This window comes from Marinicauda salina, from assembly GCF_003122085.1.
Classification (GTDB): domain Bacteria; phylum Pseudomonadota; class Alphaproteobacteria; order Caulobacterales; family Maricaulaceae; genus Maricicauda_A; species Maricicauda_A salina.
The window spans coordinates 844,878-956,066 of sequence record NZ_QEXV01000001.1 but is presented as its reverse complement, the minus strand read 5'-3'; the positions used below and the strand labels follow the sequence as shown (position 1 = coordinate 956,066).

Here is a 111,189-nt window from a genome sequence, read left to right as displayed (position 1 = left end):
TGACGATCTGGACGGTGATCGTCGTGACCGCCTCGAGCGGGTTGGCCGTCAGATTGGCGCCCTGGCCGGCGGCCATCACCACGATCATCGTCTCGCCGACGGCGCGCGACACCGCCAGCAGCACGGCGCCGACGATGCCCGGCAGGGCCGCGGGAACCACCACGCCGCGGACGGTTTCCGACTTGGTCGCGCCCATGGCGTAGGACCCGTCGCGCAGCGCCTGGGGCACGGCGTTGATCACGTCGTCGGACAGCGAGGACACGAAGGGGATGATCATCACGCCCATCACCAGGCCCGCCGACAGCGCGCTCTGGGTGACGGCGTCCTCGTAGCCGAGAAACAGCGCCAGGTCGCGCAGGAACGGCCCGACCGTGAGCAGGGCGAAGAAGCCGTAGACCACGGTCGGGATGCCCGCGAGGATCTCGAGCATCGGCTTGGCCCAGGCGCGCATGGTCGAGCCGGCGTATTCCGACAGGTAGATCGCCGACATCAGGCCGACCGGCACGGCCACGGCCATCGCGATCAGGGTGATGAGCCCGGTGCCGGCGAACAGCGGCACCGCGCCGAACGCGCCCGACTGGCCCACCTGGTCGTCCCGGATGGCGATCTGCGGGCTCCACTGCGTGCCGAACAGGAATTCGTGCAGGCGCCAGTCGATGGATTCGAAGAAGCGCAGGCTCTCGAACAGGAGCGACAGCACGATGCCCAGCGTGGTGAGGATGGCGATGGCCGAGGCCAGCATCAGCACGCCGCCGACCACGCGCTCGACGCGGTTGCGCGCGCGGAAGTCCGGCCCGACCCGGCTGCGGGCCCAGGCGAAGCCTGCAAGCGCGAGCGCGATCGCCCCGCCCGCCACGCCCCATTTCATGCGGCTCTCCAGCGGCCGCATCGCGCGGGCCGCCGCGCGCAGCGTCGGCGCATCGCGGCTGGCGGTGCCTTCGCCGAACGCCAGGGCCCGCGCGTCGGCGATGAACAGCTGGCGCCGTTCCCGCGGCGCCAGCGCGTATTCGAATCCCGCCCGGGCGCGCAGGCCGGCCTCGCTGTCGGGCGCGCGCGCCGCGGTTTCCGCGGCGATCTCCCTGCGCTGGCGCGCGAGCGAATCGGCCACCGTCGTCCGCTCCCGCGAGAGGCGATTGATCGTCTCGTGCGCGCCGGATTCGCTGCGCGCCGCGGCGAGCGCCTCGGCGATGCGCGCCTCGTCCTCGCGCAGCGCGGCGATCTCGGCGTCGCCGGCGAGCCGCTCCTCGTAGGCGCGAAGAAGCGGAGCCGCCTCCTCCTGCAGCTCGGCCATGGTCAGGGAATCGACGATGGTCGCGCCGAACACGCCGTACAGCGCCAGCAGGACGGCGGCGGGCGCGCCGGTCCAGAGCGCGACGAAATAACCGTGATAGGACGGCAGGGAATGCAGCCGGACGGGCGCGCCGGCGGCGGCGGCGAAAGCCCGCCGACGCCCCACGAGCAGGCCGATCGCGGTCAGCACGACGAGCGCGAGCGCAGTAAAGAGAGCAGCCTGCATCAATCCGTCAGTCGGTTGCGGCGCGAAAGCCCCGCCCTGCGGCCGCCGCCGCGGCCCCGGGCTCGGTCGGGCCCGTCATATGACGTTTAGACTACGGTTTTGTGACAGCGTCGGCGTCATCTTCGGTTCGGGCGGCCGAATCCGCCTCAACCGTTGGAAAGAAAACGGTGAATACGGATCCCGAACCCGGCGCGCTCTCGACGGCGAACCCGCCGCGATGACGCGAGACGATGTGCTTTACGATGGCCAGGCCCAGTCCGGTGCCGGACCTGGGTCCGCTCTTCTGGCCGCTGACGCGGAAGAATCGCTCGGACAGCCGGGGCAGGTATCGGCGTTCGATTCCCGCGCCCTCGTCGTAGACGCGTACGACGGCGTAGCGCGCGGCGGGATCGATCGCCGGCGCGGCGAGCGTCAGCCGGGCCGAATCCGCGGCGATGCGCTCGGCCGGCTGCTCGGCGGAGTCGCGGCTTCGATCGGTCCGCACGACGATCCGCACCCGGCCGCCGTCGCGCGAATATTTCAGCGCGTTCTCCACGAGATTCTCGATCACCTCGTAGATCTGGTCGCGATCGCCGCCGATGCGGACGGGTTCGTCGGGCGCCTCGACGGCGATCGAGAGGCCGCGCGGCTCGGCCATCGGCGACAGCGTGCGCACGACATCGCCCGCAAGCGCCGCCAGGTCGCACTCGCCCGACGGCGGCACGTGCTCGTTCATCTCCACGCGGCTGAGCGAGAGCAGATCGTTGATCAGGCGGCGCATGCGCTCGGTCTGCTCGCGCATGATGCCGAGAAAGCGCTCGCTCGCCTCGGGATCGTCCCTGGCGGGGCCGCTCAGCGTGTCGATGAAGCCGCTGAGCGAGGCGAGCGGCGTGCGCAGCTCGTGGCTGGCGTTGGCGAGGAAGTCGGCGCGCATCCGCTCGGCCCGCTTCGACGCGGTCTCGTCGGCCAGCACCAGCATGGCGCGCAGCGGCGTCTGCTCGGGCGTCGGCAGCCGGATCGGCTCGACGATGGCGCGGACATGGCTCTCGAGCGGCGCCCGCGTCGAGTACTCGACCGTCGCGCCGCGCTCGCCGCGCAATGCCGCGTTCACCGCCTCCAGCACGCGCGGCTGACGCAGGACGGTCGAGAGCAGGCCGCGCTCGACCCCGAGGCCCAGGAACGCGCGCGCCGCCGGGTTGGCCCGTTCGATCCGCCCCGCGGGACCGATGAGAAGGACGGGGAGCGACAACCGATCGAGCATCGCCTCGGCGGTCTCGCTGTCGACCGGCCGGACGGTGCTCGCCGCGGCGGGCCGCGGTCCCGGACCGGCGACGCCGAGCGCGCCCAGATAGTAGATCAGCGCGAGCGCGGCCAGCGCCAGCGCCGCGCCGACGAACGGCGCGAAGGCGAGTTCGCCCGAAACCGTCAGGAAGACCAGCATGAACACGCCGACCGCGGCGACGGCGACGACGTCGCGGGCGCGAGGACGGGAACGGTTTTCTCGTCCGCCGGGATCGGACCTCCGAAGTTCGGCCATAATCGCTTGTTATCATGCTTTTTCGAATTTCCGCATCCGTCTGAATCTCGCATCCGATCAACCCTGCTCGCCGCATGAATTTTTCGTAATTCGAGAACTTTTTAGCGTTTTTCGATAAATTTTGATTGACTTTCAGAAAGCCCTGAATAGGGTCGGGTGACAGCTGAACATGATCCATGAATGGAGGGGGCCCTTGCTCCGGCGCTCACTGCTCATTTCCGCCACGCTCACCGTCGCCGCCTGCGCCGGCGCGCCCGAGCTCGCCGTCGCGCCCGATATCGACGCGCCCGAAACGTTCCTGGCCAGCCCGGAGACGACCGAGGCCCGCGCCGACGACTGGGTCGCGGCGTTCAACGATCCCCGCCTGAGCGCGCTGGTCGGCGAGGCGCTCGACGCCAACCCGACCGTGGCCGCCGCCGCCGCAAGCCTGGAGGCTGCGCAGGCCAGCGCCCGCGCCGCCGGCGCGCCGCGCCTGCCCAGCGTCGACGCGTCGACCGGGATCAGCCAGACCGACACCGCCGCCGGCGACAGCACCGGCTACGATTTCGGTGTCGAGGCGAGCTGGCAGATCGACGTCTGGGGCCGGCTCACCGACAACGCCCGCGCCGGCGCGCTCAGCGCCGAGGCGGCGCGCGCCGACCTCTACGGGGCGCAGCTGTCGATCGCCGGCGCCACCGCCCAGGCTTGGTTCGCGCTCATCGAAGCGCGCCTGCAGACCGAGCTCGCCGCGTACGACGTAGAGACGCGCGCCCGGCAGCTCGCCATCGTCGAGCGCCGCTTCGAGCGCGGCGTCGCGCGGTCTTCCGACGTGCGCACCCAGCGCTCGGCTCTGGCCTCGACCCGGGCCGGCCTGGCGTCGCGACAGCGCGCGGAAGCCGCCGCGGCCCGGCGCCTCGAGGCGCTGCTCGGCCGCTATCCGGGCGGCCGGATCGAACACGAGACGGACCTGCCGGAGCTGGGCGGCCTGCCCGATCCCGGCGGCCCGGAGGCCCTGCTCGCGCGCCGGCCGGACGTCGTCGCCGCCGAGTCCCGCCTGGCCGCGTCGGGCTTCTCCGCGCGCGCCGCGCGCAAGGCGCTCTATCCCGGCCTCAACCTGCGCGCGGCGGTGAGCAGCCAGACCGAGGACGCCGGCGACCTGTTCGACAGCGACGCCCTGATCGAGACGGTTTCAGCGTCGATCCTGGCGCCCATCTTCCGCGGCGGCGCGCTGCGCGCCGAACGCGACAGGACCGAAGCGGTCGCCCGCCAGCAAGCGGCCCGCTACGTCGAGACCGCGCTCGCCGCGCTGCGCGAAGCCGAGGACGCGATCTACGCCGACCAGACCCTGGCCGATCGCGTCGCCGCGCTGGCCGAGGCGCGCCAGGAAGCCGAAGCCGCGCTGCAGCTCGTCGAACGCCAGTACGCCAGCGGCGTCGCCACCATCTTCGAGCTGCTGGACGCGCAGTCCCGGCTCATCAGCGCGGAGTCGCAGCTCATCGCGGCCCGGCGCGAACGCGCGGACAACCGCGTCGCCCTGCACCTCGCCATCGCCGGAGACTTTGCATCCGGCGGCGGCGTCGCGGGCATCAATAACTAGAACACTCGAAAATAAAGAGAGTTGGTCATGAGAAAGTCGGTCGGTCGCCTCATTCTCTTCGGATTGCCAGCCGGATTGGCGGTCACGTTCTTCATCGTCTTCACCACGCTGGTGCAGACGGCGCCCCAGCCCGAGCGGGCGGACTTCACGCCCCAGCCCACCGCGGTGTTCGTCACGGAAGCGGAAACCTCCCCGGTCCGCCTGACCGTGCGCACCCAGGGCGAGGTGCGCCCGCTCACGGAGATCTCGCTCACCGCGCAGGTCTCCGGTCGCATCCAGTACGTCAATCCGAGCTTCGTCGACGGCGGCTTCTTCGAGGCCGGCGAGACGCTGATCCGCCTCGAGGACGAGGACTATCAGCTCGCCGTCACGCGCGCCGAGGCCCTGGTCGCCCAGCGCCGCCAGCAGCTGATCCGCGAGGAGGCCGAATCCGATCTCGCCCGCCAGGAGTGGGAGGCGATCGGCGAGGGCGAAGCCTCCCCGCTGACTCTCCGTCAGCCGCAGCTCGCCGATGCGCGCGCCCAGCTGGCCGCCGCCGAGGCGAGCCTGGCCGAGGCCCGCCTCAACCTGCGGCGGACCCGCATCTCCGCGCCGTTCGACGGCCGCGTCCGCGAGAAGATGGCCGATGTCGGCCAGTATGTTTCGCCGGGCGTGCAGATCGGCCGGGTCTTCTCCACCAATGTCGCCCAGGTCCGGCTGCCGCTGACCGACGCCGAGCTCGGTCAGCTGGGCATCCCGGTCGCCTTCCGCGCGACGGAGGACACTCCCGGCCCGTCGGTGGCCCTGACGGCGACCGTCGCCGGCGAACGCCGCGAATGGACGGGCGAACTGGTGCGCACCGACAGCGCCATCGACCCGCGCACGCGCACCATGTCGGCCATGGTCGAGGTCGACGATCCCTACGGCGCGGCCGCCGAAGAGACCGGCGCGCCGCTGGCGGTCGGGCTGTTCGTCGACGCTGCGATCGAGGGCCGCGCCATCGAGCAGGCCTATATCCTGCCCCGCAGCGCCCTGCGCGGCGAGAACCAGGTCTATGTCGCCGAGCCGGACGGCACGCTGTCGATCCGCAACGCCACGGTGATCAACACGACCGCCGACCAGGTCGTCCTCGCCTCCGGCGTCGAGGCCGGCGAGCGCGTGGTGACCTCGCCCGTCCGCGGCGCCGCGGACGGCATGAGCATCACCCCGCTGGGCCCCGACGGCCAGCCGCTCGACGAGACCGACGCCGAGTCCGATGACGACGAGGCCGAGGGCGAACAGACCTCCGAAGCGGCCGTGGCGCGCGCCGGCTGATCAGCCGCGCGCAGACAGGAGCAACCGACATGGTTCAACGACCTGACGAATACGAGAGCCGCGGCATTCTCGCCTGGTGGGCGCGCAACTCCGTGGCGGCGAACCTGCTGATGATCATCGCGCTCATCGGCGGCGTCATCGGCTTCAATTCGATGCAGCGGGAGAACAATCCCGGCGCCCAGTTCCCGGGCGCGACGATCTCGATGTCCTGGCCGGGCGCGTCGCCCCAGGACGTCGAGGAGCAGATCATCGTCCGCATCGAGGAGGCGCTCTCCGACATCGACGGCATCGACGAGCTGACCGCCACGGCCAGCGAGGGCTCGGCGCGGATCTGGGTCGAGGGCGAGTCGACCCTCGACGCGGGCGAGTTCGTCAACGAGATTGAACGCCGCGTGAACTCTGTGAACAACCTGCCGCGCGACGCCTACCGGCCGATCGTGCGCCAGTGGCGCAACCAGGACCAGATCGCCGGCTTCGCCGTGCACGGCGACGTCGACCGGCGCGAGCTCCAGCGCATCGCCCGCGAGATCCGCGACGAGGTTTCCTCGACGGTTCCCGACGTGTCCCTCGTCGACGTCATGGGCACGCTCAACGAGGAGGTCTCCATCGAGGTCTCCGAGGAGAACATGCGGCGCTACGGCGTCACCTTCTCCGACGTCGCCCGGGCCATCTCGAACGCGTCGATCAACGCCTCGGCGGGTTCGGTGCGGACCGATCTCGGCGATGTGCGCATCACCTCGCGCCAGCTCGCCGACACCGCGGCCGAGTTCGAGAACATCGTCGTGCGCCAGACGCCCGAAGGCGGCGTGGTGCGCGTCGGCGACGTCGCCAACGTGATCGACGGGCTGCAGGACGCCAATCTGCGGGCCACCTTCAACGGCGAGGAGATGGTGATCGTCGCGGTCCGCTCGACGGGCAATTCCGACATCATCACCGTGTCGAACGGCCTGAAGGCCTACATGGAGCGCAAGCAGTCCGAGCTGCCGAGCTCGGTCCAGCTGTCCGAATGGTGGGACGGCGCCGACCAGTTCAACTCGCAGCTGACCGTGATCGGCAATTCCGCGCTGCTCGGCCTCGCCCTGGTGCTCGCCGTGCTGGTGCTGTTCCTGCGCCCGATCGTGGCCTTCTGGGTGACGATCGGCATCGCGACGGCCTTCGCCGGCGCCTTCATGGTGCTGCCGCTGATCGGCATCACGCTGAACTTCCTGTCCCTGTTCGCCTTCCTGATCGTGATCGGCGTGGTCGTCGACGACGCCATCATCGTGGGCGAGAACATCCACAATCGCGTCGAACGCGGCGAGCGCGGCCTCACCGCGGGCATCGTCGGCGTGCAGATGGTGGCCAAGCCGGTCGTGTTCGCGGTGATCACGACGATGATGGCCTTCGCGCCCTGGATGCTGCTGTCCGGACCCGAGGTGCAGTTCACGCGCCAGATCTCGCTGGTGATCGTCGCCGCGCTGGCCTTCTCGCTGATCGAATCGCTGCTGATCCTGCCCGCGCACCTGTCGCATATCGGGCCGCAGAAGCGCTCGGGGATCCTCGGTCCCTTCCTCGCGCTGCAGAACGGGATCGCCGACAGCCTCGTCTGGTTCGCCCGGCGGATGTATGCGCCGACGCTGGCTGCGGCCATCCGGCACCGCTACGCGACGATCATCCTGTTCATCGGCGCGTTCGGCCTGTCGATCGTGCTGATGAGCACCGGTCGCGTGGCGATGAGCTTCATGCCGGAAATCGAGAGCGACCTCATCCGCGTGAACATCACGCTCGCCGAGGGCACGCCTTGGTCGCGGACCGAAACGATCCGCCAGCGGCTCGACGAGGCCGAGGAGGAGGTCCAGCTCGCCTATCGCGAGGAGTTCCCGGGCGAGCGCGACATGATCATGAACCGCTCGACGCTGGCCACTGACGGCAGTGTTCGGGCCTGGATCAATATAGCCCCGCCCGAGGACCGGCCCGGCCGCATCCCGACCGCCGACGTGGCGCAGCGGCTGCGCGACGCGCTCGGCCCGATCCCGGACGCCGAGGAGATCCGCTTCGACTCGACGCTCAACCAGGTCGGGCCCGGGCTGGAGTTCGCGATCAATCACTCCGATCTCGACGTGCTGCGCGACGCCGCCGAGGATCTCAAGGACCGCCTGCGCGCCTATGAGGTCACCTACGACGTCGTGGACAACCTGCAGACCTCGGCCGAGGAGCTGCGCCTGTCGCTGAAGCCGGACGCCGAAGCGCTCGGGCTCACGCTCGCCGACGTCACCAGCCAGGTCCGCCAGGCCTTCTACGGCCAGGAGGTCCAGCGCCTGCCGCGCGGCGGCGAGGACGTCCGGGTGATGGTGCGCTACCCGCGCGAGTCCCGCGAGAGCCTCGACGCCATCAACAATCTGCGCATCCGCACCAATGACGGCCGCGAGGTGCCGCTGGCCGCCGTCGCCGACGCCGAGTTCGCTCCGGGCATCAGCCGCATCCGGCGGCGCGAGCGTCAGCGGACCGTGACCGTCAGCGCCGAGCTGACCGACCGCGACGCGGCCGGCGAGATCCGCCGCGAGCTCGAGGAGACCTTCTTCCCCGAGTGGGAGCAGCGCTTCCCGGGCGTCTCCGTCGGCGCGATCGGCGAGGCCGAGGCCCAGCAGGAGTTCATGCAGGAGGTGATCGGTCTCCAGGTGATCATGATCGGCCTGATGTACGTCCTGCTGGCGGTGGCGTTCGGCTCCTACGCCCAGCCGCTGATGATCATGACCGCCATTCCGTTCGCCTTCGCCGGCGCGGTGTTCGGCCATCTCATCCTGGGCGAGGCGTTCGCGCTGTTCTCGATGTTCGGCATCGGCGCGGCCGCGGGCATCGTCATCAACGACAATCTCGTGCTCGTCGATTTCGTGAACCGGCTCAGGAGCCGCGGCGTGGGCGCCTTCCAGGCGCTGGTCGACGCCGGCGTGCAGCGCTTCCGGCCGATCCTGCTGACCACGGTGACGACCTTCATCGGCGTGCTGCCGATGATCGCCGAGCGCTCGACCGCGGCGCAGTTCCTCAAGCCGATGGTGATCTCGCTCGGCTTCGCGGTGATCTTCGCGCTGTTCCTGACGCTCTTCCTCGTGCCGGCGCTCTACGCCGTCGGCGTCGACGTGAAGCGGCTGATCCAGACTCTTTGGACCGGCCAGCGCCACCCCGGCATCGGCGCGACCTATTCCGGCCATGTCAGCGGCAAGGACGAGGAAGTCGATGTCGGTCACGCCGAGCAGCCGGCGGAATGACAAACGCCGGCGGCGCAGTAATATCTGCGCCGCCGGTCAACCAGCCAATCCACAAGAGGGGAACGACCTGATGAAACGACTTCTGCTCGCCACGAGCGTGATCGCGATGAGCGGCGCGGCCGCCTTCGCCCAGGACGCCGAACCCGAGATCGGCGATTTCGGCTTCGACGTTTCGGGCATGAACGCCGAGCTCGATCCGGGCGACGACTTCTTCCAGTTCGCCAACGAGGCGTGGCTGGAGCGCACCGAGATCCCGGCCGACCGGTCGAACTACGGCATGTTCACCAAGCTGGCGATCGAGGCCGAGGACGATGTGCTCGCCATCATCGAGGACGCCGCCGCCCAGGAGAACGTCGAGACGGGCTCCAACGCCCAGCTCGTCGGCGACCTGTTCAACAGCTGGATGGACGTCGAGACGATCAATGCGCGCGGGCTCGAGCCGGCGCAGCCTTGGCTGGACGAGATCGCCGCCATCGAGGACTGGGACGACGCCGCGGCGATGTTCGCGACCGTCCACTACGCCGCGCCGTGGGGCGTGGGCGTGGTGCCCGATCCCCAGGACACGTCGGTCTACACCCTCTTCCTCGGCCAGTCCGGCCTCGGCATGCCGAACCGCGACTATTACCTCGAGGACGACGAGGCCTCGCAGCGCTATCGCGCCGCCTATCTCGACTATATCGCGCGCGTCTTCGAGCTCGCCGGGATCGAGGGCGGCACGGAGAAGGCCGAGGCGATCATGGCGCTCGAGACCGCGCTCGCCGAGGTGCACTGGGAGCAGGAGCGCACCCGCGAGATCACCGAGATCTACAACGTCATGAGCCTCGCCGAACTCCAGGAGCTGGCCCCGCAGTTCAGCTGGGAGTCGAACCTCGACAATCTCGGTCTCGGCGGCCGCGACAGCTTCGTGGTGACGACGCCGAGCGCGATCGCCGGCGCGGGCGAGATCTTCTCCGGAACCGACATCGCGACGCTGCGCGACTACCTGACCTTCCACTTCCTGTCGGATCGGGCCGCCTGGCTCGGCGACGAGTTCGACCAGGCCAATTTCGAGTTCTTCTCCGCGACGCTGAACGGCATCGAGGAGCAGCGCCCGCGCGTGAAGCGCGGCGTCAACCTGGTCGGCGGCCAGCTCGGCCACGCCATCGGCCAGATCTATGTCGACCGCCACTTCCCGCCGTCGTCGCGCGAGCAGATGGAAGGCCTCGTGGCCAATCTCGTCGACGCCTTCGGCGACCGGCTGGAGACGCTGTCCTGGATGGACGAGGAGACCCGCGCCGAGGCGCTGGAGAAACTCTCTACGTTCGAACCGCGCATCGGCTATCCCGATGTCTGGGACGACTTCACGGGCCTCGAGATCAACGCCGACGACTATTTCGGCAACCGCATCCGCATGGCCGAGTTCCAGTGGAGCGAGGATCTCGAGGACCTCGCCGGACCGGTCGACCGGCGCGAGTGGAACTGGCCGCCGCAGGTGGTCAACGCCAGCTACAACCCGCTGCTCAACCAGATCACCTTCCCGGCGGGCATCCTGCAGCCGCCCTTCTTCGACCCGAACGCCGACCCGGCGATCAATTACGGCGCCATCGGCGCGGTGATTGGTCACGAGATCGGCCACGGTTTCGACGACCAGGGCCGCCGCTTCGACGCCGAGGGCCGGATCCGCGACTGGTGGACCGAAGAGACCAACGAGCGCTTCGTCGAGCGCTCCGACGAGCTGGTCGCCCAGTACGACCAGTACGTCCCCGTCGAGGGCTACACCGTCAACGGCCGCTTCACGCTGGGCGAGAATATCGGCGACCTGGGCGGCATGGAGATGGCCTACGCGGCCTGGCGCGACTACGTCGAGGCCAACTATCCCGACGGCGAGGCGCCCGTCATCGACGGCTTCACCGGCGATCAGCGCTTCTTCCTGGCCTGGGCCCAGGTCTGGCGGCGCCTGTATCGCGAGGACAACCTGATCTCGCGCATCCGCACGGATCCGCACAGCCCGTCGGAATTCCGCGTCAACGGCGTCGTGCGCAACATGGACGCCTGGTACGCCGCGTTCGACGTCTCCGAGGACGACGATCTCTACCTGCCCGAGGAGGACCGCGTCTCGATCTGGTAGTCGCGGCCGACCGCGCAACCCTGAAGGCGCTCCGGGTCCGTCCCGGGGCGCCTTTTTCTTTTCGCCCGCGCGCGCCTCGGGCTATCCTTCCGGCGATTTCATCCTGGGCCCGCGCCGGAGACTCCGCCTCATGAAACTCGCCCTTCGCTTCGCCGCCGTGCTCGCCGCGGCGTCCGCCCTCGCCGCCTGCCAGACCATCCAGGGTCTCGGACGCGACATCACCCGCACCGGCGAGACCATCGAGGACGTCACCACCGACTAGCGCCGGCGGGCGCTAGATCCCCGGTTCGCCGGGATGCTCGGGCACGAGCTCGGCCTCGGCGCGATCGAGCCGGCGCGTCTCGGAGCGGACGAAGCCGCCCTCCGGCGTAGCGACATGGACGTGCATCGAGAAGTGATGGTCGTCGACGTCGAGCACGTTGAACCCGGCCGGCTCGTCGCGCGTGCGCCTGGACAGCGCCGTGGAGGCGCCGACGAACCAGCATGAATGGCCGTCCCAGCGCTCGACCAGGGCGAAGACCTGGTGCATGTGGCCGGTCAGCACGAGATCCGCGCCGCCCTGGATGAACACGTCGGCGGCCGCCGCGCCGTATTTCGTCTTCGCCCGCCCCGTCAGCCCGCCCGGCGCGACCAGCGGATGGTGACAGGCGACGACCCGCAGCGTCTCGCGTCCGCCGTGGGCGGCGAGCCGCCGGGCGACTTCGCGCGCCTGGTCGGGTCGGGCCTTGCCCAGCGACCAGTCGAGCCGCCATTGCGCCCCGCGCGCCGTCTCGAAGCTCTCCACGGCGATCTGGTGATCGCGGTAGCGCGGCGCGACGGTGTCGCCCATGCGGTGATGAAAGCGTCCCCAGGGCGAGACCAGCCGCGAGAACATGTTGGCGTAGGGCACGTCGTGATTGCCCGGCGAGGCGACCACCGGCGCGGAGAAGCGCTCGAACAGGGCGCGGCAGGCCGCGAACTCGCGGCGCCGGCCGAACGTGGTAAGATCGCCGGCGGCGACGATCACGTCGGGGGCGAGGCGCTCGGCCTCCTCGGCGAGCGCGGCGACCAGGCGCTCGTCCTCGCGGCCGAAATGCAGGTCGGCGATATGCAGGATCCGGGTCACGGCGCCAGGAAGCTCGCAGCTTCGGGAATGAAGGAGAAGGCCGCGGGGCTGTCGATTTCGGCGGGTTCGCCGTCGAGCATCACCGGCAGGCGGTCGCGGCCGCGCACCACGAGCTCGTCGACCCAGCGCTGGCGCACGCGGGCGTGCTCGCGCCAGTCGCGCATGAGCGCGGCGACCGTGATGCCGGCGGCGTCGAAGACGTGGCGGGGGCGCGCGGCGATGCACTCCAGCTGCGTCCGCCCCGCCTCGACCGGCCCCATCGAGAGCACGGCGTCGAGCCCGCCCGGCGCGACCAGCACGGCGCTGGCGCGGTGGAAATAGACCGGCGAGCCGTCGGCGTAGAGCTTGAGGCTCGGCTTGAAGGCCGAACCCAGCGCGCTGCGCGCCCGCCCCAGCGCGTCGAGAAAGCGCCGCCCCTTGCCGCGCAGCCGGATGTCCTCGCGCGCCTCGGCGAGCCGGGAGGGAAAGCCCGCCGCGGCGAGGATGAAGAAATAGCGCTCGCCAAGCGCGCCGGCGTGCAGCCGGACCGGCGTGTAGTCCTTCGCCTCGGCGAGGATCTGCTCGGCGGTGCGCACGCCGTAGAGCCGGCGCGGCAGGAGGTTCGTCGTGCCCAGCGGCAGCGGCATGACCGAGACGGGACAAGCCGACTTCGCGGCGGCTTCGGCGACGGCGCGCGCGGTGCCGTCGCCGCCGGCGACGGCGAGGATGTCCGCGCCCTCGTCGCAGGCTTCTCGCGCCGCCGCCGCGGCGTCGTCGCCAACCACGCGCACGGCGACGTCGGCCCATTGCGCGGCCGCCTCCAGACGCGCCCTCAGCCCCGCGCCGCCGGGCCTCTGCATCGCGCCGGCGTAGGGATTGAAGAGCAGGGTCAGCCTGACGGTCATGCGCGCTCCCTGACGGCGGCTGCACGATGCGGCGCTCGTGGCCGGCGCGCCGTCATATCCGCCGGGCTTTCGAGAACCGTCACATTCGTGCGTTAAATCGTCGTCGTTCACAACACGCCGACCATCGCCCCGGGGACTCTACCGCCATGTCGACACGCCGTTCCGCCGCCGCCCTTCTCGCCGCCTTTCTCGCCGCCTGCGCCACGCCGATCGCCGAGGACGCCGCGATCGCCGAAACCGGCGCCGCCGAGCCTGCCGCCTTCGAGGGGCCCGGCGCGGAGTGGCGCGCGCTCGGGCGGGCCGAGCTCGCCGAGCGCCTGAACCGCCCCGTGCGGGACGGCCGTGCGCGCAACGTCATCGTCTTCATCGCCGACGGCATGAGCCTCGGCACGATCACGGCGGCGCGCATCTATGACGGCCAGCAACGCGGCATGAGCGGCGAGGAGCACTACCTGCCGTTCGAGCGCTGGGGCCATTCGGCGCTGGTGAAGACCTATTCCGAGAACGCGCAGGTTCCCGACTCGGCGGCCACCGCGACGGCGATCCACACCGGTATCAAGACCCACACCGGCGCCATTTCCGTCTACGCCCGCCACACGCTGGAGACCTGCGCGCCCGACGCCGCGCTGCCCGCCACGCTGCTGGAGCGCGCCGAGGATCGCGGGCTGGCCACCGGCGTCGTGTCGACGGCGCGGCTCACCCACGCCACCCCGGCGACGGCCTACGCCCACGTGCCCGATCGCGGCTGGGAGACCGACGCGGCGATGCCCGCCGAGGCGGTCGAGGCCGGCTGCCGCGACATCGCCCGCCAGCTCGTCGAATTCGACCGCGGCGACGGGATCGACCTCGCGCTCGGCGGCGGCCGCGCGGCCTTTCTGACCGCCGAAGCCGGCGGTCAGCGCGCCGACGGCCGCGACCTGACGGCGGAGTGGCGCAGCGCCGGCGGCGCCTATGTCGAAGACCGCGACTCCCTGCTCGCCGCGGCCGACGGCGACGCCCCGGTGCTCGGCCTGTTCACGGATTCGCACATGAGCTACGAGGCCGACCGCGACCCGACTGCAGAGCCCTCGCTCGAGGAGATGACCGCGGTCGCGATCGAGCGGCTGTCGCGCGACGCCGACGGGTTCTACCTGATGGTCGAGGCCGGCCGCGTCGACCACGCCCATCACGCCACGAACGCCTATCGGGCGCTCGCCGACGCGCAGGAATTCGCCCAGGCGATCGACCGCGCCGCGGCGATGGTCGACCTTGACGAGACGCTGATCCTGGTGACCGCCGATCACGGCCACACCTTCACGATGGCGGGCTATCCCCGGCGCGGCAATCCGATCCTCGGCCTGGTCCATCCCCCGGCCCCGGATCTTTCCGAGGACGCGACGCCTGCCTACCCCGCCCGGGACGGCCGTCCCTACACGACGCTCGGCTACTACACCGGCCCGCATCAGCGCCCCGCCGACGGCGCGCTGACCGACGCCGAGGCGCGCGATCCGGACTATCGCCAGGAATCCGCCGTGCCGATGGGCTCGGAGGCCCATTCCGGCGAGGACGTGATCGCCTACGCGACCGGCCCGCAGGCCCATCTCGTCGACGGCGTGATGGAGCAGCACACCCTGTTCCACATCATCGAGCACGCCTACGGGTGGGGCGGGGAGTAAGGCGCGCGACCGACGGACTTGACCCGGACGCCGCTGCGGCGAACCCTCGTGGGCGCAGGTTCGAGCGGCCGCGGAGATTGCGTCATGCTGATCCGGACGGCGGTCATGTTGACCGTGGCGCTCCTCGCGGCGTGCTCCCGCGAAACCCCGCCGTCGGGCGAACTCGCCATCCTCGAAGTCTCGGTCATCGACGTCGAAGCGGGCGCGGCGAGCGGGCCGCGCAACGTGCTGATCGAGGACGGACGCGTCGCCGCGATCCTGCCCGCCGACCGCCCGGTCGAGGCGGATGCGGAGATCGACGGCGAGGGCCGATACCTGATGCCCGGCCTCGCCGACATGCACGTGCATCTGCGCCGGCGCGACCAGTTGCCGCTCTACGTCGCCAACGGCGTGACCCTGGTGCGCGACATGTGGGGCGGTCCGGACACGCTGGCCATGCGCGAGGCGATCGCTGAGGGAACGCTGTTCGGCCCCGAGATCGTCGCGGGGAGTCCCGGCCTGGACGGATCGCCGCCGACCTACCCGGACGGGCCGTCGGCGCAAACGCCCGACGAGATCCGCGCGCTGGTCCGCGAGCAGGCGGAGGCCGGCTTCGACTTCATCAAGACCTATGACCGGCTGAGGCCGGCGCTGTTCGCCGCGCTGGCCGACGAGGCCGCCGCCGTCGGCCTGCCTTTCGCCGGTCATGTCCCGTTCGCCGTTCCGATCGATCAGGCGCTGGCGTCCGGCATGGCCTCGATCGAGCACCTGCAGGGCTACTGGTTCGCCTACGCCGAGGAATCGGTCGGCCTGCCCGACGGGCCCGTCGCGCCCGAGCAGGCCTTTCCCCGCCTGATGCAGGCGCTGTCCCGGGCCGAAGCCGAAGGCGGCTCGGCGGCCGACCTGTTCGACGCCGACGACCGCGCCGCGCTGGCGCGCGAAACCGCCGAAAGCGGCGTCTGGAACACGCCCACCCTGATCGCGTCGATCGCGACCAACACGCCGTCCGACGAGCACGCCGCCGCGTTCGCCCGACCCGAGATGGCCTATGTCCATCCCGATCAGCTCGCCCAATGGCGGCCGGAAAACAATTTCCGCTTCCAGTTCCTGGACGACGCCCAGATCAGGGCGCTCCGCCGGCTCGCCGCGGAAAATTTCCGCCTGGTCGAGGCCCTGAACGACGCCGGCGCCGGCCTGCTCGCCGGCACCGACGCGCCGGAGGCCTTCGTGGTCCCCGGCTTCTCCATACACCGGGAGCTGGGCCATCTCGTCGAGGCCGGGCTGACGCCGGCCGAGGCGCTGCGCGCGGCCACGACCAACCCGGCGGAGTTCCTGGGGCTGGCCGACGAATGGGGCTGCGTCGCCGAAGGCTGCGCCGCCGACCTGGTCGTGCTCGCCGCAAACCCGCTCGACGACATCGCCGCGACGCGCGAGATCGAGGGCGTCGTGCGCGACGGCGACTGGCTGCCGCGCGCCGAGCTGGACCGCCGGCTCGAGGCCGTGCGGGCGGGCTTCGCGGAGTAGGAGTCGCGCCCCCTACACCACCTCGAACAGGCCGGCCGCGCCCATGCCGCCGCCGACGCACATCGTGCACACGACGTATTTCACGCCGCGGCGCTTGCCCTCGATCAGGGCGTGGCCGACCATGCGCGCGCCCGACATGCCGTAGGGATGGCCGATCGAGATCGCGCCGCCGTCGACATTGAGGTTCTCGTTGGGGATTCCCAGCGTGTCGCGGGAATAGAGCACCTGGCAGGCGAAGGCCTCGTTCAATTCCCACAGCCCGATATCGTCCATCTTCAGGCCGTTGGCCTTCAACAGCTTCGGCACGGCGTGGACCGGGCCGATGCCCATCTCGTCGGGATCGAGGCCGGCGACCGCGATGCCGCGATAGACGCCGAGCGGCTCGAGGCCGGCCTTTTCCGCCGCCTTGGCCTCCATCAGCACCGAGGCCGAGGCGCCGTCGGAGAGCTGGCTGGCGTTGCCCGCGGTGATGAACTTGCCCTGCTCGACCCGCTGGCCGCCGGCGAAGACCGGGTTGAGGCCGGACAGGCCGTCCAGCGTGGTCTCGGGCCGGTTGCCTTCGTCCTTCTCGAGCGTGACGGCTTTCTCCGAGATCTCGCCGGTCTGCTTGTCCTTGACCAGCTGGGTCGAGGGCAGCGGCGTGATCTCGTCGTCGAACTTGCCCGCCTCCTGGGCGGCGGCGGTGCGCTGCTGGGACTGCAGCGCGTACTCGTCCTGGGCCTCGCGCGAGACGTTGTAGCGCTCGGCGACGACCTCGGCGGTCTCGATCATCGACATGTAGAGATCGGGCCGGTGCTCGTTGATCCAGGGATCGAAGGCCCGGTGCAGGTTCATGTGCTCGTTCTGAACCAGCGAGATCGACTCCAGCCCGCCGCCGACGACGGTGGTCATGCCGTCGGAGACGATCTGTTTCGCCGCGATGGCGATCGCCATCATGCCCGAGGCGCACTGGCGGTCGACGCTCATACCCGCGACCGAAGTCGGCAGGCCGGCGCGGATGGCGCACTGCCGGGCGGTGTTCTGGAACGTCGTGCCCTGCTGCATGGCCGCGCCCATGACGACGTCGTCGATGGACTTTGGATCGGCCTTGGCGCGCTCGACGGCGTGCTTGATGACGTGCCCGCCGAGCTCCTGGGCCTGGGTGTTGTTGAACGCGCCGCGATAGGCCTTGCCGATCGGGGTGCGCGCGGTGGAGACGATGACGGCTTCACGCATGGGGGATGCTCCTTCGAGCCGTTGGAACGATGCGGGTTCGGGCTCAGCCCAGCTTAACGCCGAGATGCTTCGCGGCGTACTCGACGAACTTGAACGTCTGCTGGCCGCCCTGTTCGAACTCCTGCTGGCCCTCGGCGGCGGTGATGCGGTCGAAATTCTTCGCCACGTTCTCCGGGGTCTGCTCCTCGGGCGGCAGGTAGATCCCCGGCGTCTCGTAGATCTTCGTCGCCGCGTAGCCGCCCGCCCCGGCGCACAGGATCGCGCGCGCGGGCGCGTCCTCGCTGACGAGATAGACCAGCCCGGCGGTGACGGATTCGGGGGTCATGAGTTGGGCGGCCTCCTCGGGGATCAGCCCCTCGGTCATGCGCGTGCGCGCCGTCGGCGCGAGCGTGTTCACGCGGATGCCGTACTTCTGCCCCTCGAGGTGGAGCACGTTCATCAGCCCGACAAGGCCCATCTTCGCCGCGCCGTAGTTCGACTGGCCGAAATTGCCGTAGAGGCCCGACGACGAGCTGGTCATCGCGATGCGGCCGTACTGGGCTTCGCGCATCGGCTCCCAGACCGCCTTCGTACACACCACCGAGCCCCAGAGATGGACGTCGAGGACGGCGCGGAAATCCTCCAGGCTCATCTTGGCGAAGGACTTGTCGCGCAGGATGCCGGCGTTGTTGACCAGGATGTCGACCTTGCCCCAGCGCGACAGCGCCCGGCCGATCATGTCCTCGACCTCGTCGGGCCTGGTGACGTTGGCGCCGTGGGCGAAGGCCTCGCCGCCTTCGGCCTCGATCTCGGCGACGACCGCCTCGGCGGCGCTCTGCGAAGCGCCGGTCCCGTCGACCGCGCCGCCGAGATCGTTGACCACGACCTTCGCGCCGCGGCTGGCGAGCGCCAGCGCGTGCGAGCGTCCGAGCCCGGCGCCCGCGCCGGTGACCACGGCCACCCGGCCGTCGAAGCGAATTGGATCCATCCGGTTGGTCCTCGATGGCGATGAGACTGCTGAAGCCGTCAGGCGGGAGCCTCATCGCAGCCGGTTTCGAGGCCGGATGCAAGGCGGAGTAGCAACCGGACCAGCGCGACGCCGGCGATGCCCGGCGCACCGGCGGTCAGGGCGCGAGTTGAACCGCGTTCCAGATGAAGAAGGCGGCCGTGCCGACGGGAGTCGCGAGCAGTGCGGCCATGCCAAGCCAGGCGCTCCGGCGTTCGTTCGCCATGAAGAATTCCGCATCGTAGGGCAGTTCTCGCCCCACACTTTCTTCAATGCGGGCATGCTCTTTCTCAAATTGTTTTCTGTTTTTCATCAATGTATACATCGGCATCACTAAAATAATGAGGAAAGCGAATGGAGCTGTCGCAAGAAAGATTATTAGATATCCTATTTCTTCGAAATCAAGCTTGTTTCTGCCATACATGTAGACGCGAAATATAGCCCCGAAAGCGAGCACCCACAGCGCAAAAACGTCCAGATGCCACTGAGCGACCGTCCAGTCGAAAACGTACACCCACCAGTCAAAAAGCCAGGTCCTCACGATCTCGTTCATGAACCATCGATAGTATTCAATGACTTCTCGAGATAGCGGCGCCAGACCGACATCAAGGAGGCGCTGCACCAGCGACGCCAGCGACGCCGCGCCCAGCACAATGCCGAGAATCGTAAATATGAGCCGCATGCCCCCTCCCCTTCGGGGGCGAGCTTAGCGGCGCTTGGCGCCTGCGCAAGGCGTCAAGGAAAGCGTTGCGGTGCGGACGGCTCGCCGACTTGCGTTCACCGCCGCGACAGCGTCACCGGCGCGACGGCCATGGCCGTATATCCGTCCTGTTCGCCCGAGAAGAAGATCGTGCCCGCCCCGGCGTCGGGACCGGAGAAGCGCAGATAGAGCGTCATCTGCAACTCGCCGTCCGCGCGCTCGCGCTGGCAGTTCCGGTCGAACCACGCCCGCGCGTCCTCGCTGTCGTAATAACCGCCCGGCTCGGGATTGCGCCATCTGTCCGCGCTGCACAGATGCGCGACCGAGTGGCCGCCGCTGTATTGATCGTCGACGAGTTCGTAGAAATTCGTCCCGATCAGCGTCGGAACGACCGACCACGGACACTCGGTCGGCGGGCCGGGCTCGGCGCCCTCCTCGGCCAGCCTGGCCAGATCTTCGGCGATCGAGGGCACGGACGCGAACATGATCATGTTGTCGGACAGGTCCGCGGCGACGATGTCGACGACGCCGCGTTCCGGGTCGAATTCGAAGGTCACCGGGACCGGCGGGTGCGGCGGCGACGGAATCTGCATGTAGCCCGCATTGACGACCCCCGGGCCCTGCGTGAGGTTCCACGCCCCGTCGAGTTCGGCGAGCAAGGCCTCGTCCGTGAGCGCGCAGAAGCCCGCCGACGGGGATCCCTGCGCCTCGGAATCCGCTGCAAAAACAAAGCTGAAGGCGAGAAGCAGTGCAGCGAGGAACGTCGCCGCGCTTGAGTGAAAAGATTGAATCATCACGGCGTTCCTCCTGCGTCTGTTTTGAGCTCGTCTTATTCTCCACGAAATCCTGGATTTGTCACGAACGGTCCGGCGCCGCGTCGCGGGGCGCCGCCGCACTGTGCGAGTTCAGACGACGCCGTCGACGCGACGGGAGAAACAGGGCGTGTGGATCGATCCGCGGCGCGCAAAGCGCCGCGCCCGTCTGCTTCGTCATGTCGAGGAGATGAATGGCGCGCCGGGGAGGATTCGAACCCCCGACCCCCAGATTCGTAGTCTGGTGCTCTATCCAGCTGAGCTACCGGCGCCGGGAGCCGGGCGGCGCGAACGCGCCCGGCTCGGAAGGCGCGGAACCTAGCCGCGCGGCGGGGGCTTTGCAAGACGGCGTCTGCGTCGAATTCGCCTGCGCTCCCGACCGGTCTCAGACCCGGGCGTCGGCGGCCTGACCGTCCTCGCCCGGCGGTCGCGAGCTGTCGTCGAAGAACAGCGCCTGGGCGACGGCCGCCTTCACCGCGTCGGGCAGGAAGGGCTTGGTGATCAGGAAGGCCGGCTCGGGCCGGTCGCCGGTGAGCAGGCGCTCGGGAAACGCGGTGATGAAGATCACCGGAACCGACATCTCCTCGAGGATCGCATTGGCCGCGTCGATGCCGGAGCTGTCGTCGGCGAGCTGGATGTCGGCGAGCACCAGGCCGGGCTCGAGATCGCGGGCGGCCGAGACGGCCTCGTCGCGGGTGCGCGCGATCGCGACGACGTCGTGACCGAGATCGCCGACGATGTTCTCGAGGTCGGCGGCGATGATCGGCTCGTCCTCGATGACCAGCACCTCGGTCTTGAGGTCCGACTCGATCTCCTCGTGGGCCCGCGCGATGAGCGCGCGCGTCGCCTCCTCGTCAAGATCGAGGATGCGCGCGGCCTCCTCGACGGTGAAGCCCTCCATCGCGGTGAGCAGCAACGCCTCCCGGCTGCGCGGACCCACATTCTGCAGCCGGGCGTCCGGGCCGTCGGCGGGGGGCGCCGCGGGTTCCAGATTGGCCGAGCCGCTGGCCCACAGCGCATGGAAGATCTGGTAGAGCGCCACCCGCGGCGGCGCCGAGGCATCCCAGCCGATCTCGTCGGATGCGGCGGCTTCCAGCGCGGCGCGGACATGGGCGTCGCCGGCGGCCTGATCGCCGGTGAGCGCCCGGGCGTAACGCCGCAGGAAGGGCAGGTGCGTGCTGAACTCGTCGATAAGACTCATGGGAATTCCGCTTTGCCGCACAGTCGCGGACGGAACGGACGCCCGCGGGCGATGGTTCCGGCAGGAACCAATTCGGATTCAGACCTGTTCAGGTGATACGTAAGCAGAAGAAAGCAACGCCGGTCGGGAAGCGACGGATGTCGATGTCGGAAAACCAGCCGAAAAAGCACAGCGCGCCGCCCATCCGGGAAACTACGGATCGCATTGCGCGCCGGCGCGCACTGGGCGACCGTCTCCGCGAGTATTATGATGACGTCGCCAGCGAGCCCGTCCCGGACGAATTCCGGGAGCTGCTCGACAAGCTGGCGAAGTCGCGCCGCAGCGGAGGGCGCGAAGATGGCCGATAGCGAAGACGCCGACGCCGCGCCCAGCTTCCAGGACGAGCTCACCGGGGCGATCCCGCACCTGCGCGCCTTCGCGCGCAGCCTGTGCGGCGATCCCGTCGAAGCCGACGACCTGGTCCAGGAGACGCTGGTCAAGGCCTGGAAAGCGCAGGACCGGTTCAAGCCGGGCACCTCGATCCGGGCGTGGACCTTCATGATCCTGCGCAATCACTTCTACTCCGAGCGCCGGCGCGCTTGGCGCAAGTCCGAGCGCGGCGGCGAGATTCCCGAGGCCGCGCTCACATCGAACGGCGCCCAGGACGGCGCGATGGATCTCGACGACCTGCGCCGCGCCCTCGATCGGCTCCCCTCGGAGCAGCGCGAGGCGCTCGTGCTGGTCGGCGCGGGCGGATTCAGCTACGAGGAAGCCGCCGAGATCTGCGGCTGCGCCGTCGGCACGGTGAAGAGCCGGGTCAGCCGGGCGCGCAACGCCGTCGAGGCGCTGCTTTCGGACTCGGCCGATCTCGCGCCGTCGAAGAACACGGCGGCGAGCGGCGCGGAGGACTTCGTTGACTACATCCACAGGGCCGCGGCCGAGCGATCGGCCTCCTGAGGCGCCGCTTCTCGAGGGCGAAGCCGAAGGCGAACACCACGCCTTCTTCCCCCATCCCCGCGAACGCCGCTTCGGACTGCGGCTGCGCCTGCTGATCGTCGTGGGCGTGGCGCTTCTGCCGGTGCTCGCGCTCAGCGTGTTCAAGATCTATCTCGATTACCGGACCGATCTCGAGGCGCGCCGCGAGGCGCTCGGGCTGCGGGCGCAGATCGCCGCGCGCGAGGAGCGCGAAGCGCTTGAGACCGTCGGCGCCGAGCTTCGCACGCTGGCGCGCCATCCCCAGGTGCGCGGCGGCGTCGCGGGCTGCGAGGGCGCGCTGGACCGCGCCCTCGACGTCGACCCGGTCTACGCCGACCTGGCGCGCCTCGACGGCGACGGAACGGTGCTGTGCTCGGCCGGACCGGCCGGGGACTCCGGCTGGGCGGCGCGCCTTCAGCCGGGCGACGGCGTCGCGTTCGGCGGATTCGAGCCGGATCCGGCGGGCTCGGGCATGCTCCTCCGCGCCGCCGTCGCCGCCCCCGGCGCGGCCGGCGGGTTCGACGGCGCGCTGGCGGCTGGGGTGCGGACCACGCTTCCGGAGACGTCGCCGGGGGCGCCCGACGACGCCGAGATCGGCCTGGTCGATGCGCGCGGGCGCATCGCCGGCGCCCCGGTCGCCGCCCCGCTCCAGCCGATCGCGCCGGAGATCCTCGCCGAGGCGCGCGAGGACGGCCTCGCCTGGTTCATCCGCGACGCGCCGGACGGCCGCGCGGTGATGCATGCGTTGACCCCGCTCTTCGGCGGCGCGCTCTACGCGCTCGCCGCCCGCCCCGCCCCCGACCTGATCGCCTTCGCCGGGCTGGACCTGGCGGGTACGGTGCTGCTGCCGCTGTCGATGTATCTGCTGGCGCTGACGGCGGTCTGGGTGGCGACCGATGCGCTGGTGCTGCGCTGGCTCGCCTATCTGCGCCGCCTGGCCTCGGCCTATGGCCGCGGTCGCTACAGCGTCCGCCCGCTGCAGGCGCGCGTGGCGCCGGGCGAGATGCGCGAACTCTCCGAGACTTTCGACTGGATGGCGCGCTCGATCGCGAAACGCGACGCGGAGCTGCAGGCGAGCCTCGATCAGAAGCAGACGCTCATCAAGGAGATCCACCACCGGGTGAAGAACAATCTCCAGATCATCACGAGCCTGCTGAACCTGCAGATGAACGCCATGGAGGATCCCGCCGGCCGCCGGGCGCTGGCCGACGCCCAGACGCGCATCAACGCGCTGGCGCTGGTGCATCGCAGTCTCTACGAGGCCGGCGATGTCGGCCGGGTGCGCCTGAAGCCGTTCCTGGACGAGCTGTGCCGGCTGACGCACGCCGCGACCGGCGGCGACGAGAGCCATGTCGCGCTGGAGACCGACATCGCCGACATCGCGCTCGACGCCGAGCGCGCCGCCCCGCTCGCCCTGTTCGTCACCGAGGCGATGACCAACGCCTACAAGCACGCTTTCACCGATCGCGCCTCCGGACGGCTGAGCGTGCGGGTGCGGCTGTGCGATCCCTGGGAGGAGGACGTCGAGGCCGGTCCGGGCGGGCTGGCCTGCGCGAGCGTGGTCGACGACGGCGTCGGCGCCGTCGAGACGAAGAAGTCCGGCAAGCGCCGCGGCGTGGGCGGCTCGCTGTTCGACGCCTTCGCCCGCCAGCTCGGCGGCGAGGCCCGAAGCGGCCCGGCGCCGGGCGGCGGCCATGTCGCCGAGGTCCGCTTCCCGCTCGCCGTCGACGAGGGGAAGAACGATTCCGACGCGCCCGGCGTTGACGGCGAACAGGGGCCAGCGCCCCGACCGCAACAGGGATGAGATCATGAAACGCTTTTTTGCGCTGATCGCCGGAGTCTTCATGCTGCTCGGCGCGGCCGGCTGCAATACGCTCCAGGGCGCCGGGCAGGATCTCGAGGAAGCGGGCGAAGAGCTCGACGAGGAGATCTGATCCGCGCCGGATTTTCTTCAGCGCGCGGGGAACCCGCCCGCGCCGCGCCGCGTTCTCCCCCTGTCCGGGCTGGCGAGGTGTGAACACCCCGTCCCTCCCCCGCACGCCGCTTGCCGGTCCGGACGCCACATAGACAAGGCATTACCCACCTGGCCCGGGCGCCTCCCTCGAGCGTCCGGGCCTATTTGCGCGCGGCGTGAACGCCGCGGGCGATCGCGCGCGCCAGGCAGTCGGCCGCCATCTGTCCGATCCGCGCGACGGTGTAGGCGGCGGGCTCGGCCAGGGCGCGCCGTTCCGTCGACAGCGCGAACACGACGTCGCCGTCGAACGGGGCGTGGGCGGGCCGGATCGCACGCGCCAGGCCGTCCTGGGCCATGACCGCGACGCGGCGCGCCTGGTCGCGGGTGAGCGCGACGTCGGTGGCGACGACGGCGAGCGTGGTGTTGGCCCGCGGCGCGCCCTCGGCCTTCGCCGCGCCCCAATCCTCCGGATCGAAGGCGAGGCCGGCCGGCGGCCGAACGCCGCCGAACTCGCCGTCGATCTCCAGCGGCCAAGCCCAGTAGGCGTCGCATCCGGGCATCGTCACGGAACCGAAGCTGTTGACGCACGCCAGCGCGGCGACCGTCGCGCCGTCCGATGACACCAGGCTCGCCGATCCTGCGCCGCCGGGATGGGCCCCGGCCTGTGCGCCGAAGCCGGCGCCGGCGCGACCGAGCGTCACCGGTCCGCCGACGGCGTCAAACGCTTCCGCACCGAGACGTCTATAGGGCGGCTCGTCGCCCCAGGTCTTGTCGCCGCCATTGGCGAGATCGAACAGGATGGCCGCCGGCACGATCGGCGAGGGCGGGACGCCGGGCATGTCCATCAGGGCGAAGCCGCGGCCGGCCGCGCCCAGCTTCGCCGCGACGGCGTCGGCGGCGGCCAGCCCGTAGACCGAACCGCCCGCCAGCACGACCGCGTCGGCGCGCTCGACGAGGCCGCCCGGCGCGAGCGCGTCGGTTTCGCGCGTGCCCGGCCCGCCCCCGCGCACGTCGACGGCGGCGACCACCGGCGCATCGCCGAGAATGACGGTGACGCCCGTGCGCGCCGCGGCGTCCTCGGCCTGCCCGACCGCGAGGCCGGCGACGTCGGTAAGGTCGTTGGATGGTCCCGGCGAAGCCATGATGATCCGTCCCTTTTCCGGCGCGGCGGCCGCGTTATGGTGCGGCCTGAACAGCCGAGAGCAAGCCCCGACATGATCCGATTCCCGTTCCCCCGCGCCGCCGGCGCCGTTTTCGCCCTCGCGCTCGCGGCCTGCGGAGAGACCGAGACCAGCGCCGTCGCCCCGCCCGAAGATGCGGCCGCAGCCGGCGAAACGCCGCGCGAGGCGATGGTCGCCGCCGCCCATCCGCTCGCCGTCGAGGCGGGTCTCGACGCGCTGCGCGCGGGCGGATCGGCCGTCGATGCGGCGATCGCGGTGCAGGCCGTGCTCGGGCTGGTGGAGCCCCAGAGCTCCGGACTCGGCGGCGGCGCCTTCATGGTCCGCTATGACGGCGAAAGCGGCGAGATGACCGTCTATGACGGCCGCGAAACGGCGCCGGCCGCCGTCGACGAGACGCTGTTCCTGGACGAAGCCGGCGAACCGCTGGACTTCGTCTCGGCCTGGACCTCCGGCCGTTCGGTGGGCGCGCCGGGCGCGGTGGCGATGCTCGCCATGGCGCACGGCGAACACGGGACGCTGCCCTGGGCGGCGGGCTTCGCGGACGCCGAACGCCTCGCCGAGGACGGCTTCGCGTTCACCGCGCGCACCGCCTCGCTCGCCGAGCGCATCGCCGCCTACACCCAGCTCGACGAGGCCGAACCGACGGCGAGCTATTTCTATGACGAGACCGGCGCGCCGCGGCCGGCCGGCGAAACCGTGACCAATCCCGCCTACGCCGAGACCGTGCGCGCGATCGCGGCGGACTGGCGCAATTTCTACGAGGGCGAAATCGCCGAAGGCATCGTCGCGGCGGTCAATCAGCCGCCCCGTCCCGGCTTCCTGACCGAAGACGACATCGCCGGCTACGAGCCGGTCGTGCGCGACGCGGTCTGCACGCCCTATCGCGACTACCGTATCTGCTCGGCCCCGCCGCCCTCGTCCGGCGCCGTGGCCGTGGGCCAGATCATGGCGCTTCTGGAGGGCTTCGACATGGTCGCCCGCGGCGTCGACAGCGCCGAGGGCTGGCATCTCTTCATCGAGGCGAGCCGGCTCGCCTACGCCGATCGCGATCGCTATGTCGGCGATCCCGCCTTCGCCGACGTGCCCGTCGACGGCCTGCTCGATCCCGGCTATCTCGACGCGCGCGCCGCGCTCATCGATCCCGAGGCCGCGATGGATCACGCCGAGGCGGGCCGTCCGCCGGGCGCGCCGGTCCAGCCCGAGGACGCCAGCGAGGACGCGCCGGGCACGAGTCATTTCGTCGTCGTCGATTTCGACGGCAACGTCGTGTCGATGACCACGACGATCGAGAGCGCGTTCGGCAGCCAGCGCATGACCGGCGGCTTCCTGCTGAACAACCAGCTCACCGACTTCGCCTTCGTTCCCCGCGACGAGGCGGGCCGTCTGCGTCCCAACGCCGTGGCGCCGGGCAAACGTCCGCGCTCGTCGATGTCGCCGGTGATCGTGCTCGACGAGGACGGCGAGTTCGTGCTGGCGACCGGCTCGCCGGGCGGCAACTCGATCATCGGCTACACGGCCAAGAGCCTCGTCGCGATGCTCGACTGGGGGCTCGAGCCCGACCAGGCCGCCGCCCTTCCCAACGTCGTCGCGCGCGGCGACACGACCAATATCGAGGAAGGATTCGACGTCGAGCTCCTCGCCGCGTTGCGCGAAATGGGCCATGCGATCGAGGCGAACCAGGGGGAGAACTCCGGCATCCACATCGTGCGCATCGCCGAGGACGGCGGGCTCGAGGGCGGCGCCGATCCGCGCCGCGACGGCGTGGCGCGCGGCCTGACCGAGGCGGCCCGGCCCTAGCCGGCCGCCTGCAGCCGCACCTCGAACACCGAGCCGTCAGGCCCGCTCTCCGCGAGCGACGCCTCCCCGCCCATGGCGCGGGCGAGTTCGCGCACGATCGACAGGCCGAGCCCCGCACCGGCCTTGCTCGCGGTCGCGCCGAACGGCTCGAACAACGTCTCGCGCACCCGCTCGGGCACGCCGGGACCGGTGTCGCGCACGCGCACCGCGATCGTCGTCTCGTCAACGGCGTCGGCGGAGACGCTCAGATCGCGCGTCTCCGATTTCTCCATCGCCTGCACGGCGTTGCGGACGAGATTGAGAAAGATGCGGTGGAGAGCGTCGCGATCGGCGCGGACCCGGACAGACTCGTCGACCTCGTTGCGCCACTCCGCCGCGCCGACCGAGGCGAAGGCGTCGCCGGCGGCGTCGTCCAGGGCGTTGCGCAGGCCGACGGACTCCATCTGCGGCGGGCGTTCCTCGGCGCGGCCGTAGGCGAGCGTGTCGGAGCAAAGCCGCACGCCGCGATCGATCGCGCGGACCAGGCGCGCGCCCATCGCCGCGACGCGTTCGTCGGAACTCATGGCGAGCCGGTCGGAGACCAGCTGGGCGGAGGCGAGCACGTTGCGCAGATCGTGGTTGATCTTCGCCACCGCGCCGCCCAGCGCGGCCAGCCGCTCGCGCTGGCGGAAGGCGGCGCGCACGTCATCCTGCATCGCGGCCAGCGCCTGCTCGGCCTGGCCGATCTCGTCGTTGCGCCCGGAGACGGGCAGCGTGCGCGACGGATCGGTCGGATCCTCCTGGAACGCCGTCATGGCGCGCGCCAGCCGCCGCATCGGGCGGACGAACATGAGCATCAGCGACAGGTAGATGAGCCCGCCGGTGACCAGCGAGATGAACACCGACAGCCCGGCGATCCGCGCCGAGTAGCCCAGCAGCGCCTCGCGCAGCGGCGCCTCGGGCACGAGCACGGAGATCATCTCGTCGGGGCGCGTCTCGGGAACCGCGATGATGCGGACATACCGCTCGGAGCGGGTGAGCAGGGTGTCGCAGGTTCCGACAAGCGAATCCCAGAGACTCTGATCGTACAGCTTCACCGTCGTCAGCGGCGCGTCGCCGATCTCGCCGCCGAGCACGAGCTCGTTGACCCCGTCATAGACCCGCGCGACGGCCAGCACGTCCGCGCCGTCGAGCAGCTCGCGAACGCTCTCCTCGCCGAGATCCATGTCCTGGGCGTTCTCGGCGGCGAGCGCGGCGAGATGCGCCGCCTCGGCCCGGTCTGCGAACCAGTTGTTCCGGAACGCCGCAGCGGAGGGGAAATAGATCAGGATCTCGGCGAGCATCACGAACAGGATCGCCAGGCCGAGCAGCTTGCCCGGCAGCGAGACGGCGGCCGCGCGAAGCGCCCGCCACGCCCCGCCGTGGGGATGCTCGCGCCCCGCGTTCTGGCTATCGCTGATCGTCATCGCCTGCCCGACGATCCTGCCTCAATGGAAGGCCGACAATAACCCGGCCCAGGCCTTTGCGAAGCGCCCGAACACGACCGGCTCGAAATGCGCGCCCGCCGCGCGCTTGAGTATCTCTCCCCGCGTCGGATAGGGCGCGACCGGCTCGGTGAGCTCGCGCACCTTGCCGCCCTTCTGCATGGTCGCCGAGGCGATCTGCACGATATCGTCGGCGCGTTCGCCGACGACATGGACGCCGAGAAGCGCGCCGCCCTTGCCGACGACGAGCTTCGCCTCGCCTTCCGGGCGACCCTCGCAGATCGCCCGGTCATTGTCGTCGAACCCCCAACGGGCCGTATCGACCGCGTCGCCGTGACGTTCGCGCGCGGCGGCCTCGGTCAGGCCGATCGCGGCCAGCGGCGGGTCGGTGTAGACGGCCTGCGGGATCGGCGCGCTCGACTGCCTCGTCGGCAGGCCGAAATAGAGATTGCGCAGGATCACCGAGCCGTGCCAGCCGGCGAGATGGGTGAGCGCCCCCTTGCCGGCGATGTCGCCCGCGGCGTAGACGCGCCGGTTCGTGGTCCTGAGCTTGTCGTCGCAGACCACGCCCCCGTCATCGGTTTCGATCCCCGCCTCGGAAAGCCCGAGCCCCTCGGTGACCGGTTCGCGGCCGGCCGCGGCGAGCACGTGCGAGCCCTCGAGCCAGCGCCCGTCGGCGAGCTGCAACCGCACCCCGCCCCCCCCGGACTCGGCGCGCTCGACGCGCGCGTTCTCCTGCAGATCGACGCCGTCCGCCGTCAGCGCGGCCTTCACGACCGCGGCCTGGACGGGTTCGAAGCGCGCCAGCGCCGCGCCGGCCTCGACGATCGTCACCTGCGAGCCCAGCCGGGCGAAGGCCTGGCCGAGTTCGCAGCCGATCGGCCCGCCGCCGAGGACGAGCAGGTGCTCGGGCAGGGTCTCGAGATCCCAGATCGTCTCACTGGTGAGCGGCGTCAGCTCGGCGAGCCCCGCGACTGGCGGCACCCGGGGACGCGTTCCCGTGGCGAGTACGAAGCGCTTGGCCTTCACCTCGTAGCCGTTCGACGCGACCGTCTGCGGGTCGATGAAGCGCGCGCGCTCGCGGATCACCGTCACGCCCATCCCCTCGAAGCGCTCCTGGCTGTCATTGGGATGGATCGCCTCGATCGCGCCGCGGACATGGGCGCGCACGGCGGCGAAGTCGATCTCCGGCTCGCCGACATTGACGCCGAAACGGCCCGCGGTCCGGACCTGGTGGGCGACATCGGCGGCGGTGAGCAGCGCCTTCGACGGCACGCAGCCGTAATTGAGGCAATCGCCGCCCATCTCGCCGGCCTCGAAAAGCACGACCTTGCGGCCGAGCATCGCCGCGCCGCTGGAGGAGACCAGTCCGGCCGCCCCGGCGCCGATGACGCAGAGATCAGCTTTCATGCGCTGGCGATCCGTCAATTCGTCTCCGCCTCTTCTTCGTCGGCGTCGGGCTCGGCCGGGCGATGGCCGGTGATGCGCTTGTAGAACCAGGGCAGCACGGCGAGCCCCGCGAAGGCGACCAGGGCGACGACGATCTCGGCGTCGATGAGCTGGGCGAGACCGGGCACTTCGCCGGCGGCGGCGAGCTCGCCGAGCTTCGCGCCGACCGTGGCGTAGATATAGGCTCCGGGGATGACGCCGAAGAGCGTCCCGAGGAAATAGGCGCGCAGCGGCACATTCAGCAGCGCCGTGGCGATATTGATGCCGAAGAAGGGCATGACCGGGATCAGCCTGAGGATCATCACGTAGGTGAAGGCGTTCTCCGAAAACCCGTCCTGGAGCCGGCGCACCTGCCGTCCGAAGCGCTGGCGGACCCAGTCGGCGAAGGCGTAGCGCGCGGCCAGGAAGATGATGGTCGCCCCGATCGTCGCGCCGATCACGGCGACGCCCGTGCCGATCCACACCCCGAACAGGAAGCCCGCCCCGATCGTGAACCACAGCGCGCCGGGCACCGAGATCGAGACCGCCAAGGCGTAGAAGACCATGTAGGCGAGCACGGCGAGGAGGAGGTTCGCCGCCACCCAGGCCTCCAGCGCGACCTGGTTCTCGCGCAGGGTCTGGAGATTGAGCCGCTCGTGCCAGCCCATGAGATAGACCAGCGCCAAACCCGCCAGCAGCACGGCGAGCGGCGCGAAGCGTCGCCAGAGCGGCTTCTTCGCGGGCGCGGCGGTTTCCGGCTCGTCGGCGCTCATAGCGCGAAATCTCCTTCCTGCGTCGGCCCCTGTATACGCGTCCGACGGCGCGCCGGACGTCACGACTGCACGCTGCGCGCTCACGACGCCGTGACGGCCTGCGTCCGCTGAAAACGCCCGCGGCGCGCCTTGACTTCGCACGCCGGCGTCCGTATCAACCGCGCCTCGAATTCAACGCGCCCGCAATCCGGCGCAGCCCCTCAAGGGAGCGAGTCGTGAAACGCACCTTCCAGCCGTCCAAGCTCGTCCGCAAGCGCCGTCACGGATTCCGCTCGCGCATGGCGACCAAGGCCGGCCGCCGGGTCATCGCGCGCCGCCGGTCGAAGGGCCGCAAGCGGCTGTCGGCCTGAACAGCCCGCGCGCTCAAACGCCCGTCTATCCCGACCGCGCCGCTCGCTTGCGCAAGCGGCGCGATTTCGTTCAGGCCCGCTCCGGCCGCAAGGCCGTCCGTCCCGGCGTCGTCGTCCAGGCCCGCGATCGCGGCGATCGCGGCCCGGCGCGCGCCGGCTTCACCGCGACCCGGAAAATCGGCGGCGCGGTGGTCCGCAACCGGGCGAAACGACGGCTCAGGGAGGCGGCGCGCCTCCTCCTGCCCCTCCACGGCGCGCCGGGAACCGACTATGTCTTCATCGCGCGCGCCCGGACCGCCTCGCGGTCCTGGCCGGCCTTGCTTGACGATATGAAAAGCGCATTGGTAAGCCTCGCCCCGCCGTCGGGGCCGGACGAAGATGGGGCTCCCGCGTCCGGGTAACCTGAAGGATCCGTTCCCCCATGGGCGAATTTCGCAATCTGATCCTGGCGGTCGCGCTCGCGGCCGGAATCTTCATTCTCTGGCAGGTGTTCGTGCTCGAGCCGGCGCTCGAGCGCCAGCAAGGCGAAGCCCCCGCCGAACAGGCCGAACAACCGCTCGAACCCGGCGCCGACGCGCCGGCGCCGCGCGAAGAGCCGGGCATCGGCGGGCCCGCGTCCGGCGCCGATCTCACGACGCGCGAGGCCGCGCTCGCGCGCTCGGAGCGCGTCGCCATCCGCACGCCGGCCGTCGAAGGCTCGATCGCGCTCACCGGCGCGCGCTTCGACGATCTCCGCCTGCTGCGCTACGACACCGAAATCGACAGCGGCGAGCCCGTCACGCTTCTCAATCCGTCGGGCGGTCCCGGCGGGCATTACGCCGTCAGCGGCTGGGCCGGCGGCTCGGGCGCGCCGGAAGGCCTGCCCGGGGCGGGCACCGAGTGGCGCCTCGTCCAGGGCGATGCGCTGACCCCGGAGAGCCCCGTCGTACTCGAGCATCGCGCCGGCGATCTGGTCTTCACCCGCACGATCAGCGTCGACGAAAACTACCTCTTCACCGTGCGCGACGCGGTCACCAACGAGGGCGGCGCGGCGGTCTCGCTGTCGCGCTACGGGCTCGTTCGCCAGGAGGACCTGCCCGCCGAGCTGGCGAACTTCTACATTCTCCACGAAGGCCCGATCGGGGTCGCCGGCCGGGAGATGTTCGACCGCAAGTTCGAGAAGCTCGCCGACAACGGTCCCGTAGAGCGCGAGGGCGAAGGCGGCTGGACGGGCATCACCAGCAAGTACTGGCTCGCCGCGGTGGCGCCGTCCGGGAGCCCGCAGATCCGCGCCCAGTTCCGCACGCTCCAGCGCGGCGGCCGCACGGTCTACGAGTCCAACTATATCCGCGATCCCGAGACGATCGGCCCCGGCCAGACGCTCGAGAGCGAGGCCTATGTCTTCGCCGGGGCCAAGAACCAGACGCTGCTGTCGCGCTACGAGCAGGAGACCGGAATCCCGCGCCTGACCATGGCGATCGACTGGGGCATGTTCTGGTTCCTGACCCGCCCCTTCTTCGCGATCCTGCACGCGTTTGACGGCTGGATCGGCAATTTCGGCGTCGCGATCATGATCCTGGTCGTCGGACTGAAGCTGGTCCTGTTCCCGCTCAACAACCGCGCCTTCGCTTCGATGGCCAAGATGCGCGCCGTCCAGCCGAAGATGCAGGAGCTGCGCGAGCGCTACGCCGACGATCAACAGCGCCTGCAGCAGGAAATGATGGACATGTACCGGCGGGAGAAGATCAACCCCGTCGCCGGCTGCCTGCCCATCCTGCCGCAGATCCCGATCTTCTTCGCGCTCTACAAGACGGTGTTCATCTCGCTGGACGCCCGCCACGCCGGCTTCCTCTGGATCCGCGACATGTCGGCGCCCGACCCCACCAGCATGTGGAACCTGTTCGGGATCCTGCCCTACGACCCGGCCGGCCTGCCGGTGATCGGCGGCGTCCTGGCGATCGGCCTGTTCCCGCTGATCATGGGCGTCACCATGTGGGCCCAGCAGGCGCTCAACCCGCCGCCGCCCGACCCCATGCAGCGCCGTATCTTCGCCTTCCTGCCGGTGGTGTTCACCATCGTGCTGGCGGGCTTCCCCGCCGCGCTGGTCATCTACTGGGCGTGGAACAACTTCCTCACCATCGTCCAGCAGTACATCATCATGCGCCGCCACGGTACCGAGACCGAGCTGGACAAGCGCGTTCAGCGCCTGCGCGCGCGCCTGACCGGCGCCCCGGCGCCGCAGAGCCTGAACGCGCCCGACGCCCCGGCGTCGGACACGGTGATCGAGGGAACCGCCCGGGAGGCCTCGGCTGAACAGACAGAGAGCGGGGACGAGGGCGAGACCGCGACCGAATCCGGCGACGCCGCGGAGACGACCGTCGAGCCTGAAGCCGAGCCGACCGAAAAACCCGCCGGCGGCGCGCGGACCCGCTCCAATCCGGCCGCCAAGAAGAAGCGCGGCGGCGCGACGAAAAAGCCCGCCGCGAAGCGCAAGCCCGCGCCGCGCAAGAAGCCGACGCCCAAGCCGGGCGACGGCGACGAGGCGTGACCGCGTCCGGCGCCGAGGCCGACGCGGCGGCCGAGCAGGCGCGCCTCGAGGCCGGCCGGCGCCTGTTCGCGCAGCCCTGCGAATTCCTTCGCGGGGCGGTCTCCATCGAGGGGCTGCCGCCGGGCGACCTGCCCGAAGTCGCCTTCGCCGGCCGGTCCAATGTCGGCAAGTCCTCGCTGGTCAACGCGCTTACCGGCCGCAAGACGCTGGCGCGCACCTCGGGCGATCCGGGCCGCACGCGCGAACTCAACTTCTTCGTGCTGGGCGGACGGCTTCGCCTCGTCGATCTGCCGGGTTACGGTTTCGCGAAAGCGCCCAAGGACGTCGCGCAGCGCTGGACGCGGCTGACGCAGGACTATCTCCGCGGGCGCGCGAACCTGAAGCGCGTCGTGCTGCTCATCGACGCGCGGCGGGGGATCAAGGCGAACGACGAGGCGGTGATGGACGAGCTCGACAAGGCGGCGGTCGTTTACCAGATCGCGCTGACGAAGCTCGACAAGCTCAAGCCCGGCGAGCAGGCTCGCATCGTCGAGGAGACCGCCGCGCGGATCGCCCGGCGTCCCGCCGCCTTCCCGACCGTGGCGGCGACGTCGGCGGCGAAGCGCCTCGGGCTCGACGCGCTGAGAGCCGATCTCGCCGCGCTGGCTGCGCCGGAACACGAGGGACCGTGAGTATGATGTTGCGCTTGCTGATCGCCGCCGCCGCGGCATTCGGAGCGGCTGCGTTCGTGACCGCGCCCGCCCGCGCCGGGGAGGTCTGCAACGAGACCAGCTTCGTCGTCGAGGCCGCCAAGGCCTGGCGCACCGAGAGCGGCATCGCCGCGGAAGGCTGGAGCCGCATCCTGCCGGGCGGCTGCGCCGACATGGGCCCGGACGCCGATATCGACCAGTATCTCTACGCCCGCTCGACGCCGGCCTATCTCGGCGGCGTGCGCGAATGGCGCGGCTCGCTCGAGGTGTGCGTCGACGAGGCGGACTTCGCCTTCGAGGGCGTCGCCGACTGCGAGGCCCTGGGGCTCGAGACGCGCGGCTTCCGCCGGCTGAGCGAAGCCGAGCGCACGCGCGCCCTGCTGGTCGAGCCCGCCGATTTCGGCGATCGCGCCGACGAGGCCGGCCTGCAGCGCCTGCTCCAGGCGGCGGGCTACGACATCCAGGTGATCGACGGCTACGCCGGCCGGCGCACCCGGCGCCAGGTCGCCCGCTTCGAGAGCGACGCCGGCCGCGAGTTCGACGCCAACCGCGCCGCCCTGCTCGAGGCGCTCCACGCCGCGGCGCTCGAGCGCAATGTCGAAATCGGCCTGCATGTCTGCAACGACGCCGACGCGCCGCTCGCCGTCGCCGCCGCGCAGCCGAACAGCGAGACGGAAGGTTGGGAGAGCCGGGGCTGGTGGCATATCGAGCCGGGCGCCTGCGCGCGGCCGATCGCCGAACGCCTCGACGCCGACGACGTGTATTTCTACGCGGTGCGCCTCGACCCCGGCGCGCACACGCCGGTTTCGCGCGGGACGGAGCGCTTCTGCATCGCGCCGGCGCGCTTTCTCGCCGAAGGCCGCGACAACTGCGAGGAGCGCGGCTACGACGAGGCGCTGTTTCGAACCGCGCCCGGCGCGGAGAACGGCCGCATCGAGGTGCGCTTGCGCGACGAGGATTTCGAGGACGCCGCATGACCGACGGCCGGCCCGATCTCGGCCATGTCGAGACCTGGGTGTTCGATCTCGACAACACGCTCTACCCCGCCGACGCGGCGGTGATGAGCCAGGTCGACCGGCGCATGACCGAGTACGTGATGCGCCTGCTCGACCTCGAGCGCGACGCCGCGCGCGCCGTGCAGAAACGCTACTGGCGCGACTACGGCACGACGCTCAACGGGCTGATGTCGAACCACGACGTCGATCTCGCCGACTTCCTCGACTACGTCCACGACGTCGATCACGACGTGCTGACGCCGGACCCGACGCTGGCGCGCCATATCGGCCGACTCGAGGGCCGGCGGCTGATCTACACCAACGGCTCGCTGAAGCACGCCGAGACCGTCGTCGACCGGCTCGGCCTGAACGGGCTGTTCGACGACGTGTTCGACATCGCGGCGTCGGACTACACTCCGAAGCCCCATCGCGAGAGCTTCGACCGCTTCGCCCGGCGCCTCGCCGTGCGGCCGGCGCGCGCGGCGATGTTCGAGGATTCGGCGCGCAATCTTGAAACCGCCGCCGATATGGGCTTCACCACGGTCCTGGTGCGCGCGGCCGGCCTCGACCGCGACGAGGAGACGGCCGGCCCGGGCGACCGCCCGCCCCATGTCCACTACGCCGTGGACTGCCTGAAGACCTTCCTCGGCCGCGTCACCGCGCCCGAACCGGAGCCCGACGAGCCCGCATGACGCCGCATTCCGACGACGACAGCCTGCGCGCGGCGATCGACGCCGCCTGGGAAGATCGCGAAACCGTTTCGCCGGAAACCGGCGGCGCGGTTCGCGACGCCGTGGAGACCGCGCTCGCCCGGCTCGACGCTGGCGAGGCGCGCATCGCCGCGAAGGGCGAAGACGGCGACTGGATCGTCCACGAGTGGCTGAAGAAGGCCGTGCTGCTCTCCTTCCGCCTGAACCCGAACCGGGTCATGGGCGGCGCGCCGGGCGCGAACGGCGTCGACCCCGCGCCCGGTCCGTGGTGGGACAAGGTCCCGACCAAGTTCGAGGGCTGGACCGAGGCCGATTTCGCCAGGGCCGGCTTCCGCGCCGTGCCGCCGGCGACGGTCCGCCGCGGGGCCTTCATCGGCAAGGGCGTCGTGCTGATGCCGAGCTACGTCAATATCGGCGCCTATGTCGACGAAGGCGCGATGATCGACACCTGGGCGACGGTCGGCTCGTGCGCCCAGATCGGCCGGAACGTCCACATCTCCGGCGGCGCCGGGATCGGCGGCGTGCTCGAGCCGCTGCAGGCCAATCCGGTGATCATCGAGGACGGCGTCTTCGTCGGCGCCCGCTCGGAGGTCGCCGAGGGGGTGATCGTGCGCGAGGGCGCGGTGCTCTCGATGGGCGTCTATCTCGGCGCCTCGACGAAGATCGTCGACCGCGAGACCGGCGCGATCATCCGCGGCGAGGTGCCGCCCTACGCCGTCGTCGTGCCGGGAGCCCTGCCCGACCCGCAGGGCGGACCGGCGCTCTACTGCGCCGTCATCGTCAAGAAGGTCGACGCCCAGACCCGCGCCAAGACGAGCATCAACGCGCTCTTGAGGGATTAGGGCGGCCAAAGCGCCCCGCTCCTCACCCGATCTGGAAGCGGCGCCCGCCGGTGCGGCCGAATCGCCACGTTCGCCCGCGCCCGCGAATCAGCCCATCGACCCGGCGACCCCGATTCGGTACATTCCTTAAAAGGAAGTTAACGGGTGGGGATCATGGCGACGCTGGAACTCGATCTGGAAGCGCACAAACTCATCGAGGCGCACAGGCGGAGCCTGGAAGAAGACCAGCTTTCGATCCTGAAAAGAGCGCTTAAGAATCAACTTTCTGGGACGAATGGTCCGACCCGTCGCGGGGGCGGTCGAACGCGCCGAACCGGGGATTTCTTCGTCCGGATCGGCAATCGCCGGACGCGGACGCCGAATCAGAAGGCTGCTTATAAGCAAGCACTCTCCTGGATGGCCGAGATCGATGACGGCTTCCTCGACGCCCTCGCGCAGAAGCGGATTCGCAACCGTCGGATCGTCGCCCGCCGACCCGACGCGCTGTACGCCCGGTCCGGCCTGCAGCGCTTCGCCGAACCGCTCGGCGACGGCTGGTACGCCGACACCAACCTGTCGAAGCAGCAGAAGGTCGTCCGCCTCCGCGAGGCCTGCGACCTGCTCGGGCTGGCCTTCGGCCGCGACGTCGAAGTCGGGTTCCGCTGAGCCCGTCCGTCAGAGCGCGTAGAAGCTCGCCACCGCCCAGCTGTGAACGAGGACCGGGAGCAGGACGGAGCCCGACGCCGCGCGCAGCCACACGAGCAGCATGCCCGCGAGGAAGACCCAGGCGCCGGCGCCGAACGCCGCGGTGAGCACGAGATCCGGCGACAGCGACAGCGCCCGATCGGCGGCGAACAGCATCGCGCTGACGACCGCGCCCCAGCCCATCGCCGCGCCGCGGATCCGCACCGGCGCGCCGAACGCCCGGTCGAGGGCGGCCAGGAGGAAGCCGCGATAGAGCAGCTCCTGCTCCAGCGCGGGAAGGCTGGCCCGGTAGGCGAGCTCGGAGACCGGGCCGACCCGGCCGGGGACGAGATACCAGGCCGCGCCGGCGAAGGCAGCGGCGATCAGCACCGTCACGACCAGCGCCGACACCGGAGACGGTCCCTTCTGGATGACCGTGACGCCGGTGAGCCGCCAGCGGCCGTCGAACATGAGCGCGCCGACGACCAGAAGCACGACCGTCGAGACGATCGACGCCGCCCAGGGATGCGGGCCGGGCGCGAGGTCGGGCAGGGCGAGATAGCCCCAGCCGCCGGTCGCGACGGCGTCGTGGAGGATGAACAGGCCGAAGGCGACGGAAAGCCAGGATCGCCGGACGCGCCCGCCGGCCAGCACCACGCCAATCGCGGCCAGCAGCAAGAACAGCCCGCAATTGACGAGCAGGCTCGAGAACGCTTCGCTCAAACGGAACCTCCCCCAACCCGCGTGGTTCCGGGTCCGAATCTAGCGTATTTCATAATCATGAACACGTCCCGCCCCGATCCGGCCGACCCGGTCGCCCTCGCCCGGCGCCTGATCCGGGCGCCGTCCGTCACGCCGGAAGACGCCGGCGCGCTCGACGCGCTGGAGGCCGCGCTCGCCCCGCTCGGCTTCGCCTGCGCGCGCCATCGCTTCGGCGAAGTGGACAATCTCTACGCCCGCCTCGGCGACCGCGCGCCGGTGTTCTGCTTCGCCGGCCACACCGATGTCGTCCCGCCGGGCGACGCGGAGGCCTGGAGCGAGCCGCCCTTCGAGGCCGCCGTGAAGGACGGCGTTCTCTGGGGCCGCGGCGCGGCCGACATGAAATCCGCGATCGCGGCCTTCGTCGCCGCGGTGGCGCGCTATCGCGGCGCGCACGGCGAGCCGCCGGGCTCGATCGCGCTGCTGATCACCGGCGACGAGGAGGGCCCCGCCGAGGATGGCACGAAGAAGCTGCTCGCGGCGGTGACCGAGCAGGGCGAGCGCTTCGACCACTGCCTCGTCGGCGAGCCGACCAACCCGTCGGCGCTGGGCGAAACCATCAAGATCGGCCGGCGCGGCTCGCTGAACGGCGTGATCACGGTGACCGGCCGGCAGGGCCATGTCGCCTATCCCGAGAAGGCGGAGAACCCGATCCCGCCGCTCATGGACCTGCTGTCGCGGCTGACCGCGCGCACGCTCGACGAGGGCGCGCCGCACTTCCAGCACTCCAATCTGGAGATCACTTCGATCGACGTGGACAATCCCGCCCACAACGTCATTCCCGGCCGGGCGCGCGCGAAGTTCAACATCCGCTTCAACACCCGCCACGCCGGCGCCGATCTCAAGCGCTGGATCGCCGACGAGGCGGCCGCCGTGCGCTCGCATTTCATGGGCGAGATCGATCTCGATCTCCGGGTCACCGGCGAGGCCTTCCTGACGCGACCCGGCCCGTTCACCGATCTGCTCAAGGAGGCCGTCGCCGCCGAGACCGGCCGCGAGCCGGCGCTCACGACCGGCGGCGGCACCTCGGACGCGCGCTTCATCAAGGACTATGCGCCGGTGGCCGAGTTCGGCCTCGTCGGCGCGACCATGCACCAGGTCGACGAACGCGTCGCCGTCGCCGACATCGAGGCGCTGACGCGCGTCTATCAGCGCGTGCTCGAGCGCTATTTCGAGGTGTTCGCCGGATGAAGGCCCTGATCGACGATGCGCGCACCGCCCTCGGCGGCGTGTTCCGCCTGATGGCCTTCCGCGAGGACTGGCGGAGCGCGTTCGACGTCAGCGCGGACGGGCTCGTGCGCTCGTTCGCGGCCGTCCTCATCTGCCTGCCCGCCTACGCCTTCCTGGTCGCCGCACTCAATCATTTCGTCGTCTCGAACCCAGATCTCGCCCCCGAGGCGGCGACGATGGGCCTCGGCGAGGCGGCGCTGCAATACGCGCGGCTGTGGCTGCTGTTTCCGCTCGTCGCCGCGCTGGTCGTTCTCGTGCTCGGGCGCCGGCGCGCGCTCGTTCCCTGGATCGTCGTGCACAACTGGACCGTCGTGGCGCTCATTCACCTGCAGGTCCTGATCTGGGCGCTGAACGCCGCCGGCCTCGTCGACGGCGCGGTGCTGGCGAGCCTGCTCAGCTTCTACCAGCTTCTGCGCCTGTTCGCGCACTGGCGCGTCGCGCTCGGCGCGCTCGATGTCGGCCCGGTGACGGCAGGAGCCGCGGCGGCGATCCCGCTCATAGCCGACTGGCTGGTGATCTATTCGGGAGCGGCGGGGTGAGCCCGGCGGACCGGCGTCAGTCGTCCTCGCCGCGGATCATCGCCAGCGCGCGGTCGAGCGCCGCGTCGGCGGGGACGCGAATGTCCGGCTGGACGCCGTCGCCTTCCCAGTCCTCTCCGGTCGCGGGATCGAAGGTGCGCCCGACGGGGACGAAAACGCTGTAGCCGTCCGCGAGCGGCAGCGAGGCGCCGAAATGGTTGGCGCCGCGCGTCGGCTCGCCGACCAGCGTCGCGCGGCCCGAAATCCGCATCGCCAAGGCGAGATGCTCTGCCGCCGACACGGTGCGCGGCCCGACCAGCAGGTAGACCGGGACCTCGACCAGATCGGCGTCCGGCGCCGGCGCGGTCCAGTGCTCGTAACGCGTCAGCCCGTCCGGCCCGTCCACGCGGCGAACCGTCTCGCCGCCGCCGAAGATATCGCCGACGGTCTCGATGCTCGCGGTGCGCTGGTCCATGACGAGCAGACGCCGGCTCTCGTCGGTCATGCGCGAGAACAGCAGATCGGCCACCGGCAGGTCGCCGCCGACATTGTTGCGCAGATCGACAATGATCGCCGAAGCGGCCGTCATGTCGTCGAGCGCGGCGTCGACGGCGGCGATGTCGCTGTCCTCCCAGCCCATCAGGCCGAGATCGAGATAGCCAATCTCGCCGTCGATCATCCGGACCTGCCTGAGCACGGGCGGGGGCGTGCGCGCCGGCCCGGCCTCGCCGTCGGCGTCGTCCGGCTCCTCCGGCGGATGAACGACGAGGTGATGATCGACGACGACCGCGCCGAGATCCTCCGTCAGCAGGGAGGCCAGCGCCTCCGGCTCGACGACGCCGTCATAGGCCCCGGCGGCGGCGCGGCTGCGGACATGGGCGGCGTAGCGCGCGCCGGTGTCGGGAAAGACGTAGCCGGCCTCGAGCGCGGCGGCGAGGTCTTCCGCCACGGCGCGGCTTGCGACAGCCGGGACCGATGCGGAGGTCTCGGCGGGTGCGGCGGCGCAGCCGACGGCGGCGAGTGCGATGGCGGCGGCTGCGAAAGCGCGTGCGATCATGGCGGGTCCCTTCCGGCGAAAGCTCGGCGCCATAAAGCCCGCGCCGCGATCGGCGGCAAGTTACGCTTCCGAAAGCTCGTCGCCGGCTCGCTCGTCCGGGTAGCGCACGAAGGCGAGATAGAGCCCGTCGGGCGGCGCGACCGGTCCGCAGCGCGTGCGGTCGGCAGCGGCCAGCGCATCGGCGAAGTCGTCCGGGCTCCACTTGCCCGTCCCCACCTCGACCAGCGAGCCGACGATCGAGCGGATCTGGCGATGCAGGAAGCTGATCGCCTCGACGGTCACGCGGACCTCCGCGCCGACGCGGGCGACGCGGATGACGTCGAGCGATTTCACCGGGCTGTCGGCCTGGCACTGGGCGTCGCGGAAGGTGGTGAAGTCGTGGGTTCCGACGCAGGCCTGGGCGGCGGCGTGCATGGCCTCGACGTCGAGGCGCTTGGGCGTGCGCCAGGCCCGGCCGCGATCCAGCGCCAGCGGCGGGCGGCGATCGACGATGCGATAGAGATAGCCCCGCTTCACCGCGGAGAAGCGGGCGTGGAAATCGTCGGCGACCCGCTCGGCGGCGAGCACCGCGATCGGGTCGGGCCGGAGATGATGGTTGAGCGCGTCGCGCACGACGTCGCCGGCGAGGCCCTTTTGAAGGTCGAGATGGGCGACCATGGCCAGCGCGTGCACGCCCGAGTCCGTGCGCCCCGCGCCGTAGACCTCGCAGGGTCGTTCGTCGAGGGCCTCGGCGGCGGTCTCGAGCGCGGCCTGCACAGAGGGCCCGTTGTCCTGGCGCTGCCAGCCGACGAACGGCCCGCCGTCATACTCGATGGTCAGCTTGTAGCGGGGCATGGGCTCTTGCTGGTCCGCTCTGGTTCCAGGGTCACGCGCCTCACCCCACCCTGACCCTCCCCTCAAGGGGAGGGAATGGCGCTGGCGCGCCCCGTCAGCTCTCCCTCCCCCTCAGGGGGAGGGCCGGGTGGGGGCTTATGCAGAGGAAACCCCGGCCGCGCAAGCCAGCCGGGGCCTCGCGGCGATCCATCGCGAGAAGGTCCCGGATCGCGCCTGCGGCGCGCCCGGGAGTTCAGTCACCCGGCTCATTCAGCGGATCGAGACGGAGAAACATTGCTTCCTGTCATCGCCGGGCCGGTCCCGGCGATCCAGTCCCGCGCAAGGAGCGCTTCCTTGCTTGGATGGCCGGAACAAGTCCGGCCATGACAGGCTCGCCGGCAGTGTTCACTCGACGCGGTCGCGAAGATGGGCCCTCGCCACTGGCTCAACCCAACACCGTCCCGGCCGGGACGGCCGTCCCGCGCAGGAACTCCTCCGCGCTCATCACGCCGCGGCCCTCGCGCTGCAGGCGCGCGAGCCGCACCGCGCCTTCGCCGCAGGCGATCAGGAGTTCGTCGTCGAGCGCCTCTCCGGGATCGCCCTCTCCCGCCTCCGGGACGGCGAAATGAACCTTCACGCGGACCGGGCCCTTCTCCGTCGCGAGCTCGAACCAGGCGCCCGGAGACGGCGTCAGTCCGCGGATCCGGTCGGCGACGGCGCGGGCGGGCTCAGACCAGTCGATGCGCGCCTCCTCGCGGGTGATCTTCTTCGCGTAGGTCACGCCGTCCTCGTCCTGGGGCTGGGCCTCCAGCGTGCCGCGTTCCAGCGCGGCGAGCGTGCGCGGCCAGAGCAGCGCGCCGGTGGCCATCAGCCGATCGTGCAATGTCGCGGCGGTGTCGGTCGGCTCGATCGGGACGACCTCGCTCATCAGGATCGGGCCGGTGTCGAGGCCCGCCTCCATCTGCATGATCTGAACCCCGGTGATCTCGTCGCCGGCCATGATCGCCCGCTGGATCGGCGCCGCGCCGCGCCAGCGCGGCAGAAGCGAGGCGTGCAGGTTGAGGCAGCCCAGGCGCGGCGCCTCCAGGACCTCTTCCGGCAGGATCTGGCCGTAGGCGACGACGCAGGCCGCATCGAGATCGAGCGCCAGGAAGTCCGCGATCACGTCCGGATCGCGAAAACTGTCCGGCGTCTCGACGGGAATGCCGAACTGCTCGGCGAGCACGTGGACGGGCGTCTTCTGTTCGGCCTGGCCGCGCCCGCGCCGGCGCAGGGGCTGCGTGTAGACGCACACGACCTCGTGGCCGGCGGCGACGATCTCGGCCAGCGAGGCGGCGGCGAAGTCGGGCGTGCCCATGAAGGCGAGGCGGAGGGCCATGGAACTCGATCGGCGGCGGCGGAAGCGACCGGCGTCTGATACAATCGCCGCGACCCGATGGCCACCGCCGGAGCGCTCCGATGCGTGTTCTCGCCGCCCTTTTCGCCTTGGCCCTCGCCGCCTGCGCGCCGCAGCCCGGCGCCGAACCCGCCGCGCCCGACGCCAACGCGCAGGCCAGTCCGATCGGCGGCGTCTGCGGCGGGATCGCCGGTCAGACCTGCGCCGATGCGAACGCCTATTGCCGCTACGCCCCGGAGGCGCAATGCGGGGCGGCCGATCAGACCGGCGTCTGCGCCGAGCGCCCGCAGGTGTGCACCCGCGAGTACCGGCCGGTCTGCGGCTGCGACGGCGAGACCTATTCCAACGCCTGCACCGCCGCCTCGGCGGGCGTGAGCGTCCTGCACGAAGGGCGGTGCGGCGACGAGCCGGCGAAGCCCGGCTAGGCGCCGCCTTGCGCCGCCGCGCGCGCTCGGTCATAAACCCCGCTCCGCAACCCGCCGACGAGGCGAGGACCCTGACGATGATTCCGTCCCTCTGAACCGACACCGCCGCCGCGACCGATCGCGGCCGAAATCCGCCCGCCGGGCGGAGCGTTCAGACAGGACCAACATCCATGAAATCGCTTGAGAACAAGACCGCGCTGGTCACCGGCGCGGCCCGCGGCATCGGCGCGGCCATCGCGCGGCGTTTCGCCGAAGCCGGCGCGACCGTCATCATCACCGACATCGACGCCGGCGGCGCGAAATCCGTCGCCGAAGGGCTCGGCCCGCCGGCCGTCCATCGCCGGCTCGACGTCCGCGAGGAGGACCAGTGGCGCGCGACCGCCGAGTGGGTCGGGCGCGAATTCGGCCGGCTCGACGCGCTGGTCAACAACGCCGGGATCACCGGCTTTCTCGAAACGCCCGGCCCCCACGATCCCGAGCATCTCGATCTTGAAAGCTGGCGCGAGGTGCATCGCGTCAATTCCGACGGCGTCGCGCTGGGCTGCAAATACGCCATCGGACTGATGAAGGCCGAGGGCGGCGCGATCGTGAACATCTCCTCGCGCTCGGGGATCGTCGGCATTCCCGGCGCGGCGGCCTATGCGGCGAGCAAGGCCGCGGTGAGGAACCACACCAAGTCGGTCGCCCTCTACTGCGCCCAGGCCGGCTACGCGATCCGCTGCAACTCGATCCACCCCGCCGCGGTGATGACCGAGATGTGGGACGCCATGCTGGGCGCGGGCGCGCAGCGCGACGCGATCATGGCCTCCATCGAGGCGGGCGTGCCGATGGGCCGCTTCGGAACCCCCGGGGAGGTCGCCGAGGCCGCGCTTTACCTGGCGAGCGACGCATCGTCCTACGTCACCGGGACCGAGCTCCACGTCGACGGCGGCATTCTCGCCGGCGCCGAGGCCGCCCCGGCGAAGGCGGAGTAGGCCGTCAACTGCGTCGCTTTGCGCGTTGCCCGCGTTTCCGTCCCGTGATCGCCTGAGACGGGACAACAAGGGAGGTCGCCATGGCGGGACGTCTGGACGGCAAGGTCGCGGTGATCACAGGCGGAGCGAGCGGCATCGGCAAGGCCACCGCCGAGCTGTTCGTCGCCGAGGGCGCGAAGGTCGTCGTCGCCGATGTGCAGGAGGAAGCCGGCGAGAAATTCGCGGCCTCGCACCGGGGCGAGATGGCGTTCATCCACACCGACGTGACGAAGGAAGACGACGTGCGCGCGATGATCGCCTGCGCGATCGACACGTTCGGCCGGCTCGACATCCTGTACAACAACGCCGGCGCGGCCGAGCGCGATTACCGCTTCGAGGAGATCACGCCCGAGACGTTCGACAAGGTGATGCATCTCCACGTCATGGCCGCCATGCTGGGGATCAAGCACGCCGTCCCGGTGATGCGCGAGGAAGGCGGCGGGGCGATCGTCACGACGTCGTCGGTCGCGGGCGTCATGGCCAATGTCGGCCCCGTGCTCTACTCGATCGCCAAGGCCGCGATCGTGCAGATGAGCCAGGTCGCCGCGGTCCGGCTCGCCCACGAGAATATCCGCGTCAATTGCGTCAATCCGGGCGTCATCCCCACGCCGATCTTCGGGCGCGCCTTCGGCCTCGACGCCGAGGAGTCCGCCGCGCTCGAGCCCAAGGTCCGCGAAATGGCGAAGACCTTCCAGCCGCTGCCGCGCGCCGGCGACGTCTCCGACATCGCCGAGGCGGTGCTCTATCTCGCCGCCGATTCCGGCCGCTTCGTCACCGGCGAGACGCTGATCGTCGACGGCGGCCTGGTGCGCGGTCCGGCGCCGGATCCCGAAGGCGGCGTGTTCAAGGCCTTCGCCGACGCGCTCGACCTCGACATCGCCAAGGCGCGGAAGGTGAAGTAGGGGCTGCGCGGCTCCTCCCTCGTCGCTCTTTCCCGGCGAAAGCCGGGACCCAGCAGCGAACCGCGCGGCGCGGCCTCTCTGGGCCCCGACTTGCGTCGGGGAAGAGGCGTCACATGAGAGGCGTCAGAGCAGCTCCTCGTAGAGGTCGCGCCAGGTCGGGTTGTCGCGCTCGATCAGCGCCAGCTTCCAGGCGCGCTTCCACTGCTTGATGCGATGTTCGCGCCGGACGGCCGACGCCATCTCCTCATGAAGCTCGTACCAGACCAGCAAGGTGACGCCGTACTTCGCCGTGAACGGCGAACCGACGCCCTCGCGGTGCTCCCAGATCCGCCGAATGAGATAACCCGTCGAGCCGCAATAGAGCGTCCCGTTGCGTCGCGACGCGAGGAGATAGACGCACGGCTGTATGGGCCGATCGAGCATCGGTGAACCCGCACACAACTTTGACGCGATTAATATACACGCATCTCTTTCCCGGCGAAAGCCGGGATCCAGCGGCCACGGGACGCGGCGCGCCCTCTCTGGGCCCCGGATCAAGTCCGGGGAAGAGGCGTTTGGACATCACCGCTGCATATACATTCTCTTTCCCGGCGAAAGCCGGGACCCAGCGGCCAAGCGGCCGCGCGGCCTCTCTGGGCCCCGACTTGCGTCGGGGAAGAGGCGGCTTGTTTGTTAAGGTGAGAGGTTACCCTTCATCCGACGCCGCCTCGGCCTCACCGTCCTCGCCTTCCCCGGACGCCGCGTCCTCCACCGGCGCCACGCCCCAGGGCGGGGGCGGGGCGTCGACGGGCGCGGTGAGGTCGAAGCGGGCCTCGAAACGCCGGTCCGGGCGGTCGAGGGCGTAGACGAAGGCCTCGTCGGTCACGGTGATCGACCAGACGTTCTCGGCGGACTCGGGGATTCCCTCGCGCTCGAACAGTTCGCGGGAATACTCGTCGGCGGGAAACTCCGCGCGGCGCCGGCCGACCGGCCCCTCCGCATCCCCGCCATACCAGCTCAATGCGTCCTCCGAGCCGTCCCTGTGGCGGTGGTCGTGCTTGAGCCTGAGGCCCTCGCCCACCCGCGTTATCACCCAGGTGCGCGAGCGGTTCTCGCCGACATGGAAGGGGATGCGCAGCTCGTCGGCCGAGCACTCGCGGATGTGCATGACGAGGCGTTCGCCGGCCATGTCCGCGTCGCGCGGGTCCTCGGAGACGACCTCGCCCTCATAGGCCCGCCCGCAGCGCTCGGCGAGCCGGTCGAAGACGTCGCCGCCGGCCGGCTCGACGCAGGCCGAAAGCGCGATGATCGGAATGAACGCGATGGCGCGCATGATGCTCTCCCTCTTCCCCGGACGGATGCTAGGCGCGGTCGGGGGGCGAGGGGAAGGCTTCGCGGCGCCGGGCGCTCTCCCTTCCCCGCATGCGGGGGAGGGCCGGGGTGGGGGCCTCGCGCGCCGCGGCCTCACCCCCACCCTCACCCTCCCCTCAAGGGGAGGGATTCGGCAGCGTCGCGAGCTGACGGGAGCGGGCCGTCCTCGCGGACAGGGATCGGGCGCCGAAGGACGGGGGCAGGAAGACATTCGACTGAATTCCCGGACGCGCCGCAGGCGCGATCAGGGACCTTGAGGCCACCGATCTCGACGAGGCCCCGGCTCTCCCTGCGGTCGGCCGGGGTTTCAAACTCTTTGAACGGCGCCCGCCCCTACTCCGCGGCGACAGCGCGCGACTTCACCAGCTTCTGGACCTTCTTCACCGCGCGCTCGCGCTTCAGGCGCGAGAGATAGTCGATGAAGACGATCCCCTCGAGATGGTCCATCTCGTGCTGGATGCACACCGCGAACAGGTCCTCGGCGATCTCCTCGCGCGCATTGCCGTCATAGTCGAGATATTCGACCTTGCAGCGTTCCGGGCGTTCGACCTCGTCGAAGACGTCGGGGATCGACAGGCAGCCTTCCTGGTGGGGCTGCGTGTCCTCCGTCAGCGGCGTGATCACCGGATTGACGAAGAAGCGTGGCTCGGTGCGCTCCTCGGACAGGTCCATGACGATGACGCGCTTGTCGACGCCGACCTGGATCGCGGCGAGCCCGATGCCGTCGGCGGCGTACATGGTCTCGACCATGTCGTCCATCAGCGCGCGCAAGTCGTCGTCGACCCTGTCGACGGGCTTGGAGACCTGCTTCAGGCGCGGGTCGGGGACGGTGAGGATTTCGCGTACGGCCATGGCTTTTAAGTAAGCCCGGGCGGGGTTGCGTTCAAGTTTCCGACGCCTCGCCGGCGGTGAGCGCGGGGGCGGCCTCGCTGTCCTCCCCGGCCTCCGGGGCGGCCAGCCGGCGCGGCGTCTCGTCGACCGGGGCGGGCCCCTCGACGGTTTTCGCCTGGCCGTTCAGCTCGGCCATGCGGCGCGTATGGGGCAGCACGCGGCTTTCCAGCGAGCCCACGGCCTTGTTGTAGTTCGCCGTGGCGGTCTTCAGCCCGGAGCCCACGCGCTCCATGTGGCCGGCGAACACGCCGATGCGGTCGTGCAGCTCGGCGCCGATGGCGGCGATCTTCTCGGCGTTGTCCTCCAGCGCCTGCTGGCGCCAGCCGTAGGCCACCGCCTTGGCGAGCGCGAGCAGGGTCGCCGGCGTGGTGATGATGACATTGGCCTTGATCGCCTCGTCGAACAGGTTGGGGTCCTCCTCGACGGCGGCGGCATAGAAGCTCTCGCCGGGAATGAACAGGGCGACGAAGTCGATCGCGCCGTCGACGGCGGCGGCGTATTCCTTCTTCGAAAGCTGTTTCACATGGGTCTTCACCTGAGAGGCGTGGCGGCGCAGCGCCTCCTTGCGCGTGTCCTCGTCCGGCGCCTCGACGGCGTCGAGATAGGCCGTCAGCGCCACCTTGGAATCGATCACGAACCGGCCCTTGCCCGGCAGGCGCACGACGAAGTCGGGCCTGAGCGACGCGCCCTCGCTGTCGCGGGCCTGGTGCTGGGCCTCGTAGTCGATGTTCTTCGTCAGCCCCGCCAGCTCGAGAATGTTCTCCACCGTGCGCTCGCCCCACTGGCCGCGCGTGGTCGACTTGCGCTGCAGCGCGTTGACGAGCTTGGCGGTCTCGCGGTGCTGGGCGGCCAGGCCTTCGCTGAGCTGCTTGATCTGCTCGCCCATCGCGCTGGTGTGGGTGGTGCGCTCCTTCTCGATCGCCTCGACCTTGGTCTTGAACTCCTCCAGCCGCTCGCGGATCGGCGTGACGAGCTCCTTCATGCCGCCCTCGGCCTTTTCCTGCTGGGTCTTGAAGGTGGTCTGGGCCTGCTCGAGCAGCTTCTTCGTCGAGGCGTCCAGCGCTTCGCCGGCGAGCGCCTTGAACCGGTCCTGCATCTCCTGGGAGAGCTTAGTGAGCCGGTCGCGCTCTGCGGCGACGGCCTGTTCCCGTTCGCGCATGGCGGCCTCCAGCGAGGCGATCCTGCGCTCGGCGGCGTCGCGCTTCTCGCGCTCGTCGGCGAGTTCGGCCTTGAACTCGTCGGCCCGGGCGGCCTTCGCCTCCGCGGCAATGCGGGTCTCGGACGCCTCGCTCAGCCGGGCGCGCAGCCCGGCGGCCTCGCGCATTGATCGCCAGGCGATGACGGCGAGGATGGCCGCAGCGACGCCGCCACCGGCGCCGAAGACGATGAGCGCGAGATTGAACGGGTCCATGGACGGGCCTTCGACAGCGGAACTCAGCGTGAACATAGCGGATTCGCTCGCCGCGCGCGTCCCGCGCGCTGCGCTTTGCGCGATTCTCCCGGCGTTTCATTCGCGCGGTCGCGCGTTATGTTCACCGCCGAGTTCATCATCAATGGAGAAGCACGATGCTTCGCGGATCCGTCTCCCTCATCGCTCTGGCCTGCGCCGCGGCGCCGGCGCTCGCCCAGGAGCCCGTCGAGACCGAACAGGCGACGTTCGCCGTCGAGACCGTCGCCGAGGGCCTCGGCTTTCCCTGGTCGCTGGCCTTCCTGCCCGACGGCGGGATGCTGGTGACCGAGCGCGACGGCCGGCTGCGCGTCATCGAGGCCGACGGAACGCTGCGCGAGGATCCCGTCGCGGGCCTGCCCGACGACCTCGTCGTGGTGAACCAGGGCGGCCTGCTGGAGGTCGCGCTGCATCCGGAGTTCGCCGACAACCGGCTGGTCTATTTCAGCTACTCGGAAGGAACCGAGGACGCCAACCGCACCGCGCTCGCCCGCGGCCGGCTCAACGCCGACATGACCGCGCTCGAGAACGTCGAGGACATCTTCCACGTCAATTTCGACAAGCGCCGCGGGCTGCATTTCGGCGGGCGCATCCTGTTCGAGGATTCCGACACGCTGTTGCTCACCCTCGGCGAAGGCGGGATCTATACCGAGGAGGCGCAGAACCCGGAGAACCACCTGGGAACGGTCGTCCGTCTCAACGACGACGGCTCCATCCCCGAGGACAATCCCTTCGTCGGGCCTGACGGACGGGCCGACGAGATCTGGACCTGGGGCCATCGCAACGTGCAGGGGATCGACCGCAACCCCGCCACCGGCTCGGTCTGGACCCACGAGCACGGCGCGCGCGGCGGCGACGAGATCAACATCCTCGAGGCCGGCGCCAATTACGGCTGGCCGGAGGCCACCTACGGCATCAATTACGACGGCACGGTCATCACCGAGAACCGCGAACTCGAGGGCACGGCCCAGCCGATCTGGTACTGGAACCCCTCGATCGCGCCGGCCGGCATGGCCTTCTACACCGGCGAGGCGTTCGAGCACTGGAACGGCGACCTGTTCGTCGCCGCGCTCGCCGGCCAGCAGCTGCAGCGCCTCGAGGTGATCGACGACCGCGTGATCTCGGTCGAGCCGCTGCTCGAGGACATGCAGGCGCGCTTCCGCTATGTCCGCTCGGGCCCGGACGGCGCGGTCTACGTGCTCACCGACATGCCCGAGGGCCAGGTGCTGCGGCTCGTCCCCGCCGAGACCGAGGAAGACGAGTAGACGCGGAGACGCAACCGCTGAACAAAAAAGGGCGCGCCGGCCGGCGCGCCCTTTTCTCATGGATCCGAAGGTCCAGCCTATTCGGTCGGCTCGCCCTCGGCTTCGGCTTCGGCTTCGTCTTCCTCGGCCTCGGCCGGTGCGGCGCCGTCGCCTTGAGCCGCCTCTTCGCCCACAGCCTCGTCCTCGGCCGCAGCGGCCTCCGCCGCCTCGGTCGCATCTTCCATCGCCTCGCCGGCGTCGGCGGTCTCCGATTCGGCCTCGCCTTCGGCTTCGGCGGCTTCGGCGGGCTCCTCCTCGGGAAGCGGTTCGGGCAGCGGCTCGGGATCGTTCGACAGCGAGTGCAGGTAGGCGATCATGTTGATCCGGTCTTCCTGCTGGCGCAGGCCGGCGAAGCTCATCGCCGTGCCGGGCACATAGCCGCGCGGATTCTCAAGATAGTCGTAGAGGTTCCGGAACATCCACTCCGTGCCGCCCTCGGCGTATTCCTGCATGGCGTTGGAGTAGTTGAAGCCGTCCATCCCGGCGACGGCGCGCCCGACGACGTCCCAGAGATTGGGGCCGGTGCCGTTGGCGCCGCCTTCCTCGAAGGTGTGGCAGGCCGCGCAGCGGCGCGCGACGCGCTCGCCGGCCGACACGTCGGCGCTGGCCAGCAGGGCGCCGAGATCGAGCGGGCCCTCCTCTTCCTCCTCCTCGGCCTCGCCGCCTTCCAGGGCGGCGAGATCGATCGGATAGGCCGGCTCTTCCGGCGCTTCGGCGTGAAACAGGCCTTCGCTGAGCGTCCTGAGCGCCAGAATCACCAGCAGGATCGCAAGCACGGCCCCCGCGACTTTGTTGAAGAAAAGATCGCCCATCGACGACGTCCTCTCGCGCTTGTCCGAAATCGCGGCCGTGTTTGGCACGGCCCGCGCGAACTGGCAACCGCTCCGCTCCGGGACGGACATAGCGCGACGCCGCCCATGATGCGCGCGTCAGGTCGTCGCGGGGTTCACGTCTCGCCGTCGAGCCAGCGCTGCAGCAGATGCCACGAGATCGAGAAGTTCGGCGGCGCCCAACGCCCGATCGTCGAATCATGGAGCGCGCGCGCCTCGTCGCGGGTGAACCAGCGCGCATCCTCGAGATCGTCGTCGGGGCGGACCTCGCCCTCCTCGATCTCGGCCAGCAGCCCGATCATCAAAGAAGAGGGAAACGGCCAGGGCTGGCTCGCCACGTAGCGCGCGGAGACGACCGGCCGGCCGATCTCCTCCATCACCTCGCGCGCGCACGCCTCCTCGATGGTCTCGCCGGGCTCCATGAAGCCGGCCAGCGTGGCGAACATGCCCTCGGGCCAGTTCGCCTGCCGGCCCATGACGCAGCGATCGCCGGCGTAGGGCAGCATGATCACGGACGCGTCGACGCGCGGGAAATGCTCCATGCCGCAGCCCGGGCATTCGAGCTTGAGCCCGCCCTCGGCCGGGGCGTTCTCCGCGGCGCAATTCGAGCAGTAGCGCCGCCGGCCCCGCCAGGCGAGGATCGACCGGGCCCGGCCGATGAGGCAGGCGAAATCCGGCTCGGCCTTCATCGCCGCGCCGCGGAAATTCGCCCGCGCGCCGTGCGCGTCTGGCTCGATCGCGGCGGCGAACCACGGCGTTTCGCCGATGACGCCGAGAAAGACCAGGCCAACTGCGTCGAGCGCATACTCTTCGGCGTTGTCCGGGTGAAGGATCAGCGGATCGCCGTTGGCGTCGAGGGCGAGATCGCCCTTCTCGAACAGGATGGTGCGGGCGGAGGGATCGCGCCGGCGCGCGGCGATCCAGTCGGGATCGGTCCGCTTGAGGCCGGCGTGGTCGAGCGGCGAGGCGGTGAAGGTCAGAGGCATGGGCGCGTCATAGCCCGGCGAGCCCTCGGGTGGCCAGCGCCGCAATCGCCATCGCGGTTCCGTGAATGCGTGTGAACGGCGAGCGCCTTTCGTCGCCGGCGGCCGACGCCCACCTGACGGCGCGTCGGCCGGAGAGCCGGCCCGATGGGCGGCGCGGCTGCGCCGCCAACGCAACGAGACGGAGCCCTGTCCATGACCGAATTCCGCATCCATGACGAAACGACCGCGCCCGAGTCCGCCCGGCCGATCCTCGAGACGGCGAAGGCCAATTACGGCTTCCTGCCCAACCTGCTGGGCGAACTGGCCGAGAGCCCGGCGGCGCTCGAAGCCTACACCACGCTGAACGCCATCATGGCGAAGACGGATCTCAGCCCGGCCGAACAGCAGATCGTGCTGCTCACGGTCAGCTTCGAGAACCGCTGCGAGTATTGCGTCTCGGCGCACACCGCGATCGCCGGCCAGACCGATCTCGGCGACGACGCCATCGAGGCGATCCGCGCCGGCAAGCCCCTGGCCGACTCCCGCCAGGAGGCGCTGGCGGCCTTCACCCGCCAGGTCGTGCGCGAGCGCGGCTGGGTCGAGGACGCCGACGTGAAGGCCTTTCTCGACGCCGGCTTCACGAAGGCCAACGTGCTCGACGTCATTGTCGGCGTCGGCATGAAGACGCTGTCCAACTACGCCAACCACATCGCGGAGACGCCGCTCGACGACGCCTTCGCGCCGGTGGCGTGGCGCGCCGACGAGGCGGCGTAGCCGCCGCATTGACGCCGCGTCAGGGATTTGGGCCGGCGCGCCGCAATCCCGCCGCGGCGCGGACGCAATGCGTATCCCGCCAGCCACAGCGCGCGCGCATGCTGCAGACAGCATGGATCATGCCGCTTGCGCGCGCGTTTCCCGTCCCCGAACTGGACTTCCGGGCGGGAACAGCCCGACGGCCGCTCCGAGCGGTCGAACGAGAAAGCAAGAAAAGGTCGAAACGATGAAAACCCTCCTCCTCTCCACCGCCGCCGCGGTTCTCGCCGCGGCCGGCGCACACGCCCAGGACGCCGGCCAGTTCCACGTCGGCGGCGGCTACACCTGGCTCGACGCCGACGAGGTCGAGCTCGACACGCTCAACCTGCGCGGCGGCTACGACTTCACGCCCTATCTCGGCGTCGAAGGCGAAGTCCTCGTCGGCCTCGGCGACGAATCCGTCACCGTGGGCTCGGTGACCGGCGACGTCTCGCTCGATTACGGGCTGGGCGCGTTCGCCAAGGCGCAGTTCCCGGTGAACGAGCAGTTCTCGGTCTTCGGCCGGCTCGGCTACGCCTACTGGGAGGCCGAGGCCTCCGTCGGCGGCGTCACGCTGAGCGAAGAGGAAGACGGCGTCGCCTACGGCGTCGGCGGCGAGTGGGCCTTCGCCGGCCCGAACGCCGTGCGCGTCGACTACACGCGCTACGACTTCGACAACGCCGAGACCGACGCATTCGGCGTCAGCTACGTGCGCCGGTTCTAGGACCCCGGATCCGTCCGACCGGACGTCGAGACGAACCCCCGCGCCCGCCGGCGCGGGGGTTTTTCGTCGGCGTGATGCTTGACGCTTTCGCCCGAATGTATGCAAATGCGAATTAGTCGCATTTCAGGAGACGAGTCGTGAAAGCCAGCGTCATCCCCTATGCGTCGCCCGCGGGGCGCGCCAGCGGAACCGGTTTCGAACACCTGCAACGCGTTTCATCGCGCTGCGACACGCCCTCGACGGAGGCCGCCGCGCGCGACTGGCTCGCCCGCCAGAAACGCGTGATCGAGGGCTGGCGCGACGCGCTCGTCGCCGACCTCTGCGACGCCCGCCTGATCGCCGCCCTCGACCAGCACGCCCATTTCCTGCGCCAGCTCGACGACATCTGAACGCGGACGCTCCGCGTTCAGCCCGCGGCTTGCGTTCGCCCGGTCGGAACGCGATATTGGATAAAGGAAGGCCGGCGGCGGACGAGCCCCTCGCCAACCCGGTCAGGTCCGGAAGGAAGCAGCCGTAACGAGTTCGGCTCGGGTCGTCGTCCGGTCTTCCGCCGTCTTCCCAGACAATTCGCCAGACGCGCCGGGAAGGGCTCTCCTCGATCCATGGACGACAGCTTCGACGAGCCGCGCGGCGCCGATGACGCCCCGGAGGGGCCCGGCCCCGACGATGTCGCGCTGCCCGGCATGGAGCCCGAGCCCGCCGAGGAGACCTACCAGGTCCTCGCGCGCAAGTACCGCCCCCAGACGTTCGACGACCTGATCGGCCAGGAGCCGATGGTGCGCACGCTGACCAACGCGTTCGCCGCGGGTCGGATCGCCCACGCCTACATGCTCACCGGCGTGCGCGGGGTCGGCAAGACGACGACGGCGCGCCTGATCGCGCGCGCGCTCAACTACGAGACCGACGCCGTCGACGCGCCGCGAATCGATCTCGACCCGCCGGGCCGGCACTGCGCGGCGATCGCGAAGTCCGCCCATGTCGACGTGATGGAGATGGATGCGGCCAGCCGCACCGGCGTCGGCGATATCCGCGAGATCCTCGAGGGCGTGCGCTACGCGCCCGTCAGCGCGCGCTACAAGGTCTACATCATCGACGAGGTCCACATGCTGTCGGCCTCGGCGTTCAACGCGCTGCTGAAGACGCTCGAGGAGCCGCCGCCGCACGTGAAGTTCATCTTCGCGACGACCGAGATCCGCAAGGTGCCGGTGACCGTGCTGTCGCGCTGCCAGCGCTTCGATCTCAAGCGCGTCGACCGCGACGTGCTGACCGACCATCTCGCGAAGATCTGCAAGAAGGAGAACGCCGAGGTCGAGCGCGAGGGGCTCGTCTCGATCGCCCGCGCCGCCGAAGGCTCGGTGCGCGACGCGCTGTCCCTGCTCGACCAGGCGATCGTCCAGGCCGAGACCGACGGGCCGGTCACCGCCGCCCAGGTCCGCGACATGCTCGGGCTGGCCGACCGCTCGCGCGTGCTCGACCTGCTCGCCGCCGCGCTCGAGGGCCGGGCGAAGGACGCGCTCTCCGAGCTGCGCGACCAATACGACGCGGGCGCCGATCAGCAGGTGCTGATGCGCGACCTGCTCGACTATCTCCACGCCATGAGCCGTCTGAAGGCCGCCGGCGACGAGGCCGACCTGGCCGAGGCCGCCGAGACTGTCGAGCGCCTGCGCGGGCTGGCGGACGCCCAGTCGCTCGCCGGGCTGACGCGGCTGTGGAAGACCGCTCTCACCGGTCTCGAAGACGTGCGCGCCGCGCCCGATCCGGTCGCCGCCGCGGAGATGGCGGTGATCCGCCTGATGGCCGCCGCCGGCCTGCCCTCGCCCGAGGACGCCGCCCGCGTGCTGGCCGGCCAGCCGACCGCCGAGGGCTCGGCGCAGGGCGCGCCGGCGCGCGAAGCCGCCTCCGCCCCGCCGCCCGTGCGCGCCGAGGCCGCGCCGCAGCCGGAACCCGCATCCGAGCCCGCCCCCGACGGCCCGACCGATCTCGACCAGCTCGTCGCGCTGATCGACGAGGCGCGCGATCTCGATCTCAAGCTCGATGTCGAGCGCTATGTCCGCCCGGTCTCGATGAAGGCCGGCAAGCTCGTCTTCGAGGCCGGCGACGGCGCGCCGACCAATCTCGGCGGCCGGCTGGCGGCCTTCCTGCAGGAGAGCACCGGCGCGCGCTGGCTCGTCGACGGCTCGGCCGACGCCCGCGGCGGCGAGACCATCGCCGAGCGCCGCGAGCGCGAGCGCCGCGAACAGTTCGAACAGGCCGCCCGCGACCCGGCGATCGTCGAGGCGATGACGCTGTTTCCCGGCGCGGAGATCATCGCCGTCGAGGACCCCGAACAAAACGACGCGGCGCCGGCCGAGGCCGACCCCGCCAGACAGGAGAACGCCCGATGAAGGATCTCGGCGGCCTGATGAAGCAGGCCCAGGAAATGCAGAAGAAGATCTCCGAAGCCCAGGAACGCCTCGACGACATCGAGGTCACCGGCGAGGCCGGCGCCGGGCTGGTGAAGATCGTCATGACCGCCAAGGGCGAAGCCAAGGACATCACGATCGACAAGTCCGCGATCGATCCCGAGGAGCCGGAAATCCTCGAGGACCTGGTCAAGGCCGCGCTCAACGACGCCAAGCGCAAGTCCGAGGACGCCCAGAAGAAGGTGATGTCCGAAGCCACCGGCGGCATGGGCCTGCCGCCCGGCATCGACTTTCCCTTCGGCAAGATGGGGAATTAGCGGGGCGGCGCGCGGTCGGGGCAAGTCTCGACCTGTCATCCCGACCGACCGAAGGGAGAGCCGGGACCTACCGGAAACGCGAACAGAGGTCGGGATGCGTTCAACGTAGATCCCGGATCTCGCCGAGAATGTCGGCTCGTCCGGGATGACATGCTGCGGGACCCTGAAACCCCGCTTCGCGCGTCGCCCCGGCTCGGCTAGCCTCGCGGGGATTCGCCGAGGAAAGCGCGCCCCATGTCCGCCGCCGGTCCGGAAATCGAACGCCTCATCCAGCTCTTGGCCAAGCTGCCCGGGCTCGGCCCGCGCTCGGCCCGGCGCGCCGCGCTGCATCTTCTGAAGAAGCGCGAGGCGCTGATGGAGCCGCTCGCCGAGGCGCTCGGCGAGGCCGCCGCCAAGATCACGCCGTGCTCGGACTGCGGCAATCTCGACGTCGCCGATCCCTGCGCGATCTGCCGGGCGACGAACCGCGATCCCAAGGTCATCTGCGTCGTCGAGACGGTCGGCGATCTCTGGGCGCTCGAGCGCGCCGGCGCCTATCGCGGCCGCTATCACGTGCTCGGCGGGGTGCTGTCCGCCCTCGACGGGGTCGGCCCCGACCAGCTCAACGTGGGCAAACTCGTCGAGCGCGCCGGCCGCGAGGAGACGACCGAGATCATCCTCGCGCTCAACGCCACCGTCGACGGCCAGACCACGGCCCACTTCATCGCCGACAAGCTCGCCGACGCCGGCGTCAACGTCACCTCGCTCGCCCGCGGCGTGCCGGTCGGCGGCGAACTCGACTATCTCGACGACGGCACGCTCGCCGCCGCGTTCCGGAGCCGGCGGCCGGCGTAACGTTCGGTTTCCGAGCCCAACCCTCATCCTGAGGCGCCCGATCCCCTGCCCCTTCGAGGCTCCCCCGGATCAAGTCCGGGGTCGCACCTCAGGGTGAGGGGATCGGGCCTCGAAAGCCTGCCCCGGACTTGATCCGGGGGATGGGAGGGCGCCGCCCCCTCCCCTTGAGGGGAGGGCCGGGGTGGGGTGAAGTGGCGCCTGAAACCCCGGCCGACCGGAGGGAGAGCCGGGGCCTGTTCGAGATCGATCGCCGGGAGATCCCGGAGCGCGCCTGCGGCGCGTCCGGAATTTCACCGCCCCCACCCCGACCCTCCCCCGCAAGCGGGGGAGGGAGACAACGCCTCCGCAAACCCTTCCCACCCGAAGGAGCCTTCATGACCGCCCGCCACGACCACCCGAAAGGCGCGCTCACCCGCATCGAGATCGACTCCAACGCCGTCGCCGGCAACCTGCTGGGCGACTCCCCGCGCCGGGCCGTCGACGTCTATGTCCCCGCCGGCCATGACGGCGCGGGCCTGCCGCTCCTGATCGATCTGGCCGGCTTCACCGGCTCCGGGCTCGGCCGCACGGCGTGGAAGAATTTCGGCGAGAACGTCCCCGAGCGCCTCGACCGGCTGATCGGCGACGGGGCAATGCCGCCGGTCGTCGTCGCCTTTCCCGACGGCTTCACGCGGCTGGGCGGCAACCAGTACATCAACAGCCCCGTCTTCGGCGACTGGACGGATTTCCTCGCCGACGAGCTGGCGCCGGAGATCGAGTCGCGCTTCGCCTGCGGCGGCGAAGGCAAGCGCGGGCTCTACGGCAAGAGCTCGGGCGGCTACGGCGCGCTGGTCAACGCCATGCTGCGCCCCGAGACCTGGGCGGCGGCGGGGTGCATGAGCGGCGACGCCGGCTTCGACGTCGCCCATGGAAGCGATTTCCCCAAGGCGCTGCGCGCGCTCGACAGGGCCGGCGGGGTCGAGGCGTTCATCGCCGGTTTCGAGGCAGCGCCCAAGCCGAAGGGCGAGGACATCCATGTCCTGATGATCCTCGCCATGGCGGCGAGCTACGATCCCGATCCCGACAGCTATCTGGGAATCCGCCTGCCGGTGACGCCCGACACCTGCGAACGCATTCCCGACCGCTGGGCGAACTGGATGGCCTGGGATCCCGCCGAGATGGTCAGGACACGCGGCGAGGCGCTCAAGGGCCTGAAGGCGCTCCATATCGAGTGCGGCGACCGCGACCAGTACGACCTGCTCTACGGCCAGCGGCGCATCCACAAGCGCCTCGAAGACCTCGGCGTTCCCCATCGCTACGAGGAGTTTCCCGACGACCATTCGAGCCTCGACTACCGGCTCGACCGGGTGCTGCCCTTCCTGGCGGAGGGGTTGGCGGGGTAGCGGCGTTCAGCTCGCGCACCTTGCTTGTCATCCCGGGCGAGCCGGCCCTGCCGGCGAGATCCGGGACCTACGTTGAACGCTCCCCGACATCCGTTCGCGAGTCCGGTAGGTCCCGGCTCTCCGCGCTTCGCGCTCCGGCCGGGATGACAACGAAGGCGGATACGAAACCCCTACGCCATCCGGTAGATGCCGCTGATCGGGGCGTGGTGGTGGGCGATGCGTTTCGCCGCCGTGGCCAGCGGCTCGATGCGCGTGGCCATGTGGTGGGCGTTGGCGTGCAGCAGCCGCGTGGAGTCGGTCATGATCCCGACATGGCCGGGCCAGAAGACGAGATCGCCGCGCATCAGGCCGGTCAGCCGCTCGGTGACGGGCACCGGACTCCAGCGCGCCTTCGCCCAGGCCTCCTGGTCGCCGCTGTCGCGGGGACACGCCACGCCGGCGGCCTCGAGCGCGGTCTGGACCAGCCCCGAGCAATCGAGCCCGACGCTCTCCTTGCCGCCCCAGAGATAGGGCGCGTAGACGAAGCGCTCGGCCACGGCGACGTAATCGCGCTCGGTCGCGCCGAGCGCGGCGAGATGGCCCTCGAACACCCAGCCCAGCCGCTGGGCCTCGACGAAGCGGCCCTCGCGCCGGCCCGCCGAGATCTTGCCGTTGAGCGAGACCAGGGCGCGCGGCGCGCTCTTGAGATCCGGCTCGGAGAAGACATAGGTCCGCAGCGCCGAGACCCGGTGGGTGGGGATGAGCGCGGGCGCGGACAACGCGTCCATCGGGGCCCAGCCCTCATAGCCGTCGAGACGCGCGGCGCCGTGCGCCCAGCCGTTCTCCTCGCGATCGACCTCGAAGATCTCGCCGGCGAGCATCTGGGTGTCGAGCGGCGCGTCGGGTTCGGGCCGGCGGCGCAGCGGGGCGACGCCGGCGGTGACTTGATATTCCTCGGCCATGTCAGTCCCCGTAGCGCGTCGCGAGCCAGTGGTACAGGGCCCGGGCGCCGCACATCTCGCCGCCCTTGGGCCGGCCGGGCCGGGCCTTCGGGTTCCAGGCGTAGATGTCCCAGTGCATCCAGGCGCGCGCATCGGACACGAAGCGTCTGAGGAAGAGCGCGGCGGTGACCGAGCCGGCCATCTTGCCCGAGCCGGTGTTGGAGAGATCGGAGATCTCGCCGTCGAGCTGCTCGTCGTAGCCGTCCCAGAGCGGCATGCGCCAGGCGGGATCGTCGACGGCGGCCGAGGCCTCCATCACCGCGCCGGCGACGGCGTCGTCGCCCGTGTAGAAGGGCGCGACCTCGGGGCCGAGCGCGACGCGCGCCGCGCCGGTGAGCGTGGCCATGTCGATAAGCAGATCGGGATCGAGCTCGCAGGCCCTGGCGATGGCGTCGGCCAGCACCAGCCGGCCCTCGGCGTCGGTGTTGCCGATCTCGACGGTGAGCCCCTTGCGGGATTTCAGGATGTCGCCGGGCCGGAAGGCGTTTCCGGCGATGGCGTTCTCGACGGCCGGGACCAGCACGTGCAGCCGCACGGGCAGCTTCGCGTCCATGATCATCGAGGCCAGGCCCAGCACGTTGGCGGCCCCGCCCATGTCCTTCTTCATCAGGAGCATCCCCTCGGCGCCCTTGATGTCGAGCCCGCCGGAATCGAAGCACACGCCCTTGCCGACCAGCGCCAGGCGGGGGTGCTCGGGATCGCCCCATTCCAGCTCGAGCAGGCGCGGCGCGTCGGCCGAGGCCCGCCCGACGGCGTGAATCATCGGGTAGTTCTCGGTCAGCAGGTCCTCGCCGCGGATCACGGACACCGTCGCGCCGTGCGGCTCGGCCAGCCCGCGCACGGCCGCCTCGAGCTCGCTGGGCAGCATGTCGCCGGCGGGCGTGTTGACGAGATCGCGGGTCAGGAAGGCGCCGCGGACGATCCGCTCGGCTTCGGCCCGGTCGGCGGTTTCGGGCGGAACCAGGCGCGCCGGCGCGCGGTCCGCCTGGCGATAGCGCGTGAACTGGTAGCCGCCCAGCGCGAAGGCGACGGCGATCTGGGTGGGGTCCCACGCCTCGGGCGCGGCCTCCAGCGTCCAGTCGCCCTCGGCGAGGCTCAACGCCGCGCCGGCGATGTCGAACGGGCTCCGCGCCGGCCCGGCACCGATCAGCGCGTTGGGGGCGTCTCCGCTTTCCGGCAGGGCGACGACCTCGCTGGGGCCCGCCTTGAATCCGGCGGCGCGGGCGTGGTCGGCGGCGTCGGACGGCAGCGTCACCAGCGCGGCGTCTAGGTCCTCTGCGGGAACGACGCGGGCGCGTCGCGCCCCGGCGTCGTCGGCGGCGAACAGGTCGGTCATCGTCTCGTCTGTCTCGCTAGGGCTGTCGGGCCCGGGTCTTCATCAGGAAGCGTTAACGGCTTCTTGACCGAGGCCCGGCAGGGTGACGTCGGAATTTCACGTCGAGAGGTAGACCATGCGCGCGCGTCTGTCCGCAACCACGCTGGCCGCGGCTTTTGCCCTCAGCGCCTGCGCCACGTCCGGCGAGCTCGCCCCCACCGAACAGGAAGAAGCCCTCGCTGCGGAACTCGAAAGCCGGTCCATCGTGCCCGCCACCGAGGCCGAGCGCGAGGCGATCGGCAACCAGGACCTGCTCACCCAGGCCGCCTTCTGGGCGGAAGCCCACCAGCTCAATCCCGGCGATCTCGAAGCCGCCGTCCAGCTCTCCACGGTTCTCAGAAAACTCGGCAACACCGAACGCGCCCGGGAGGTCGCCCGCCAGGGTCTGGCGCTCTACCCCGACGACGCCGACCTGCTGGCGAGCTACGGCATGGCGCTCACCGCTCTGGGCCAAGGCCAGCAGGCGATCGAGCCGCTGAGCCGGGCGCTCAACGAGCGCGGCGAGGACTGGCGCCTCGTCAACGCGCTCGGCGTGGCGCTGGAGCAGGCCGGCCGCTCGGAGGCCGCGCGCACCCGCTTCAACCAGGCCCGCGGCCTGGCGCCGGGCGAGCCCGCCATCCTGAGCAATCTCGCCCTGTCCCACGCGCTGGCCGGCGAACCCGAGGAAGCCGAACGGCTCCTGCGCACGGCCGCCGACAGCGATCGCGCGACCCCGCAGGTGCGCCAGAACCTCGCCCTCGTGCTGGCGCTGCAGGGCCGCTTCGACGAAGCCGAGGAGATGGCCCTGGTCGACACCACGCCGGAGATGGCCGAGGCCAATCTCGACTATGTGCGTTCGATGCTGTCGACCCCGCGCCGCTGGGACGCGCTCGCCGAGGGGGCGGAGTCCGAACAGCCGTGACGCCGCCCGCCGCGCCGTGACCGTCTATGTCGACGCCGACGCCTGTCCGGTGAAGGACGAGATCATCCGCGTGGCCGAGCGCCACCGGACCGAGATCAAGCTCGTCACCGACGGCGGGCTGATGCGCCCGCGCAGCCCGTGGGCCGAGCTCGTCATCGTGCCCGAGGGCCCCGACGCCGCCGACGACTGGATCGCCGAACGAATCGGGCCGGGCGATATCTGCGTCACCGCCGACATCCCGCTGGCCGATCGCTGCGTGAAGGCCGGCGCGCGGGCGATCGACCATCGCGGCGAAGCCTTCACCGCCGAATCGATCGGCGCGAAGCTCGCCACCCGCAACCTGATGACGGATCTTCGAAGCGCCGGACAAATGGACGCCGCCGGCGGCGGGCGCGCCTTCTCGTCGCGCGACCGCTCGGATTTCCTGCAGGGTCTTGAGCGGCTCTTCCAGGAGATCCGCCGCGGGCGGTGAACCCGCCTAGAACGGATCGTCCTCGTCGGCCTCGGGCGGGACGCTCATCGGCGGCGGAGCCGCCTCGGCGTGGGCTTCGGTCTTCTTGAGCGGAAAGCGCGTCTTGAGCTCGCTCGAGACCAGGGTGTGGTCGAAGCGGAAATTCTCCGCATGCGCGCGCAGTTCCGCGGGCGGCTTGCCGTCCTTGGACGCCTCGATGGCGCGATAGAGCGCGAACAGGCGGAGATAGCCCTTGTCGTCCTTGCCGAGGCTGGTGTCGTCCAGGCTGGCGACGATCTCCACCAGCTTGGCCAGGCCGGGCTTGCGCTTGCCGTCGGCGAGATCGGCGAGCGCGGAGGCGAGCGCCAGCTTCCAGCCGATATCGGCGAAGGCGACCTTCTTGGGCGCGCTCCGCAGCGCCTTGCGGGCGGCGTCCGGGTCGTCGGCGGCCAGCGCGTCCAGCGCGGCTTCGGCGGCCCTTCCCGCCTCCTCGGTCTCCACGCGGCGGCGCTCCGCCAGCTTGCCCAGGCCGAACATCGAACGGACTTCCTCCCTCAGCGTGCGAACCGCACGCGGGGCACGTTAGCCCGACGCGGCGGCCGCGTCACAGACTTTGGTAATTGATGATCGCCGGTCCGAGAATGACCACGAACAGCACGGGCAGGAAGAACACGATCATCGGCACGGTGAGCTTGGCCGGCAGCGCGGCGGCCTTCTTCTCGGCCGCCGACATGCGCATGTCGCGGTTCTCCTTGGCCATGACGCGCAGCGCCTGGCCGAGCGGGGTGCCGTAGCGTTCGGCCTGGACGAGCGCGGTCGCGACCGCCTTCACGCCGGGATGCGCGGTGCGGTGGGCGAGGTTCTCGTAGGCCTGCCGGCGGTCCTGCAGATAGGCCAGCTCGGCGGTCGTCAGCGACAGCTCCTCGGCGAGCTCGATCGAGTTCGAGCCGACCTCGGAGGCGACCTTCTGGAAGGCCGCCTCGATCGACATGCCCGATTCCACGCAGATCAGCAGCAGGTCGAGCGAGTCGGGGAAGGCCTGCATGATCGAGTCGCGGCGCTTCATCGCCTTGTTGTGCAGGTAGATGCCCGGCGCGTAGTAGCCCAGCACCGCCAGCGCCATCGCGACGGTGAGCTTCTGCATGCCCGCCAGGCCGAAGCCGTTGATGCCGTAGAGATAGGCCATGCCCAGCCCGAACAGCACGATCGGCGCGGCGAAGCGCGCGAAATAGAACGCGAAGACCGGGGTCTGGCCGCGCAGGCCCGCCTGGGCGAGCTTCGACTTGAGGTTCGGATCCTCGAGCAGCTTCTGCAGGTTCCAGCCCTCGACGATCTTGCGGAACACATTGCGATCGTCCTGGGTGCGCAGCGTGCTGCTCTTGCCGGCCTTGAGCGCCTCGCGGGACTTGCGGCGCAGCTCCTCGCGCCGGCTGGCGACCTGCTTGAGGCGCTTGCCGTAGACATCGCCGCCCATCGCCGGCGCCGAAAGCGTCACCACGGTCGCGAACACCAGCACGGCGGCGATGATCGCGAACAGATTGCCCGGCGTCGTGATCCATTCGGCGAATTGCAGGATGTCGCCCAAGTCCGCCCCCTCAGTGCTTGAAGTTGATCATGCCGCGCATCATCAGGATGCCGAAGCCCATCCAGATGGCGCCGCCCATCAGCATCATCTGGCCCAGCGGATGCGTGAACATCAGGCTCATGTAGTCCGGCGACATCACAGACACGATCCCGAGCACGCCCGGCGGCAGCGCGCCGATGATGAGCGCGGAGGCCTTCGCCTCCGAGGACAGCGCGCCGATCTTCTCGCGCATCATCTTGCGCGCGCGCAGGACGGTGGAGAGGTTCTGCAGCGCCTCGGCGAGGTTGCCGCCGGACTTCGACTGGATGACCAGAACGATCGCGAAGAAGTTCACCTCCGGCAGCGGCATGCGCTCCTTCAGCCGGCGCATGCCCTCGGTGGTCTCGACGCCCATGCCGATGCCCTCGACGAGGGTGGCGAACTCGGACTTCACCGGCTCGGGCGCCTCGTTGGCGATGATCTTGAGGCACTCGTTGAGCGGCAGGCCCGACTTCACGCCGCGCACGATGATGTCGAGCGCGTCGGCGAAGCTCGCGGAGAATTTCTTCTGCCGGCTGCTGCGCATGAAGCCAAGGATCCAGCGCGGCAGGCCGAACGCCGCCGTCGCGGTGAACGCGATCGCGATCAGCGGATGCTGACCGGTCAGGAAGGTCAGCAGGCCGGCGACGAGCCCCGCGCCGCCCGAAAGCATCCAGAAATGGATCGGCTTCCAGTCCAGGCCCGCCTGCTCGATGCGCGCGCGCAGGGTGAGCGTCTTCTTGCGCTCGCGCTTCTGGCGCTCCTCGAGCTCCTTGATGGAGTCCTGGATCTGGCGCCGGCGCGCGGCCGTCTGGTCCTGGCCGCCCTTGCGCTTGCTCGCCTTGACGGCCTCGCCGCCGGCGGCGCGGCTGATCCGCTTCGCCTGGCGCTTGCTCGGCCCCCCGGCGGTCAGCGCGAAGCCCGCGCCGGCCACCGCGATGAACGCCGAGATCGCGGCGAGGATGAATGTGACATCCGGCCCCATGCTCAGGCCTCCGACGCGTCGAGGGCTTCGGCGAGCTCGGCCTCGCGGCCGAAGTAGCGCGCGCGATCCCAGAACTTGGGACGCGCGATGCCCGTCGAGGCGTGCCGGCCGCTGATATTGCCGAGCTCGTCCTCGCCGGTGATCTCGTAGATGAACAGGTCCTGGGTGACGATCACGTCGCCCTCCATGCCCAGCACCTCGCTGATCTGGGTGATCTTGCGCGAGCCGTCGCGCAGGCGGGCGGCCTGGACGATGACGTCGATCGAACCGGCGATCATCTCGCGGATGGTCTTGGTCGGCAGATTGTAGCCGCCCATCGTGATCATCGACTCGATCCGCGACAGCGCCTCGCGCGGCGAGTTGGCGTGCAGCGTGCCCATCGAGCCGTCATGGCCGGTGTTCATCGCCTGCAGGAGATCGAACGCCTCCGGGCCGCGCACCTCGCCGACGATGATGCGCTCGGGACGCATGCGCAGGCAGTTCTTGACCAGGTCGCGCATGGTCACCTGGCCCTGCCCCTCCAGGTTCGGCGGGCGGGTCTCGAGGCGCACGACGTGCGGCTGCTGCAGCTGCAGTTCGGCGGCGTCCTCGCAGGTGATGATGCGCTCCTCCTCGCCGATGAAGGCGGTGAGGCAGTTGAGCAGGGTCGTCTTGCCCGAACCGGTGCCTCCGGAGATCAGCACGTTGCATCGGCTGGCGCCGATGATCTCGAGCACCTTGGCGCCCTCCGGCGTGATCGAGCCGTACTGCACCAGGTCCTGCATCCGGAGCTTGTCTTTCTTGAATTTCCGGATGGTCAGCGTCGGGCCGTCCAGCGCCAGCGGCGGCGCGATGACGTTCACGCGCGAGCCGTCGGCGAGACGGGCGTCGCAGATCGGGCTGGCTTCGTCGACGCGGCGGCCGACCTGCGAGACGATCCGCTGACAGATATTCATCAGCTGGCCGTTGTCGCGGAAGCGGATATTGGTCTTCTTCACGCGTCCGCCGACCTCGATGAAGACGTCGCCGGCGCCGTTGACCATGATGTCGGCGATGTCGTCGCGCGCCAGCAGCGGCTCGAGCGGACCGTAGCCCAGGACGTCGTTGCAGATGTCCTGGAGCAGCTGCTCCTGCTCGGCGATCGACATCGCGACGTTCTTGATCGAGATGATCTCGGTGACGATGTCGCGGATCTCGTCGGCGGCGGTCTGGTGATCCAGACGCGACAGCTGCGACAGGTCGATCGTGTCGATCAGCGCGTTGAAGATGGTCGTCTTGACCGCGTAGTACTCCGCCGAGCGCTCCGCGCCGACGATCTCCGTGGTCTCGCCGCCCGAGGCCGCCGCCTTCGCCGCGGGCTTGGATTTGGGCTTGGACGCCGGCTTGGGCTTGGCTTCCGGCGCAGGTCCCGGCGCGGCCGCGCCGTTGGCGGCGGCCTCGCCGTTCGGCTTGGCCGGCTTGGCCGGCTTGGCCGGCTCGGCGGGCTCGACCGCTTCGGGGCGCGGCTTGGCGGCCGGCGCCTTCCTGGTCTCCGGCGACTTCGGCGCGGCGGCCTTGTCGCCGAAGCCCGACGTCCGCGCGGCCGCTGATGGCGTGCGTTTTCCGAACATGAGCGTCGCCTAGCCTTCCTCGCCTCAGCCCTTCCCGAAGAGGGACTTGAACAGGCCGCGGGAGCGGGACTTGCCCCCCGCGTTGGTGGTCCGGCCGCTGATCAGCCCCGCCAGGTGGGCGAACCCTTCGGCGGCCTTCGACTTCTCCTCGACCTCGGAGATCATCTGCCCGTTATTGGCCGCCTTGCCAAACAGCTGCGGCTCGAAGGGCAGCACCAGCGACGGCGAGGCGCCGAGGGCGTCGGCGAAATCCTTCAGCGGGATGTCGGGCCGCTTCGGGCAGCCGGCCATGTTCACGACCACCTTGGGCGGCTCGTCGTTGGGCCGGTGCTGGCGTACGAGATCGAACAGGTTCTTCGCGTTGCGCAGGCACGCCAGATCCGGCGTCACCGTGACCACGACCTGGTCGGACGAGAGCAGCACGCTGCGGATCCACGGATTCCAGGCGTGCGGCAGGTCGAGCGTGACGAACGGCGCCTGGCGACGCACGGTCTCCAGGACGGTGTCGTAGGCGTCCGGGGAGAAGTCCCATTCGCTCTCGAGCGTGGCCGGCGCCGAGAACAGGCTCAGCCGGTCGGTGCAGCGCACGAGCAGGCGATCGAGCAGCGCCTCGTCGAGCCGGTCGGGCTCGTTGAGCGCTTCCGAGATCGTCTGCGCGGGATCCTGGTTGAAGTCGAGTCCGGCCGTGCCGAACGACAGGTCCAGGTCCACGAGCACGGTGTCGACGCTGTGGCCCTCGCTCATGCACCAGGAGGCGTTGTGGGCGACCGTCGACGAACCGACGCCGCCCTTGGCGCCGATGAAGGCCACGGTCTTGCCCGCGAACGGCGCCTCGGGATCGAGGAACAGCTCGGAGATCGTGCGGATCAGGTGCAGCGGCGTCAGCGGCGGCACGAGGTATTCGCTCACGCCGCGGCGGATCAGCTCGCGATACAGCGTCACGTCGTTGGCCGCGCCGACGATGATGACCTTGGTGTCGGCGTCGCAGACGGCGGCCAGCTCGTCGAGCTGCTCGAACAGGGCGCGGCCGCGCATGCCGGTCTCGACGATCAGCAGGTTCGGCGTGGACTCGTCGTGGAAGCGCTCGATCGCGCCCGACAGGCCGCCGAGCTCCACGGTGACGTGCGCCTTCGCCAGGCGCCGGTCGGAGCCGGCGTTGTGGATCAGCGCGCCCGTCTCGGGGCTCTCGCAGAAGGCGTGGATCGTGATCCGCGGCACCGGCTGATGGAAGCCGGCCTCCTCGTCGGTGAGGTCGACCGGGGTCTCCGCCACGGTCAGCCGCGTCTCGGCGCCGGCCGGCGCCGTCTCCGGCGCGGCCTCGTCGGCGGCGTCGCCGAACTCATCGAGATCGATCTCGACGGCGTCGACATTGGCCTCGGCCAAGCGGGCGCCGAAGGGGCGATCCCCCTCGGTCCCGGCGTCCGGCGTCTCGGTCTCGCCGAGGATGCGTCGCTCCACCGATTCCGGGTCAAGCGGCGCGTCCTCCTCCTCGAAGGAAGCATCCACATCGAGCGCGTCATCCGCCTCGAGCGCGTCTTCCCCCTCGTACGCGTCCTCGACTTCGAGACCGTCCTCGACGGTCGCGTCGGTTTCGACGAACTCGTCGCTCGGAGCGAACTCGTCGTCATCGAAGGCGTTGGCTTGGCTCATTGGTCTTCCCTGCCTTCCTCTAGTCCACGACCTCGCTCACCGCACCGCTTTCGTCTTCGGTGCGGGTCGAGGCGGTCGGCTGGCCGGCGCGATAGCGCTCCAGCACGGTGTGACGGCGCGCGACGTCCGGATCGGCCATCGTGCGCGCGGTCATGAGATCGCGCGGATCGGCCACGGTCGCGGCCAGATTGCGCGCGGTCGCGCAGCCGAAGCGCGGCCAGGCCTCGCCCGGCGTCGCGTTGCGCAGATCGGTCCATCCGCCTTGGCACTCCGGCGGAACGGCCCGATAGCGGGTGAACGAGAAGATCACCGGGGCCTCGCTGCGGCCGGAGGCGTCATAGGCGCCGCCGGAGATCGCGCGCCAGTCGAGGCCGTGCTCGTAGAGCTGCGTGCGCACCTCGGCGATGGCGCCAATCGCGGCGTCGGCGTTGCCGGCGTCCTGCGGATAGGAGATCACGAGCGGTCCGTGGCCGCGCGCCTTGTACTCGGCGGCGACGGCGCTCACGAGTTCGAGCTGGCTCCAGGTCAGGCCGTTGTCGGCCGGGCTCACCGGCATCTCGAGACGCACGGTCTCCTCGACGGCCTCGGCGCGCGGAAGCTCTCGCGGCGCGCCCGTGGCGCAGGCGGCCAGGCCCAGCATGCTCAGTACGGCGAATGCGCGGATCATGGCGTTACTCCAGGCTGAAGCCGAGGGGACCGAGCCAGCCGCGGTCGTCGGGCCGGGCGCCCGGCGCGGCGTAGACGCGGTTGAGACGGCCGAGCAGCAGGTTGGCGGTCGTGGTGGCTCCGGCGAGGCCCTCGCCGGGGCTCGACAGGTCGTCCGGATCGGCCGGGTCGACCAGGTAGGGCGTGACCATCACGACCAGCTCGGTCTCGTTGTTGGCGAAGTCGCGCGAGCGGAACAGCGAGCCCAGCACGGGCAGGCGCTCCACGCCGGGCACGGAGTCCAGCGCCTGGCGCGTCTCCTCCTGGATCAGGCCGGCGATGACCAGGCTGCCGCCCGAAGGCAGTTCCACGGTCGTCTCGGCGCGGTTCACCGTCAGCGCGGGAATGGTGAGCCCGGCCACGGTGCCGATCTGGTTGCCGTCCTCGTCGACGACGGGGTCGCTGCCCAGAGACAGCGCGCCGTCATTGGACAGCTCCGACACCTCGGTCGAGATGCGCAGCGAGATCCGGCCCTCCGACAGCACGACGGGGGTGAAGCCCAGCCCGACGCCGAACGGCTTGAACTCGACGGTGATGTTGCCGTCGCGATCGCGGCCCACCGGCACGGGGAACTCGCCGCCGGCGAGGAAGTTCGCCGCCTCGCCGGAGATCGCGGTGAGGTTCGGTTCCGCCAGCGTGCGCACCAGCCCCACGCGCTCGAGCGCGTTCAGGGTCGCGCCCAGCGAGCTCTGCAGCACGCCGTCGACCAGGTTCTGGGTCGAGACGCCCGCCGTCAGGCCGCCGAGCGCGGCGCCGGCGACGCCGAAGCCGTTATCCGTGCCGAACGTGGTGCCGCTCTGGTAGCGGCCCGGCTGGATGACGTTGAAGATCGGCGAGCCGTTGGAGTCGACCAGCGGCGCGCCGGCGTCGTCGGTCGCCTGAACGCGGGTCGGCGCGTCAAAGTCGCCGAAGCGGTGCTCGCCGGACAGGTTGACGCCCAGCTGGCGCACGATGTTGCGCTCCATCTCGACGACGCGGACCTTGAGCATGACCTGCTCGCGCCCCTCGACGGCGAGGAAGCTCACGACCTGCTCGGGATCGTCCGCCCAGCGGCGGGCGACCTGCAGCGCGGTGTCGGCGGCCGACGCCGAAGGCACCGAGCCGGAGAGCACAATGTTGGAGTTCATCGACTCCGCCGTCACGCGCCCGTCGGGCACGAAGCGGCGCAGCGCATCCTGGAGCCCGTCCATGTCGCGCTCGATGCGGACGTCGAGATCCAGGATCAGCGCGCCGGTGGAGTCGAAGAAGAAGACATTGGTCCGGCCGACGCCCTGGCCGAGGATGATGGCCCGGCGCGGCGTGCGCACGATCGCGTCGGCGACGCCGGGATTGGCCACCATCACGTCGGCGGCGTCGATCGGCAGGTGCACCACCGCGGCCTGGCCGAGCGGCAGCGGCAGCCGTTCGGAGACCGGCCCCTCGCCGGGCTGGCGGATATGGATCTGCATCGTGTTGGCGCGTTCGGTGCCGTCGCCGATCAGCGCCTGGCCGAGGGCCGGCGCGGCGGTCGCCAGCAGGGCGACGCACGCCGCGAGACTACGCAAGACGGTCATGATCAGCCTCCCGATCCCAGCGCGACGCGCTGTTCCTGGCCATAGCGGAAGACGCGCACGACGCGATTGTTCGCGGACGTCTCGGTGCGAACCGGCTCGACGGTCTCGTCCTCGCCATCGGAGAGGCGCGGACCGCCGGCGCGGTCGGCGACGCTGCGCAGCGCGAGCGAGATGTCGCCGGCGGCGACGGCCTGGGCGACAGCCTGGGCCTGGCCGGGGGTGAGCTCGAGCGTCGCGGTCGATCCGACGACGGTCTCGCCGTCGGTCTCCGAATAGGTTTGGTCGATCGCGAGCACGCGCACGTTCTCCACCAGCGTCTCGGCGCGCACGCCGGACTGGGTGGATCCGGTGACGATCACGTCGACGCGGTCATTGGGAAGGATGAAGCCGCCCGCGCCGGTCCGCGCCGAGGTCGGCACGGCGACTCCGCGCATGCCCGGAGACAGGACGGCGGACATGAAGCCGGCGTCGCCCGGCTGGACGAGCTTGCGGTCGTTGACCGGTTCGCCCTGGGCCAGCGCGACGCGCGCCACGGCGCCCGTGAAGCGCTGCGACGCCTCCGGATCGGTCTGATCGGTCACGAAGTTCGGCGCGAGCGCGTCTTCCGGCCAGTCCTGCCAGTAAATGTCGGCCGGAGCGATGCGTTCGCCGACGGCGATGTCGCGGCGTGCGGCGAGCACGCGCGCGGTCGGCGCCTGGCGTTCGACGGTCTGCCGGCCGGCGTCGGCCGGCTCGGCGTTCATCGTGCCGCGGACGAAGAAGGCCGCGGCGACCGCGGCGAGCGCGGCGACGGCGAGAATGATGAGACGGGCGATGTTCATGGCGGTTCCCGATCGATAGGCCCAAGCCTGGATTTCGCTGCTATTGAAGGGCGAAAAACCTCAAAGGCGCGTTAATGCTCAGATATCTCTTCTTCGCCTTGTCTTAGACGCCCGCAGCAGCAGCGAGCGGACCGGCCGGAATCGTCATCAGCGCCCCGGCGGCGATCGCCACCGCGTAGGGCGCGGGCGCGCCCTGGGCGAGCGGGGTGCCGGCGACGCGCTCGGGCGGCAGCCTGAGCGCCGGCGCGGCTGCGCGCAGGCCGACGAGCGCCAGCGCGAGCACGCCTCCCGCCGCGCAGGCCAGCAGGACGAAGCCGAAGACGTCGGGCCAGCCGAACCAGAGCGCGCCGGCGGCGAGCAGCTTGGCGTCGCCGCCGCCGAGAAAGCCCGGCGCCCACAGCGCCATGCCGGCGGCGAGCGCGGCGAACCCGATGAGCAGATGCGCGCCGGCGTCGGCCCAGCCGAGATCAGCGCCGATCGCGGCGGCCGGCCAGAGCGCGATCAGCGCGCCGACGATCCAGTTGGGAATGGTGTAGCCGCGCACGTCGGTGATCGCGGCGAGGATCATGAGAAACGCGAAGGCGAGAATGGCGGCTTGAGCGAGCATGCTCCGGCTCCTTCGGGCTGACGTCGCCCGAGGATGCCCCGATCATGTTTAAGAAGAGGTGCAGCCCGCCCCGGAATCAGCGAAGGCCGCCCCTTTCGGAGCGGCCTCGCCTGCAAGTCGGTCTGACTTGTCGTCGTCGCGCGTCTCTTAGAGAGAGTTGGCGACGTTGCTGAACGTGCCCGAGAGATTGCCGCCGAGCGTGGTGAGCGCGGCGATGATGCCGACCGCGATCAGGGCGGCGATCAGACCATACTCGATGGCCGTGGCGCCGGACTCGTCCTTGATGAAGCGCGAAACCAGATTTTTCATCTTCCAACTCCTTTGCATCGAAGGCCCAGGAGCCAAGTCCGTCCCGACCTGTCCTGAACACGCGATCATCAAACCGCAGGAAGCTTTCGTCGACGTAAAAAAACGTGCTTTATTTTCTGTAAATGCGCATTCTCTGTTCTATGGTGAATACTTGGTAAATCGCGGAACGGGTCGCCGCCTCAATCCAGATCGCATTTAGACTTCCTTCATACGCGCGCGTGTACACATGGGCGCACGCACGCCGACTCTGAGGGAGTCCGAAACATGATCCGCGCCGTTCTCGCCGCCGTGTTCCTGGTCGCCGCCGCGACGCCCGCCTTCGCCCGGGCCGTCGACGTGCCGGCCGACCACACCACGATCGTCCGCCTGCCGTCCGCCGCCTCGGCGCTGGTGGTGGGCAATCCCGACATCGCCGACGCCACGCTGTACGACTCGAGCACGGTGTTCCTCACCGGCAAGGCGTATGGCCGCACCAACCTGGTCGCGCTCAACGAGGCCGGCGAGGTGATCTACACCTCCGATCTCGTCGTGACGCAGAGCGGGCGCGGCATGGTCCAGGTGTTCCGCAACACCGAGCGTGAAAGCTATGCCTGCGCGCCGGAGTGCGAGGCCGCGCCGCGGGTCGGCGACAGCGGCGAGTATTTCGGCCAGGTGAGCGGCCAGCAGGACGCCTCGGCGCCGTCGGGCGGTCAGTAGCTGGCCGGCGGCCGCCTGCGGCCCGACGCTTTCCATGATGAGTTCGTGCGAACGACCCGGCCGTCGGCCGGGTCGTTCTTGCGTTCATGCACCCGCCGCAAAGACGGACGACCCTGCGCTATAGGTCTGCTCTGTCAGATATATAAAAACTACAAATTATGACTATGGAGCCTCCGTGTTAGCCTGCCGGTTATTGGATATCGGCGCGGCCGCGCCGATGCGCCTTTCTTCCCGATGGAAGGCGACACGGCAGCATCGGAGATCGACATGGACGGCAACGATACGCGCATGGCGGGCAAGTGCCCGGTGATGCATGGCGGCGCCACCGAACTCGGCCAGTCCGTGATGGACTGGTGGCCGAACGCGTTGAACCTCGACATCCTCCACCAGCACGATAGGAAGACCAATCCGCTGGGCGAGGATTTCGACTATCGCGAGGCGCTCAAGACGCTCGACATCGAGGCGCTGAAGAAGGATCTGCACGCCCTCATGACGGACAGCCAGGCGTGGTGGCCCGCCGACTGGGGCCACTATGGCGGGCTGATGATCCGCATGGCCTGGCACGCCGCGGGCTCCTACCGGCTGGCCGATGGCCGCGGCGGCGGCGGTACGGGCAATCAGCGTTTCGCGCCGCTCAACTCCTGGCCGGACAATGTCAGCCTGGACAAGGCGCGCCGGCTGCTCTGGCCGATCAAGAAGAAGTACGGCAATGCGGTCAGCTGGGCCGACCTGATCATCCTGGCGGGCAACATCGCCTACGAGTCGATGGGCCTGAAGACTTTCGGCTTCGGGTTCGGCCGCGAGGACATCTGGCATCCCGAGATCGACACCTACTGGGGATCGGAGAAGGAATGGCTCGGCCGCGACCGCTATGACAGTGACGACGCGGCGGATTCGCTGGAGAACCCGCTCGCCGCGGTTCAGATGGGCCTGATCTACGTCAATCCGGAGGGTGTGAACGGCCAGCCCGATCCGCTGAAGACGGCCGAGGAGGTCCGCGTCACCTTCGCTCGAATGGCGATGAACGACGAGGAGACGGTCGCCCTGACGGCGGGCGGCCACACCGTCGGCAAGTGCCACGGCGCCGGCGACGCCGCCGCGCTCGGGCCCGACCCGGAATCCGCCGAGGTCGAGGAACAGGGCTTCGGCTGGAAGAACCCCGACATGAAGGGGCTGGCGAGCCGCGCCGTCACGTCGGGCATCGAGGGCGCGTGGACGACGCACCCGACCAGCTTCGACATGGGTTATTTCGACATGCTGCTCGACCACGAGTGGGAGCAGAGGAAGAGCCCCGCCGGCGCCTGGCAGTGGGAGCCCGTCGACATCGAGGAAGAAGACAAGCCGCTCGACGCCAGCGACCCCTCGATCCGCCACAACCCGATCATGACCGACGCCGACATGGCCATGAAGACGGACCCGGCCTATCGCGAGATCATGGAGCGGTTCCGCAAGGATCCGGAGGCGTTCAGGGACACGTTCGCGCGGGCCTGGTTCAAGCTCATCCACCGCGACATGGGTCCGAAGGCGCGCTATTTCGGCCCCGACGTGCCCGACGAGGACCTGATCTGGCAGGACCCCGTCCCCGCCGGCCCGAGGAATTACGACATCGGCGGCGTGAAGCGGAAGATCGCCGACAGCGGCCTGTCGATCGCGGAGATGGTCGCCACCGCCTGGGACAGCGCGCGCACCTTCCGCGGCTCGGACATGCGCGGCGGCGCCAACGGGGCGCGCATTCGTCTCGCGCCGCAGAAGGACTGGGAAGGCAACGAGCCCGACCGCCTGGCCAGGGTCCTTTCCGCGCTTGAGCCGATCGCCGCCGAAGCCGGCGCGAGCCTGGCCGACGTCATCGTCCTGGCGGGCAATGTCGGGATCGAGCAGGCGGCCGCGGCCGCGGGGTTCGATCTCGCGGTTCCCTTCGAGCCGGGTCGGGGCGACGCCGCCGACGAGATGACCGACGCGGAGTCCTTCGACGTGCTCGAACCGCTCGCCGACGGCTATCGCAACTGGCTGAAGAAGGACTACGCCGTCAGCTCCGAGGAGCTGATGCTCGACCGCACCCAGCTCATGGGCCTCACCGCGCCCGAGATGACGGTGCTTGTCGGCGGCATGCGCGTCCTGGGAACGAACCACGGCGGGACAAAGCACGGCGTGTTCACCGAGCGCGAGGGCGCGCTGACGAACGACTTCTTCGTCAACCTCACCGACATGGGCAATGCCTGGAAGCCCGCCGGGGACGGCGTCTACGAAGTCCGCGACCGAACGACCGACGCGGTCAAATGGACGGCGACGCGGCTCGATCTGGTGTTCGGATCGAACTCGATCCTTCGCGCCTATGCCGAGGTCTACGCCCAGGACGACAGCAAGGAGAAGTTCGTCCGGGACTTCGTGAAGGCCTGGACGAAGGTCATGAACGCGGACCGCTTCGATCTCGCATGATGGTCGAACGGCGGGCGCGGCCGCTACGCCGCGCCCGCCTCCAGCTTCGCGCACTCCAGGATGAGATCGTGCGAGCGGTCGAGTTCGCGGCCGTCGAGGCGCCGGACCGGCGCGACGCCGAGCGTCGCGTTGGTGACGAAGGCGGCTTCGGCCTCAGCGAGCTCGCTGCGCCGGAACACGCCTTCGCGGATCGTCACCGCGGCCTCGGCCGCCGCCGCGATCAGCGCGGCGCGCGTCGTGCCGGCGAGCGCGCCGGTCTCGGTCGAGGGCGTGTGGACGACCCCGTCCTTGATCCAGAACAGGTTGGCGCAATCCGCGCAGGCGGGATCGCCCGCCTGGGACAGCAGCACGGCCATGTCGCCGTCGCGCTCGCGCGCCCGCCGGCGCGCATGGACCCAGTCGCCGTAGCTCAGCGGCTTGAACGCGGCCGAAAGGCTGCGCGGATCGCGGCGCGGCGCGTCGATGGTCACGAGGTCGCGCGCGCCCGGCGCGCCGGGATGAGGCCGCGCGGTGACGAGCACGGTCGGGCGGACGTCATCGGCGAAATCGAGACCGGGCCCGCCCGGGCCGCGCGAGACCGAGATCCGCACGATGGCGTCGTCGAGCCCGTTCTCGCGCGGGACGCCGCGCGCGGCCGCCTGCAATTCCTCCCAGTCGGGTTCCGCGATGCCGAGCGTCTCAAGCGCATCGGCGAGCCGGGCGCGATGACGCGTCCAGCGGCGCAGCCGGTCGTCCTTGAAGTGCAGGGTCTCGAAGGCGCCGTCGCCCAGGAGAAAGCCGCGATCATCCGGCGAAATCGACAGGTCCTCGCCGTACTCGCCGTTCAGCCAGACAGCGCTCATGCCGGGGCCTCCATGGCCGCGCGCAGCGCGGCGATCTTGGCGCGGGTCTCGGCGAGCTCGGCGGCGGGGTCGCTGTCGGCGGTGATGGCGCCGCCCGAGCGCGCCTCGACCCGCCAGCCCGCGCCGTGCCGACGGAAGCTCGCCGTGCGGATCATGACGTTGAAGTCGGCCGCCCCGTCGGCGCCGAGCCAGCCCATCGCGCCGCAATAGGCGCCGCGCCGGGCGCCCTCCAGCTCGGCGATGATCTCCATCGCGCGCAGCTTCGGCGCGCCGGTGATCGAGCCCGGCGGAAAGCTCGCCGCGACGAGATCGAACGCGTCGCGGCCGGCCGCCAGCCGGCCCTCCACCGTCGAGACGAGATGATGGACGTTGGCAAAGGCCTCGACGGAGAACAGGTCCGGCGCCCGGACCGTTCCCGGCGCGCAGACGCGCGAGAGATCATTGCGCATCAGGTCGACGATCATGAGGTTCTCGGCGCGATCCTTCTCCGACGCCGCCAGCGCCTCGGCGAGACGGCGGTCCGAGAGCGGATCCTCGCCGCGCGGCCGCGTGCCCTTGATCGGGCGGGTCTGGACCCGGCCGTCTGGAAAGACCTGCAGGAAGCGCTCTGGCGAGTTGGTCACCACGACCCGGCCGGCGTCGATGCGCAGATACGCCGCGAACGCCGCAGGGCTCGCCTCGGCGAGCGCGCGGAACACGGCGTAGGGCGCGTCCGCGCCGCCGAGCTCGGCTTCGAAGGGATGGGAGAGATTGACCTGGAAGACGTCGCCGGCGCGGACATAGTCGACCGCGCGCGCGGCGGCCTCGAGATAGCGGGCTTCCGGCCAGATCGCCTCGAGGCGGCCGCCGCGGGCGTCCAGCCCGGCCGGCGGCCTCGCCTCGGCGAGCACCGAATCCAGCTTGCGGGCGGCGTCGCCCTCGCCTTCCACGCGGACCTCGCCGCGCTGATGGTCGAAGACGGCGACGGCGTCGTACCAGCCCATGTGGAGGACGGGATCCGCCGCCCCGCCCGTCTCGGGAAGCGGCGTGCGCTCGAACGCCGCGCCGAGCTCGTAGCTCAGCAGCCCGGCGAAGCCGCCGCGGAAGCCCTCGCCCGGCGCGCGCCGCGCCCGGCCGGCCGCCTGCAGGGCGGCGAAGCCCGCCGCCGCGTCGGTCTCCGAGATCGTGAAGGCGGGAAAGGCGAAGAGATAGCTGAAGCGCCCGCGCTCGCCCGCGCCGCCGCCGTGCAGCAGCAGGGTTCCCGGTTCGTCGCGCAGCGAAGCGAGCGCATCCTCCGGCGCGATCCAGCCGGCGTCGGAACCGCGAACCGGGGCGAGCGCGGCGAGGGTCACGTCAGCAAGCGCTCCCGCAAGCGCGCGAGCACGGCCTCGTCGATATCAAGCTCCTCGCGCAGATAGCGACCCGGATCGCCGACGGCGTCCAGCGCGGCGGAGAGATAGTCGGCGTCCACGCCCATGAAGGAGCGCAGCTCGGCGTCGCCGACCTCGCGGCCGAGATCGTCGCGCAGCCGCCTGGAGAAAGTCGGCAGGATGCGATCGAAATCGACCGCGGTGTTCGTCAGCAGGTAGTCGTCCTTGATCGTCGTCTCATCGACGCCGAGCTCGGCCAGCAGGAAGGCGCAGAACAGGCCCGTCCGGTCCTTGCCGGCGGCGCAATGGACGATGAAGCCGTGATCGTCGCCGGCGTCGGCGAGGGCGCGCATCCCCTCGGCGAAAACCTGCTTGTTGCCGGGGTCGAAGGGCAGCCGGCGATAGGTGTCGGTCATGAAGCCGCGGATCGAATCCATGGTGAGATCGGATTCGCGCAGGAAGACCAGGTGCGGCGGCTCGGCCGCGCCGGCGTGATCGGAGGCGAGGACCGTGACGTCGTCGCGCTCGGGCCAGTGGGAGGGCTCGTTCTCGCGCTCGCGCGGACGGCGCAGATCCGCGACCAGGCGAATATTGAGCCCGTCCATGACCTCATGATCGGTCGGCGTGGCGCGGGAGAACTGGCCGGACCGGAACAGCGAGTCGCGCACGCGGCCGCCCTCGCGGGTCTCGTAGCCGCCGAACCGCCGGAAATTGTGAACGCCCTCGAGGGGCAGGACGCGATCGGTCATGGCCGATGAAGTATAGCCCGCGCGGGCGGCGGACAAGTGGCCCGCGGAGTCCTACCGGAAAGGCGGCTCGTCGAAGCTCCTGAGCTTGCGCGAATGCAGCATGGCCGAGCCCTCGCGCTTGAGCGACTCGACGGTCTCGATGCCCGCGCGCAGATGCTCCGAAACCGCGCGCTCGTAGAAGCGGTTGGCCGCGCCCGCCAGCTTGAGTTCGCCGTGGAGCGGCTTGTCGGAGACGCACAGAAGCGTGCCGTAGGGCACGCGCAGGCGGAAGCCGTTGGCCGCGATGGTCGCGCTCTCCATGTCGACGGCGATGGCGCGCGACTGGTTGATGCGCCGGGATTCGGCGGCGTAGCGCAGCTCCCAGTTCCGGTCGGCGTAGGTCACCACCGTGCCGGTACGCAGGCGCCGCTTGAGATCGTCTCCGGAGTCGCCGGTGACCGTCTTCACCGCGCCCTGCAGCGCGATCTGGATCTCCGCGATCGGCGGGACCGGGATCTCCAGCGGCAGGTCGCGGTCGAGCACGGCGTCATACCTGAGATAGGCGTGGGCGAGCACGTAGTCGCCGAGCCGCTGGGAGTGCCGCAATCCGCCGCAATGGCCGATCATGAGCCAGCACTCCGGCCTGAGCACGGCGAGATGGTCGGTGATCGTCTTCGCGTTCGACGGGCCGACCCCGATATTGACCAGGGTGACGCCCCGGCCGTTCGGCGCGATCAGGTGGTAGGCCGGCATCTGGAAGCGCCGCCAGGGCGCGCCCTCCACGGCGGCGAGCGGGTCTGGCGTGTCGGCGTCGACGCGCACCCCGCCGGCCGCCGACAGCGCGACATAGTCGTTGTCGGCCCTGAGCTGCTCGACGGCCCATTCGACGAAGGCGTCGACATAGCGGTGATAGTTGGTGAACAGGATGAAGTTCTGGCAGTCCTCGACCGGCGCGCCGGTGTAGTGGCGGATGCGCTGCAGCGAGTAGTCGGTGCGCGCCGCGTCGAACAGCGCCAGCGGCTTCGGCGCGCCCGGTTCGCCGACCCAGTCGCCGTTGGGCAGCGCGTCCTCGACCGCGGCGAGATCGGCGTAAGGGAAATGGCGCACCAGCTCGGCGGGAACCGCCGCGTCGAGATCGAGATCCTCGGCGCCGTCGAGCACGTAGGAAAACGGGATCTCCTGCGTCGACAACCCGGTCTCGATGGTGATCGGGTATTCCGCCGCCAGCAGCGAAATCTGCTCGACGAGATAGCGCCGGAACAGGCGCGGATGGGTGATGGTCTGGGCGTAGACGCCCGCCTCGGCGAACTTGCCGAAGGCCCGGCTGAGCGGCGGCGGCGGGCCCTCGGGCAGATAGGTGATCCTCAGTTCCGGGTAGGCGAAGCGTCCCGCGCGGCGGTCGGCCTCGGACGGCGGATCGCCGCCGTCCAGGAAACGCGCAAGCGCGCCGCGCAAGGCGTCGACCGAGGCGTCGTAAAGGTCGATCAGCCGGTCGACGGCCTCGCCGGCGTCGCCGGCTTCGCAGAAGGTTCCGGCGACTTCATCGGGGGCGACGACGGCGGCCTGGGTCACGGCGTGGGTTTCTCCGGCCCGTCATCCGCCGAGGGGGCGGACATGCGCCTCCTCGATACCGGTTTCGCGGCGGCGGGCCAAGGCGGGGGCGGGGTGGCCGGAACAAGTTCGACCAAGACGAGAAGAGCAAGATCCGATGCTCACCTGTCATCGCCGGGCTTGTCCCGGCGATCCAGTCGGCGCACCATACAACCATGGAGTGCATATACTTCGTGTACATCATGGCGAGCCGGCGCAACGGCACGCTCTATTGCGGCGTCACGAACGACCTGATCCGCCGCGTCTACGAGCATCGCGAGGGCCTGGGCGACGGCTTCACTCGGCGTTACGGCGTCAAGATGCTGGTCTGGTACGAAACTTTCGGCGACGTCCGGCTCGCCATTCAGCGCGAGAAGACCATCAAGAAGTATCCGCGTCGCTGGAAGCTCAATCTTATCGAGGCAATGAACCCCGATTGGCGCGATCTCTGGGAGGACATCGTCTCGTGACGCCTGGACCGCCGGAACAAGTCCGGCGGTGACAGGTAGAGGCTGGTTGCCCCCATAACGTGTCATCACCGGGCTCGTCCCGGTGATCCAGCCGCACCTGGTGAGATTCTGGATGGCCGGAACCAGTCCGGCCATGACACCAACGTCTTGGAATCCCCTACTCCGCCGGAGCCTGCTCTTCGTCCTTCTTCGCCTTCCACTGGTCGAAGGCCGACCAGACGCCGGCCTCGCCGTGCCAGTCGCCCTTCGTCGCGCCCTTGGAGTATTCCGTCGCGCGCGCCTCGAAGAAATTGGCGTGCTCGACGCCGTTGAGGATCTCGGTGAGCCAGGGAATGGGATGCGCCTCGACGCCGTAGATCGGCTCGAGCTTGAGCTGCCCCATGCGCCAGTCGGCGATGTAGCGGATGTACTGCTTGATGTCGTCGGGCGTCATGCCCTCGACCTCGCCGGCCTCGAAGGCGAGATCGATGAACTTGTCCTCGAGCTTGACCACCGTCCGGCAGCACTCGGCGATCTTGGCCTTCACCGCCGGGGTCAGCGCGCCGGTCTCGTCGGCGAGCGTGTGGAACAGCTTGATCATGCCCTCGCAGTGCAGCGACTCGTCGCGCACCGACCAGGACACGATCTGGCCCATCCCCTTCATCTTGTTGAAGCGCGGGAAGTTCATCAGCATCGCGAAGGACGCGAACAGCTGCAGCCCCTCGGTGAAGGCGCCGAAGACGGCCATCGAGGTCAGCAGGTCCTCGTTCGTCTCGACGCCGAACTGGCCGAGATAATCGTGTTTCGCCGCCATCTCCTCGTACTCCATGAAGGCGGAGAACTCGGAATCGGGCATGCCGATCGTCTCCAGCAGGAGCGCGTAGGCGGCGATATGGACCGTCTCCATGTTGGAGAAGGCCGCGAGCATCATGCGCACTTCAACCGGTTTGAAGAGCGGCATGTAGTTTTCCATGTAGTTGCCGCCGACCTCGACGTCGGACTGCGTGAAGAAGCGGAAGATCTGCGTGAGCAGATTGCGCTCCTTGTCGGTCAGCTTGACCGCCCAGTCCTTGCAGTCCTCGCCCAGCGGCACCTCCTCGGGCATCCAGTGGACCTGCTGCTGGCGCTGCCAGAAGGAATAGGCCCACGGATAGCGGAAGGGCTTGTAGGACAGGCTCGGGGTGAGGAGTCCGGGGCGGTCGCTGGCGTCGGCGGCGGTCATGTCTGGCGTGCTCTCCCAGTCTGAATCGGCGATGGCAGGTGCGCCGTCGAGATCAATATATTGGGGTGAATGTCGACTTAACGTCCACCCCTTGTGGCCGAAGGTCGCGGGCTTTCCACAGCGCGGTGGCGCGGCGACCCTACTTCCCCTCGTCGAACAGATCCGCTCCGGGCGTGCGCGGCGGCTCGAGGCCCATATGCGACCAGGCGCGCGGCGCCGCGACGCGGCCGCGCGGCGTGCGCTGGATGAAGCCCTGCTGGATCAGGAAGGGCTCGACCACCTCCTCGAGCGCGTCGCGGGCTTCGGCGCACGCCGCCGCAAGCGTCTCCGCGCCGACCGGGCCGCCGGCGAATCCCTCGATGAGCACCTTGAGATAGCGCCGGTCGAGACTGTCCAGTCCGATGGCGTCGACCTCCAGCCGGTTGAGGGCCCGATCGGCGGCGGCGGCGTCGATGATCGTCGCGCCCTCGGCGTCGGCGAAATCGCGCACCCGGCGCAGCAGCCGGCCGGCGACGCGCGGCGTGCCGCGGGCGCGCCGGGCGATCTCGTGAGCGCCGGCCTCGTCGACGGCCGCGCCCAGCTTGTTCGCCCCGCGCGCGACGATGCTGGCGAGCTCGGCCTCGTCGTAGAATTCCAGCCGCACCGGCACGCCGAAGCGGTCGCGCAGCGGCGTCGCCAGCAGGCCGGCGCGCGTCGTCGCGCCGACCAGCGTGAACGGCGGCAGATCGATCCTCACCGTGCGCGCGCTCGGCCCCTCGCCGATGACGAGATCGAGCGCGAAATCCTCCATCGCGGGATAGAGGATCTCCTCGACGGCGGGCTGGAGGCGATGGATCTCGTCGATGAAGAGGACGTCGCGCTCCTCGAGATTGGTGAGCACCGCGGCGAGATCGCCGGCCTTGGCGATGACCGGGCCCGAGGTGGCGCGGAAATTCACGCCCAGTTCGCGGGCCATGATCTGGGCGAGCGTCGTCTTGCCCAGCCCGGGCGGGCCCGACAGCAGGACATGGTCGAGCGCCTCGCCGCGCCGGCCGGCGGCCTCGACGAACACGCGCAGGTTCGAGATCGCGGCGGCCTGGCCGACGAACTCCTCGAAGGAGAGCGGGCGCAGGGCCTTGTCGCGCCCCTCGCCGGGTTCCGGCTCCGGGCTGACGATGCGGTCGGGATCAGTGGTCATGAGCCGCCATCCGCGCGTGAATTCCCGGACGCGCCGCAGGCGCGATCCGGGACCTCGCGGCGATCAAGCACCGCGAGGCCCCGGCTCTCGCTTCGCTCGGCCACGGTTTCATCAGAGAACCACTCACCGCGCCAGCTCCTTGAGGGCGTGCTTGATCAGGCGGCCCTCGTCGGCGTGCTCGCCCAGAACGCGGAAGGCGTGGGCGGCGGCCTGGCGGGCCTCGCTCTCGCCGTAGCCGAGATTGACCAGCGCCGACACGGCCGCCTCGCGCGCCGCGCTCGCCGCGGCGGGAACCGGTTCGCCGCCCTCGGGCGCCGGCGCGCCGCCGACGACGGCGGCGAGACTCTCGTGCGTCCCGCGCGCCAGCCGGCGCCCGGTCGGCGGCGCCTTGTCCTTCAGCTCGGCGGCGATGCGCTGGGCGAGCTTCTTGCCGACGCCCTTGGCGCGTTCGAAGGCGCTGGCGTCGCCGAGCGCGGCGGCGTTCTCGATCTCGCCGGCGGGCAGCGCGTCGAGGATCGCCAGCGCATGGCGCGCGCCGACGCCCTGGACGGTCTGCAGGCGCACGAACCAAGCCCGCTCGGCTTCCTCGAGGAAGCCGTAGAGCCGGAACACGTCCTCGCGGACATAGGTCTCGATATGGAGGCTCGCCTCGGCGCCGGGCTCGAGCCGGGCGAGCGTGCGCGATCCGGCGGTGACGAGATAGCCGACCCCGCCGACATCGATGACGGCGTCCTCCTCGGCGACGGAGTCCACCACGCCCTTGAGCTTGCCGATCATGACGCCAGCCTCCGGTTCGCGCCGCGATGATTGGCGTGGCAGACGGCCACCGCCAGCGCATCGGCCGCGTCGCCGGTCGCCCTCGCCCCTGGCAGCAGCGCGGCGACCATGGCCGCGACCTGGGCCTTGTCGGCCGAGCCGGTCCCCACCAGCGCCTTCTTGACCAGCCGCGGCGCGTATTCAGCGACCGGCAGACCCGCCCGGGCCGGCGCCAGCACGGCCGCGGCGCGCGCCTGGCCGAGTTTGAGCGCGCTGCCGGCATTGGCGCTGACGAACTGGTCCTCGACGGCGGCCTCGACGGGGCCGTGCTCGGCGATCAGCGCCTCGATCGCGTCGTGGATCGCGCGCAGGCGCTCGGCCATCGGCGCTTTCGCCGGCGGACGCACGACGCCATGGCCGACAAGCGACAGGCGCGAGCCGGCCTGGTCGATCAGCCCCCAGCCGGTGGCGTTGAGACCGGGATCGATCCCGAGAATGCGAATCGCGTCGGCCATGCCCGGCGAGCATAACGCGCGCCGCGCCGCGCGCCTCCCCTCGCCGCAGCGGCTTTTCTCTGGTCATCGCGGGAATGGCCGCATAATCTGAATGGTCTAGGGGCACTGGGAGGCGATCATGAGCAAGCGGCGGCCGATTTCGCGGCGCTCCTTTCTCGCCCAGGTCGCCGGCGGCGCGGCCGCGGTCGGGCTCGGCGGGTGCGCGACCACGCAGGGCGCCTATACCGGCCTCACCGATTCCGACACCGGCAGCTACGCCGACGCCGTCGGCTACGGCCGCGGCGGGCGCGGCTGCACGGATTCCGACAGCGGCCGCTACGCCGACCCGGTCGATCGCGGCCGCAATTGCCGCGGGACCGGCATCACCGACAATGATTCCGGGACCTATGCCGACCCCGTCGGGCAGGGGCGCGGAACCGGCGGCCGCGGCTGCAGCGATTCCGACGGGGGCGAATACGCCGACCCGGCGGGACGCGGGCGGCATTGCACCGGCGTCACCGACAACGATTCCGGCGCCTACGCCGACCCGGTCGGACAAGGCCGCGGAACCGGCGGGCGCGGCTGCACGGATTCCGACACCGGACGCTACGCTGACGAGGCCGGGTACGGCCGCAACTGTCGCGGAAGCGGGATCACCGACAACGATACGGGCGCCTACGCCGATCCGGTCGGGCAGGGCCGCGGGTCGGGCATCACCGACAACGATTCCGGCGCCTATGCGGACCCGGTCGGACAGGGTCGCGGCGGACGCAGCTGCACGGACTCCGACTCCGGGACCTACGCCGACCCGGCCGGCCGGGGCCGGCGCTGCTGATCCGTGGCGGACGACGACGCGCCCGCGGGCGACCGGGCCTTCGCCGAGCTGATCGCCCCGGTCGCGCCCGAAACCTTCTTCACCGAGCACCATGAGCGCGCGCCGCTGCATCTGAGCGGCGAACGCTCCGACCGCTTCTCACACCTGCTCTCGATCGCGGAGATCGACCGGCTGCTGGCCGACGAGGCCTTCCACGACGGCGAGCTGTCGATGGCCCGCGCCGAGCCGCGCGTGGAGCCGGCCGACTACCTCCTCGGCGACGGCCGGGTCGACAAGGGCGCGGTCGCCCGCCTCTACGGCGAGGGCGCGACGCTCATCCTGCCCCAGCTGCATCGCCGCGTGCGGCCGCTCGCGGAGTTCTGCCGCATGCTCGAGGCGGTGTTCTCCGCCCACGTCCAGACCAATATCTACCTGACGCCGGCGACCGCGCAGGGCTTCCAGACCCATTACGACAATCACGACGTCTTCGTGCTGCAGCTCGAGGGGACGAAACGCTGGCGGCTCTATGACAGCCCGGCCGGCGTCCCCTTCCGCGGCGAACGCTTCACGCCCGGACAGTTCGCCGCCGGCGAACCGACCGCCGAGTTCACGCTCGCCCCGGGCGATCTTCTCTACATCCCGCGCGGACTGATGCACGACGCCGTCAGCGAGGCCGCCGGCCCGTCGCTGCACGTCACCACCGGCGTGCTGGTGAAGACCTGGGCGGACTTCCTGCTGGAGGCGATCTCGGAGGCGAGCCTGCGCACGCCGGGCCTGCGCCGCTCGCTGCCGCCGGGCTTCGCGCGCGCGGATTTCGATCGCGCCGCGATGGAGCCGGCCTTCCGCGCGGCGCTCGCCGAAGCCGGCGAAGCGGCGGATTTCGACGCCGTCTTCGATCTCTTCGTCGACAATTTCCTGCGTTCGCGCGAACCCGACATCGCCGGGACCATCGCCGACGGCCCGCCCGGCCCCGGGACGCGCATTCGGCGCCGGGCGCTGGTCCAGCTGCGCCTGGCCGACGAGGACGAGCGCCATGTCGCCCTCGTCGCGCCGGGCGGGCCGATCAGCTTCGACCGCGCCGCCGAGTCGGGGCTCGAACGCTTCTTGTCCGGCGAGCCGGTCGGCGTCGCGGATTTCGCCGCCATGGGCGGGGACAAGGCGCTCGACACGCTGCGCCGGCTGCTGGCCTACGGGGCGGCGGAGCGGGCGTAGCGCGTCACACCCGCTTCAGCGCTTCGCGGACCACCGCCTCGGTCGTGATGCCGAAATGGGCGTAGAGCGCCTCGGCCGGCGCCGAGGCGCCGAAGCCGTCCATGCCCACGAAACCGCCCTCGGGTCCGATCAGCGCGTCCCAGCCCCAGCGCGCCGCCGCCTCGACGGCGACGCAGGGCAGGCGCGGATCGACGATGGCGTCGCGATAGGCGCGATCCTGCTTGAGGAAACGCTCGATCGACGGCGCGGAGACGACGCGCGCGGCGACGCCCTTGTCCATCAGCGCGGCCTGCGCCTCGACGGCGAGCTTCACTTCCGTGCCCGTGCCGATCAGCGTGATCTGCGGCCGGCCCTTGTTGATTTCGGCCGGCGCCTCGCGCAGCACGTAGGCGCCGTGGGCGGTGAAATTGCGCGCGCCCGTGTCCTCGCGCAGATGCGGCGTCTTCTGGCGCGACAGGGCGAGCGCCGTCGGCCCGTCCGTGCGCTCGAGCGCGCAGGCCCAGGCCTCGGCGGTCTCCAGCGCGTCGCACGGCCGGAAGATCTCGACATTGGGCATGGCCCGGAGCGCGGAGAGATGCTCGACGGGCTGGTGAGTCGGCCCGTCCTCGCCCAGCCCGATGGAGTCGTGGGTGAAGACATAGACGACCGGCTGGCGCATCAGCGCCGACAGGCGCACCGCCGGACGGCAATAGTCGGAGAAGATCAGGAAGGTCCCGCCATAGGGACGCACCCCGCCGTGCAGGCTCATCCCGTTCATCGCCGCGGCCATGCCGTGCTCGCGCACGCCGTAATGGATGTAGCTCCCCGCATAGTTCTCCGCCGAGACTTCCGACTGCGACGGCGCGCGGGTGTTGTTCGAGCCGGTGAGATCGGCCGAGCCGCCGACGAGACCCGGATAGGCCTCGGCGAAGGCCTCGATCGCCTTGCCCGAGGCCGCCCGCGTGGCGAGCACGGGCTTGTCGGCGGCGACCTGCGCGGCGTGCTTTTTCAGCGCCTCGATGGCGGCCGCCGGCGCGGCGCGCTCCATGCGCGCGCGGAACTCGGCGGACTTCGAAGATTCGGCGAGCCGGCGCTCCCAGGCCTCGCGCGCCGACGCCGCGCGCGCGCCGATGCGCGCCCAGTCGTCGGCGATCTCGGCGGGAATCTCGAAGGGCGGATGGCTCCAGCCGAGCGCCTCGCGGGCGCCGGCGATCTCGTCTTCGCCGAGCGGCGCGCCGTGCGATTTCTCCGAACCGGCCTTGGTCGGCGCGCCGTAGCCGATGACGGTCCGGCAGGCGATCATCACCGGCCGGTCGGACGCCTTCGCCTGCTCGATCGCCTGATCGACCGCGGCGGCGTCGTGGCCGTCGACGCGGAGCACTTTCCAGCCGGCGGCCTCGAAGCGCGCGCCGTGATCCATCGAGTCCGACAGCGAGGTCTTCCCGTCGATCGAGATCTCGTTGTCGTCCCAGAACACGACCAGCTTCGCGAGCTTCAGATGGCCGGCCAGCGAGATCGCCTCGTGGCTCACGCCCTCCTGCAGATCGCCGTCGGAGGCGATCACCCAGGTCCGGTGATCGACAAGCTCGTCGCCGAAATGCGCGTTCATCATGCGCTCGGCGAGCGCCATGCCGACCGCCGTGGACAGGCCCTGGCCCAGCGGGCCGGTCGTCGTCTCCACGCCCGGCGTGTCGCCGAACTCGGGATGACCGGGCGTCTTCGAGCCGAGCTGGCGGAAATCCTTGAGATCGTCGAGCGTCACGCCGGCGACGCCGCTGAGATGCAGCAGCGAGTAGAGCAGCATCGAGCCGTGGCCGGCCGACAGCACGAAGCGGTCGCGGTCGGCCCAGTCGGGATCGGCGGCGTCGAACTTGAGATGCCGGCTCCACAGCACCGCGGCGACGTCGGCCATGCCCATCGGCATGCCGGGATGGCCGGACTTCGCTTTCTCGACGGCGTCCATCGACAGCGCGCGCAGCGAGTCGGCGAGCGCCTTCATCCGGGCGGGGTCGAGGGCGGGAGTATCGGTCATGGCGAGCGGTCGGCCCCTTCGGTTTTCGGCAAGCTAGCGGGATTCGGCGCGGGCGGGATCACGGCCCCGCCACGCCGAGCCGGCGCAGCAGATCGAGCGTAGCGGAATCGAAGCCGCTGACATCGCCGGAAAGAATCGAGCGCGCAAGCTGCTTGCCCAGTTCCACGCCCCACTGGTCGAACGGGTTGAGGTCGTAGAGCACGCTCTCGACGAAGACCTTGTGCTCGTGCAGCGCGATCAGCGCGCCCAGCGAAGCCGGGTCGACGTCCGGCAGGATCAGCACGGAGCTCGAGCGCCCGCCCGGCATGAAGCGGTGGGCGGCGAGATCGCCGTCCTCGACGCGGCCGGTCAGGAGCGCCGCGCCCTGGGCGACGAGATTGGCGGTGAGCGCCTGGGCGCGCTCGTCGGAGCTCGCCGCCATCGATTCGAGCGCGATGAAGTCGACCGGCGCATCGGAAAGCGCCTGGTGCAGCCACTGGAAGAAGGAGTGCTGGACGTCCGAGCCCCGCCCGCCCCAGACGAGCTGGCCGCCATGACCCTCGGCCAGCGGCGCGCCGGCGCGGGTGACCCGCTTGCCGAGGCTCTCCATCTCGAGCTGCTGGAGATAGGCGGGCAGCTTCTCCAGCCGGCTGGCGTAGGCCGCCACGCAGCGCGTGAGCCGGCCCAGCCCGGCGCGGGTCCAGACATCGATCAGCCCCTTGGCGACGGGCATGTTCCGCGCGAGCGGGGCGTCGGCGAAATGATCGTCCATCGCCCGGGCCCCGGCGAGCAACCGGTCGAAGACGTCCGGGCCGAGCCCGATCTCGAGGCATAGCCCGGCCGCCGACCACACCGAGTAGCGACCGCCGACGCCGTCCTCGAAGGGGAAAATCCGGTCCTCGGCGACGCCGAACGCGGCGGCCTTGTCCGGCGCGGCGGTGGCGGCGAGAAAGCGCTTCCGCGCCCCCTCCTCGCCCAGAGCCTCGGCCAGGCGCGCCCGGGCGGCGCGGGCGTTCATCAGGGTTTCCTGGGTGGTGAAGGACTTCGAGGTGACGCAGACCAGCGTCGTCGCCGGATCGGCGCCCTCCATGGCGTCGTCGAGATCGGCCGGGTCGAGATTGGAGACGAAGCGCACCTCGACGCCGTCGCGCCTGTACGCCTTCAGCGCGTCATAGAGAAAGCGCGGACCGAGATCCGAACCGCCGATGCCGATATTGATCACCCGGCGCACCGGACGCCCGTCCAGGAAATCCGGCGCGGCGGCAGCCTCGGCGATGCGCCGCGTCGCTGCCCGGGCGGTGCGCAGTCGCTCGGCGAGCGCGGCGTCGCGAAGCCGATCGGGATTGCGCAGGGCGGGATGAAGCGCCGGCCGGTTCTCGGTCTCGTTGACGACGTCGCCGCCGAGCAGCGCGTCGCGGCGGGCCTCGACGCCCGCGCTGCGCGCGAGCCCGGTCAACGTCTCCCAGGCCGCCGCATCGAGGCGCTGATGGCGCGCGTCGAGCGTCAGCCCGGCGGCCTCGATCACCAGCGCGGCGTCGCGAGCGGCGTCGACGCCGACGAGCGAGGCGAGCTCGCGCGCCAGCAGGCGCTCGGCGTGGGGCTTGAGAGCGGACAGATCACTCATGGGACGGCCTCCCCGGCCGGTTTCTCCGCGCTCCAGATCGTCACCGTCAGACCGGATTCGACGCCCTCGGGCGGCAGCTCGCGCCGCTCGGCCTCGACGAGGCCGGCCTCGGCGAGCCAGGCCGACATGGTTTCCGGGGCGAAGCCGAGATGGCGATGGTGATGCTCGACCCGGAAGGCTTCGAATTCATGCTCGGCGAAATCGACGATCAGGAACAGCCCGCCGGGGGCGAGCACGCGCGCGCATTCGGCGATCGCGCGGCCGGGCGCGTCGAGATAGTGCAGCACCTGGTGAACGGTCACGAGATCGGCCGCGCCGGTCTCGACGGGCAGCGCGGAGGCGTCGGCCTGGCGCACGAAATGCCGGCTGAGGCCGGCCTCGGAGATCTTGCTGCGCGCGACGGACAGCATCTCGCGGCTGAGATCGACGCCCATGCCTTCCGCGGCGCGGTCGGCGAACAGCTCGAGCATGCGTCCCGTGCCGGTGCCGACGTCGAGATGCAGACCGAAGCGCCGGTCGCCCGCCATCTCGCGCATCGCGTCTTCGACGCCGGCCTCTGGAAATTGCAGGCTGCGGATGCGCGCCCAGCCCCCGGCCGCCTTTTCGAAATACTTCTCCGCGGTCTCCGCGCGCAGGCGCTTGATGTCCTCGAGCCTTGCGAGATCGCGGGCGATGTCGGCGTCGGCGCTGTCGGACATCTCCTCGATCAGCGCGGCGAGCTTCTCGCCGACGCGGTTGCGCGCGAGCCGGTAGAACACCCAGCCGCCCTCGGGAAAGCGCTCGCACAGCCCGGCGTCGGCGAGCAGCTTCAAGTGCCGGCTCACGCGCGGCTGGCTCTGTCCCAGCACGTGCATGATCTCGCTCACCGTCAGCTCCCCGCGGGAGAGCAGGGTGACGATTCTGAGCCGCGTGGGCTCGCCGAGCGCCTTCAGTTTCGCGAGGAGTTCGTGGTGCATGATCAACGGTCTGCGACTGTCCCGGGCCGGAGGCCTAGCCACTCGCGCGGCGAAAGTCGATTCAGCCGCGCGCCTCACCCCGCGACCGCGGCGTTCTCGATCAGGTGGGCGCGCCGCGTCGTGGTGAACACGGCCACGGCGACCTCGGGACGGGCGAGCGCGGCGGCGAGGCCTTCGGCCACAGGAACGCGGCGATCGTCTCCACCCGAGGCGAGCAGGCCGCGCCCCACCGCGTAGAGATCGGCGGGCCGCCGCGGAAGCCGGATCGCCGTCCGGCCCGGACCGGCCGTCTCGATGGCGAAGACACTTACGCCCGCCTCGGCGGCGCGGACGAGCCGGGCCTCGCCCCCGGCGTCGAGGAAGGGATGAACCGGCGTCATCAGCGCGTCGATCCGGCCGGTGTCGAGTGCGGCGTCGAGCTCGGCCCCGCGGCCGGTCGCGCCGAGCCGGGCGAAGGCGCCGGCGTCCTTCAGGCGGTCGAGCCGCTCGATCAGCCCCGGCGTCAACTCGGCCGGATCGGCGCCGTGGAGGAAGAGCACGTCGACCCCCTCCAGCCCGAGCCGGTCGAGGCTGGCGCGCAGAGAGGTCTCGATCGCATCGGGCGAGAAATCCCGGCGCCGCCCGCGCAGCCCGCGGCTGGTCACGCCGGCCTTGGTGGAGACGCAGACGGCGTCGCGATCCATCCCCGCAAGCGCGCGGCCGAGCCGGCGCTCGGCCTCGCCGGCGCCGTAGGCCGGCGCGGTGTCGAAAACGCGCACGCCGCGCGCGCGGGCTTCATGAATGAGATCGACCGTCTCGCGCGCCGGGACGAGCGGCGTTCCGTGGGCGCCGGAGACGCCGAAGGCCAGGCGGGAGGCCGCCCCCTTCAGCGCGTCCTCCGCTGTTCGACGATGTCGATCGCGGCCTGGACGGCCTCGTCGATCGTCATGTCCGTGGTGTCGAGTTCCACGGCGTCGGCGGCCTTCGTCATCGGCGCGTCGCTGCGCGAGGCGTCGCGCGCGTCGCGCTCCCGGAGCTGGGCGAGCACCTGGTCGTAGGCGATGGTCTCGCCGCGGCCCACCAGCTCGGAGCGACGCCGCCAGGCGCGGGCTTCCTCGCCGGCGGTGACGAACAGCTTCACCTCGGCATCCGGCGCTATGACGGTGCCGATATCGCGACCGTCGAGCACGGCGCCTCCCGGGCGGGCGGCGAAATCCTTCTGGACCTTCAGCAGCGCGGCGCGCACGCCGGGGTGCGCCGAGACCACCGAGGCCGCCGCCCCGGCGCCGGCGGTGCGGATCTTCGCCTCGTCGATCGCGTCGGGGTCGAGATTGCGCGCGGCGCGCTCGGCGGCGTCCGGGTCGGCCGGATCCTCGCCGGCCTCCATCATCGCGACGGCGACGGCGCGATACAGCGCGCCGGTGTCGAGATGGGGCAGGCCGTAGCGCGCCGCCAGCGCGCGCGCGATCGTGCCCTTGCCCGAGGCCAGCGGGCCGTCGACCGCGATCAGCATGAGCGCGTTCCCCTCGCGGCCGGTCAGGAGGCGAGCTTCTCCATCTCCTCGTCGGAGATGTCGAAGTTGGCGTAGACGTTCTGCACGTCGTCGAGATCCTCGAGGGCCTCCATCAGCTTGAACAGCGTCTGGGCCTTCTCGCCGGTGACCTCGACGAGGTTCTGCGGCCGCCAGATGATCTTGGCGGATTTCGCTTCACCGAAGCGGCTCTCCAGCGCGGAGGCGACGTCGGCGAGATCGTCGCGCGCGCAGTAGACGACGTGTTCGCCTTCCTCGTCCTCGTCGCCGTCCTCCTGGACGACGTCCTCGGCGCCGGCCTCGACGGCGGCCTCGAGCATCGTCTCCTCGTCGGCGACCGACAGCGGCAGGCGGATCTCGCCGACCTGGTCGAACATGAAGGAGACCGAGCCGGTCTCGCCGAGATTGCCGCCGTTCTTGGAGAACGCCGCGCGCACGTCGCCGGCGGCGCGGTTCTTGTTGTCGGTCGAGGCCTCGACGATCATGCCGACGCCGCCGGGGCCGAAGCCCTCGTAGCGGATCTCGAAATATTCCTCGACATCGCCGCCCGAGCCCTTGGAGATCGCCCGCTCGATATTGTCCTTGGGCATGGACTGGCCCTTGGCGTTGGCGATCGCCAGGCGCAGGCGCGGATTCATGTCCGGGTCGGGGCCGCCCAGCTTCACCGCGATCATGATCTCTTTGGAAAGGCGGGAGAAAAGCTTCGCGCGGGCCTTGTCCTGACGGCCCTTGCGGTGCTGGATGTTGGCCCATTTCGAATGGCCGGCCATGCGGAAACCTCCTTGCAAGCAGGCTGACGACCCCGGGCGCCTCCGGCCGCAGGCCCGGTCGGCGCGGCGCGCGGGTCGCAAGCGCGCCTTCTATCCCATGAGGCGGACGCGGGCAAAGGCCCTGGCGGCTTTGCGCTTCGGGCCCGGCCGTGCAAGACAGTCCCCCTCGCCGTTTCAGCCCCGATCGCCGTCATGAGCGTCATCGCCGTCATCCCCGCCCGCTACGGCTCGACCCGGTTCCCCGGAAAGCCGCTGCATCCGATCGCCGGCACAGCGATGGTCGAGCGCGTGCGCCGCGTCGCCGCGGCCGCGCCGAGCGTCGATCGCGTCATCGTCGCCACCGACGACGCGCGCATCCGCGACGCGGTCGAGGCCGGCGGGGGCGAAGCCGTGATGACGCCGGAGACCTGCCGAAACGGCACCGAGCGGGTGTTCGAGGCGGTCAAGGGCTTCGCCGGAGACGACGACGTCATCCTCAACCTGCAGGGCGACGCGCCGCTCACCCCGCCCTGGGTGATCGAGGCCGTCGCCGCGGCGATGGCTGAAGACCCGTCGCTGCCCATGGCCACGCCGGCGGTGGAGTTCGCCGGCGAGGCCCTGGAGGCGACGAAGCGCGCCAAGGCCGCCGGCGAGGTCGGCGGCACGACGGTGGTGTTCGATCATGCGGGGAACGCCCTCTACTTCTCCAAGGCGATCATCCCGTTCCAGCGCCACCCGGAGGCGGGCACGCCGGTCTACAAGCACGTGGGTCTCTACGCCTATCGCTTCAAGACGTTGGAAGAACTGGTGAAACTCGAACCCTCTCCGCTCGAGAGGGCCGAGAGCCTGGAGCAGCTGCGCGCGCTCGAAAACGGCATACCCATCCGCGTGGTGATCACGGATTATCGCGGGCGCACGCCGTGTTCGGTGGACAGTCCCGGCGACGCCGAGACCGCCGAGGCGATCATCGCCCGCGAAGGGGAGCTGGTCTGAGATGCTGCTGATCCTCGCCCGCCACGGAAACACGTTCGGCCCGGAGGACACGCCGGTCTGGGTCGGCGCCAACGAGGACCTGCCGCTCACCGAGCAGGGTCTCGAGCAGTCGCGCGAGATCGGCCGCGCCATCCGCTCGGCCGGCGTCGTGCTCGATCGCATCCTCGCCGGACCGCTCAAGCGCACGCGCACCGGCGCGCGGCTGGCCGGGGAATCCTGCGGCTTCACCGGCGAGGTCGAGATCGACGAGCGCCTGCGCGAGATCGATTACGGCGTGTGGGGCGGCAAGTCCGACGCCGAGATCGCCGAGACCTGGGGCGAGGCCGCCATCCGCGACTGGCGCGAACGCTCCATCCCGCCCTCCGGCGCGGGCTGGTCGCCCTCGCCGTCGACGCTGCGCGACAATGCGCGCGCCGTGTTCAAGTCGGTCACCCGCGAGCGCGATCCCGACGCCGCCGTGCTCGTCGTGACGTCGAACGGCGTGCTGCGCTATTTCCATCGGCTGCTGGCGGGCGACGACGCGCCCGTCGGCGACGCCAAGGTGCGCACCGGCCACATGTGCGCCGCGCGCATCGGCGAGGACGGCGCGGTCGAACTGCTGTCCTGGAACGCCGCGCCGGACGCGGTCCGCCTCGACGCCGCCCCTGCGGGAGGAGGCGGAGCGCCATGAGCGATCTCAAATTCCTCGGCCTGGGCTTCATGAAGACGGGGCTGACCAGTCTCCACGACGCGATGGCGGCGATGGGATTCGAGACCCGGCACCGCCGCTTCAAGATCTGGAAGGCGTTCCGGACCGGCGACCTCGACACCGTGATGGCGCACTACGAAACCGCCGACGTCTTCGTCGATTGGCCGCATCCCTACATGTACAAGCCGTTTCTCGAGGCCTACGGCGACCGGGCGCGATTCGTCCTGACGGTGCGCGATTCCGCGGAGTGGTACGAAAGCCTGCTGCGCCACAACCGGCACGCCCACCCGGTCACCCACAGCCAGCGCTACATCTTCGGGCGCTACTATCCCCACGGCTTTCGCGAGGAGCACATCGCCGTCTACGAGGCGCACAACGCCGAAGTCGAAGCCTTCTTCGAGCGCGAGGGTCGCCGCGACCAGCTCCTGGTCCTGCGCACCGGCGAGCCCGACAGCCTGGAGCGGCTCAAGGCCTTCGCCGAGACCGACTCCGATCTCGCCGACTACCCTCGCAGCAACCGCAGCGCTAGGCGCACCGATCGGGACATCGCCGACGCCATGCGACGGGGCTACAACCGCATTGTCCAGCCGCTCTATGCGCGCGTCGCGCCGGTCCTGCGACCGCAGCCCGGCGCGCGGCTGGAGCCCGCGCCGCTCAGGCGACGGAGCATTGGCGGCGGACGATGACCGGACGACTCGGCCCCGGGACCCGTCGCGCGCGATGGATCTATCGCCTCGTCTTTCCGCTGGCGGGGGTGTTCGCCGCGGCCGGCGGGCTGGGTCTCGCCCCGGCGGGCGCGATCGCGGGCGGCGCCCTGGCCGCGCCCCGCCTCGTCGGATCGCGGCTGCGCGCGCCGGGACCGGCGCTCGCCTTCGCCGTGCTCGCCATCGAGTGGATCTGCCTGAGCTGGCTCTGGTCGCCCTATGACCGTCCCGATCAGCTCCTCAAGCTGGCCCTGCTCACGCCGCTGTTCGCGATGATTCCGCTGGCCGCGGCGCAGGCGACCGGCCGGGCCTTGCGGACGCTGCGGACCATGGTCGTCTTCTCCGCCGCCGCCGCGCTGCTCTACTTCCTGTTCGAGGCCGGGACGAACGGCGTGATCACCTACAGCTTCAAGATCGCGTTCGAGGGCTATACCGGCGGGCTCGAGGCCCTGCAGGGCCATATCGACCGCAATCTCAGCCGCGGCAGCTTCGCCGTGCTCATGCTCTCGGGCCCGGCGGCGATGCTGCTCTGGCGGGCCGGCGGCGCCTTCCTGCGCTGCGCCGCGGTCGGCGTCTGGCTGGCGGCGCTGTTCGCGTCGAACGCCTTCGACGTGACCGCCAACATGATCGCCTTCCTGGCGGCGACCGGCGCGGCGGCGCTCGCCATCGCGTTTCCCCGGCGCACGCTGCAGGCCGCGCTCGTCGTGACCGCGCTGTCGATCCTGTTCGCACCGGCGATGATGCGCTTCCTGATCGACGCCCTGCCGGACGACGCGTTGAACCGCCTGCCGCTGAGCTGGGCGATGCGCATCGAGATCTGGCGGGAGACCGCCGGCCTCATCGCCGAACGGCCGATCTTCGGCCACGGCCTCGATGCGGCGCGCGTGCTCAGCCGGCCCGCAGAGCTGCGCGGCGTCGAGTTCGATCTCATCCCGCTGCACGCCCACAACGCCGGGCTCCAGATCTGGCTCGAAACCGGCCTCGTCGGCGCCATGCTCACGACGGCGGCGTGCATGCTCGCCGCGGCCGGACTGGAGCGGCGCGCGCCCTCGAGTCCGGTCGCCGCCGGGCTCGTCTTCGCCTTCACGCTGTGGGTCGTCGCCGTCTCGGTGGGCTACGGGCTCTGGCAGGAATGGCATCACGCCGGGCTCGCCCTCGCGCTCACCGCCGCGCTCAGCCTCAAGCCGGATCGCGCCCGCGCCGCGCCGCGCGACGGCGGCGAGCACGAACACGACCGCGCCGGACGCGAGCGCTTCGCCCGCCTGCTGGCCGAGTAGGGCGGCCGACCGGCTGCGCCAAGCGCCTTGCGCGGCGCGCCGCGTCGGTGCTTCCTTTGCGCGCGGCGCATCGCCGCGCCTGACAGGGATACGGATGCAGCTTTTCCTCGACACCGCCGAAATCGACGAGATCGCCGGGCGGGCCCGCGCCGGGCTCGTGGACGGCGTGACCACCAACCCGTCGCTGATCGCGAAATCGGGCGCCGACGTGTTCGACCGCGTGGCGGCGATCTGCGCGGCCGTCTCCGGACCGGTCTCGGCCGAGGTCGTGGCGACCGATGTCGAGGGCATGCTCCGCGAGGGCCGCAGGCTGCGCGAGATCGCCGACAACGTGGTGATCAAGCTGCCGCTGACCGGGCCGGGCCTCGAGGCCTGCCGCAGCTTCGCCGACGAGGGCGTCGCGACCAACGTCACGCTGTGCTTCTCGCTGAACCAGGCGATGCTTGCGGCGAAGGCGGGCGCGACCTTCGTTTCGCCCTTCGTCGGCCGGGTGGAGGACGCCGGCGGCGACGGGATCGGGCTCTTGCGCGACATCCGCGCCCATTACGACCGGCACGGCTTCGAGACGCGGATCCTCGCGGCCTCGCTGCGCAATCCCGGCCATGTCGAGGCGGCCGCGCTGGTCGGCTGCGACGCCGCCACGCTTCCGCCGAAAACCTTCGACGAGATGATCCGGCACCCCCTGACCGACACGGGGCTAGAAGCCTTCCTCGCCGACTGGGAGAAGACCGGCCGCGGCGGACTCGCCTGAGCCGGAGAGAAGGGACGATGACCAAGAAGTATTTCGGCACCGACGGGGTTCGCGGCGCGACCAACACGTTTCCGATGACCGCGGAGACGGCGCTGCGTCTGGGCATGGCCGCGGCGCGGCATTTCCGGCGCGACAACGGGCGGCGCCACTCCGTGGTGATCGGCAAGGACACGCGCCTGTCGGGCTACATGATCGAATCCGCCCTGGTCTCGGGCTTCACCAGCGCGGGCATGGACGTGCTGCAGTTCGGCCCGCTGCCCACCCCCGCGGTGGCCACGCTGACGCGCTCGCTGCGCGCGGATATGGGCGTGATGATCACGGCCTCGCACAACCCGTTCGAGGATAACGGCATCAAGCTGTTCGGCCCCGACGGCGAGAAACTCGGCGACGACGCCGAGCTCGAGATCGAAGGCTTCATGGACGGCGACATGGCCGACGCGCTGGCCGCGCCGGCCGATCTCGGCCGGGCCCGTCGCATCGACGACGCCCAGGCGCGCTATGTCGAGATCGTCAAGGCGACCTTCCCCCGCCAGATGCGCCTGACCGGCCTGCGCGTGGTCGTCGATTGCGCCAACGGCGCGGCCTACAAGGTGGCCCCGACCGTGCTGTGGGAGCTCGGCGCCGACGTCATCCCGATCAATGTCGAGCCCGACGGCTTCAACATCAACGAGGATTGCGGCGCGGTCTCGCCCGACGCCCTGTCGGAGAACGTCACGCGCTACCGCGCCGATCTCGGCCTCGCGCTCGACGGCGACGCCGACCGGCTCATCCTCTGCGACGAGGCCGGCGAGATCGTCGACGGCGACCAGGTCCTGGCGCGCATCGCGCTGGCCTGGAAACAGACCGGCCAGCTCGCCTCCGACACCGTCGTGGCCACGCAGATGTCGAATATCGGGCTGGAGAAGACCCTGGCCGAGGCCGGCCTCAAGCTCGACCGCACCAAGGTGGGCGACCGATACGTCGTCGAGCGCATGCGCGAGATCGGCGCCAATCTGGGCGGCGAGCAGTCGGGCCACATCGTGCTGTCGGAATACGCCACCACCGGCGACGGGCTGATCGCGGCCCTGCAGGTGCTGCGCCTGCTCATCGAATCCGGAAAGCCGGCGAGCGAGCTGCTGCACGTGTTCGAACCGTCGCCGCAGCTGCTCAGGAACGTGCGCTACGAGCGCGGCGCCAGCCCGCTTGACCATGACGACGTCAGGGCCGCGATCGCCGCCGGCGAGAAGCGGCTCGGCGCCGACGGCCGGCTGCTGGTCCGCAAGTCCGGCACCGAGCCGGTGGTCCGCGTGATGGCCGAGGGCGACCGCAAGCTCATCGACATGGTCGTCAGCGAGGTCTGCGCCGCCGTCGAGGTCGCCGGCGCGGTGGCCTGAGATCAGGCCTCCGGGCCGTTGATGAGCCGCGCCCAGATGGCGCCCTCGATCGCCTCGATCGTGTCCAGGAAGTCGGCGGGCAACTCGCCCTCGAGATCGGCGATGGCGTAGCCGAGCTCGCCCTTGGTCTGCAGGAACTGCGCAGCGACGTTGGCGCCGGCGCGTTCGGCGCGGTCGTTGAGCCGCCGCAGGAAGCCCGGCGCGTTCATGTGCGGCGCCAGCAGGCGGGTGCGGCCGGGCTGCAGCGGGCCGGGCTCGATCTCGGGGAAGTTGACCGAATGCACCGTCGCGCCCTCGTAGAGGAAGCGCGACAGCTTGTGGCCGGCGTCCGCGCCGATGGCGGCCTGGGCCTCGAGCGTCGAGCCGCCGATATGCGGAGTGAGGATCACGTTCGAGAACCGCGTCAGCGGGCTCTCGAACGCCTCGTCCTTGCTCTTCGGCTCGACGGGAAAGACGTCGACGGCCGCGCCGGCGAGATGCCCGCTCTCGAGCGCGTCGGCCAGCGCGTCGATGTCGACGAGATCGCCGCGGGCCTGGTTGATCAGGTAGGATCCCGGCTTCATCTGCTCGATGCGTTCCCGGGTCATCATGCCCTGCGTGCGCGGCGTCGAGGGCACGTGGAGCGTGACCACGTCGCTGAGCGCGAGAAGCTCGTCGAGCGATTCGACGGGCCGGGCGTTGCCGTGGGCGAGCTTCGGCTCGATGTCGTAGAAATAGACGTGCATGCCCAGCGCCGAGGCGATCACCGAGAGCTGCGCGCCGATATTGCCGTAGCCGACGATGCCGAGCTTCTTCTTGCGCACCTCGTTGGCGCCGGCGGCGGTCTTGAGCCAGCCGCCCTCGCGGATCGCGGTCATCTTCTCCGGGATGCGGCGCATCAGCATGATCACGCTGGCCATCGTCAGCTCGGCGACCGAGCGCGTATTGGCGAAGGGCGCGTTGAAGACGGGGATCCCGCGGCGCGCGGTCTCGGCGAGATCGACCTGGTTGGTGCCGATGCAGAAGCACCCGACCGCCCGCAGCGCGCTCGCCGATTCGAGCAGCGCCTTGTCGACCTGGGTCCGCGAGCGGATGCCCAGCACGTTGGCGCTCGCAGCCTCGCGCTCCAGCGTCGCCCGCTCCGGCGACCCGTCGATCCGGCGCACCGAAACGGGCCCGTAGGCCTGCAGGGCGTTCTCGGCGTCGGCGTGGACGTTCTCGACGAGAAGAGCGTCGAAAAGCGGGGCGTCAGGCATGGAATCTCCGGTTCTTGCTGCAGCGCGGCAAGCATGGGGAAGCGCTGATGAAAAGCAAGGCGGGCGCGGGGGACGACGCAGCTCGGCGCGTCGTTGACAGCCCGGCGCCCCTTCCTAGGATGCGCCGGCAATCCGGGGGAGCGCCGAACGGACATGACGATCCTGGTCACCGGCGCGGCCGGCTTCATCGGCTACCATGCGTCCAAGGCGCTGCTCGAACGCGGCGAGCGCGTGATCGGCCTGGACTGCCTGTCGCCCTACTACGATGTCGGACTGAAGCGGGCCCGCCTGGCGCGGCTCGCCGCCCGTGACGGCTTCTCCTTCGAACAGATCGATCTCGGCGATCACGAGGCGGCGACGCGGTTCATGATCGACGCCGAGCCCGAGCGCATCCTGCATCTCGCCGCCCAGGCGGGCGTGCGCTACTCGCTGGAGGCGCCCTTCGCCTACACGCGCGCCAACGTCACCGGCCATCTCGCCGTGCTGGAGGCCGCCCGGGCGCTGGGCGACCGCCTCGCCCACCTCGTCTACGCCTCGTCGAGTTCGGTCTATGGCGAGCGCCCCGGCGCTTTCCGCGAGGCCGACGCCGCCGACGCGCCGGTCTCGCTCTACGCGGCGACCAAGCGCGCCGACGAGCTGATGAGCGCGGCCTACACGCATCTTTACGGCCTGCCGCAGACGGGGCTGCGCTTCTTCACCGTCTACGGGCCCTGGGGCCGGCCGGACATGGCCTACTGGCTGTTCGCCGACGCCATGCTCGAGGGCGAGACGATCCGGCTGTTCAACCACGGCCGCAACGAGCGCGACTTCACCTATATCGACGATGTGATCGCGCCGCTGCTGCGCGTGCTCGACGACGCCCCCGGACCGCGCAACGAAGTCTACAATATCGGCGGCTCGAACCCGGTCGAGACCCGCGCCCTGGTCGAGGCGCTGGAGGCCGAGCTCGGCGTCGACGCGAAGATCGAGACCGTCGGCCCGCAGCCCGGCGACGTCACCCACACCTGCGCCGACGTGACGAAGCTCAAGGCCGATTACGGCGCGGTCCCCGAAACGCCGCTGGCCGAGGGCGTCGCCCGGTTCGCGGAGTGGTTCCGGGAGTATCGGGAGGGGGGGTCGACCTGATCTCAGCCGGCCGCTTGCGATCAGGGCGATCGGACCCTTAGAACATCAATCGGGCAGATCAGAAAGCGGCCGGCCTTGCCTAACTGGCGGTTGTTTCGGGGGAATTCAGATGCATGCCTCGTCGGCCGAGAATATGGAGCGCTGCGTCCGCTGGTATCTCCCTGACGATCGCAACGCGCTGAAGATCGCCGATCTCGGCTCGCAGAGCGTCAATGGCAGCTATCGCGAGCTGTTCTCCGGCGCCGACGCCTTTGTAGGTTTCGATCTCGAAGCCGGCCCGGGCGTCGATGTCGTACTCGACAGCCCCTACGATATTCCGGAAGAAGATGGCAGCTTTGATCTCGTCGTTTCAGGTCAGATGCTTGAGCACTGCGCCCATTTCTGGCGCGTCGCGAGCGAGATTGAACGCATCCTCAAACCTGGCGGCCTCGCTTTCCTGATTGCGCCCTCTGCAGGGCCAATCCACCGCTATCCCGTGGACTGCTACCGCTTCTACCCCGACGCTTGGCGGGCGCTCGCCGACTGGACAGGGATGAGGCTGGTTCATGTATGGATGGACCAGCGCGGTCCGTGGAACGATCTCGTTGGCGTCTTTTCCAAAGGGGGCGAAGTCGCACAGATAAAGTCGGCGCCGCGCATGGACTGCCCGCCGATCGAGGACACGCCGAGCGCGATCGAAGGCGCCGAGACCGTCAAAGGCGCGCGTGGTTATCTCGAGGCGCTTGAGGACATCCACGAAATCGTCGAGCCGCGCCGCTATGTCGAGATCGGCGTACGCAAGGGATCCAGTCTCAAGCTAAGCGAATGCGAATCCATCGGCGTCGACCCGTGTCCGGCTCTTGGCGATTCGTTCGAGAATGTCCGGCTGTTCGAATGCACCAGCGACGACTTCTTTTTCTTTCATGCAAAGGATGCGATCTCCGGCCCGATCGATCTCGCCTTTATCGACGGCATGCACCTTAGCGAGTTTGTCGTTCGGGATTTCATGAATATCGAGCGGTTCATGGCGCCGGACGGAGTGATTTTGATCGACGACGTTCTGCCGAACCACCCCATCCAAGCCCGCCGGGAAAGGGAAAGCCGGGTCTGGACCGGCGATGTCTGGCGCGCCGTCGAACTGATCGCCGAGAACCGGCCCGACCTGCAGCTCACCTGGCTGGACACCGCGCCGACGGGCCTGCTCGCAATAACCGGCTTGAAGCCGAAGAACTCTGCGCTCTGGTCTCGCTATAATCCGGTCATGCGCAAACTGATGGCGGACAATTTCGCGCCCATGTTGGACGGGCGTCCGGGCCCCACACCCGAGGACCCTCCCATCAAGCTGATCGACCGGCGCGAAGCCAAGCGCCCGACGAGAGATGTCCTGAAGGAAATTCTGAGGCCGGGTCGCGCCTAGATGCTTCCCTTCCGTCCGCGCCCCCAGCTGAGTCTCGTCGTCGCCGCCTACAACATGGCGCGCGAACTGCCCCGCACGATCTACTCGCTCAGCCGTGACTACCAGCGCGGGATCGGTCCGCTCCGCTACGAGATCATCGTGGTGGATAACGGTTCCTCGGTTCCCGTGGACGAAGCCGAGCTCAAGGCGATCGCGCCCGAGACGCGCGTCATCAGAATCGACGACGCCAGCCCCTCTCCGTCCAGCGCCATCAATGCAGCGGTGCGGACCGCGCGAGCGCCGCTGATCGGCCTGATGATCGACGGCGCCCGCCTCGCGTCGCCCGGCCTGCTCAAGTACGCTCTCAATGCGCACCGGATCGACCCGCAGGGCCTGATCGGAACTTACGGCTTTCATCTGGGCCCTGATGTCCAGATGAAGTCGGTGTTCGAGGGTTATGACCAGGAAGTCGAGGACGAGCTGCTCGCCAGCGTCGATTGGCGCGAGAACGGCTATCGCCTGTTCGAGATCTCGGTGTTCGCGGCGTCTTCCGCCAAGGGCTGGTTCAAGCCGATAGCAGAAAGCAACGCCGTCTTCCTTCCGCGGTCACTGTGGGACCAGCTCGGCGGTCTCGATGAGCGCTTCCGGTCACCGGGAGGCGGCAAGGTGAACCTGGATTTCTGGAAGCGCGCGGTCGAGGCGGTCGGGGACCCCTGGATGATCCTCGGCGAAGGCACGTTCCATCAGGTGCATGGGGGGGCGGCGACAAACCAGGCCGCGCCGGCGCGCAAGCAGATGGACGACGAATACACCGAGCTTCAGGGAGTGCGATTCAGGAGTCCGCAATACCGTCCGCGCTTGATCGGACAGCTTCGAGCGGAATGCGATCAGCTGAACGGATGAGCGCCGCCCGCATGCTAGCCGACCGCGCGGCGCGCAAGGCGGTCGATTTCTTCGACCCGCAAATGGAGGCTGGCAATTTTTTCGTGATGGAGGACGGCGTTGTCGCCGATCTACCCGGCGCGCAATATGGGCGCTTCGATGATAGGCCGAACCGGGCGGTCGAAACGTTCCTGGATGCGACGGGCGACGCCCACCAAATCGACACCGGGCTATGTGATTTCTATGGCCACAACATAACGTACGCGCCCAATGCTTGGTTGAGACGTCGATGATTCCGGTCGACCCGTCGGGTGTTAAACGCGGGGGTCGGGCCATGTTCAGCGCATCAACATCTCGAATTCTTGTGAATCGATGAACCCGCGCTCCCGCAACCGTTTGATCACTGCGTAATCGGCTTGCAGATAGCGCCGCAGATTAGCGCGCGCCCGTTCGGACAATTCGGCGTCATTCGCCACCGCGTTCGGGCGGTTCTCATGCAAGCGCTTGACGTCGTCGAGCCCGAAGACACGCTTCATATAGGCATTGAGATAATCGGTGACCATGACCGAAACGATCTGGTCGCGGGACGCATGGCCCACCAAGTCAGCCAGGTAGTGGGCGATATCTTCTTTTAGGTGGTGGATGGTTTGGAAGTCGCTGTCCGCTAACGGGTCCAAGCCCGCGTCCGTATACAGAGCCTCGGCCAGCGCGTTGATCGACCCATATTTGACGATCACGTCGTATTCCCCGGCAAAGCGGTCCTTCTGCACCGCCTCGTCGACAACGAGCTTGCGCCGCCAATTGAAGGCCGAGATCGTTCTCTCTATCGGGTTTCGGACTAGGAAGAGTAGCTTCGCGGCGTCAAAACGGCGCGGTTTTGCAAAGTGTACCTTGCCGACTTCCGAAAAACGTGCTTCGATTACTTGGCTACGCTGGAGGCCATCCCAGACTGACGCTCCTCCGCACTTGCCGATATGAACGAATACCAGGTTGTCTGGAGCATCGCGAAACGCGTCGAGACTGTTTCGGGTGTGAAGCTGAACAAAATGGGTCATGCCCTCTCTTCCCTGCTAAGCCGTTCGAACGCCTTCCTTTCCGCGTGCAACCCTTGAGACTTTTGCTTATCGGTCGACCTCGGCGAGGGTATCGGCTAGTCGATCGATCGGCAGATGCCAACCTTTCGCCCCGTTCGGCTCTGCGTCGATATAGGCTATATGCTGCTCCTTGATATCGGATAGGCTTGCGTGAAAGAGATTCGAACGTCCCAGATTGATCACGAGAAGACGTGCTCCCGGCGGCGAAAAAAGGGTGTTGTGCAAACCCGACCCGTCTTCTCCCAGTACTATTTCCGCGCACGAAAATAGCGCGCGTTGTTCCGCAACGGTGAGGGTCTCTGGGTGGACGACCCTCCAGCCCCGTCCAGCGAGATAAGCCTCGATCTCAACGCCGTTGACGAGAGTGCGCCGCTGCCAGCGCGCCCTTGAAACATAGATTTTTCGCGCGGGCTCGATCCCGGTGTCCGCAACTGCGGGAAGACCATGCTCCAGCCGCTCCAGGCCCGCATGCAGCCGTGAAGCTTGGACGACATGGAAATGGCGCGGCAGCGTCTCTATGATGAGTTCATCCACTGCATGAATCCGGCTCGGATGGTAATCGCGAAGCGCCAACCAATCCGCGCCGACAGCGGTGAGGATTTCACGCATGAACGGTTTCAGCGGGTTAGTAAGGTACAGGGTGCCCGGCTCCAGCGTATCTTCGAGATAATGATCGAGGCGTGGTAGGACGTCGATCAGCCAATGACCGTAGATCCTGCCGCCGGGGCCTGTCAGCACAGCGGCTCGCTCGACCCGGTCCAGCGATAAACCCTTGTCGGCGAGCGTTCGAAAATCATCGAGCACAAAGTGAGAGACACCGGCCTGCCGCGCGAAGTCAAATTCCTTGAGGCGCTTCAAGGCAGCTTCCTCCGGCCACCCTGCGGTCATTCCGGTCCAGCAGGCCTCATTCACCGGATCGAGGATCGCGCCCTCATGGCCGGCGACATAAACGTTCTCCAGTCGCAAGCGGCCGATCGGAAACCCGCGCGCGGCCTCGACCTTCCCATGCAACGCCTCTCGGGCCTTACGCGTCTCGTCGTTTATCTCCAGGAATAAATCCGGACGTGGGCCCGCTTCGACCCGTCCGGACACAGCGAGCCTCAACGTCTCACTGGCGCTGGCCAGTCTGGATTCTGGCTCGGTTCGGCCCTTAACCGCCGCGTCGAGGGATTTGATTTGAACGCGCATGGGCACCCGTCTTGCGGCGCGTATCTGCCACGCGTCAGTCATAGCCGAAGGAGACAAAATCGTCGAAGTAGAGCGATTTCACGTGATCACGCGCGGATTCACGCCAAGCGGATGCATCGTCATGGGCGAGCCGGATCCACGCTTCACCGCCATAACTAATTTTCTCGCCTGGCTCGGACAGCGCGGCGAACACTGCATCGAGCCCCTCCTCCAGCCGGAACACGCGGCATCGCGAAGTCCAGATAAACTCGTGCTGCGGGCGAAGATGGTTGTCATATACGAAAGGGTCGCGGCGAAGTCGCTCAGGCACACCCTCCATCCAAGTGTGGAAATCGGGCACTTTGCGCCCTGCGGCAAGTAGGAATTTATATTGGGAAACGAAGCGGTCGACAGGATGGCGGACCAGCGCAAATATCTCGTCGAAATTCTCCGGGTCGAAGGTTTCCTCCAGCAATGCCGCGTGCATGTGCTGCGGCGAGCATCCGCGTTCGCGATCTTCGAGTGTCAGCGGCCCGTAGCGCCCCCCACGGCGGTAACTCATCCGGTGACCGTTTGCTAGAAGAGTCTCCTCGACAGTCGTTCCGCCGGTTTTGGGTATATGAATGTATAGAAGGCGCCGACCATTCTTTTCGAAGACTGGCATATCTGTACTAGAACAAGCAGAATGCTGCAAGGAATCGCCTGAAGGTTTGCACACTCACGCCCTATCGGCGATGAGGTTAGCACGCAGTGTTGCGATTTTCCCGCGCATTGCAGCGTATGAGAAACCATCCGAGCAGCCAAATCGGCCGTCGCTTTGTTAGCGGAGCACGGTCGAACCATTTAAGCGTGGGAATTCTCCTACCGGTTCGACCGTGCGTGCTCCCAATAATATTATTGTTGGGAAAGGCGCTTTTTGAAGCGACCCTGCTAGCCCTCTTGCTCGGCGAGCTCCGCCTCAAGCGCGTTCACCCGATTGTTGAGCTGCTCGATATAGATGTGCGCGACTTCGAGTTCGTGCAGCACGCCCGTGACCTTCTGGCCGAGATTGATCGGAGCGCCCTCCGGGGTCGGACCGACGCCGGGAAGATAGCTGTTCTCCCACATGAGACCGGCGTGCTCGTCGATCGAGAGCGGCTGGAAAACGTCCGGGTTGAACACGTCGTCGCAGGGCCCCGGATCACACGCGCCACCGCCGTTCGTAACAATGCCGCTGGAAGTGATGGTCGCCCACGGGCTGCTCGCGTCAGGCCCCGTTATGGCAACTTCGCTATCACGCATGATGATCTGCGTATCGGCGGCGCCAAGCGGCGTGTCGGAGGCGACAAAACGTCGGTTGTTCGTGGCGCCGACCAGGCGCATCTGCGCGGCCGTGCTCGACTGGATCGTCATCAACCGGACCGTGGAGTCGGTGTGCGACCCGATATCGAGTCCACCTGTATCGAAAGTTGCAAACATGTTGGCGTCACTGGTATCCGCGCCGGCGAACGCAAGCTCACTGTCACGCATGATGATCTGCGTATCGGCGGGCCCAGTATCCGCATCGCGCGCGACGATCCGGCGATTGGTGGTGTCGCCGATAAACCGAATTTGCCCCGCCGTATCGGAAACGAGATCGAGCAGCTTCACGCCGCCGCCGCCGAGAACGAGGTCGCCGATATTCGTCGAGTTCGAAGCCAAGCCGACGAACACATCTCCATCATCATCAATATCAATCGCGTTCGACGGCGCGCCCGGGCGGATGCGGAAGGGCAACGTGCTGCCGTTCGTCGCGTCGCGGATGAAGAAGTTCGTCTCGTTGCCCGCGATGTCCCAGGTCTGCGGCGTGAAGCCTGAGGAGCCGTCCTGCTCCAGGCGGAGGAACGGCGAGTCGCCGGTGACCATGTGCAGATCGGCGACCGGATTGGACGTGCCGAATCCGACGTCGCCGTCGGACTCGACATAAAGCGAGTTCGCCGGCGCGCCGGCTTCGAGCGCGAGAATGTTGCGCCCGGCGGTGTCGTCCTCGATGAAGAAGGCGTTCACGCCGCCGTTCTCGCTCTCGTTGGCGATGAGCTCCCAATCATTGGCGGGGAAACTGCCGGACGCGCTCGTATCGTCGAAACGAAGCCGGGTGTTGTTCTCCTTGATCCGGATCGTGTCGAAGCCGAAGGTTTCGCTGCTCGTACAGTCGGTGCCGACGCACAGGCTGTCATTAATGGTGGCGTCAGTCGTGCTCAGAACGGTCTGCGCTTCGACGGCCTGAAGCCCCAGGACGCCCAGAACGGGTCCGAGCGCGGCGCTCAACAAAAACTTCTTCATGATTCGCTCCCCAGCCTTGGCCAGCGCAGGCGTCGTCAGAGGCCCTGCGATTCCTCGATATCCTCGAATTCCCGGATGCGGCCGTCGCGGACATGGAACGCGCCCGAGACCGACGCGCCGACGCGCGGACGCATCGTCGTGTTTTCGCGGCCGTTATTCATCCGGCTCGCCTGGCTGACCTGTTCGCGGAACCGGTCGGTCGCGGCGGTCAGCTGATAGTTGTAGACCCCGTCGGGGACCTCGCCGTAATCGGCCAGCCGCAGCGTCGGCGCGCTGCGCTCGCCATGGGCCTGGGCGTGAAACCCCTGCGGCCCGGAAACGGTGAGGGTGTAGTTCGTGTATGAGCCGTTCACCGAGAAAACGAGACGGGTCTGGGTGAATCGCTCGTCGGCGCGCAGCGTCTCCGCGGCGGCCGGCGCCGCAACGAAGAGAGACAGCGCCAAAGCTGCAATGAAGGACTTCATCAATTCAGCCCCCGAGCTGCATCATCAACATGCGTAACACATGGACCGCCCGCTCCAACAGCAAATTCCGATGACAGCGCCGGATTTTCCCTTTCCGGACGACTAGGGGCCGACCGGACCGGCGCGTTCCCGGATCTCGGCGCGTTGGCCCCGCGACATGCGTTCGACGAGGACGTCGCGCACCTCGGCGGCTCCTGGCACTTCGCCCGCCGCGGCGAAATTCAGCCAACGATAGGCCTCGACATAGGACTGCGGCACGCCCTCGCCGCGCGCATACATCAGGCCGAGATTGAAACCGGCGTCGCGCGAGCCGTTCTCCGCCGCGGCGCGAAACCAGCGCGCCGCCTCGCCGGCGTCACGCCGCACGCCGATGGCGTGAGAGAAGCGATAGCCCATCGCGAATTGAGCGACCGGGTCGCCCAGCTCGGCCGCGCGCCGATCGCGGCCGAGCGCGCCGGGTTCGTCGGCGGGCGCCGCCAGCCGCGCGCCGGCGGGAAGGCCGATCCGGTCGAGCAGAACGCTCAGCCGCGCGCTCTCCGCCTGGGCGCCCGCACGGTAAAGCTCGGCGGCCTCGGCCTCGTCGAGTTCGACGCCGAACCCGTTCGCCCGCAGGACGCCGAGATTGGTCATGGCCTGGGCCAGCCCCTGTTCGGCCGCAGCGGCGAACCAGCGCGCGGCGGCTTCGTAATCGCGCTCCACCCCCGCCCCTCGCGCATAGACAAGACCGAGATTGTTCTGCGCACGCGCGTCGCCCGCCTCGGCGGCGCGCCGAAACAGCGCGCGCGCCCGCGCGGCGTCGCGCTCCACCCCGCGCCCTTCGAGATAGAGCACGCCGAGGCTCGTCTGGGCCGGGGCGTGACCGCGATCGGCGGCGCGCCGATACCACTGCGCAGCCGCGTCCTCCCGACCTGCTCCGCCGAGCCCGTTCTCCAGCGCCAGCCCGTAATCGTGCTGATGCGCGGGATCGCCGGCCTCGGCGGCGCGCCGGAGCCAATCCACCGCCGCCTCGGCGTCTCGCTCGACGCCGAGGCCTTCGACATAAAGACGGCCGAGCGCGTTCTGTGCGGGCGCATCCCCCTGTCGCGCAGCGCGTTCGTACCAGAGCGCGGCGCGCGCGAAATCCTGCTCGCCGGCCCGGCCGTCGCGCAGGAGGTCGGCGAGCCTGCGCTGCGCGTCCGGCGCGCCGGCTTCGGCGCGGGCCAGGAGATCGCCGCGCGCCTCCGAGAAACCGGCTCCGTCCGCCGGATCCGGCGCCTGGGCCTCGACCGGGGCGATGGTCGCGGCCAGCAGCATCAGCGCCGGCAAATATCGACGCGCAGGATCAGGGCGCCGCGCCATCATGCGTCTCCCGCCAGGCCGCGGCCGCCGCCTGGGCCTCGGCGATCTGGTCCTCGGTCATGAGCTGAGCGACCAGGCGACGCGCCTCGACGGCCGGCTCCAGCCCCTGGGCCGCGGCGAGATTGGCCAGCTTGTGCGCCTCGACATAGTCCTGGTCGACCCCGTCGCCTGACGCATAGCGCCGGCTGAGATGGTATTGCGCGACCGGCTCTCCGGCTGCGGCGCTCTCCTCAAGGAGCGCCAGCGCTCGCTCGGGATCCTCGGACACGCCGGCGCCCGCCTGATACATCATCGCGAGCTGAGTGCCCGCCTCCGCCACGCCTTCGCTCTGGCGCGCCCGAAGCCAGTCGACCGCGCCGTCGGCGCCGTCCTCGGCCGCAGCGCGTACGAACTCGGCCGCACGCAACGCGTTGGGAGGCTGCATGCGCTCTTCGAGGATCAGGCGCCCAAGGCGGGCCATGGCCGGCCTGTGACCGCCCTCGGCGGCGTTGAGATACCAGCGCATCGCTTCGGCGAAGTCCTCGGCGCCGCCGCGGCCTTCTTCGAGCATCAGGGCATAGGCGGTCTGCGCGCGCACCAGCCCCGCCTCCGCCGCGACGCCGTACCAGCGGCGCGCCTCCGCCTGGTCCGCCGCGACGCCGGTTCCGGTCGCGTAGGCGTAGCCCAGATTGCTCTGGGCGCGCATGTCCCCGGCTTCGGCGGCGTCGCGAAGAAGCTCCACGGCCCGCTCCGGATCGGCGGCGACGCCGTGTCCGGCGAGGTAGTAGGAGCCGAGCACCGCCTGGGCCTCGACATCGCCGAGCTCGGCCGCGCGGGAAAGGTCCTCGATCACCGCCCCGGAAACCGGCTGGCTGATCGACCGCTCGCGGAGAAGCTCGGCCAGCAGCGCGCCGGCTCCCTCATTGCCCTGCTCCACGGCGCGCTCGAGCCAGCTGATCGCCTCGGCCGGGTCGGCCTCGACATGAAGCCCCTCCTTGTACATGTAGCCGATGCGCTGCTGGGCGAGCGGATGGCCGCTTTCAGCGAGCGGCAGCAGCGCCTCGTACGCGCCGGCGAGATCGCCCGCCGCATACGCCGTTTCGGCCTCGGCCATGGCCGGGTCGCGCCCGCTATCCAGGGGCTGCTCGGAACCGGCGACCGGTTCGGAGTCCGTTTGCGGCGGCTGCTGGCCGGGCCCGCCCCCGAAGAGCAGCGCGCCCATGACAACGCCCGCGATGACGAGACCGCCGCCGGCCGCGGCTCCTATCAGGTAGTGTTTCATTCGGATTGCGTCTCCGGTGATGCCGTCTCAGGCCCGAGAACCTGACCG

108 protein-coding genes, 1 tRNA gene and 1 other RNA gene (2 of these 110 running past the window's edge) are annotated in these 111,189 nt (G+C 69.9%); 51 read left to right on the top strand and 59 right to left on the bottom strand.

The features are described from left to right. Together pstC and DDZ18_RS04345 are read right to left on the bottom strand one after the other, a co-directional pair. Nucleotides 1-1,516 carry the 5' portion of a phosphate ABC transporter permease subunit PstC gene (pstC, locus tag DDZ18_RS04350; RefSeq protein ID WP_109252101.1) on the bottom strand. Its footprint begins 143 nt before the window's first position, so only the first 1,516 of its 1,659 coding nucleotides appear in the window; it begins with the start codon at nt 1,514-1,516; its stop codon lies beyond the left edge, outside the window. 91 nt (nt 1,517-1,607) lie between these two features. Then, the gene (locus DDZ18_RS04345) at nt 1,608-3,032 is read right to left on the bottom strand and encodes a sensor histidine kinase (protein ID WP_109252100.1); all 1,425 of its coding nucleotides are present in this window, start codon (nt 3,030-3,032) and stop codon (nt 1,608-1,610) included. A gap of 193 nt (nt 3,033-3,225) precedes the next feature. Here DDZ18_RS04345 and DDZ18_RS04340 point away from each other — a divergent pair, with 193 nt between their 5' ends. The 5 genes from DDZ18_RS04340 to DDZ18_RS04320 all read left to right on the top strand — a co-directional run bounded on the left by DDZ18_RS04340 (nt 3,226) and on the right by DDZ18_RS04320 (nt 11,515). Next, a complete protein-coding gene (locus tag DDZ18_RS04340) occupies nt 3,226-4,608 on the top strand; it encodes an efflux transporter outer membrane subunit (protein ID WP_233245697.1) in 1,383 nt (460 codons plus the stop codon). Nucleotides 4,609-4,635: 27 nt separating this feature from the next. Continuing rightward, nucleotides 4,636-5,901, top strand: a complete 1,266-nt coding sequence (locus DDZ18_RS04335; RefSeq protein WP_109252098.1) for an efflux RND transporter periplasmic adaptor subunit — start codon at nt 4,636-4,638, stop codon at nt 5,899-5,901. A 29-nt stretch (nt 5,902-5,930) separates the two neighbouring features. Then, entirely contained in the window at nt 5,931-9,146 is a 3,216-nt protein-coding gene (locus DDZ18_RS04330) for an efflux RND transporter permease subunit (RefSeq protein ID WP_109252097.1), read from the top strand. Between the two features lie 70 nt (nt 9,147-9,216). Then, complete coding sequence (locus DDZ18_RS04325) at nt 9,217-11,253, top strand: M13 family metallopeptidase (protein WP_109252096.1); 2,037 nt, start codon at nt 9,217-9,219, stop codon at nt 11,251-11,253. A 130-nt stretch (nt 11,254-11,383) separates the two neighbouring features. Then, nucleotides 11,384-11,515, top strand: a complete 132-nt coding sequence (locus tag DDZ18_RS04320; RefSeq protein WP_109252095.1) for an entericidin — start codon at nt 11,384-11,386, stop codon at nt 11,513-11,515. 12 nt (nt 11,516-11,527) lie between these two features. Here the strand turns inward: DDZ18_RS04320 and DDZ18_RS04315 are convergent, their stop codons facing one another. Then, nucleotides 11,528-12,358 carry a metallophosphoesterase family protein gene (locus tag DDZ18_RS04315; RefSeq protein WP_158272062.1) on the bottom strand — a complete coding sequence of 277 codons (831 nt, stop codon included), beginning with the start codon at nt 12,356-12,358 and terminating at the stop codon, nt 11,528-11,530. Next, entirely contained in the window at nt 12,355-13,242 is an 888-nt protein-coding gene (locus DDZ18_RS04310; protein WP_109252094.1) for a diacylglycerol/lipid kinase family protein, read from the bottom strand. Before DDZ18_RS04310 ends, DDZ18_RS04315 begins: the two co-directional genes overlap by 4 nt. A 146-nt stretch (nt 13,243-13,388) precedes the next feature. Between DDZ18_RS04310 and DDZ18_RS04305 the strand changes: the two genes are divergently transcribed. Then, the gene (locus DDZ18_RS04305) at nt 13,389-14,897 is read left to right on the top strand and encodes an alkaline phosphatase (RefSeq protein WP_109252093.1); all 1,509 of its coding nucleotides are present in this window, start codon (nt 13,389-13,391) and stop codon (nt 14,895-14,897) included. A gap of 84 nt (nt 14,898-14,981) precedes the next feature. Further along, nucleotides 14,982-16,400 carry an amidohydrolase family protein gene (locus tag DDZ18_RS04300; protein ID WP_109252092.1) on the top strand — a complete coding sequence of 473 codons (1,419 nt, stop codon included), beginning with the start codon at nt 14,982-14,984 and terminating at the stop codon, nt 16,398-16,400. A 12-nt stretch (nt 16,401-16,412) separates the two neighbouring features. Here DDZ18_RS04300 and DDZ18_RS04295 read toward each other — a convergent pair whose 3' ends face one another. From DDZ18_RS04295 to DDZ18_RS04270, 6 genes are all read right to left on the bottom strand, one after another. Further along, the gene (locus DDZ18_RS04295; protein ID WP_109252091.1) at nt 16,413-17,615 is read right to left on the bottom strand and encodes an acetyl-CoA C-acyltransferase; all 1,203 of its coding nucleotides are present in this window, start codon (nt 17,613-17,615) and stop codon (nt 16,413-16,415) included. Between the two features lie 43 nt (nt 17,616-17,658). Then, nucleotides 17,659-18,582 carry an SDR family NAD(P)-dependent oxidoreductase gene (locus DDZ18_RS04290; protein ID WP_109252090.1) on the bottom strand — a complete coding sequence of 308 codons (924 nt, stop codon included), beginning with the start codon at nt 18,580-18,582 and terminating at the stop codon, nt 17,659-17,661. Between the two features lie 136 nt (nt 18,583-18,718). Next, nucleotides 18,719-19,282: a hypothetical protein gene (locus DDZ18_RS04285; RefSeq protein ID WP_109252089.1), complete on the bottom strand. Its 564-nt coding sequence runs from the start codon at nt 19,280-19,282 to the stop codon at nt 18,719-18,721. 95 nt (nt 19,283-19,377) lie between these two features. After that, nucleotides 19,378-20,094 carry a hypothetical protein gene (locus DDZ18_RS04280; protein ID WP_109252088.1) on the bottom strand — a complete coding sequence of 239 codons (717 nt, stop codon included), beginning with the start codon at nt 20,092-20,094 and terminating at the stop codon, nt 19,378-19,380. Nucleotides 20,095-20,307: 213 nt separating this feature from the next. Next, nucleotides 20,308-20,384, bottom strand: a tRNA-Arg gene (locus tag DDZ18_RS04275). 113 nt (nt 20,385-20,497) lie between these two features. Next, nucleotides 20,498-21,313, bottom strand: coding sequence for a response regulator (locus tag DDZ18_RS04270; protein ID WP_109252087.1), 816 nt, complete (start codon nt 21,311-21,313; stop codon nt 20,498-20,500). A 137-nt stretch (nt 21,314-21,450) separates the two neighbouring features. On the opposite strand from DDZ18_RS04270, the gene DDZ18_RS04265 reads away from it, so the two are divergent. Genes DDZ18_RS04265 through DDZ18_RS04250 form a run of 4 tightly spaced genes read left to right on the top strand, consistent with a single transcriptional unit; the run spans nt 21,451 to nt 24,201 of the window. Further along, a complete protein-coding gene (locus tag DDZ18_RS04265) occupies nt 21,451-21,660 on the top strand; it encodes a NepR family anti-sigma factor (RefSeq protein ID WP_233245696.1) in 210 nt (69 codons plus the stop codon). Further along, entirely contained in the window at nt 21,650-22,249 is a 600-nt protein-coding gene (locus DDZ18_RS04260; RefSeq protein WP_199241125.1) for a sigma-70 family RNA polymerase sigma factor, read from the top strand. The genes DDZ18_RS04265 and DDZ18_RS04260 overlap by 11 nt, the downstream gene beginning before the upstream one ends. After that, a complete protein-coding gene (locus DDZ18_RS04255; protein ID WP_109252085.1) occupies nt 22,206-24,071 on the top strand; it encodes a sensor histidine kinase in 1,866 nt (621 codons plus the stop codon). Before DDZ18_RS04260 ends, DDZ18_RS04255 begins: the two co-directional genes overlap by 44 nt. A 4-nt stretch (nt 24,072-24,075) precedes the next feature. Then, nucleotides 24,076-24,201 carry an entericidin A/B family lipoprotein gene (locus DDZ18_RS04250; protein ID WP_109252084.1) on the top strand — a complete coding sequence of 42 codons (126 nt, stop codon included), beginning with the start codon at nt 24,076-24,078 and terminating at the stop codon, nt 24,199-24,201. Nucleotides 24,202-24,382: 181 nt separating this feature from the next. On the opposite strand, the gene DDZ18_RS04245 is transcribed toward DDZ18_RS04250, so the two are convergent. Then, entirely contained in the window at nt 24,383-25,363 is a 981-nt protein-coding gene (locus DDZ18_RS04245) for a P1 family peptidase (protein ID WP_109252083.1), read from the bottom strand. A 72-nt stretch (nt 25,364-25,435) separates the two neighbouring features. On the opposite strand from DDZ18_RS04245, the gene ggt reads away from it, so the two are divergent. Further along, on the top strand, nt 25,436-27,199 hold the full coding sequence (gene ggt, locus DDZ18_RS04240) for a gamma-glutamyltransferase (RefSeq protein WP_109252082.1): 1,764 nt from the start codon (nt 25,436-25,438) through the stop codon (nt 27,197-27,199). Here ggt and DDZ18_RS04235 read toward each other — a convergent pair. From DDZ18_RS04235 to DDZ18_RS04225, 3 genes are read right to left on the bottom strand one after another with little or no spacing between them, the layout of a single operon-like run. Continuing rightward, nucleotides 27,196-28,644, bottom strand: a complete 1,449-nt coding sequence (locus DDZ18_RS04235) for a sensor histidine kinase (protein WP_109252081.1) — start codon at nt 28,642-28,644, stop codon at nt 27,196-27,198. The genes ggt and DDZ18_RS04235 overlap by 4 nt on opposite strands. A gap of 21 nt (nt 28,645-28,665) precedes the next feature. After that, entirely contained in the window at nt 28,666-30,072 is a 1,407-nt protein-coding gene (locus tag DDZ18_RS04230) for a dihydrolipoyl dehydrogenase family protein (protein WP_109252080.1), read from the bottom strand. 14 nt (nt 30,073-30,086) lie between these two features. Beyond that, complete coding sequence (locus DDZ18_RS04225) at nt 30,087-30,863, bottom strand: TVP38/TMEM64 family protein (RefSeq protein WP_109252079.1); 777 nt, start codon at nt 30,861-30,863, stop codon at nt 30,087-30,089. 215 nt (nt 30,864-31,078) lie between these two features. Here DDZ18_RS04225 and rpmH point away from each other — a divergent pair, with 215 nt between their 5' ends. From rpmH to DDZ18_RS13675, 8 genes are all read left to right on the top strand, one after another. Continuing rightward, on the top strand, nt 31,079-31,213 hold the full coding sequence (gene rpmH / locus DDZ18_RS04220) for a 50S ribosomal protein L34 (protein ID WP_109252078.1): 135 nt from the start codon (nt 31,079-31,081) through the stop codon (nt 31,211-31,213). A 47-nt stretch (nt 31,214-31,260) separates the two neighbouring features. Beyond that, the gene (rnpA, locus tag DDZ18_RS04215) at nt 31,261-31,614 is read left to right on the top strand and encodes a ribonuclease P protein component (protein WP_109252077.1); all 354 of its coding nucleotides are present in this window, start codon (nt 31,261-31,263) and stop codon (nt 31,612-31,614) included. A gap of 20 nt (nt 31,615-31,634) precedes the next feature. Then, nucleotides 31,635-33,740 carry a membrane protein insertase YidC gene (gene yidC, locus DDZ18_RS04210; protein WP_109252076.1) on the top strand — a complete coding sequence of 702 codons (2,106 nt, stop codon included), beginning with the start codon at nt 31,635-31,637 and terminating at the stop codon, nt 33,738-33,740. Beyond that, nucleotides 33,737-34,411 (top strand): ribosome biogenesis GTP-binding protein YihA/YsxC, encoded by a 675-nt coding sequence (yihA, locus tag DDZ18_RS04205; RefSeq protein WP_109252075.1) that lies wholly within the window; start codon nt 33,737-33,739, stop codon nt 34,409-34,411. The genes yidC and yihA overlap by 4 nt, the downstream gene beginning before the upstream one ends. Nucleotides 34,412-34,413: 2 nt before the next feature. Then, nucleotides 34,414-35,406, top strand: a complete 993-nt coding sequence (locus DDZ18_RS04200) for a DUF1036 domain-containing protein (protein WP_109252074.1) — start codon at nt 34,414-34,416, stop codon at nt 35,404-35,406. Further along, nucleotides 35,403-36,116, top strand: a complete 714-nt coding sequence (locus DDZ18_RS04195) for a pyrimidine 5'-nucleotidase (RefSeq protein ID WP_109252073.1) — start codon at nt 35,403-35,405, stop codon at nt 36,114-36,116. The genes DDZ18_RS04200 and DDZ18_RS04195 overlap by 4 nt, the downstream gene beginning before the upstream one ends. Next, nucleotides 36,113-36,976 (top strand): 2,3,4,5-tetrahydropyridine-2,6-dicarboxylate N-succinyltransferase, encoded by an 864-nt coding sequence (gene dapD / locus DDZ18_RS04190; RefSeq protein ID WP_109252072.1) that lies wholly within the window; start codon nt 36,113-36,115, stop codon nt 36,974-36,976. Before DDZ18_RS04195 ends, dapD begins: the two co-directional genes overlap by 4 nt. 153 nt (nt 36,977-37,129) lie before the next feature. Further along, nucleotides 37,130-37,621 carry a hypothetical protein gene (locus tag DDZ18_RS13675; protein ID WP_146190600.1) on the top strand — a complete coding sequence of 164 codons (492 nt, stop codon included), beginning with the start codon at nt 37,130-37,132 and terminating at the stop codon, nt 37,619-37,621. A 9-nt stretch (nt 37,622-37,630) separates the two neighbouring features. On the opposite strand, the gene DDZ18_RS04180 is transcribed toward DDZ18_RS13675, so the two are convergent. Then, nucleotides 37,631-38,362, bottom strand: coding sequence for a CPBP family glutamic-type intramembrane protease (locus DDZ18_RS04180; RefSeq protein ID WP_109252070.1), 732 nt, complete (start codon nt 38,360-38,362; stop codon nt 37,631-37,633). 57 nt (nt 38,363-38,419) lie between these two features. Between DDZ18_RS04180 and dapE the strand changes: the two genes are divergently transcribed. Continuing rightward, nucleotides 38,420-39,589 carry a succinyl-diaminopimelate desuccinylase gene (gene dapE / locus DDZ18_RS04175; RefSeq protein WP_109252069.1) on the top strand — a complete coding sequence of 390 codons (1,170 nt, stop codon included), beginning with the start codon at nt 38,420-38,422 and terminating at the stop codon, nt 39,587-39,589. Then, nucleotides 39,586-40,167 (top strand): hypothetical protein, encoded by a 582-nt coding sequence (locus tag DDZ18_RS04170; protein WP_109252068.1) that lies wholly within the window; start codon nt 39,586-39,588, stop codon nt 40,165-40,167. Before dapE ends, DDZ18_RS04170 begins: the two co-directional genes overlap by 4 nt. A 16-nt stretch (nt 40,168-40,183) precedes the next feature. On the opposite strand, the gene DDZ18_RS04165 is transcribed toward DDZ18_RS04170, so the two are convergent. From DDZ18_RS04165 to fmt, 3 genes are all read right to left on the bottom strand, one after another. Continuing rightward, nucleotides 40,184-41,203 (bottom strand): S41 family peptidase, encoded by a 1,020-nt coding sequence (locus DDZ18_RS04165; RefSeq protein ID WP_158272061.1) that lies wholly within the window; start codon nt 41,201-41,203, stop codon nt 40,184-40,186. Between the two features lie 60 nt (nt 41,204-41,263). Then, nucleotides 41,264-42,037, bottom strand: coding sequence for a tRNA pseudouridine(38-40) synthase TruA (gene truA, locus DDZ18_RS04160; RefSeq protein ID WP_109252066.1), 774 nt, complete (start codon nt 42,035-42,037; stop codon nt 41,264-41,266). A gap of 424 nt (nt 42,038-42,461) precedes the next feature. Next, nucleotides 42,462-43,394 carry a methionyl-tRNA formyltransferase gene (gene fmt / locus DDZ18_RS04155; protein WP_109252065.1) on the bottom strand — a complete coding sequence of 311 codons (933 nt, stop codon included), beginning with the start codon at nt 43,392-43,394 and terminating at the stop codon, nt 42,462-42,464. Nucleotides 43,395-43,474: 80 nt separating this feature from the next. On the opposite strand from fmt, the gene DDZ18_RS04150 reads away from it, so the two are divergent. From DDZ18_RS04150 to DDZ18_RS04140, 3 genes are all read left to right on the top strand, one after another. Continuing rightward, nucleotides 43,475-43,837 (top strand): Kazal-type serine protease inhibitor family protein, encoded by a 363-nt coding sequence (locus DDZ18_RS04150; protein WP_109252064.1) that lies wholly within the window; start codon nt 43,475-43,477, stop codon nt 43,835-43,837. A gap of 170 nt (nt 43,838-44,007) precedes the next feature. Further along, on the top strand, nt 44,008-44,811 hold the full coding sequence (locus DDZ18_RS04145) for a glucose 1-dehydrogenase (protein ID WP_109252063.1): 804 nt from the start codon (nt 44,008-44,010) through the stop codon (nt 44,809-44,811). A gap of 80 nt (nt 44,812-44,891) precedes the next feature. Then, nucleotides 44,892-45,752 (top strand): SDR family NAD(P)-dependent oxidoreductase, encoded by an 861-nt coding sequence (locus tag DDZ18_RS04140; RefSeq protein ID WP_109252062.1) that lies wholly within the window; start codon nt 44,892-44,894, stop codon nt 45,750-45,752. A gap of 123 nt (nt 45,753-45,875) precedes the next feature. On the opposite strand, the gene DDZ18_RS04135 is transcribed toward DDZ18_RS04140, so the two are convergent. From DDZ18_RS04135 to rmuC, 4 genes are all read right to left on the bottom strand, one after another. Next, nucleotides 45,876-46,175 carry a GIY-YIG nuclease family protein gene (locus DDZ18_RS04135; protein WP_109252061.1) on the bottom strand — a complete coding sequence of 100 codons (300 nt, stop codon included), beginning with the start codon at nt 46,173-46,175 and terminating at the stop codon, nt 45,876-45,878. 262 nt (nt 46,176-46,437) lie between these two features. Next, complete coding sequence (locus DDZ18_RS04130) at nt 46,438-47,064, bottom strand: hypothetical protein (protein ID WP_199241124.1); 627 nt, start codon at nt 47,062-47,064, stop codon at nt 46,438-46,440. 371 nt (nt 47,065-47,435) lie between these two features. Then, entirely contained in the window at nt 47,436-47,954 is a 519-nt protein-coding gene (locus DDZ18_RS04125; protein WP_109252060.1) for a peptide deformylase, read from the bottom strand. A gap of 31 nt (nt 47,955-47,985) precedes the next feature. Next, a complete protein-coding gene (gene rmuC / locus DDZ18_RS04120) occupies nt 47,986-49,440 on the bottom strand; it encodes a DNA recombination protein RmuC (RefSeq protein WP_233245695.1) in 1,455 nt (484 codons plus the stop codon). Between the two features lie 119 nt (nt 49,441-49,559). Between rmuC and DDZ18_RS04115 the strand changes: the two genes are divergently transcribed. Continuing rightward, nucleotides 49,560-50,705, top strand: coding sequence for a PQQ-dependent sugar dehydrogenase (locus DDZ18_RS04115; RefSeq protein ID WP_109252059.1), 1,146 nt, complete (start codon nt 49,560-49,562; stop codon nt 50,703-50,705). Between the two features lie 77 nt (nt 50,706-50,782). On the opposite strand, the gene DDZ18_RS04110 is transcribed toward DDZ18_RS04115, so the two are convergent. Both DDZ18_RS04110 and nudC read right to left on the bottom strand, forming a co-directional pair. After that, nucleotides 50,783-51,556, bottom strand: a complete 774-nt coding sequence (locus DDZ18_RS04110; protein WP_109252058.1) for a c-type cytochrome — start codon at nt 51,554-51,556, stop codon at nt 50,783-50,785. 134 nt (nt 51,557-51,690) lie between these two features. Then, a complete protein-coding gene (nudC, locus tag DDZ18_RS04105; protein ID WP_158272060.1) occupies nt 51,691-52,560 on the bottom strand; it encodes an NAD(+) diphosphatase in 870 nt (289 codons plus the stop codon). Nucleotides 52,561-52,752: 192 nt separating this feature from the next. Here nudC and DDZ18_RS04100 point away from each other — a divergent pair, with 192 nt between their 5' ends. The 8 genes from DDZ18_RS04100 to DDZ18_RS04065 all read left to right on the top strand — a co-directional run bounded on the left by DDZ18_RS04100 (nt 52,753) and on the right by DDZ18_RS04065 (nt 58,990). Then, nucleotides 52,753-53,313, top strand: a complete 561-nt coding sequence (locus DDZ18_RS04100; protein ID WP_109252056.1) for a carboxymuconolactone decarboxylase family protein — start codon at nt 52,753-52,755, stop codon at nt 53,311-53,313. Between the two features lie 226 nt (nt 53,314-53,539). Further along, nucleotides 53,540-54,055, top strand: coding sequence for a porin family protein (locus DDZ18_RS04095; protein WP_109252055.1), 516 nt, complete (start codon nt 53,540-53,542; stop codon nt 54,053-54,055). A 137-nt stretch (nt 54,056-54,192) separates the two neighbouring features. Continuing rightward, nucleotides 54,193-54,444: a hypothetical protein gene (locus DDZ18_RS04090; RefSeq protein WP_109252054.1), complete on the top strand. Its 252-nt coding sequence runs from the start codon at nt 54,193-54,195 to the stop codon at nt 54,442-54,444. 66 nt (nt 54,445-54,510) lie between these two features. Beyond that, an RNA gene (ffs, locus tag DDZ18_RS04085) (signal recognition particle sRNA small type) lies at nt 54,511-54,606 on the top strand. A gap of 51 nt (nt 54,607-54,657) precedes the next feature. Beyond that, nucleotides 54,658-56,439, top strand: coding sequence for a DNA polymerase III subunit gamma/tau (locus DDZ18_RS04080; protein ID WP_109252053.1), 1,782 nt, complete (start codon nt 54,658-54,660; stop codon nt 56,437-56,439). Then, nucleotides 56,436-56,774, top strand: a complete 339-nt coding sequence (locus DDZ18_RS04075; protein WP_109252052.1) for a YbaB/EbfC family nucleoid-associated protein — start codon at nt 56,436-56,438, stop codon at nt 56,772-56,774. The genes DDZ18_RS04080 and DDZ18_RS04075 overlap by 4 nt, the downstream gene beginning before the upstream one ends. A gap of 234 nt (nt 56,775-57,008) precedes the next feature. Then, a complete protein-coding gene (gene recR, locus DDZ18_RS04070; RefSeq protein ID WP_109252051.1) occupies nt 57,009-57,608 on the top strand; it encodes a recombination mediator RecR in 600 nt (199 codons plus the stop codon). 374 nt (nt 57,609-57,982) lie between these two features. After that, nucleotides 57,983-58,990: an alpha/beta hydrolase gene (locus DDZ18_RS04065; RefSeq protein ID WP_109252050.1), complete on the top strand. Its 1,008-nt coding sequence runs from the start codon at nt 57,983-57,985 to the stop codon at nt 58,988-58,990. Nucleotides 58,991-59,160: 170 nt separating this feature from the next. Here the strand turns inward: DDZ18_RS04065 and DDZ18_RS04060 are convergent, their stop codons facing one another. Together DDZ18_RS04060 and DDZ18_RS04055 are read right to left on the bottom strand one after the other, a co-directional pair. Further along, on the bottom strand, nt 59,161-59,931 hold the full coding sequence (locus DDZ18_RS04060; RefSeq protein ID WP_109252049.1) for a C40 family peptidase: 771 nt from the start codon (nt 59,929-59,931) through the stop codon (nt 59,161-59,163). 1 nt (nt 59,932) lies between these two features. Then, nucleotides 59,933-61,306, bottom strand: coding sequence for a leucyl aminopeptidase family protein (locus DDZ18_RS04055; RefSeq protein ID WP_109252048.1), 1,374 nt, complete (start codon nt 61,304-61,306; stop codon nt 59,933-59,935). Nucleotides 61,307-61,421: 115 nt separating this feature from the next. Between DDZ18_RS04055 and DDZ18_RS04050 the strand changes: the two genes are divergently transcribed. Next, nucleotides 61,422-62,246: a tetratricopeptide repeat protein gene (locus tag DDZ18_RS04050; protein WP_109252047.1), complete on the top strand. Its 825-nt coding sequence runs from the start codon at nt 61,422-61,424 to the stop codon at nt 62,244-62,246. 16 nt (nt 62,247-62,262) lie between these two features. Then, entirely contained in the window at nt 62,263-62,718 is a 456-nt protein-coding gene (locus DDZ18_RS04045; protein WP_233245694.1) for a YaiI/YqxD family protein, read from the top strand. 6 nt (nt 62,719-62,724) lie between these two features. On the opposite strand, the gene DDZ18_RS04040 is transcribed toward DDZ18_RS04045, so the two are convergent. The 10 genes from DDZ18_RS04040 to DDZ18_RS03995 all read right to left on the bottom strand — a co-directional run bounded on the left by DDZ18_RS04040 (nt 62,725) and on the right by DDZ18_RS03995 (nt 72,519). Beyond that, entirely contained in the window at nt 62,725-63,234 is a 510-nt protein-coding gene (locus tag DDZ18_RS04040) for a hypothetical protein (protein ID WP_109252045.1), read from the bottom strand. Nucleotides 63,235-63,301: 67 nt separating this feature from the next. Then, on the bottom strand, nt 63,302-64,273 hold the full coding sequence (locus DDZ18_RS04035; protein ID WP_408631531.1) for a type II secretion system F family protein: 972 nt from the start codon (nt 64,271-64,273) through the stop codon (nt 63,302-63,304). Between the two features lie 19 nt (nt 64,274-64,292). Beyond that, nucleotides 64,293-65,285: a type II secretion system F family protein gene (locus tag DDZ18_RS04030; protein WP_109252044.1), complete on the bottom strand. Its 993-nt coding sequence runs from the start codon at nt 65,283-65,285 to the stop codon at nt 64,293-64,295. Nucleotides 65,286-65,287: 2 nt separating this feature from the next. Then, entirely contained in the window at nt 65,288-66,874 is a 1,587-nt protein-coding gene (locus DDZ18_RS04025) for a CpaF family protein (protein WP_109252043.1), read from the bottom strand. Nucleotides 66,875-66,898: 24 nt separating this feature from the next. Beyond that, complete coding sequence (locus tag DDZ18_RS04020) at nt 66,899-68,524, bottom strand: AAA family ATPase (protein WP_109252042.1); 1,626 nt, start codon at nt 68,522-68,524, stop codon at nt 66,899-66,901. A 19-nt stretch (nt 68,525-68,543) separates the two neighbouring features. Beyond that, the gene (locus tag DDZ18_RS04015; protein ID WP_109252041.1) at nt 68,544-69,191 is read right to left on the bottom strand and encodes a CpaD family pilus assembly protein; all 648 of its coding nucleotides are present in this window, start codon (nt 69,189-69,191) and stop codon (nt 68,544-68,546) included. Between the two features lie 4 nt (nt 69,192-69,195). Then, complete coding sequence (locus DDZ18_RS04010; RefSeq protein ID WP_109252040.1) at nt 69,196-70,782, bottom strand: type II and III secretion system protein family protein; 1,587 nt, start codon at nt 70,780-70,782, stop codon at nt 69,196-69,198. Nucleotides 70,783-70,784: 2 nt separating this feature from the next. Further along, nucleotides 70,785-71,603: a Flp pilus assembly protein CpaB gene (cpaB, locus tag DDZ18_RS04005; protein WP_109252039.1), complete on the bottom strand. Its 819-nt coding sequence runs from the start codon at nt 71,601-71,603 to the stop codon at nt 70,785-70,787. A 103-nt stretch (nt 71,604-71,706) separates the two neighbouring features. Next, complete coding sequence (locus tag DDZ18_RS04000; protein ID WP_109252038.1) at nt 71,707-72,210, bottom strand: A24 family peptidase; 504 nt, start codon at nt 72,208-72,210, stop codon at nt 71,707-71,709. Between the two features lie 147 nt (nt 72,211-72,357). Further along, a complete protein-coding gene (locus DDZ18_RS03995; RefSeq protein WP_109252037.1) occupies nt 72,358-72,519 on the bottom strand; it encodes a Flp family type IVb pilin in 162 nt (53 codons plus the stop codon). Between the two features lie 264 nt (nt 72,520-72,783). Here DDZ18_RS03995 and DDZ18_RS03990 point away from each other — a divergent pair, with 264 nt between their 5' ends. Further along, nucleotides 72,784-73,215 carry a pilus assembly protein N-terminal domain-containing protein gene (locus DDZ18_RS03990; RefSeq protein WP_109252036.1) on the top strand — a complete coding sequence of 144 codons (432 nt, stop codon included), beginning with the start codon at nt 72,784-72,786 and terminating at the stop codon, nt 73,213-73,215. 267 nt (nt 73,216-73,482) lie between these two features. Next, on the top strand, nt 73,483-75,651 hold the full coding sequence (gene katG, locus DDZ18_RS03985; protein WP_199241123.1) for a catalase/peroxidase HPI: 2,169 nt from the start codon (nt 73,483-73,485) through the stop codon (nt 75,649-75,651). Nucleotides 75,652-75,674: 23 nt separating this feature from the next. Here katG and DDZ18_RS03980 read toward each other — a convergent pair whose 3' ends face one another. Genes DDZ18_RS03980 through DDZ18_RS03965 form a run of 4 tightly spaced genes read right to left on the bottom strand, consistent with a single transcriptional unit; the run spans nt 75,675 to nt 80,142 of the window. Further along, nucleotides 75,675-76,493: an aminotransferase class IV gene (locus DDZ18_RS03980; RefSeq protein WP_109252035.1), complete on the bottom strand. Its 819-nt coding sequence runs from the start codon at nt 76,491-76,493 to the stop codon at nt 75,675-75,677. Beyond that, complete coding sequence (locus DDZ18_RS03975) at nt 76,490-77,824, bottom strand: anthranilate synthase component I family protein (protein ID WP_109252034.1); 1,335 nt, start codon at nt 77,822-77,824, stop codon at nt 76,490-76,492. Before DDZ18_RS03975 ends, DDZ18_RS03980 begins: the two co-directional genes overlap by 4 nt. Then, a complete protein-coding gene (locus tag DDZ18_RS03970) occupies nt 77,821-78,591 on the bottom strand; it encodes a tyrosine-protein phosphatase (RefSeq protein WP_109252033.1) in 771 nt (256 codons plus the stop codon). Before DDZ18_RS03970 ends, DDZ18_RS03975 begins: the two co-directional genes overlap by 4 nt. A gap of 51 nt (nt 78,592-78,642) precedes the next feature. After that, nucleotides 78,643-80,142: an AMP nucleosidase gene (locus tag DDZ18_RS03965; RefSeq protein WP_109252032.1), complete on the bottom strand. Its 1,500-nt coding sequence runs from the start codon at nt 80,140-80,142 to the stop codon at nt 78,643-78,645. A 194-nt stretch (nt 80,143-80,336) separates the two neighbouring features. On the opposite strand from DDZ18_RS03965, the gene DDZ18_RS03960 reads away from it, so the two are divergent. After that, a complete protein-coding gene (locus tag DDZ18_RS03960) occupies nt 80,337-80,630 on the top strand; it encodes a GIY-YIG nuclease family protein (protein ID WP_109252031.1) in 294 nt (97 codons plus the stop codon). A gap of 157 nt (nt 80,631-80,787) precedes the next feature. On the opposite strand, the gene DDZ18_RS03955 is transcribed toward DDZ18_RS03960, so the two are convergent. The 4 genes from DDZ18_RS03955 to ruvC all read right to left on the bottom strand — a co-directional run bounded on the left by DDZ18_RS03955 (nt 80,788) and on the right by ruvC (nt 84,279). Then, on the bottom strand, nt 80,788-81,831 hold the full coding sequence (locus DDZ18_RS03955) for a ribonucleotide-diphosphate reductase subunit beta (protein ID WP_109252030.1): 1,044 nt from the start codon (nt 81,829-81,831) through the stop codon (nt 80,788-80,790). A 139-nt stretch (nt 81,832-81,970) separates the two neighbouring features. After that, complete coding sequence (gene ruvB, locus DDZ18_RS03950; RefSeq protein WP_109252029.1) at nt 81,971-83,008, bottom strand: Holliday junction branch migration DNA helicase RuvB; 1,038 nt, start codon at nt 83,006-83,008, stop codon at nt 81,971-81,973. A 123-nt stretch (nt 83,009-83,131) separates the two neighbouring features. Continuing rightward, nucleotides 83,132-83,785 carry a Holliday junction branch migration protein RuvA gene (ruvA, locus tag DDZ18_RS03945; RefSeq protein WP_109252028.1) on the bottom strand — a complete coding sequence of 218 codons (654 nt, stop codon included), beginning with the start codon at nt 83,783-83,785 and terminating at the stop codon, nt 83,132-83,134. Beyond that, nucleotides 83,782-84,279 carry a crossover junction endodeoxyribonuclease RuvC gene (gene ruvC, locus DDZ18_RS03940; RefSeq protein WP_109252027.1) on the bottom strand — a complete coding sequence of 166 codons (498 nt, stop codon included), beginning with the start codon at nt 84,277-84,279 and terminating at the stop codon, nt 83,782-83,784. The genes ruvA and ruvC overlap by 4 nt, the downstream gene beginning before the upstream one ends. A gap of 118 nt (nt 84,280-84,397) precedes the next feature. Between ruvC and DDZ18_RS03935 the strand changes: the two genes are divergently transcribed. Both DDZ18_RS03935 and DDZ18_RS03930 read left to right on the top strand, forming a co-directional pair. Continuing rightward, nucleotides 84,398-85,093, top strand: coding sequence for a twin-arginine translocation signal domain-containing protein (locus tag DDZ18_RS03935; RefSeq protein ID WP_109252026.1), 696 nt, complete (start codon nt 84,398-84,400; stop codon nt 85,091-85,093). A gap of 3 nt (nt 85,094-85,096) precedes the next feature. Beyond that, nucleotides 85,097-86,284, top strand: a complete 1,188-nt coding sequence (locus DDZ18_RS03930; RefSeq protein WP_109252025.1) for a cupin domain-containing protein — start codon at nt 85,097-85,099, stop codon at nt 86,282-86,284. 4 nt (nt 86,285-86,288) lie between these two features. Here DDZ18_RS03930 and tkt read toward each other — a convergent pair whose 3' ends face one another. The 6 genes from tkt to DDZ18_RS03900 form a co-directional block, all read right to left on the bottom strand. Further along, a complete protein-coding gene (gene tkt / locus DDZ18_RS03925) occupies nt 86,289-88,295 on the bottom strand; it encodes a transketolase (RefSeq protein WP_109252024.1) in 2,007 nt (668 codons plus the stop codon). Nucleotides 88,296-88,353: 58 nt separating this feature from the next. Further along, a complete protein-coding gene (gene pgi / locus DDZ18_RS03920; RefSeq protein WP_109252023.1) occupies nt 88,354-89,898 on the bottom strand; it encodes a glucose-6-phosphate isomerase in 1,545 nt (514 codons plus the stop codon). Continuing rightward, complete coding sequence (locus DDZ18_RS03915) at nt 89,895-90,854, bottom strand: ArsR/SmtB family transcription factor (RefSeq protein WP_109252229.1); 960 nt, start codon at nt 90,852-90,854, stop codon at nt 89,895-89,897. The genes pgi and DDZ18_RS03915 overlap by 4 nt, the downstream gene beginning before the upstream one ends. Nucleotides 90,855-90,928: 74 nt before the next feature. Next, nucleotides 90,929-91,702: an aldo/keto reductase gene (locus DDZ18_RS03910; RefSeq protein ID WP_269845060.1), complete on the bottom strand. Its 774-nt coding sequence runs from the start codon at nt 91,700-91,702 to the stop codon at nt 90,929-90,931. 17 nt (nt 91,703-91,719) lie between these two features. Next, a complete protein-coding gene (gene cmk / locus DDZ18_RS03905) occupies nt 91,720-92,346 on the bottom strand; it encodes a (d)CMP kinase (protein WP_109252021.1) in 627 nt (208 codons plus the stop codon). Between the two features lie 23 nt (nt 92,347-92,369). Continuing rightward, nucleotides 92,370-93,134: a YebC/PmpR family DNA-binding transcriptional regulator gene (locus tag DDZ18_RS03900; protein WP_109252020.1), complete on the bottom strand. Its 765-nt coding sequence runs from the start codon at nt 93,132-93,134 to the stop codon at nt 92,370-92,372. Nucleotides 93,135-93,326: 192 nt separating this feature from the next. On the opposite strand from DDZ18_RS03900, the gene kdsB reads away from it, so the two are divergent. From kdsB to glmM, 6 genes are all read left to right on the top strand, one after another. Next, a complete protein-coding gene (gene kdsB / locus DDZ18_RS03895) occupies nt 93,327-94,106 on the top strand; it encodes a 3-deoxy-manno-octulosonate cytidylyltransferase (RefSeq protein ID WP_109252019.1) in 780 nt (259 codons plus the stop codon). 1 nt (nt 94,107) lies between these two features. Next, entirely contained in the window at nt 94,108-94,776 is a 669-nt protein-coding gene (locus DDZ18_RS03890) for a histidine phosphatase family protein (RefSeq protein ID WP_109252018.1), read from the top strand. After that, nucleotides 94,773-95,480, top strand: coding sequence for a sulfotransferase (locus DDZ18_RS03885; protein WP_109252017.1), 708 nt, complete (start codon nt 94,773-94,775; stop codon nt 95,478-95,480). The genes DDZ18_RS03890 and DDZ18_RS03885 overlap by 4 nt, the downstream gene beginning before the upstream one ends. Next, entirely contained in the window at nt 95,477-96,775 is a 1,299-nt protein-coding gene (locus DDZ18_RS03880) for an O-antigen ligase family protein (protein WP_158272059.1), read from the top strand. Before DDZ18_RS03885 ends, DDZ18_RS03880 begins: the two co-directional genes overlap by 4 nt. A gap of 94 nt (nt 96,776-96,869) precedes the next feature. After that, the gene (gene fsa, locus DDZ18_RS03875; protein WP_109252015.1) at nt 96,870-97,526 is read left to right on the top strand and encodes a fructose-6-phosphate aldolase; all 657 of its coding nucleotides are present in this window, start codon (nt 96,870-96,872) and stop codon (nt 97,524-97,526) included. 17 nt (nt 97,527-97,543) lie between these two features. Next, nucleotides 97,544-98,899, top strand: a complete 1,356-nt coding sequence (gene glmM / locus DDZ18_RS03870; RefSeq protein WP_109252014.1) for a phosphoglucosamine mutase — start codon at nt 97,544-97,546, stop codon at nt 98,897-98,899. Nucleotides 98,900-98,901: 2 nt separating this feature from the next. On the opposite strand, the gene serA is transcribed toward glmM, so the two are convergent. Next, nucleotides 98,902-100,134, bottom strand: a complete 1,233-nt coding sequence (gene serA, locus DDZ18_RS03865; RefSeq protein WP_109252013.1) for a phosphoglycerate dehydrogenase — start codon at nt 100,132-100,134, stop codon at nt 98,902-98,904. 153 nt (nt 100,135-100,287) lie between these two features. Between serA and DDZ18_RS03860 the strand changes: the two genes are divergently transcribed. The 4 genes from DDZ18_RS03860 to DDZ18_RS03845 all read left to right on the top strand — a co-directional run bounded on the left by DDZ18_RS03860 (nt 100,288) and on the right by DDZ18_RS03845 (nt 103,809). Beyond that, nucleotides 100,288-101,259 (top strand): NAD-dependent epimerase/dehydratase family protein, encoded by a 972-nt coding sequence (locus DDZ18_RS03860; RefSeq protein ID WP_109252012.1) that lies wholly within the window; start codon nt 100,288-100,290, stop codon nt 101,257-101,259. A 109-nt stretch (nt 101,260-101,368) separates the two neighbouring features. Then, complete coding sequence (locus DDZ18_RS03855) at nt 101,369-102,655, top strand: methyltransferase domain-containing protein (RefSeq protein WP_109252011.1); 1,287 nt, start codon at nt 101,369-101,371, stop codon at nt 102,653-102,655. Further along, nucleotides 102,656-103,537, top strand: coding sequence for a glycosyltransferase (locus tag DDZ18_RS03850; RefSeq protein ID WP_109252010.1), 882 nt, complete (start codon nt 102,656-102,658; stop codon nt 103,535-103,537). 11 nt (nt 103,538-103,548) lie between these two features. Next, nucleotides 103,549-103,809: a CmcI family methyltransferase gene (locus DDZ18_RS03845; protein ID WP_158272058.1), complete on the top strand. Its 261-nt coding sequence runs from the start codon at nt 103,549-103,551 to the stop codon at nt 103,807-103,809. 45 nt (nt 103,810-103,854) lie between these two features. On the opposite strand, the gene DDZ18_RS03840 is transcribed toward DDZ18_RS03845, so the two are convergent. The 8 genes from DDZ18_RS03840 to DDZ18_RS03805 form a co-directional block, all read right to left on the bottom strand. Continuing rightward, nucleotides 103,855-104,571: a sulfotransferase family 2 domain-containing protein gene (locus tag DDZ18_RS03840; RefSeq protein WP_109252008.1), complete on the bottom strand. Its 717-nt coding sequence runs from the start codon at nt 104,569-104,571 to the stop codon at nt 103,855-103,857. Between the two features lie 66 nt (nt 104,572-104,637). Next, nucleotides 104,638-105,798 (bottom strand): glycosyltransferase family 61 protein, encoded by a 1,161-nt coding sequence (locus DDZ18_RS03835; RefSeq protein ID WP_158272057.1) that lies wholly within the window; start codon nt 105,796-105,798, stop codon nt 104,638-104,640. Nucleotides 105,799-105,832: 34 nt separating this feature from the next. Next, nucleotides 105,833-106,441, bottom strand: coding sequence for a sulfotransferase family 2 domain-containing protein (locus tag DDZ18_RS03830; protein WP_109252006.1), 609 nt, complete (start codon nt 106,439-106,441; stop codon nt 105,833-105,835). Nucleotides 106,442-106,707: 266 nt separating this feature from the next. Next, nucleotides 106,708-108,078, bottom strand: a complete 1,371-nt coding sequence (locus DDZ18_RS03825) for a hypothetical protein (RefSeq protein WP_109252005.1) — start codon at nt 108,076-108,078, stop codon at nt 106,708-106,710. Between the two features lie 35 nt (nt 108,079-108,113). Continuing rightward, nucleotides 108,114-108,542 (bottom strand): hypothetical protein, encoded by a 429-nt coding sequence (locus DDZ18_RS03820; RefSeq protein ID WP_146190599.1) that lies wholly within the window; start codon nt 108,540-108,542, stop codon nt 108,114-108,116. A gap of 102 nt (nt 108,543-108,644) precedes the next feature. Beyond that, nucleotides 108,645-109,835, bottom strand: coding sequence for a tetratricopeptide repeat protein (locus DDZ18_RS03815; protein WP_158272056.1), 1,191 nt, complete (start codon nt 109,833-109,835; stop codon nt 108,645-108,647). Nucleotides 109,836-109,863: 28 nt separating this feature from the next. Continuing rightward, on the bottom strand, nt 109,864-111,141 hold the full coding sequence (locus tag DDZ18_RS03810) for a tetratricopeptide repeat protein (protein WP_109252002.1): 1,278 nt from the start codon (nt 111,139-111,141) through the stop codon (nt 109,864-109,866). Between the two features lie 27 nt (nt 111,142-111,168). Beyond that, nucleotides 111,169-111,189: the end of an FG-GAP-like repeat-containing protein gene (locus DDZ18_RS03805; protein ID WP_109252001.1), read on the bottom strand. 3,087 nt of this gene lie beyond the right edge of the window; the window shows 21 of its 3,108 coding nt (coding positions 3,088-3,108); its start codon lies off the right edge, out of view; it ends in the stop codon at nt 111,169-111,171.

What these genes read in the sequence shown, in the direction of transcription:
- DDZ18_RS03960 (WP_109252031.1), top strand. Translation starts at nt 80,337, where the DNA reads ATGGAGTGCATATACTTCGTGTACATCATGGCGAGCCGGCGCAACGGC.
- DDZ18_RS03935 (WP_109252026.1), top strand. Translation starts at nt 84,398, where the DNA reads ATGAGCAAGCGGCGGCCGATTTCGCGGCGCTCCTTTCTCGCCCAGGTC.
- serA (WP_109252013.1), bottom strand. Translation starts at nt 100,134, where the DNA reads ATGCCTGACGCCCCGCTTTTCGACGCTCTTCTCGTCGAGAACGTCCAC.
- DDZ18_RS04145 (WP_109252063.1), top strand. Translation starts at nt 44,008, where the DNA reads ATGAAATCGCTTGAGAACAAGACCGCGCTGGTCACCGGCGCGGCCCGC.
- DDZ18_RS04260 (WP_199241125.1), top strand. Translation starts at nt 21,650, where the DNA reads ATGGCCGATAGCGAAGACGCCGACGCCGCGCCCAGCTTCCAGGACGAG.
- DDZ18_RS04140 (WP_109252062.1), top strand. Translation starts at nt 44,892, where the DNA reads ATGGCGGGACGTCTGGACGGCAAGGTCGCGGTGATCACAGGCGGAGCG.
- DDZ18_RS04030 (WP_109252044.1), bottom strand. Translation starts at nt 65,285, where the DNA reads ATGGGGCCGGATGTCACATTCATCCTCGCCGCGATCTCGGCGTTCATC.
- DDZ18_RS03980 (WP_109252035.1), bottom strand. Translation starts at nt 76,493, where the DNA reads ATGAGCGCTGTCTGGCTGAACGGCGAGTACGGCGAGGACCTGTCGATT.
- DDZ18_RS03990 (WP_109252036.1), top strand. Translation starts at nt 72,784, where the DNA reads ATGATCCGCGCCGTTCTCGCCGCCGTGTTCCTGGTCGCCGCCGCGACG.
- DDZ18_RS03820 (WP_146190599.1), bottom strand. Translation starts at nt 108,542, where the DNA reads ATGAAGTCCTTCATTGCAGCTTTGGCGCTGTCTCTCTTCGTTGCGGCG.
- DDZ18_RS03845 (WP_158272058.1), top strand. Translation starts at nt 103,549, where the DNA reads ATGCTAGCCGACCGCGCGGCGCGCAAGGCGGTCGATTTCTTCGACCCG.
- DDZ18_RS04170 (WP_109252068.1), top strand. Translation starts at nt 39,586, where the DNA reads ATGAAGGCCCTGATCGACGATGCGCGCACCGCCCTCGGCGGCGTGTTC.
- DDZ18_RS04250 (WP_109252084.1), top strand. Translation starts at nt 24,076, where the DNA reads ATGAAACGCTTTTTTGCGCTGATCGCCGGAGTCTTCATGCTGCTCGGC.
- DDZ18_RS04010 (WP_109252040.1), bottom strand. Translation starts at nt 70,782, where the DNA reads ATGACCGTCTTGCGTAGTCTCGCGGCGTGCGTCGCCCTGCTGGCGACC.
- DDZ18_RS03955 (WP_109252030.1), bottom strand. Translation starts at nt 81,831, where the DNA reads ATGACCGCCGCCGACGCCAGCGACCGCCCCGGACTCCTCACCCCGAGC.
- DDZ18_RS04075 (WP_109252052.1), top strand. Translation starts at nt 56,436, where the DNA reads ATGAAGGATCTCGGCGGCCTGATGAAGCAGGCCCAGGAAATGCAGAAG.
- DDZ18_RS04150 (WP_109252064.1), top strand. Translation starts at nt 43,475, where the DNA reads ATGCGTGTTCTCGCCGCCCTTTTCGCCTTGGCCCTCGCCGCCTGCGCG.
- DDZ18_RS04310 (WP_109252094.1), bottom strand. Translation starts at nt 13,242, where the DNA reads ATGACCGTCAGGCTGACCCTGCTCTTCAATCCCTACGCCGGCGCGATG.
- DDZ18_RS03995 (WP_109252037.1), bottom strand. Translation starts at nt 72,519, where the DNA reads ATGAAAAATCTGGTTTCGCGCTTCATCAAGGACGAGTCCGGCGCCACG.
- DDZ18_RS04135 (WP_109252061.1), bottom strand. Translation starts at nt 46,175, where the DNA reads ATGCTCGATCGGCCCATACAGCCGTGCGTCTATCTCCTCGCGTCGCGA.
- DDZ18_RS04125 (WP_109252060.1), bottom strand. Translation starts at nt 47,954, where the DNA reads ATGGCCGTACGCGAAATCCTCACCGTCCCCGACCCGCGCCTGAAGCAG.
- DDZ18_RS04130 (WP_199241124.1), bottom strand. Translation starts at nt 47,064, where the DNA reads ATGCGCGCCATCGCGTTCATTCCGATCATCGCGCTTTCGGCCTGCGTC.
- dapD (WP_109252072.1), top strand. Translation starts at nt 36,113, where the DNA reads ATGACGCCGCATTCCGACGACGACAGCCTGCGCGCGGCGATCGACGCC.
- DDZ18_RS04055 (WP_109252048.1), bottom strand. Translation starts at nt 61,306, where the DNA reads ATGACCGACCTGTTCGCCGCCGACGACGCCGGGGCGCGACGCGCCCGC.
- ruvC (WP_109252027.1), bottom strand. Translation starts at nt 84,279, where the DNA reads ATGGCCGACGCGATTCGCATTCTCGGGATCGATCCCGGTCTCAACGCC.
- DDZ18_RS04015 (WP_109252041.1), bottom strand. Translation starts at nt 69,191, where the DNA reads ATGATCCGCGCATTCGCCGTACTGAGCATGCTGGGCCTGGCCGCCTGC.
- dapE (WP_109252069.1), top strand. Translation starts at nt 38,420, where the DNA reads ATGAACACGTCCCGCCCCGATCCGGCCGACCCGGTCGCCCTCGCCCGG.
- DDZ18_RS03900 (WP_109252020.1), bottom strand. Translation starts at nt 93,134, where the DNA reads ATGGCCGGCCATTCGAAATGGGCCAACATCCAGCACCGCAAGGGCCGT.
- DDZ18_RS04110 (WP_109252058.1), bottom strand. Translation starts at nt 51,556, where the DNA reads ATGGGCGATCTTTTCTTCAACAAAGTCGCGGGGGCCGTGCTTGCGATC.
- DDZ18_RS04295 (WP_109252091.1), bottom strand. Translation starts at nt 17,615, where the DNA reads ATGCGTGAAGCCGTCATCGTCTCCACCGCGCGCACCCCGATCGGCAAG.
- DDZ18_RS04200 (WP_109252074.1), top strand. Translation starts at nt 34,414, where the DNA reads ATGATGTTGCGCTTGCTGATCGCCGCCGCCGCGGCATTCGGAGCGGCT.
- DDZ18_RS13675 (WP_146190600.1), top strand. Translation starts at nt 37,130, where the DNA reads ATGGCGACGCTGGAACTCGATCTGGAAGCGCACAAACTCATCGAGGCG.
- DDZ18_RS03890 (WP_109252018.1), top strand. Translation starts at nt 94,108, where the DNA reads ATGCTGCTGATCCTCGCCCGCCACGGAAACACGTTCGGCCCGGAGGAC.
- DDZ18_RS03850 (WP_109252010.1), top strand. Translation starts at nt 102,656, where the DNA reads ATGCTTCCCTTCCGTCCGCGCCCCCAGCTGAGTCTCGTCGTCGCCGCC.
- katG (WP_199241123.1), top strand. Translation starts at nt 73,483, where the DNA reads ATGGACGGCAACGATACGCGCATGGCGGGCAAGTGCCCGGTGATGCAT.
- DDZ18_RS04280 (WP_109252088.1), bottom strand. Translation starts at nt 20,094, where the DNA reads ATGATTCAATCTTTTCACTCAAGCGCGGCGACGTTCCTCGCTGCACTG.
- DDZ18_RS04020 (WP_109252042.1), bottom strand. Translation starts at nt 68,524, where the DNA reads ATGAGCCAAGCCAACGCCTTCGATGACGACGAGTTCGCTCCGAGCGAC.
- DDZ18_RS03970 (WP_109252033.1), bottom strand. Translation starts at nt 78,591, where the DNA reads ATGACCGATCGCGTCCTGCCCCTCGAGGGCGTTCACAATTTCCGGCGG.
- yidC (WP_109252076.1), top strand. Translation starts at nt 31,635, where the DNA reads ATGGGCGAATTTCGCAATCTGATCCTGGCGGTCGCGCTCGCGGCCGGA.
- DDZ18_RS04270 (WP_109252087.1), bottom strand. Translation starts at nt 21,313, where the DNA reads ATGAGTCTTATCGACGAGTTCAGCACGCACCTGCCCTTCCTGCGGCGT.
- DDZ18_RS04300 (WP_109252092.1), top strand. Translation starts at nt 14,982, where the DNA reads ATGCTGATCCGGACGGCGGTCATGTTGACCGTGGCGCTCCTCGCGGCG.
- DDZ18_RS03830 (WP_109252006.1), bottom strand. Translation starts at nt 106,441, where the DNA reads ATGCCAGTCTTCGAAAAGAATGGTCGGCGCCTTCTATACATTCATATA.
- DDZ18_RS04230 (WP_109252080.1), bottom strand. Translation starts at nt 30,072, where the DNA reads ATGAAAGCTGATCTCTGCGTCATCGGCGCCGGGGCGGCCGGACTGGTC.
- cpaB (WP_109252039.1), bottom strand. Translation starts at nt 71,603, where the DNA reads ATGAACATCGCCCGTCTCATCATTCTCGCCGTCGCCGCGCTCGCCGCG.
- DDZ18_RS04080 (WP_109252053.1), top strand. Translation starts at nt 54,658, where the DNA reads ATGGACGACAGCTTCGACGAGCCGCGCGGCGCCGATGACGCCCCGGAG.
- DDZ18_RS04100 (WP_109252056.1), top strand. Translation starts at nt 52,753, where the DNA reads ATGACCGAATTCCGCATCCATGACGAAACGACCGCGCCCGAGTCCGCC.
- glmM (WP_109252014.1), top strand. Translation starts at nt 97,544, where the DNA reads ATGACCAAGAAGTATTTCGGCACCGACGGGGTTCGCGGCGCGACCAAC.
- fmt (WP_109252065.1), bottom strand. Translation starts at nt 43,394, where the DNA reads ATGGCCCTCCGCCTCGCCTTCATGGGCACGCCCGACTTCGCCGCCGCC.
- cmk (WP_109252021.1), bottom strand. Translation starts at nt 92,346, where the DNA reads ATGCTGATCGCGGTCGACGGCCCGCTGGCCTCGGGCAAGGGCACGATC.
- ggt (WP_109252082.1), top strand. Translation starts at nt 25,436, where the DNA reads ATGATCCGATTCCCGTTCCCCCGCGCCGCCGGCGCCGTTTTCGCCCTC.
- DDZ18_RS04000 (WP_109252038.1), bottom strand. Translation starts at nt 72,210, where the DNA reads ATGCTCGCTCAAGCCGCCATTCTCGCCTTCGCGTTTCTCATGATCCTC.
- DDZ18_RS03825 (WP_109252005.1), bottom strand. Translation starts at nt 108,078, where the DNA reads ATGAAGAAGTTTTTGTTGAGCGCCGCGCTCGGACCCGTTCTGGGCGTC.
- DDZ18_RS04320 (WP_109252095.1), top strand. Translation starts at nt 11,384, where the DNA reads ATGAAACTCGCCCTTCGCTTCGCCGCCGTGCTCGCCGCGGCGTCCGCC.
- DDZ18_RS03855 (WP_109252011.1), top strand. Translation starts at nt 101,369, where the DNA reads ATGCATGCCTCGTCGGCCGAGAATATGGAGCGCTGCGTCCGCTGGTAT.
- DDZ18_RS04285 (WP_109252089.1), bottom strand. Translation starts at nt 19,282, where the DNA reads ATGCGGCTCATATTTACGATTCTCGGCATTGTGCTGGGCGCGGCGTCG.
- DDZ18_RS03840 (WP_109252008.1), bottom strand. Translation starts at nt 104,571, where the DNA reads ATGACCCATTTTGTTCAGCTTCACACCCGAAACAGTCTCGACGCGTTT.
- DDZ18_RS03860 (WP_109252012.1), top strand. Translation starts at nt 100,288, where the DNA reads ATGACGATCCTGGTCACCGGCGCGGCCGGCTTCATCGGCTACCATGCG.
- DDZ18_RS04065 (WP_109252050.1), top strand. Translation starts at nt 57,983, where the DNA reads ATGACCGCCCGCCACGACCACCCGAAAGGCGCGCTCACCCGCATCGAG.
- DDZ18_RS04265 (WP_233245696.1), top strand. Translation starts at nt 21,451, where the DNA reads ATGTCGATGTCGGAAAACCAGCCGAAAAAGCACAGCGCGCCGCCCATC.
- DDZ18_RS04290 (WP_109252090.1), bottom strand. Translation starts at nt 18,582, where the DNA reads ATGGATCCAATTCGCTTCGACGGCCGGGTGGCCGTGGTCACCGGCGCG.
- DDZ18_RS04115 (WP_109252059.1), top strand. Translation starts at nt 49,560, where the DNA reads ATGCTTCGCGGATCCGTCTCCCTCATCGCTCTGGCCTGCGCCGCGGCG.
- kdsB (WP_109252019.1), top strand. Translation starts at nt 93,327, where the DNA reads ATGAGCGTCATCGCCGTCATCCCCGCCCGCTACGGCTCGACCCGGTTC.
- DDZ18_RS04225 (WP_109252079.1), bottom strand. Translation starts at nt 30,863, where the DNA reads ATGAGCGCCGACGAGCCGGAAACCGCCGCGCCCGCGAAGAAGCCGCTC.
- DDZ18_RS04245 (WP_109252083.1), bottom strand. Translation starts at nt 25,363, where the DNA reads ATGGCTTCGCCGGGACCATCCAACGACCTTACCGACGTCGCCGGCCTC.
- DDZ18_RS04325 (WP_109252096.1), top strand. Translation starts at nt 9,217, where the DNA reads ATGAAACGACTTCTGCTCGCCACGAGCGTGATCGCGATGAGCGGCGCG.
- ruvB (WP_109252029.1), bottom strand. Translation starts at nt 83,008, where the DNA reads ATGACCACTGATCCCGACCGCATCGTCAGCCCGGAGCCGGAACCCGGC.
- DDZ18_RS03810 (WP_109252002.1), bottom strand. Translation starts at nt 111,141, where the DNA reads ATGAAACACTACCTGATAGGAGCCGCGGCCGGCGGCGGTCTCGTCATC.
- fsa (WP_109252015.1), top strand. Translation starts at nt 96,870, where the DNA reads ATGCAGCTTTTCCTCGACACCGCCGAAATCGACGAGATCGCCGGGCGG.
- DDZ18_RS04345 (WP_109252100.1), bottom strand. Translation starts at nt 3,032, where the DNA reads ATGGCCGAACTTCGGAGGTCCGATCCCGGCGGACGAGAAAACCGTTCC.
- DDZ18_RS04195 (WP_109252073.1), top strand. Translation starts at nt 35,403, where the DNA reads ATGACCGACGGCCGGCCCGATCTCGGCCATGTCGAGACCTGGGTGTTC.
- DDZ18_RS03885 (WP_109252017.1), top strand. Translation starts at nt 94,773, where the DNA reads ATGAGCGATCTCAAATTCCTCGGCCTGGGCTTCATGAAGACGGGGCTG.
- pgi (WP_109252023.1), bottom strand. Translation starts at nt 89,898, where the DNA reads ATGAGTGATCTGTCCGCTCTCAAGCCCCACGCCGAGCGCCTGCTGGCG.
- DDZ18_RS04305 (WP_109252093.1), top strand. Translation starts at nt 13,389, where the DNA reads ATGTCGACACGCCGTTCCGCCGCCGCCCTTCTCGCCGCCTTTCTCGCC.
- ruvA (WP_109252028.1), bottom strand. Translation starts at nt 83,785, where the DNA reads ATGATCGGCAAGCTCAAGGGCGTGGTGGACTCCGTCGCCGAGGAGGAC.
- DDZ18_RS03880 (WP_158272059.1), top strand. Translation starts at nt 95,477, where the DNA reads ATGACCGGACGACTCGGCCCCGGGACCCGTCGCGCGCGATGGATCTAT.
- DDZ18_RS04025 (WP_109252043.1), bottom strand. Translation starts at nt 66,874, where the DNA reads ATGTTCGGAAAACGCACGCCATCAGCGGCCGCGCGGACGTCGGGCTTC.
- DDZ18_RS04235 (WP_109252081.1), bottom strand. Translation starts at nt 28,644, where the DNA reads ATGACGATCAGCGATAGCCAGAACGCGGGGCGCGAGCATCCCCACGGC.
- recR (WP_109252051.1), top strand. Translation starts at nt 57,009, where the DNA reads ATGTCCGCCGCCGGTCCGGAAATCGAACGCCTCATCCAGCTCTTGGCC.
- DDZ18_RS04095 (WP_109252055.1), top strand. Translation starts at nt 53,540, where the DNA reads ATGAAAACCCTCCTCCTCTCCACCGCCGCCGCGGTTCTCGCCGCGGCC.
- DDZ18_RS04330 (WP_109252097.1), top strand. Translation starts at nt 5,931, where the DNA reads ATGGTTCAACGACCTGACGAATACGAGAGCCGCGGCATTCTCGCCTGG.
- DDZ18_RS04040 (WP_109252045.1), bottom strand. Translation starts at nt 63,234, where the DNA reads ATGTTCGGCCTGGGCAAGCTGGCGGAGCGCCGCCGCGTGGAGACCGAG.
- DDZ18_RS04165 (WP_158272061.1), bottom strand. Translation starts at nt 41,203, where the DNA reads ATGATCGCACGCGCTTTCGCAGCCGCCGCCATCGCACTCGCCGCCGTC.
- DDZ18_RS04335 (WP_109252098.1), top strand. Translation starts at nt 4,636, where the DNA reads ATGAGAAAGTCGGTCGGTCGCCTCATTCTCTTCGGATTGCCAGCCGGA.
- nudC (WP_158272060.1), bottom strand. Translation starts at nt 52,560, where the DNA reads ATGCCTCTGACCTTCACCGCCTCGCCGCTCGACCACGCCGGCCTCAAG.
- tkt (WP_109252024.1), bottom strand. Translation starts at nt 88,295, where the DNA reads ATGACCGATACTCCCGCCCTCGACCCCGCCCGGATGAAGGCGCTCGCC.
- DDZ18_RS03835 (WP_158272057.1), bottom strand. Translation starts at nt 105,798, where the DNA reads ATGCGCGTTCAAATCAAATCCCTCGACGCGGCGGTTAAGGGCCGAACC.
- DDZ18_RS03915 (WP_109252229.1), bottom strand. Translation starts at nt 90,854, where the DNA reads ATGCACCACGAACTCCTCGCGAAACTGAAGGCGCTCGGCGAGCCCACG.
- DDZ18_RS03815 (WP_158272056.1), bottom strand. Translation starts at nt 109,835, where the DNA reads ATGCTGCTGGCCGCGACCATCGCCCCGGTCGAGGCCCAGGCGCCGGAT.
- rmuC (WP_233245695.1), bottom strand. Translation starts at nt 49,440, where the DNA reads ATGTTCACGCTGAGTTCCGCTGTCGAAGGCCCGTCCATGGACCCGTTC.
- truA (WP_109252066.1), bottom strand. Translation starts at nt 42,037, where the DNA reads ATGCCCCGCTACAAGCTGACCATCGAGTATGACGGCGGGCCGTTCGTC.
- DDZ18_RS04050 (WP_109252047.1), top strand. Translation starts at nt 61,422, where the DNA reads ATGCGCGCGCGTCTGTCCGCAACCACGCTGGCCGCGGCTTTTGCCCTC.
- DDZ18_RS04060 (WP_109252049.1), bottom strand. Translation starts at nt 59,931, where the DNA reads ATGGCCGAGGAATATCAAGTCACCGCCGGCGTCGCCCCGCTGCGCCGC.